Consider the following 115,343-nt stretch of genomic DNA (forward strand, 5'->3'; position numbering starts at 1 on the left):
GATTTATTAAGTGATATTATATGGGCATTTACACAATTTATATATTGATTAATAAAACTTATTGCCCTCCATATTCTAACAACTAAGATATATGTGTTCCATATGATAACGTTAGTCATTCATATGATTATATTAGGATTTAATTCTTATTATGTAAAAATCGAACAAATATTCTCATCATTTTCAATACATTCATTCTGAGAAATAGATATGCCGTGATGAAGACATTTGACCACGGGTTATTATCAGATATTTCTTCACCAAATAAAACAAACCATATTACACTCTGAATCAACGCGTAACATGGTTTGTTTTTTTGTTTGATTGTTGTGCCACGAATATTTGATGGACTCAAGCTTTTCACGAATCATTTGGACCTCGACAAGCCAAGCGGACTCTTCATCTCATCTCTGTCAGAAATGTCATTTATACAATTATCATCGCTTCGTCTTATAAAACTCATGATACAGCTTCATCAGCGCCCGCTTCTCGATCCGGGACACATAGCTGCGGCTGATGCCCAACTCCTTGGCTATCTCCCGCTGAGTCCGCTCTTCCCCACCTGTATCCAGGCCGAAGAGCCCAACCATCACTTCCTTTTCCCGGTCATCCAAAATGTCGAGATTGCAGTAGATTTTGCTCTTCTCGATTTTCAGATCGACTTCCTTAACAATATCATCTGCGTCGGAGCCAAGGATATCGATCAGCGTGATCTCATTGCCCTCCTTGTTCGTCTCAATCCGGTCATGCAGGTATACATCCTTTTTGGTCTTTTTAAGCGATCTCGAATGCAACAGGATTTCATCTTTTATACAACGGGCGGCAAAACTAACTAACTTTGTTCCTTTATTTGGTTGGTACCTTTCAATAGCCTTGATTAATCCGATTGTCCCTATGGAGATCAAATTCTCCATATCTCATCATTATTGTCGAATTTTCAGAGGTTGTATATGATGTAGTCTAAATAGTACTATCGCAGTGAACAGTAGACATACAAACAAAAGCAACCGCTTTTCGGTGCAGTCCCTATACTTATACTTTTTGTAGAATACCTTATATAAAGTATTCTTCAGAGTACAATATAATAATTTGCCCTCTCCTCTTCTCATGTATTTTTATGAGTTGGTTTAATACAAAAATTCGCTGAACCATATCTTCTGTAAATAGAAATTGTCTATTAAAATAATTTATTTGATCTAGAACGTGTCTGAAAACTAAAGAATAATGTGGTATGCTTTGAGAAAAACGAATGGAGCAACAAGCATGATTCAAAGACGGTACGAAATAAGCGATGAACAGTGGGAACAAATTAAGGGCATGTTTCCATCCTATAGAACAGGTCGTCCGTCAAAGTTAAGCGATAGAACCATGTTTAATGCTATTCTTTGGATCGCTCGAAGTGGTGCTGCCTGGCGTGATCTACCGGAAGAACGTTACGGTTCATGGAAAACGACCTACAGTCGTTTCTGCAAATGGAGAGATACCGGATTACTTATCGCCATCTTCCAAGCGCTTCACGTAGAACCTGATTTTGAAAACTTGAGTATCGATTCTACATCAGTTAAAGCCCATCAACACAGTGCAGGTGCTAAAAAAACGCAGAAGGATACGAAGTAAATCAGCATATTGGCATCAGTCGCGGTGGCAAGACAACGAAGCTTCATACGGTTGTCGATGGATTAGGGAATCCCCTCGGTTTTCTTCTGACGGGGGGTCAAGTTTATGATTCAGTACCCGTCATTGATTTACTTCAGCAATTTGATATTACGGGAAGCCATATTCTTGGCGACAAAGCTTATGGCTCAAAGGCGATTCGGGATTGGATTGCGTCCCATGAAGCATCCTATACCATTCCGCCTAAAGCAAATACTAAAAACCCATGAACGTCGATTGGTATCGGTACAAAGAACGTCACTTGGTGGAATGCTTTTTCAATAAAATCAAGCATTTCCGTCGTGTGGCCACTCGTTACGACAAGTTAGCCAAATCATTTTTGGCGTTTGTATACGTAGGTTCTATTTTCAAATTGACTCTGTGATGAGTTTTAAGAAACGTTCTAGAATGAATTGGTAGTATAAAAATAAATTTCCTTATAGAGGCCACTTTGGTTATAACCAGAGTTGGCCTTTATTTACTTCCATTTTTGATTATCAATTTTAAAAAATACTGTAAAATGGATGGAGAGTGATAGGTTGAATCTTATGGATTAGACTTGTGGAGCTGGCGATGGAGCTTGGCTTCAAGGCGATCGGCAAAGGGCTGAACAAAGCCGGACAAGCCGTGAAGAAAGACGTTGGAGCTGCGGCCACTGGTGCTAAGAACGTAGCGGGCGCAGGAGTCAAGGGCATCAAGAGCCTGTTGAAATCTGGAGCCAAGCTCGCATCCAAAAGCGGCAGTATGATTATCCGGGGCGGCAAAATCGTGATCAAGAGCCTGCAAAAGGGGCTCATGAAGGGGGCCAAAAAGCTCCAGGGTCTGGTGGACTTTAAGTTCAAGCGGTTCAAGCTGGAGCGCAAGGGCAAGCATATCCGTCTGTATGGGGCTGCTAATAAATCTTATTCAGCAGCCCAATTACTTCATCAAGGGTGAGACCGAAGGACTTGTAGTATGAAGTGTCGCTCTCCATTTGCTTCAGGATCATTTCGTTACGTATCCGCAGCATCTCGTCGGGCGAGAATTCGGCTACGAAACATCCTTTACCTGTTACCGTATTGATCAAACCGCTCCGCTCAAGTTCCTCCCAAGCTTTCTTAACGGTAATGACACTAACATGAAGCTCCAGGGCTGCCTGACGAATGGGTGGTAGACAATAGCCGCTTTCTAGCTCGCCTTTCAGGATTTGTGCGCTGATCTGTTCGTAAAGCTGCTGATAAATCGGTTTCTCGGAAGTATTCGAAATCGTTACGTTCATATTATCTCCACTCTTTGGAATCTCTTTACCGCAATCCGATAGGCAATCAGGGTGAATGCAATGAAAATTACGAGGCCCGCCATCAGAATGGATAGTTGAAGCGCGATATTATCCGTTCCGGAGCCATAGAAAATGTCGTTTACCCAAGGACTTTGGATTCCGGCCCATTGGGCAACTCCGGCAAATAGTATAGCGGCCGTAGTGGATGCGGTCGTTGCCGCGCCATACTTATACGCTGTCTTGTAGTACATAGATATAAATACGATGTTGAAGATCGCCAGCATGATGAAACATAATCCCCAAAAACCCATATGCGGCGGATAGAAAATGTAAGTCAGATCAGGATACAAACGAAAAGTAAATATACTGAAGATCATTGCAACGAGAAGATGCATGAGTTCAAGAATGACAATAACGGTTATCCTGGACTTCACGATGTCTGTTTTGGTCACAGGCATCATCGTACTAAACATCAAATCATTCTGGCTTTTAAATCCGCCAAACATATTCGGTATCGTTATGAAGCAGAAATATAGCGGTACGATAAAGTAGATCCAGCCGGGAATAAGCATTAAGCAGCCAATAATTAAAGGTAATACGAAGAACCAAGGGTTTACTCCTAATTTCAAATCTTTCATCACCAAATTATACATATACATCCTCCTTTTTTTTCGCGAAGTAGATCATGATTTCATCGAGGCTCGGCGTGGTTCCCCTTAGGTTGGAGAGTGGATCAATGTCTTTGGCATGAATCAATCCGGTAAAGCCGAAAGAGTTGATTTTGTAGGAAATCAAATGTTCCTTCACTTCGCCCAATTGGGCTTCACTGCCACTGAGTAAACGGTAGGACTCCTTAAACTCGTTTTTCTCGGAACTGGCAATGATTTGCCCGTGTTCAATGTAGGTTATAAAATCAGCACACCGCTCCAAGTCGGATGTAATATGAGTAGAGAAAAGAATGCTAATCTCGCCGCCAATAACGAGCTCCTGAAAGATATCCAGCAGATCGTCTCTTGAGACAGGATCGAGTCCGCTGGTCGGTTCATCTAGAATGAGCAGCTTAGCGCCATGCGATAAAGCAAGGGCTAGGTTGTACTTTACTTTCATGCCTGTAGACAGCTCTGCTATTTTTTTGTTTTCATCCAATTTGAATCTCTTCAGATAGTTGTAGTAGGCTTCATCGTTCCAATTCTTATAGAACTTCTTTGTAGCATTGGTCAGCGTTTTGAGCTTGCTGCGGGTATAGAAATCAATATCACCGAAGGCGCATCCGATTTCCTGCTTCAATTCGATTTCGTGTTCAGCGATGTTCTTGCCCAAAATGCATATTTCGCCACTATCGACTTGAACCATGTTCAAGATCGATTTGATCGTGGTCGTTTTTCCCGCGCCGTTGACCCCGATAAAACCCATAATATAGCCCTGCTCCAATTGAAAAGATACATCTTTGATCTGAAAATGGGGATATTTTTTATTTAAATTTCTAATATCTAATGCCAGCATACCCTACCTCCTCGAAAATTGTGTATTCCGTGTATGCACAATGTATCACGAGGCTTTTACGAAAGTCAATTAGTATTTCGCATACTCTTCCAAAATTTCCTCCCCACCCAGTTGTAATTCCCCTCCCCAAACTTACTTTATATATGAACGAGAAAATATAGAGTGAGGACAAAACAGGCGATGAAATTCAAAAAATTGGCCAGAACCTTTCGTCAGGAAACACGGGAAGCCGAGTGTAGGGAACGAGAAGCTGCACCTGCTCTTAATCAGGCACCCGATTGTACTCTTGCTTCCGAAGCCATTCCCGAACCGGAGGACAATGAAGCTGCCCCACCCTACAGCTCCAACCACGAGTATCTGGCAGAGGAATTGCAGCGGCTGGAGCTTCGGCTCAAACTCAGGATGCTGGAAGCGCCCCAACTGGACTCCGGGTTGTCTCAAATCGACGAAGAGATCCACTATTTGCTGGATGTCCAGTCCACGGATGAAGACGACACAAATCTGCTAACAGCGAAGATTAATCAGTTAGAACAACGTATCGCTTCCAGACTGAGGGCCAGTCATGGGCAAGAGGTCCGGCTGATCCTCCCGCAGGTGGCTTCTACGCTTAACCTGTCTTCTCTAGAGGTAAACATCGTTATTGCATGTCTGGCAGCTGAACTGGACCGCAAGTATGAACGGATCTACGCCTTTTTACAGAATGATATGACGGACAAGCGCCCTTCGGTTGAGTTTGTCCTGGGGTTGTTTACCGGGTCAGAGGAGGAGAGGGTTGCGGCCCGATTGCTGTTCGATGCCCATGCCCCTTTAATGAAATTTCTGCTGGAACGAAAAGGCGAATTCGGTGACAGCCGCACACCGCTGATCGCCAGACCGTTGAAGCTGGAGGATTGGGCGGTGAACCTGTTGCTCGGTTATGAGGTGCTGGACGAGCGGTTGACGAAGGCAGCAAGCCTGGACACTCTGGTCATTCCGCAGCGGACAGGATTCCCTGAAGAGCTGGAGCAGAACCTGCTGCGGTTTGTGAAGCATTACAGCAGCGGCGAGGAACGCAGGGCCGGCAGTCTCCTGTACTGCAGTGGTCCGGATGAAGCCGGGAAGCTTAGCGGCATTCGAGGTGTCTGCAGCAAGCTGGGATTAACTGTGCTGGTTGCCGATATGGACAAGCTGCTGCTTCCAGAGGTGGATTTCAGCGAAATGCTGAGGCTGCTTGGACGGCATGCGCTCCTGGAACATGCGGCTCTTTGCTTCGCAGGCTTCGACAGCATGGTGACCGAAGACGACCGTTACCGCGTGAAGATCCGGCTTCTAGTGGAAATGCTCGATACTTATGCACCTCTGACCTTTATCCTTGGAGAAGCAGAGTGGGGTATAAGCTTAACCGGGGTTCAACTGAATTTCATGCAGATCGAAATCCCCTTTCCGGACGCAGCGGCCCGCAAGCAGGCTTGGACGAACTTTGGTCAGGACTACAGGCTGTCTCCGAAGATCGAGCTGGCGGATTTCAGCGGCAGCTTCCGATTCACTTCCGGACAGATCCGGGCCGCGCTGAACGGCGGCGAGAATATCGCCGTATGGAACGGTTCCAGTGGGGCTGAGGTAAGCGCCAAAGATCTGTACGAGGCTTGTTACTTCCAGTCCAGCCGCAAAATCCAGGCGCTGGCAACGAAGATCCGGGCCATGTATACATGGGACATGCTGGTGCTTCCTGGCGAACAGCTAAGCCAGCTGCGGGAAATTTGCCACCAGGTGAAGTACCGCTCGCTTGTCTATGGGGAGTGGGGCTTCGCGGGACGGCTGTCCCTGGGCAGAGGGCTCAACATTCTGTTTTCCGGCCCGCCGGGCTCCGGGAAGACGATGGCAGCTGAGGTGATCGCCACTGAGCTGAACCTGGAAATCTACAAAATCGATGTCTCGCAGATTGTGAGCAAGTACATCGGGGAGACAGAGAAGAATCTGTCGCGGATTTTTGATGAGGCAGAGACCTCCAATGCTATTCTCTTTTTTGATGAAGCGGATGCCTTGTTCGGCAAGCGTTCAGAAGTCAAGGATGCCCATGACCGGTATGCGAATGTGGAGATCAGCTATCTGCTGCAGAAGATGGAGGAGTATACCGGGATCGTGATCCTGGCTACCAATTTGAATCAGAACCTGGATGATGCCTTTGCGCGCAGGCTGCATTTCAAGCTGGAATTTCCTTTCCCGGAAAAAAATCAGCGTGCGCAGATCTGGCGGGGCATGTTCCCGGCGGGAGCGCCGCTTGATCCGGACATGGATTACGATTTCATGGCGGAGAAGTTCATTCTTGCCGGAGGCAATATCAAGAACATTGCCTTGAACGCTGCCTTTTATGCCGCACACGAGGGCTGTGCAATCGGGATGAAGCAGATCATGCTGGCAGCGAAGCGGGAATATCTCAAGCTGGGCAAAACCTTTTTGCAATCCGATTATGCTCCGTATCACAAACTGATCGAGGTGAAATAAGCATGGCTGTGGATACCGGTACAGTAATTAGAGATGTCAGCACCAGTCTGAAAGCACTGCTTAAGGCACATGTGCCTGAGCTGAACGATGACAGCTTCATCAGCTTTGGCTCCCCAAGCGACATCGACAGCTCCACAATGAAGCTCTCGATGTGCCTATATTATTTGAGCCACAGTCCGAGCATGCGCAACAGTGAGAAGGAAGAGATCAGCGGCACGAACCAGTTCAATTATCCGCCCGCTTACCTCGATTTATATTATCTGCTCACCCCGTATGCCAAGGACAGAGAAACGGAGCAGCTCATACTGGGCAGAATTTTTCAGCTGTTCCATGAGCACCCGGTGCTCAGCGGCACAGACCTCAGGGGAAACCTCGCCGCTTGCGGAAATGACAAGATCCGGATTTCGTACAACAATCTGACGATTCAGGATATCAAGCAGCTGTGGGAGGTTTTTCCCGGCAAGCCTGCTAAGGTAAGCCTGTCTTATCTGGTATCTCCGGTAAGGCTGCCTGCGGATAAGTCGATTACGATTCCTCGGGTACAGGTAAAGGATCTGGGCATTCACCCCATTTAAATAGACAGGTCCAGGCTTCTTCTTTGAAAGGAGTGATTCATGGAGGGAACCCGTTGCAAGTCAACCGGAAAAGCGGATTTTCCGCAAAATCCAGCACATGCTCAACAGGAGCATAGGCTAACAAAACTTAGGCGTATGCTTTCGAAGCGAGTTTTGTCGAAGCGATCGCTCAGGAGCATAGGCTAACAAAACTTAAGCGTATGCTTCCGAAGCGAGTTTTGTACGTAGCTCAGTCATTGGAGCATAGGTTAACAAAACTTTTAGGAGGGTAAGAGATGGCAAATTATTTATCGCCAGGTGTGTATGTAGAGGAAGTCTCAAGCGGTGTCAAACCGATTGCCGGCGTAGGCACATCTGTAGGGGCTTTTGTAGGGATTTCAGAGAAGGGCGTGATCGGCAAAGCAGTGCTGGTCACGAACTGGAGCCAATTCGTCAACGAATTCGGCCAGTTTATTCCGAATGGCTATTTGGCTTATGCCGTGTATAATTTTTTCGCTGAAGGCGGTACCTCCTGCTATGTGGTAAGAGCGGCACCTACAGATATTCAGCCTGCCTCCCTTGCGATCAGAGACACCGATAACCTGGATCTGTTCAAGGTAGTAGCACGCTCGGAAGGGGTATGGGGCAACCGGATTTCGGTCAAGGTCAGCCAGTCCTCCAATAAGCAGCAATTCGGTTTCAAAATGGTCGTGCAATATTTGGAAGACAGTGATTTTAATGATGAATACAACGGGGAAGATGAAGCCGGCAAAATCGTCGAAATCTTCGACAATATGCTGCTGATCAATTTCGTGGAGAAGGTCAACGAGGTTTCTGCATTTGTAAAAGTGAAGCCGCTGGTCGATCTGACCATCCTGGAGAACATGGAGAAAACTCCGGCCTTTAATGAAACGGCCTTGTCGCTCAGCGGTGGTGTGAACGGGATGTCTCCGATTGATTTCCTGGGAGATTCGGTTAGACGGGCCGGGATTCACGCCTTTGACACCATTGACGGCATCAATATTGTGGCTGCTCCAGACCTTGCGGATATGGCCTACAGCCGGGGCACGATCCTGGACATGCTCAATTATTGCAAGCTGCGAAAAGACTGCATCTTCATTGTTGACCCTCCACATGGACTGACCCCGATGCAGGTCAAGGATTTCAAGGAAGGCGCAGGCAACTATTCAGGTAATTCGTTCAACACCTCCTATGGTGCCCTGTATTATCCTTGGGTCTACATTAACGATCCGCTCACAGGCAAGCAAAAGCTCGTACCGCCGTCAGGCGCGATTGCCGGAACCTATGCTTATGTGGATTCTGTTCGCGGTGTTCATAAAGCACCAGCCGGAACTACAGATGGCTATCTGGATACGGTTGTGGGCATTGAGAAGATCATCACCAAAGCGGAGCAGGAGCTGCTCAACCCGGAAGGCATCAACGTGATCCGTTCCCTGCCGGAAGGCATCTGTGTATGGGGGGCCAGAACCCTGTCCTCCGATTCCGAATGGAATTATGTCAACGTCCGGCGGCTAATGATGTACATTGAGGAATCACTTGACGAGGGCAGCCAATGGGTGGTGTTTGAACCCAATGATCCAAGCCTCTGGGGCAAGGTGAAGCGCAACCTGACAGCCTTCCTGACCCGGGTCTGGAGAGACGGCGCTTTGTACGGAACTACGCAGGAAGAGGCCTTTTTCGTCAAAGTGGACGAGGAGAATAATCCTCCGGCTGTACGGGATGCCGGCCAGCTGATTATCGAGGTCGGTGTGGCACCGGTCAAACCTGCTGAATTCGTAGTCATTCGGGTCAGCCAGAAAACCCTATCCAAATAAGAGATTGAGAGGAGATTTATCCTATGGCAACCGGCAAAAGAATGGACCCCTACCGCAATTACCGCTTCCGCGTCGTGATTGACGGTATTCAAACTGCAGCATTCGCTGATGCGACAATTCCAGATACCTCTACTGAGGCTGTGGATTACCGTGAGGGCATTGATGCTCCGCATGCACGCAAGCTTTCAGGGCTGACCAAATTCGGCAACATTACCTTGAAAAAAGGTCTGACCGACTCCCTGGAGCTCTACAACTGGCGCAAGTCGATTGAAGACAAGGGTGCCCTGAAGAACCGTAAGAGTTTGTCGATCATTCTGGTGGATGAAGAAGGCAATGACAAGGCGCAGTGGGATATCCTCGAAGCCTGGCCGATCAAGTATGATGTCAGTGCACTCAGCGCCAAAGGGAACGAAGTTTCCGTTGAATCCATGGAGCTGGTTCATGAAGGTGTACGCAGAGTGAAATAGCTTTTTGCATTTTCCCCATCGTCACAAGGAATTTGATACGATACGCCAAACATGAGATGGACGGTATAGGGATCAAATTCACAGCCTGAGGATGCGGGCGAAGTGAAGGAACTAGAATTTTCTGAAGCGAGGGATAACACTTGGAACTTTTGCAAACCGAATTCAGCTTCACATTGCCTAAGGGCTATGTGGATGAGGCAGGCACTCTCCATAAGCAGGGAACGATGCGCCTGGCCACCGCAGCAGATGAAATCACGCCGCTCCGGGATTCCCGGGTCCAGTCCAACCCGGCGTATTTGACGGTCATCCTGCTCTCCAGAGTGGTAACCAGCCTGGGCGGGCTTGGCATGATCACGCCGCGAGTGATTGAAGAATTGTATACTTCGGATTTTGCCTATCTACAGGATATGTATAACCGGATTAACCAGAACGGCACCAATACCGTACATGCTAAATGCCCCAAATGCGAGCAGCCGTTTGAGATTGAACTGGAACCGCCGGGGGAATAATCGGCTACCCCCTTGACCGCCTCTATGAGGAGGTAGCCTTTCTAACCTACTATCTGCATTGGGACTATCCAGCCGTGCTGAACCTCGAACACGCTGAACGGGACCGCTGGTGCAGGGAAGTCAGCAAAATCAACCAAAAGCTGGGTGGCGGGGAAGAGAAGAAGAACTTCTTTGAGGCTTAGGAGGATAACATGAAGGCGAATATTTTGAATATCGGTGCAAAAAGCAATTGGGTGCCCGGCTATCGGGAGGACCCCTATCTTGCCTATAACTTCATCGTGGAGATTGACGGGATATCCGTCGCCGGTTTCTCCGATGTCTCAGGTCTCAGTATTGAGACACAGGTGGAACGGAAGAACTTCGGAGGCGAGAACCACAAGGAATTTGTCTTCCTCGGCCAGACGAAATATTCTGACCTGACGCTGAAAAATGGGGTCACGAACGACGAATTTCTATGGAACTGGTATCAGAATGTGATCAATGGAGTCGTGAAACGCCGCAACGGGTCTATCTGCCTGCTGGATCATTCCGGCACACCAAAGGTGTGGTGGAACTTCATCGAAGCCTGTCCCATCAAGTGGGAAGGACCGGCATTCAGCGCCAGCAGCAGTGCAGTGGCAGTGGAAAGTCTGGTGCTGACCCATAACGGGCTGTACAGGTACCGGTAAATGAATACAGTAACATCTGATCAGAAAAGGCAGGATTTCGTCCAGTCCATTCTGGGGAAGTATGGCATCACCAGATGGCGGAGCCGGTTTCAGAATCTGATCCTGCGGCAATTCCCTTTGCTGTTCACAGAGCCTGAGGTGGTGAAATCCGCAGGTGCAGTTATTCATCAGGTGAGCCTGATTCAGCACACGCATATCCATCAGTCAATCATCCATCCGCTGACACAGGTTATGCTGCAGCAGCAATCTCCAAATCGAAAGTTGCAGATCAGTACAGGCAGCAGTGGAGCTGCAAAGGGCAGTCCTGATTCCTATCCGGGAAACCAGGGTAGCGAACAGAATACGCTTCACGGAGAGACCGGTAATCTGAACCTCATCCATGCCTTACAGGCGAGAGTCAGCAAGCAACAAAACAGGGATGGGGTTCCTGTAACAACGGCGTATCGATCTATCAGGCTAGCTGATAGTGAGCTGGAGCCTATAAGCCCACAAGATACACGGGCTTTGAAGAGAACAGCTGAAACAAGGCAGTTGCACTTGTCACCCGTGCCGGAATCCCCGGCAGGCGGAACAGAGCAGGTAGAGCAGCACCAGGAAGACGGGATTGTGCCGCATGCCCGGAAATCCCGGCAGCATGAATTCCTCAAGGACGATATCCCGCAGCCATTGCGGGCCGTCCATCAACAGTTGCATACGCTGCGGACCCACACCTTATTCCAAGCTGTTGACGCCTTGAACACTCAGCGTCATCGGTCACTGAAACGGGATCTGGCGGCTAATCGGGATGCGCAGTCAGGGCAACCTCCTGCAGGGGTGCTAAAGAATAACATAGAGGTTGCCTCCAGCTCTGGCGGGACCGCTGCGAATGCACAGCATAACTCATCTCCATGGATCTTCATGCCAAGTCAGGATTTCCTCCCTTCCGCAAGCCCCGGTATTCATCTGGGCTTAGGCCCGAGGATTGCGGCTGTGCTGGAGAAAATGGAGAGCAGACAGGTTCCCCGGAATCCGCTGCCGCAGGAGTCTGCTTCACTTCTCAACAGGCTGCAGCCCTTGGCCGTCCAGCCCATTCTGCTTCTTGCCGCTCCATTAGAACCCCAAGGTGGAGCTCTGCGGCAGGCTTCAACCCTGCTCAGCAGCACTGCACGCCGAGGGAACGCTAAGGGCCTCCCGGCAGATGATCCGATACCCGGCTTAATCCATATGGCTGGGGAGCCCGCAGTGCCTTCCGCGCAGCGGAGGAGCGGACGCGGTAGCTGGCCTTACATTGCTTCTCCGTCGCAAGAGGAGATGCAGCAGCCCGCAGGCAGACATTCCAGCCTGATTCTGCGGAAGCAGGAAGCACCCAAGGCTACAGGGCAGGAGACGGTCCAGCCGCTGCAGGAGGTGATGCCCCAGGGGCAGGATTCCCAGCAGATTAAGGCTCAGCCATCCCCCAGGGCGGCAGCCCCTGCTGCAAAGATGGACACTGCGGAACTGAATCAGCTGGCTGAACGGGTCTATCAGGTGCTGGAGAAGAAAATGGCGATCCGCAAGGATCGGAGGGGGCTTAGATAATGGCGGAAAAGGCGAAGATTATCCCCCTGGATATGGGCGGCGGAGCCATTGAGGTGATGTTCAACCCCAATGAGTACACCGTTTCCTTCGAAGGAAAATATACCGGGGAGAAGAACAACAAGCAATTTCAAATCACGGAGACACCGGAATTCAAGGTTTCTTTATTCTATGACACATATGAAAAACGCACGGATGTGCGTAAGAAAACCAGGCTGCTGACCTCGCTGCTTGATCCCAAGGTCAGCGGGAAAAGCACGAAAAAGCCGCCGGTATGCATGTTCGTCTGGGGCGGCTTCACCTACCGGGGCCTCCTCAGCAAAATTGAGCAGAAGTTCACGATGTTCATGGAGAATGGCACACCGGTCCGCTCTCTGCTTGACGTTACCTTCATCACGGACGAGCCGGACAAAACCGTGGAGGACAGCCAGGGCCTGAATGCCTGCCGTAAGCTATGGGTGGTTAAAAGCGGTGACCGGCTGGACCTGATCGCGAATGAGGCGCTGAAGGAGCCGCTGGCATGGCGCAGGATTGCCGAGCTGAACCGGATTGTGAATCCCGTCGGCTTTCCTGGAAAAAACGATATCGGGAGGACCTTGGTCATCCCGGATTAAGGCGGGGGTTGCATGGGCACCAGTGTAGCGAATTATAAGATAGAGCTGAATGGAAGCAAGCTGTCCGCAGAGCTTACTGCCGCGGTCGAGGGAGTTACGCTGGAGGATGAGATCAATCTGCCGGCTTTATTTTCCATTCAGATGAATATGGTCAATTCCGGCAGCGGGATGTGGCGGGGAACTGATCTGAAGAGTATCAAGCCGGGGGACAAAGTGAAGCTGTCCCTTGGTCTCGACAAGCCCCAGCCGCTGATCAGCGGAGAGGTTACTTCGCTGGATCTGAATTTCTCGGAGCACTCTGTACTGGATATTCGCGGGTATGACCTGCTGCACAGGCTTCGGATGGGGACGAGAAGCAAAGTGTTTGCGAAGAAAAAGCTCAGTGATATCGCCTCGGAAATCGCTAAGGAGCATGGCCTCACCCCAGTGGTTGATGATACGGGCACCGTCTATCCCTACCTGTTCCAGAACAATCAGAGCAACTACGAGTTTCTGCTGGAGCGGGCGGCCATGCTGGATTATGAGCTCTATGTAGACGACAAAAAGCTGTATTTTGTCAAGTCGCGGTCTGTGAAAGCTCCGGGGCTCCCCGAGATGACCTTCAAGAAGGATTTTGAACGGCTGAACCTGGAGCTTCGGACACTTACGCGGGGGAGTAAGGTGAAGGTCAAGGGCTGGGACGTGAAGGAGAAAAAAGAGCTGGAAGCCGAAGCGAAAACCGGAGACGAGACGACCAAGATGGGCGGCACCGAATCTGGGTTCTCTATAAGCGCCAAAGCCATCCAGGAATCACCCATTTCCATCATGGCGGAAAATTTGCTTGATATGAGCGAAGCCAAAACACTGGCGTCTGCCGCCTATAACAGCCGTCTGCGCGATTTCATTGCCGGGGAGGGGATGTGCTGGGGGAACCCGCTGCTCCGGTCCGGCCAGACGGTGAAGCTGATGGGCATGGGCGACCGCTTCAGCGGTATTTACTATATTGTCTCTACGGTTCATAAGATTGACAGCAAGGGGTATACAACGACTTTTAAGGTGAAGAGGACTGGCCTATGAATGAGGGACCCGGAATTACCAGTTTTGTCGATAGCATCATCAGCGAAGGACGGCTCTTCGGGGTCATGGTGGGGATTGTGATCAACAATGACTCCGCGAACCATGCGGATAAACCGGGACCTGGACGGGTGAAGGTGAAGATCCCGCTGATGGGCATGCCGGAATCCAACTGGGCCCGGATGGCCTCATGGATGGCCGGGAAGGAGCGGGGGGCTTTTTGCCTGCCTGAGGTGGACGATGAGGTGCTGGTGGTTTTTGAGAACGGGGATGTTAACCGCCCCTATGTGATTGGGTCTCTGTGGAACGGGAAGGATGCTCCGCCGGAGACCAACAAGGACGGCAAGAATAATATCCGAATGTTCAAGTCACGCAGCGGACATATCCTACAGTTTGCCGATACCGAGGGGAAAGAGAACATTACGCTCACTTCCTCCAAAGGTCATGTAATCAGGCTGGATGACAAAGGCGGCGCAGAGCAAATCCAGATCATGGATAAATCAGGAAAAAACAAAATCGTTTTTGACACCAAAGCCAATAAGATATCGGTCCTGTCGGGACAGGATATTGAAATTTCCGCCCCGAGCGGCAAACTGTCCCTCTCCGCCAAAACCATTGAAATGAAATCATCAGCGGACACCAAGATTGAAGCTTCGGCGGGCATGGATGTCAAAGCAGCGGCAAGTATGACGATCAAAGGCGCAACGGTCAACATTAATTAAAAAGGAGGCTAAATGATGGGACAGCCTGCCGCGAAAAAAGGCGACCGCATTCTGGCCACCGATACGCATATCGTGATGCTTCCTGCCGGAGCTGCGCTTGTACCGACACCTCTGCCTCATCCGTTTACGGGGATTCTGGACGGTGCGCTCAGCACGAACGTCAAGATTATGGGCCAGCCGGCAGCTACAGTGGACTCCACGGCAACCAATACACCGGCACATGTCCCGCAGGGAGGCCCGTTTCAAAAACCTCCCAAAAATCAGGGGAAAATCATCGCCGGAAGCGCAACAGTAAAAATCAACGGGAAAATGGCCGCCAGAAACAGTGATCCGGCGCTGACGTGCAATGATCCGGCCGACCTGCCGGTAGGCAAGGTGGTTGCGGCGGGAACGGTCTTAATAGGAGGCTGAGTTATGGAAGTCGTAGATTTTTTGGGACGGGGCTGGAAGTATCCCTTCGCTGTCCAAAGAGGCAGAATCAACGCATCGGAGGGAGAAGACTCCATCCGGGAATCGGTCATTCTGATCCTTTCCACCGCCCGTGGCGAACGGGTAATGAGACCGGACTTTGGCTGCCGGCTGAACGAGCTGGTATTTGCGCCGAATACGATGAGCACTGCCACATTGTTAAGAAGCTTTATTGAAGAAGCGCTGTTGAACTGGGAGCCGCGGATCGAAGTGGATGATATTACAGTCACACCGCGCTCCGACCAGTCTGAGCTGGAAGTGTCCATTGACTATACCATCAGGGCCAGCAACAGCAAATATAATCTCGTCTATCCATTCTTCCTTGAAAGCGTGGGGAAATAATGACAAACATTGTACCTACCATTGACAAGCGGAATCAGGAACAGCTGGTTCCAGAGCTGAGACGCTTAATCTACCAATACTGCAGCAGGGAATGGACAGATTTGACGGAGCTGGAAGCGGACAAGAAGGTGGACGCTCTGGTTCATATCTTTACCAATATGACGGGTAAGGTCATCGACCGGCTGAACAAGGCACCCGAGAAAAACTTCATCTCCTTTCTGAATCTGATCGGCATTCATCCTACACCGCCGAGAGCAGCCAAAGTACCGCTGCTGTTCAAGCAAAAGCCGGATGCGGACCCTATTAATACGATTCCGGCAGGGACCAAGGTATCGGCACAGCCTGAGAATCAGGCGGAGGTTATTTTTGAAACGGAAAAGGATCTGACGGTCATCCAGCCGCGGCTGGTGAGAGCCGTTAGCCTTGATCCAAAAGAGGACCAGTGGAGCAATCAGGATTACCTCTTCTCAGAGGAGCCTTCCGGCCAAAGCGCCAAATTGTTCCGAGGTGATTCGACGGTAATCCACAGGCTGTATCTGGGACAATCGGAGCTGCTGGGGTTCGGGGAAGAGAACAGCCGCTTGTCTGTGTACTTCAACAAGCCGGAAGCGGCATTGTCTATGGCTGTGCAGAATCAAGGTGTGACCGAAGCTCTGGTGCTGAATATGGATTGGTTCTGCTTCGATGAAGAGGGCAATACTGTTCAGCTCCATCCGGAGATGTCCGGGACCCTGGAGGATACTGCATGGAGGGCTGTGTTCCGGTTCAATCATCTGTCCGGGGTTCATGCGAAGACGATTACCGGCTATGAACAAGCCGAAGTTCGGCGTAAATGGTCCAATAAGTGGATATTTGCCGAACTGAAGACACCTATAACAGCCTCTACATTGATGCCGGATATCGAGGACATCCGTATGGAGCTGAATGTAGCAAGTCCACTGCCGCTGACTCCGGATTTGACGGTCCACAACGGCAACCTGCTGGATATGGGCAAGGATTATTATCCTTTCGGGGAGAAGCCCAAAGTGAACGATACTTTTTACATCGCTTGCAGGGAAGCTTTCTCCAAAGCAAATGCACAGATTACGCTGACGATTGAGCTGTCTGATCCGGAGATCAGCAAGCTGCCGGATACTTCATACGTGCGGCTGGGCTGGGAGTACTGGAATGGCAAGGAATGGCTCGTGATCGGCAGCCTGGAAGAGCTTCCGGGTAATGATGCTTCTGCTGAAATCGGTAACAAAGGAAGTGTAGCCAGTCTTACAGCAAGCGGAACCCTGAGATTTCAGTGTCCCGGGATCAAACCGCTGACCCTGAACGGTGAGGAAGGCTACTGGATTCGTGTCCGCATCACCGGCGGCAATTATGGTGAGGAAGCGAAATATGAATACGAAGATGAAGCGGTCAAGCTGGGAGAGGGAAGCTTCACCGTAGCCCAGCTGAAGGTTACGCAAGCGACTTATGCGCCACCTTCGATCCGCAAACTGGGTATTGCCTACAGCTACACGCTGGAGGCGCATCCGCAAACAGTGCTCACAGAGAATAATTTCAGCTTTGAGGACAAGACAGCCGAATGCCTGAAGGCCGGGGAATTTTTCAAGCCCTTCTATCCCTGTACCGAGCTTGCACCTACATTCTACCTGGGCTTTGACCGTGACATCCGCAATCTTCCGGTTTCGCTCTTTTTCCCGTTAACCGGTGAACAGCTCGGGCGTCCGGTTGTGGCCTGGGAATACTGGGACGGCAGAAGATGGCTGACCTTAAGTGTCAATGACGAGATCCGGGGCTTCACCCGCAGGGAGATTCTGCAGTTTGCCGTGCCATCGGATATCGAGAAACGCGCGCTGTTTGGAACCGAGCAGTATTGGATTCGCGCCCGGCTGGATGAAGGACGCTTTGAGATCTTTCCCCAGGTAGATGCTATCCCCTCTAATGCGGTGTGGGCCCGCAATTCTTATTCGGTTGCAGGCGAGATTCCGGGATCAAGCAACGGTGAAGAGAACCAGAGCTTTCAGTTGTCGAAGTCACCTGTTCTGCCTGGCCAGAGTCTTCGCGTCCGGGAGGCCTCGGGCCAAGGGGAATGGGTGCTGTGGGAGGAAGTCGCCACCTTCTCCTTGTCTACATCGGACGGCAGGCACTATATGCTGGACAGAAGCAGCGGAGCAATTATTTTCGGTGACGGCAGGAATGGGATGATCCCGCCTACCGGAATTGATAATATCCAGTGCGACTACAAGCATGGAGGCGGGGCTGCCGGCAATGTTGCGGCAGGTGCAATAACGAAGATATGGGACAGCTTCAGCTGGCTGGATTCGGTGACCAATCCGGTGGCGGCGGATGGCGGATTTGACCAGGAGGAGGCGGATCAGGCTGAGATCCGCGGGCCGCATACGCTGAAAAGCTGGGACCGGGGCGTTACCGCAGAGGATATGGAGTGGCTGGTGCGCGAGGCCATGCCCCAGATTGCCAAGGTAAAATGTCTCAGCGCCATGAATCGTGACCTGGAGTTCGTTCCCGGCACAGCCACAATCATTGTGGTCCCGGATACAGACGAGCCGAAGCCGGTTCCCAGCCAGGAATTGCTCAGTGAGATTGAAGCCTATCTATGTGACAGAGCTTCAGCGACGCTGGACACGAATGTGCCGGGTATCGCAGTGATTGGCCCGGATTATGTACAGATCGGCGTAGAGGCAGCAGTTGCTTTTACCTCGGTAGAGCAGCGTAAAGTGGCGGAGGGCCGGATTATAGATAACCTGAAGCAGTTTTTTCATCCGCTCTATGGAGGGGACGGGAAAAAGGGCTGGGAGCTGGGCCAAAACCTGTATATTTCCGAGGTCTATGCTGTGATTAAGAATACGCCAGGCGTTGATTATGTTTCCGGTATTGTCATCAAAGCTTCGGTGCAATGCTTCACTGTAAGTCTTGAACCCTTGGAGAACGGACCTTATAAACCTCTTGCCCCTTACCCGAAATACAGCGCGGTCCGGTCTGACGATAATTCCATTCAGTACGCGCTTGCTGAGCGGGTGGAGGCCGGAAGCGGGGTGAAATCGCTGGTGCTTAAGGGCTTCAAGAAGAATGGGGTGATCAGGCTCCGCTACAGAACCTATGAACCGGTACAACTGATCGTTGTCTCCATTGACGGTGACATTCTAGAATGCCAGACTCTGGACGGACAACCGCTGGAGCGCAGCTATCCTGAGGGCAGTGACCTAGAATTTGATATCACCGATGATTTGACGGTCCGTACCTATATTCTTAACAGTCTGGCTTCGGGTGCAACTTCGTTTTTTGTAAAAATCGCTGTGTTTGAGCGGGGGGACATCGTCTTTTTAAGCCGGGCCGATGAGTATGTCAACACTACGCCGCTCAAGATCCGTGGAATCCACTCGGAGAATATCTTCCTTGAGGAAGACGAGCTGATCTATGGAGGGACACACCTGATCAACAAGCCGGAGGAACATCTCTTTTCATATCTTCTGGATAAGAATACGGGCCTATTGCATGATTTGACCGGGACAACGGCAGATTGCAGGCTTGCGGAGATCCTCAAGGAGGACCGGAAGTTTCTGACCGAACGGGCTGCTGCTCCGGGGTCAACGGTACATTGCCCTTATTGTTTTCCGGCGGAGCAGTAAATTGACCATAGAAAGGAGGAAGACTTATGCCGCTTCCAGTACCGAGTCTGGATGATCTGGGCTTTGACGAGCTTGTGGCGGATGCCAAAACGCTGATTCCGCTCTACGATCCGGACTGGACGAATTATAACCCCTCGGATCCCGGCATTACGCTGATTGAGCTGTTTGCATGGTTCAGTGAAATGGTTCTCTACCGGATTGACCAGGTGACAGAAGCAAGCCAGGTGCAGTTTCTCAAACTGCTGGGTGTAACCTTGACTGAGGAAGAAGAGCTGACAAGCGGGATACGGCGCGGGGTGAAGCAATTCTCAGAGTGCTATAGAGCAGTAACTTCGGCGGATTTTCAGCTTTTGGCGGAACAGGGCTTGCTGGAAATCCCAGGCATCCGGGAGACATATCCTGACCTAGCGGTGCGTATCCTCTGTCTGATCAATACGGACATGGAGAACGGCACTGGCGTGAACAAAGAGGCTTTCGGTCATGTCTCAGTGATCTTAGTTCTGCAGACAGCGAATCAGAAGGATCTGCTCAGAGAAATGACGGCAATGAAGCAGAGTGTCAAAGCCTATCTGGATGCCCGCAAGCTGCTGACCACCCGTGTCCATGTGGTAGAGCCCGATTACCGGGATGTTGCGATCGAAATGGTAGTTTCAGCCATGGACAAAAGCATCGGCAGCACGGTTACCGACAGCATTACCCGTTTTTTAGATCCGGTAAGCGGAGGAGAGGAAGGCCTGGGCTGGCTTCCGGGAAGAAAACTGTACGCCTCCGATTTGTATCATCTTGTAGAAGGCCTATCCGGAATCGATCATGTGACGAGTGTGACGCTGGACGCTCCTGACCTGCTGCCGTATCAATTATTTAAGCTGAAGGATCTGAAGGTTGAGGTGGAATCATGAGCAGTCACAACGATTACAGTTATGTGCAGTATCTTCCAAGAGTATTCCAGCAGAAAGCGGGGGAATCCGACGAGAAGTTTTTTCTGGGCCGGTTCCTGAAGGCCTTTGAAGCTATGCTCTCTGGTAAAACAGGCGCAGCAGGTCAAGAGTCACTTGGAATTGAAGCGCTGCTGGATAACTTGCATCAATATTTTGACCCGGGCAGGGCCCCCTCCCAGTTTCTTCCTTGGCTGGCAGGCTGGGTAGGCCTGGAGCTGGAAGAAGGGCTCGAATATGACGGAGAACAGGATAACCGGGAAAGAATGCTTTCCCCCCGGCAGATTTTGCCGCTTCCAGCCGCCCGCAGTACGGTCAACCGTAATTTGATCGGCAGCATTGTCCAGCTCTACAAAAAACGCGGAACCCTGGATGGGCTCGCGAAATATTTGCAGGTGTATGCGGGGGAAGAGGCTGCCATTCACATCAGTGATTTCGAAGAGCCTGTCCGCTGTGGCCAGTCGCAACGTGTGGGAATCAATACGATGGTTGGAGCGGCGGAGCCGAGCTATTTTTCTGTTCATGTCATCCTTCCCGCATACAGCCGGAGCCTTCTGCAGAACAAAGTGCAAATCCTGCAGGAGGTCATCCGGAAGGAAAAACCTTTTCACACCAATTCCAGCCTGAATATTGAAGTTCCGCACATGTGCCTGGGGGTATATGGACGCGTGGGAATGGAGACCTTGCTCGGGGGTATGACAGAGGAATAGAGAATAGAGAACGGAGGCAAGCGAATCATGGGAAAAGAATTTGCAAGAATGCGTTACTTTGACGGGCTCTTCCTGAATGCGGAGGATTATAGGCTGGACCAGGATTTCTACCTGCGTCTGCAGCGGCTGCATAACCGTTATCTGCATACCTGGGGCATTGTTTGCGGCCTGAAGGTGCTGCCTTTGCTGGATCAGGGCGAATACTTGAAGGTAAAGATTGCGGAAGGCCTGGCCTTGAATCAGGCAGTGATTAAGGGGACCACCCCCCAGAAGAATGAGAGCATCAGCCAGGAGATCCTTATTTATGAGGGGCATCCGGACAATCCGGTGGATCTTTCCGAGTATAACGCCAACGAAAGTATCTATATCTGGGTCAGTTATGAAGAGATGGAGACCGACCGCAATATCGAACGGGGCCAGGGAGAAAAGATTCATATCTGGGAGCGGGGACGGATCAGCCACGGCACCGCCAAACCTGATAGCTCTGAACATATTGTTCTGGCCCGGGTCGTCCCGCGCAAACAGGGAATTGAAACGGTAATCGACAGCGCTTGTATCTTTGACTACGACAGTGACGCTGCCCGCACGCCCCTTCGAACCTACGCAGGCGCAGCCGGTAAGAAGATGGTGACAGAGAAACTGATTATCAAAGCAAAAAGTGAAGACAGCATCGACAATATGCAATTAGATGAAGAAACGCTCGCTGCGATGCCATCAGTCTATACGCTGCAGGAAGGCAAGGTGCTGGAGGTCAACGCCCCGGATACCCGGTTTACAGGAAACCTCTTGGTTGCCGGTGACTTAACCCTCCAGGGAGAGCTCATTCTGCAGAGCAAGGATAAATCGCAAAGTGAAATGCGGATCATGAACAGCTTCGTTGAGGTTAACAGTCCTAATACAGATGATCCGAACTATGAATTTCCCGGCCCGCGGGACGGCGGACTTGAGGTCTACCGCGGCGATGGCGGCACTCATGACGCACGGATTGTCTGGGTAGAGGCGGATCAATGCTTCAAGGCCGGGATTGGCACGGATCTCAAAAAAATCGCTTATGGCAACGAGTGGGACAGTCTGATCAAGTATGAGTTCGCTGACTTGCTGCACAGACACAGCAAGCTCTCGTCGCCGGGCGGATCGTCGGTTGGCTTCAACAGCTCTGGCAAGCTGTACAGCGATGCTGATTTGGCGCTGAAGGACGGGACCACCTTATGGCTGAAAGGCACAAATCCGGACACCATTGACAGCTCGCATGGGCTGGGGTGGTTCGGAACCGGCAAGCCTTTTGCCGCTGCTGAGGTGGACGGGCCTGTATTATTCGGGAACAGCGGCGGTGTTCTGGGCACAAGAACGGCAAATAGTGACGGCTCCCGGACAGACAAGACGGTACTTTCCTGGAACAAGACCGGGTATGTCGGGATCGGCCCCCGCAAAGCTTTGGAGGATTCGCTGGATGTCGATGGCAGCCTGCGGATTCTTAGCGGTAAAAATCCGGTCCGGTTCACTTCCGTATGGTCAGGCTTCCCCGATAATCAAATGAATGGCGCAGAGATCAGCAATGACATCACCGATCACAAAGCATTGATGATTGTGGGCAACCAGTCCGCCGGGCAGGGGAGAAAGGTTGCGATCTGGGACCGCCTCGATGTGAACGGATTTCTGTATGTGAACGGTAAAATGCAGGCATCACAAGAAATCATTCCAAGTGCAGGGAAAGGTGAGCACAACGGCATCATTTTCCCGGCCAACCCGGGAGGCGGCGGTTCGGACCTTGCCTGGATCAAATACTATCCGCGCACAGGCGAGGATTGCACGCTGGAAATCGGCACCTCGAATGATGCCAATGATCACATCTCACTGAATGCTTCCGGGAATGTCGGAATCGGTACGCTGACCCCGTCGGACAAGATGGATGTCGCCGGGGAACTGCGTGTCCTGAGCGGCAAGAATCCGATCCGGTTCACATCAGCCTGGTCAGGATTTCCGGACCAGGCCCGGAACCAGGCGGAGATCAGCAATGACACCACAACCTACAAATCCTTGATGCTTGTGGGCAATTCCTCCTCTCCGGACGGCAAACGGAAGGTTTCGGTCTGGGACCAGCTGGATGTGAACGGATTTCTGCAGGTGAACGGCGGTGCCCGCATAACGGGAGATCTGCAGATTACAGGCAGCATCAAGACAGATGTGTTCAACTTTGACGGCAGATTCAAAAAGCTGGATGTCGCTGATAATTTTGCAGCCTATGTACGTTGTGCCGATTTCTATATCGGCTACTCGGGCCGCCGCGGAACACCCGGCAGAGCCTTAGTCGATAACGGAAGCCATCTGGTGCTTAATTACGGCAACGACTGGTCTTATGCTTCCGTACACAGCAGTCTTGAAGTGAAGAATGCGCTGAATCCCAGCGCGGGCAGCGGAAATAACGGCATTATCTTCCCTTCTGATCCCGGCGGGGGCAGCGGTGATTCAGCCTGGATCAAATTCTATCCGACCAGCGGGGAGAACTGTGTACTGGATATCGGTGTATCCAATGATGCCGGGGACCGCATCTATCTGCATGCCAGCGGCGGCGTTTATGCGAACGGCAGTATGTACTGGTGGTCCTCGCGCGAGCTCAAGGACAACATCGCCGATATTCCTGTCAAAGAAGCAAAGCAGCTGCTCGACGGGCTGAACCCGGTTTCTTTTAAGTACAAAGGAAGTACGAAGGAAAGAACCCTTGGTTTTATCGCTGAAGAGGTGCCAGCAGTTCTGGCGGACCCTGATCAGCGGGCAATCAGCGGGATGGATATCATCGCTGTTCTGACCAGTGTGATGAAAGACCAGCAGAAGGCTATCGCAAGAATGCAAAAACAAATCGCAACCCTGCAGGGTGCGTAAAAATTGGAGGATAAAAAGATGAAGGAACAACTGGAAGCACGCATGAACGAATTGAAGGCAGAACTCGAATCCGGCCGGCAGATGCTGCAGGAGCTGGACGAGAAACGCAGTAATCTGGGCTATGCCATGACACGGATCAGCGGGGCCATTCAGGTACTGGAGGAGCTGGCTGCGGGGGAAGAAGAGTCCGTTCAAGCCTGAACAAGCTGTAACTATGAAAGCCGGGAGGAGTGGGATTGTGCCAAAGGATATGAAACGCATGAATTATTTCAACGGGCTGCTGCTAAAAGAAGAGGACTTAACACTGGATCAGAAATATCATAAGCGCGCACGCGGGCTGCATAACCGTTATTTTCATAATTGGGGAGTCGTAACCGGACTGAAGGTTAATCCAAAAGAGTTGACCAAAGTAGAAATTGATCCGGGGCTTGCCTTGAACCGAGTTACGGACCCGGACAACAATGAAGAGATCAGCCAGGAGATTCTGGTCAGTGACACCCATCCGGCGAGGGTTCTGGATCTGTCCGGATACAGCACCTCGGATCAGATCTATATTTCAGTCAGCTATAAGGAAGAGCTGGCAGACCCTGATCTGCTTAAGGGGGGCGGGAATAAAATTCATGTGTGGGAGATCGCGGATATCAAAGCCAGCTCCCTGAAGCCTGAGGATGTGCGCAAGGACATTCTGTTGGCCCGTGTAACCCTGAAGCATAATCAGGACGGAGCGCTTAGCATCGACCGGATATATGAGACTGACGTGGATGGAACGCTGCTTGTGACCAGAGCCGTGGGCGGCGAAACGCTGAAGGCTAACAAAATTATTCTCGGTTCGAAGGAAGATCCCGACCAGCCCTTCTTGAGCAACTCTGTGAAAGAGGATGGTAAAGAGGGAAATAAGCTTAATGTTCATGCAGGCCTGACCGAATTTACGGGCAATCTGAGAACCGGTGCGATTAGTACCTACGGGACTCTGGATGTAAACGGCGAGCTTATTGTCACTGCCGGCAGTGAGCAGGTGTTCAAGGTCAATGATTCCGGGGACGTGGATATGACGGGCTCCGTTGCCGTAGCAGGACCTTTGTCCGCAAAAAGCGGGATCGAAGTCAGCGGAGGCATGGCTGTACTGGATGTATCTCAGGTTATGGTTGGCGGAAATATGGTTACGATCAACAAAAATGCCAGTGCGGAAAATAGCAGCGGCATTGAAATCATCCGCAAGGACCAGCCCAGTGCCAAGCTGCTGTGGGATGAAAAAAGCAACGGGTGGATGATAGGGACTGCTGAGAAAGAGGGTGACCCGGCCAGCGGCATGTTCCATGTAGCCTATGGCCACGAGTGGGAGCAGCTGCATGGGGGCGCGATAGCGGATAGCCTGCATACCCACAGTCAGCTGCATTCGGCAGACGGAAAGCCGGCTCTCCGTACCGACACAGCGGGAAATATCCAGATTGACCAGACATTGACGGTGTCCGGAAGTCTGGTGTCCAAGCGGGACGGCTTGGAAGTCTTCCGGGGAGAAACGCTGCCCAATGCCAAGATTGCCTGGAATGAGAAGGCCAAATCCTGGCAGATCGGTACGGTTAACGGGGATATGTCCAACATTCCTGACGGGAAGCAGTGGGATGAGCTGACCGGTGGCAGTAATGCGGATGCTCTGCATACCCACCGACAATTTCATAATGAAGACAAGACCCTGCTGGCTCTGGAAATTGGTGCGGACGGGAATGTGAATATCCCTCATGAGCTGATGGTCGGTGAGACACTTACGGTCAATAAGCTGATTGTCAGAGAAGAAGAGATCGTCATCAAAAAAGTAGAACAAGAGGTGACGGACAGCTTCCTGACCGTAAACAAGGCGGAGACTGACGCGGCACTCAGCAGCAAGGGTGGTCTGGACGTGTACCGGGGCAGCCACAATCCGAAGGCCCGGATGGAATGGAATGAGACAGACCGCAAATGGAAAATCGGAATTGAAGGCAGTATGTCTGACATTCCGTATGGAACCCAATGGGATTCCTTGACAAACGGTTCAGTGGCCGACACCGCTCATAAGCACAGCTCCCTAAGCACCCCTTCAGGCGGAACCGTACTGTCTGCCGACGAGCAGGGGAAGCTGTCAGCTTCAGGGAATATAGAGATTGCCGGAACCCTGAAGGGCAAAGGCAATGCGGATCTGAATGCCGATCTGAAAGTAGGCGGTTCTGCTACTATCGAAGGCAACCTTACGGTAAAAGGTAAAACCACCTATGTCAATAAAGAAGATATGGTTGTCGTCAGCAACCGGATTGAACTGAACAAGTTCGAAGGCAACAGCTCCGCCTTGAAGCAGAGCAGCATTGAAGTCTACCGGGGCAAGCTGAATCCGAGTGCCAAGCTGGTCTGGAGCGAGACGGACGGCAGATGGAAGCTGGGGCTCGGAGATGAGCTATCCAATATTGCCTACGGCAGCAATTGGGATGCACTGACCGGAGGAGTGAGCTCGGATGCGGACGGTCTGCATCGTCACAATTCGCTGAGTGACAGTAAGGGGAAGACTGTCATCCAGGCAACCGCTGAAGGCAATATTGAGATTGCAAACAGTGCGGAGGTACAGGGAACCCTTACTGTCAACAATGGCGCGGATATCAGCGGCGGACTGGCCGTGGAGGGCTTGCTGAAGGTAGACGGCAACCTGATTGTCAAAGGTACCACGACGACCGTTAAGCGCGACGATCTCGTCGTTACCAATAATGTGATCGAGATTAACAAGTTCGAAGGCGAAAAGCCACCCGCGAACGAGAGTGGTATTGAGGTTTACAGGGGTGAATCACAGCCCGCCGCTAGAATGATCTGGAATGAGAGTGAACGGAAATGGAAGGTGGGCATCGGCGCTGCGCTGGAAAATATCGCAAGCGGCAGCTCCTGGGACAAGCTGACACAAATGGTTAGTGCGGACTCCTTGCATATCCACAGCCAGCTGTATAATCCGCAGACCGATATTCTGGCGCTTAGCGCCAGTGCCGAGGGTGATGTGGATGTTCATCATGACCTGACAGTCGGCAGCAATCTTACCGTGGCCGGTGATCTGGAGGTCCGGGGGAAATCTGCCAGTATTCATACGGATGAACTGGAAATCGGAAGTCCATGGATCACGATCAATCAAGAGGGTGATCATGTCTCTTCCCTTTCCGGCGGAGGATTGGAGATTTATCGCGGTCTGAATGCGCCGGCAGCCTCCATCTCATGGAACGAGGATAAGGATCAGTGGCAGCTTGCAACCCCTACGGAATCCGCCGCATTGGTTGTAGATACATCCGGCAATGTCAATGCAACCGGGGGGCTGAAGGCGGTGAACGCCAATATCCTTGGTGCGGTTACCGCAGCCAGTGCTGCTATTGCCGGAACGGTAACCGTCGGTGATGGGCTTGAAGTTCTCCAGGGAACGGAGACCAGTGCACAGATCAAATGGGCGAAGGACCGCTGGAAGCTGGGGACCGCCGGCAAGACCGTACTCAGTCTGACACGCAGCGGGAAAATGGGTGTGGGCACGGATAATCCCACCGAGGTGTTGGATGTAGCCGGGAAGGCGATCTTCCGGACGGAGGCGGAAATTGCCGGAGCAGCAACTTTTTCAGGCAAGGTCACTGCAACAAATGAAGCGGTCTTCGAAGGAGATACTTCATTTAACAAGGCACTGAGTGCTGTAAATGTTGCAGTAAGCAAGAATGCAATTGTAGCTGGCAGTGTTGTGGCAGGTGGATTTGAAGCCCCGCGCGGGCTGGACAGCAACGGTAAAGCCCTGCCGAATGCGCGGATCGTCTGGAATAACGTCCAGAAGGCCTGGTTCTATGGCGACGGAGATACGCTATCGGAATTTGGAACAGGCAAAGGCGGCCAGAACAAGCTCTATAACGCGCTTGGAGATACGATTGCCTTGTTTGCCGATTCCGAAGGCAAGGTAGGGATAGGTACCAACACCCCGCTATCACTGCTGGATGTGAAGATCAAGGGCGGGAATACAGCTTTCAGTGTAACCGGAACCGGGAATGTCGGCATCGGGACCTATGCTCCCAAAGTGAAGCTTGATGTACAAGGCGACACATCAGTTACAGGAAACCTTACGACTACAGGAACTGTTACTGCGGCTAATGCGGTCATCTCTAAGGATTTAACTGTAACCGGCAATCTAACCGTGAACGGTGATACGATAACCCTCAACGCCGCTACGCTGGAAGTGGAAGACAATATCATCAGGGTCAACAAATATACACCACAGGCAACCCCGATTGTGGCAAATGCCGGGCTGGAAGTATTCCGCGGCGGGACTGCACTTCCTGCCCAGCTTCTGTGGGATGAAACCGCTGATCAGTGGCTGGCTGGTCTCTCCAATTCGCTGAAGGCGGTTGAATTCAAAGGCCATACTCATCCGGAGTTTGCCGAATTATCCGGCGCATTTACGGTGGAGTCCGGGAATATCGGGATCGGCACGGCGACACCAGCCGCCAAGCTGGATGTCAATGGCAATGTGGCTGTCTCCGGTAAGCTGAACGCTGCAGACGTTGCTGTTAGTGGTATATTAACTGCCAAAGATGTTGCGCTAACCGGTACGGCAGCCTTAAAAGACGCAACGGTAAGCGGTGTACTTACTGCAAAGGATGCCGTACTCAGTGGTTCATTGACGACTAAGGATGCGGAGGTTAGCGGCAAGCTGAGCGTTAAGGATGTTACCCTCAACGGTAGCCTTACGCTCAGCCAGGGCATCGAAGTGAACAGGGGAACAGATCCGAAAGCGCAGATTCTCTGGGACGAGTCCACGGATGCCTGGCAGGTGGGCGTAGCTGGCAGTCTGAAACAGCTTGCGTACAGCGGCCATACCCACCAGGAGCTGACAGATTTGACCGCAGTTCTGAAGATTGCCTCCGGGAATCTCGGGATTGGCACTGCATCGCCAGCCGCCAAGCTGGATGTGAACGGCAATGCGGCTGTCTCTGGCAAGTTGACCGTCGCCGACATCGGCGTCAGCGGTACATTAACCGCTAAGGACGCTACAGTGAGCGGCATATTCACAACCGCCAATGCCTCGGTCACCGGTAATCTGTCTGCCAAGGATGCATCCATCAGCGGCAGCCTTACGCTTACCCAGGGCATTGAAGTAGGCCGAGGTACAGACGCGAAAGCCCAGATTCTATGGAACGAGGCTCTGGACGAATGGCAGGCGGGCACGGCCGGGAGCATGAAACAGCTCTCGTACAGCGGCCATACGCACCAAGAGCTTACAGATCTGGCTGGAGTGCTGAAGATTGCTTCCGGAAATGTCGGAATCGGCACCGCAGCACCAACTGCCAAGCTGGACGTAACCGGCAATGTGGCAGTATCCGGTAAGCTCTTGGCAGCCGACGCCGAACTAAGCGGGAAGCTTATTGCGAAGGAGGCTTCGCTAACCGGTCTTCTGAAGGTGAAGGAGGCTGAGATCAGCGGCAGTCTGGCGGTTAGCCAAGGCATCGAGGTGAACCGGGGGACGGATAAGAAAGCCCGGATTTTCTGGGATGCGTCCAATAATGTATGGCAGGCTGGAATGGAAGACAATATGCAGACCCTCGTCTGCAAAGATGCCGTCTATGACGAGCTCATCCAGTTGGCCGATGTGGTAACCGTTGACTCCAAAAGCAATATAGGGATCGGCAAAATCCCAACTGATGATTACAAGCTGGACGTGAACGGCAACCTGCGGGCGACCAATTTTGCACAAACCTCTTCCAGAACCTTCAAGGAGAACATCACCAGTCTTCCGGTGAAAAAAGCTATGGAGCTGTTGAACAAACTGAAGCCCGTTACCTTCAACTACAAAGCAGAAAATGCCAAGCAACAGAACATCGGCTTCATCGCCGAAGATGTACCGCAGATCTTCTCAACTGCTGATCATAAGTCGGTTGTTCTGATGGATATCATCGGTGTACTGACTACTGTTGTACAGAAGCAGCAAAAAGATGCCCAAGACATGCGGAAGCAGGTGAATGAACTTCAGATTCAGGTGGCAGCCCTCGCTGGTGCGTAACCCGATAGACACTTCTAAGAATTAGATTAAGCAGCTCCTTCAGCCATAGTGCTGTGGGGCTGCTTTGTTTTTTCATGAGTATGGTCATTCAGGCTATGAAAACAGGCAAATGATTTGAAAGTTTGATAACATATATGCGTAGCTACGGAGTGAAAAGTGTGATGAATTGGGCACACACAGGGTAAATGGGAAATAGGTGTTGTTTTCAAGGAGGTAAGACATGGAGTACATTTCTCCGAAAGAAGCGGGAGAACAGGGGGAACGCTGGCCTAAAGGTGTCATTGCGGCGGGTCATCGTCATACCGCCCTGCTTAAATCTGACGGTACGGTGATGGCTGCGGGAGATAATAAAGTTGGCCAATGTGACGTGAGCGGCTGGCGCGATATTGTGGCAGTTGCGGCTGGGAATGTTCATATGGCGACGAATACGGGTAATGCTCACACCATTGGTCTTAAATCTGACAGAACTGTGGTAGCTGTGGGTTGGAACAAGCACGACCAATGCAATGTAAGCGATTGGGGCGATATTGTAGCGGTTGCGGCGGGTTGGCGTCGTACCATTGGGCTTAGATCGGATGGCACGGTGGTAGCAGTAGGCCGAAATCATGAAGGCGAATGCAATGTAAGCAGCTGGAATGATATGGTGGCGGTCGCGGCGGGGGACTGGCATACTATCGCTCTTAAAAGGGACGGCACGGTGACGGCTACGGGCAATAGCCGGTATCGGCAATGCAATGTAAGCGGCTGGTGCGATATGGTTGCGGTTGCGGCGGGTTATCTTCATACCATCGGTCTTCGATCGGACGGTACGGTGACGGCTGTGGGTTTGAATAAACATGACCAATGCGATGTAAGCAGCTGGAGCGGTATTGTGGCGATAGCGGCGGGAAGTAATCATACCGTGGGCCTCAGATCAGACGGTACGGCGATGGCTGTGGGCTCCAATGAGTATGGTCAATGTAATGTAAGTGATTGGCGCGATATAGTGGCGATTGCGGCAGGTTGTGCCCATACCGCCGGGCTTAAATCAGACGGCACAGTAGTTGCGGCGGGTAATAATGAATATGGCCAATGCGAGGTAAGCGGCTGGCGCGGCCTCCAACTACCCGGCAATTAGTTTTGCAGTCTGTTTTCTCATGAGCTAGTCAGTCTCTGGAGTGTGAATTCGCAGAATAAAAGTGTAAAATGGTCAGTAGATGAACACCGCAGGAGGAACAAGGGATGTCAAAAGAGTATTCGCGCACATATATTGAGAGTGTAAAGCTGGAATTGCTGAGTAGGCTTGGCCTGAAGCAGGTATACTATAAGGGACAGGCAGGCGATGATCTTCTTTATGAAGCCACGGGCTTTGACAAAAAGACACAGCATAAATTCTGCGTCAGAACCAAAACCGGGACCATCGACGAGTTCGTTGCCGGGAAATGGATGAAGGTCCGCAGCTTTGAGATTAAGAGCAAGCAACAATAGAAGAGAGTTAAGGCATTTGCACACTCCGATAAAATAAAACAAGCCGCCAAACCCTGATCATGGGCTGGCGGCTTGTTTTGCTGCATTTTACATAGAGAAGTCATTGCCAAGATACACATTCGGCGCAGTCAGATACAGTTCACGGACCACTACGTTCTGCGGCTGCTGCAACGCGTAGACTACGGCGCTCGCGATATCATCACCACTCAAAAAAGTCTGTCCCATCGCCCCGCGAATCCGGGCAATCAGCTCTTCCGGCAGATGGTCTCCCTGGTTGAACTCCACCTCCATCCCCAGCTTGCGGGCAAGCTCCACGACCGTCTCAGGTTCCAGGTTGCGGCCAAAGTTCGTCGCCACAGCACCGGGGAGAATGGTTGTTACCTGAATGGGTTCTTTGGCCAGTTCATGTGTCAGTGCTTGTCCGATGGCATTCACCATATGTTTGGTGGCACTGTAGAAATCCCTACCAGGTTCGTAGGCGTTGCCTGAAGAGATATTAATAATATGTCCTGGCCCACTGCCTTCATTGAGACGCATTTCATGAACCGCTGCCTGTGACCCGGCAAGAAGCGCGACGATATTGACATCGATCATCTCCCGCCAGTCGTCTACCTGTGTATCCACAATATTGCCATGAATATGCAGGCCCGCATTGTTGACCATAATATCCAAATGACCGGTCTGCTCGCGGGCCTGATGAATAAAGCCCTGAAGCTTGCCGGTATCGCGGAGATCAAACGCACTATACGTCGCCTGACCGCCAGACTGTTCGATTTGCGATTTCAAGTCCTCAAGCTGCTCTTGGCTTCTTCCGGTGATGAAGACATGTACACCTTCTGCTGCAAGCTGGCTCGCAATGGCGCGGCCAATGCCGCTGGATGCTCCTGTAATGACGGCTGTTTTATGGTTTAACATGAATTTTTCCTCCTTCAAATAATGAACATTGTGTTGATTTATGAACCCTGTGTTTATTATAATCAGAGTAAAATACACTTACAATCGTCACTATTTCGAATAGTGTTCATTAAGGCTAACAGGAATGAATGGAGGAGACTCTCATGGAAAAAGCCGCTGATCTGCGTGTAATCCGAACGAGAAAACTGATTGATGAAGCTTTCCTCTCACTAGTGGAGGAGAAAGGGCTGGCAGGCGTGAATGTAAGGAGTCTGACCGCCAAGGCGGGTATTAACCGGGGGACCTTCTATCTGCATTATCAGGATATTTATGACCTGATGGACAAAATAGAGGATCAGATTATAGAAGAGATGGATCGCCTTCCTGTCCGAAGTGAACCTGAACAACTGCTCACCAGCGGGTATGTAGAAGAACCTTTTCCATCGATTGTGGAGTTTATCCGGTTTATGAATGAGCAGCACCGTTTTTTTGCAATTTTTTTCGCCCAGGATGGAACGGCATTTGGCAAAAGATTAAAAGCACTCATCCGCAGCCGCATGTATGAAAAACTCCCCCGGCAGGTCTTGAGTTCGGATGCGCTCTCTGTACCTGACGAATATATCGTCGCTTATTTCAGCTCAGCACATTTTGGGGTGATCCGGCACTGGTTTGAAACAGGAAGAATATTACCCCCGGAGCAAGTGGCCTTGATCTTAACCCGTCTGGTCCGTGATGGTCCGCTGATGACTGCCTTTAACCGCAAGCCGGAGCAGCAGCTTAAGTGATTGGTCCTCGAAAAAAGGAAAGATAGCCATCGCTAATCGTCACTATTCTAGAGAGTGTCTGATAACAGACAGTTTGTCAGGCATTGTACTTTGTCTTTTGGGCTGAACGGCAGTACACTGATTCCACGACGTCGTGCTACTATTATCTAGAGGATGAGTGGAGATGAGTGTAGACAACATACAAGTCCATATAAAAAAGGGCCCGCTGCTGTTTGTTATGATTCTGGGCGCGTTTATTGCAGTGCTGAATCAGACAATTATGAGTGTGGCCACCCCTGAGCTGATGGGGGATTTTCAGATTTCGGCGGCTACCGCTCAGTGGCTGACCACCGGATATATGCTGGTTAACGGGGTATTTATTCCTGTTACTGCTTATTTTATGCAGCGTTTCACAACACGCGAGCTGTTCCTGTCGGCAATGCTGATTTTCCTTGCGGGTTCGATTCTCTCCGGAGCGGCTCCGAGTTTCGAACTGCTGCTGACAGGACGTCTGGTTCAGGCTGCCGGAGCAGGGATTATAATGCCCCTGCTGATGAATGTCGTACTCGCGGTATATCCTGTCGAGAAGCGCGGAGGAGCGATGGGGATGATCGGATTTGCCATCATCTTTGCTCCTGCAATCGGGCCAACCTATGCTGGCTACATGCTGGATCACTATTCCTGGCGATCGCTTTTCTATATCATTATTCCTTTTGCCCTTATGGTGGTGGTTCTCGCCTGGTTCTACCTAAAGAACGTGACGGAGCGGAGCTATCCCAAACTGGATGTATGGGGGCTGATTTTATCAACCCTAGGCTTCGGAACATTATTGTACAGTTTCAGCAGAGCGGGAAGTATCGGATGGTCAAGTACCGAAGTGCATTCTACGCTTGCTGCAGGCGTGGGGCTGCTAATCCTATTCTCTTGGCGACAGCTCACCGGAAGCAATCCGTTACTGGAGTTAAAAGCATTCAAATATAGCATGTTCACGTTAACGACCCTGATTAATGTGGCGGTAGCCGTGGTCATGTATGCGGATATGATGCTGCTGCCGTTGTACCTGCAGAATATGAGAGGCTATTCCGCTCTCGACTCAGGGCTGCTTATGCTTCCAGGTGCGCTGCTGATGGGTGTGATGATGCCGCTCGCCGGGAGATTGTTTGACCGCTTTGGCGCCAAATGGCTATCCATTATCGGGATTACTATAACAATTCTAACTACATTCGGCTTCATCCACCTTACTGATTCTACGGGGTACGCATATCTTCTGCTGATGTCAACCGGGAGACGGCTCGGTATGGCGCTATTCCTTATGCCGGTCACAACCGCAGGGCTGAACCAGCTTCCGGAATCCATGAATGCACACGGTACCGCAATCGCGAATACCGTGAAGCAGGTAGCCGGTGCGATCGGAACGTCACTGCTGGTCACGATTTTAACGAATCGTACCCAATTTCATTTGGCGGATATGACAGCTTCTGGAGCTTCGGGCGAGCCCAAGCATATGCTGCTGCAGGCTTCCATTTCCGGGATGAACGATGCCTACCTCGCTGTTATTGTGTTTGGAGGGATCGGACTGATTCTTTCATTCTTTATCAAGCGGACGGGCGGCGTGGATACAGGGGAGCAGGAGCTAGTTCCGGTGCGGTAACTCTGATTAGCAGAAAAACATATAGGATTTCATAAAAAAGCAACCCCGTGAACCTGAACGGAGTTGCTTTTTTTATGAAATAGAAGAATTTATATGCTTCGCGCTATAAATTTCCTTCTATTTCTCGCTAAAACGATACCGTCCTTTTAAAGGACAGCGAAGCTGTGTCTGCTTGTCACCTGCCGTAGATAAGTCAATTTGGGGGAATATTCAATAATAGGTTGACTGGGTCAACTTATAGCGGTATAACATAGTTGACTAGATCAACCATGGAGGCGGTAAAATGGAGTTTTTAACTCTGGCAAGAAATGTAGGTATACTCCACAGACAAACTCAGGCGTACATAACGGCGGTTTCCAGTCCTATGGGTATTAGCTTCTCTGAGTGCATTCTTCTGATGAACATTTACGGCAATGAGGGGATCAATCAGGAAAAGTTGTCCACCTTGTTGTTTATTGATAAGGCGGCTACGACGAGGTCGATCCAATCTCTTGAGAAGAAGGGAGTGATCAGGCGGGTAACGGGAAGGGAGGACAAAAGAGCCAAGAAACTCTTTGTTACGGGTAAAGGAAGAGAATATCAAGCTTATATCTTCAAGTGTTTGGAAGCGTGGGAAAAGGTTACGACCGAGGGAATGGATGAAGCGGTAAAGGATCAGGTTTTCAAAGGGCTGCAGATGATGGCAGAGCAATCCATGCGGACAGACCTAAGTGAATGTTCAGAATTCAAGGAAGAAGGCCATAAGGATGCCATTGAACCCGAAGTTGAGTAAATTGCTGGAGACTGATTTTGCCCAAATCTATGCGCTACCGCTGGAGCAGCAGAGAGATTGGTACGACCATAGCTGGGACGATTGCAAAGGGAGTCTAGTAGAGGTTGGCAATGTACAAGATATTACCGTCACCACTTCTATCAGAGATACCCGGATTCGAGTTTATTCTCCCAAAGGCGATGGCCCTTATCCAGCATTCATTTGGATTCATGGCGGCGGTTTTGTGTTTGGAAATATTGAGGTGTATGACCCGATATGCTGCAGGATAACAGCTGCTGTGAAGTGTACGGTGATTTCCATCGAATACGGCTTGGCGCCGGAGCATAAGTTTCCCCAGCCAGTGGAAGAGTGCTATCAGACAGTACATTGGATATTCGAGCATGCGGAACGCTTGAACATTCTCGCTAGCCAGATCGCGGTTGGAGGCGACAGTGTCGGCGGGACCCTGGCGGCAGTCATTTGCCAGCTATCCCGGGATTCAGGAGAATTCAAGCTTGTGTATCAGGTCATCATCAACGCCATGCTGGATTTACTGGGTGCCACAGAGCCAAAATCACGCGTGGAGAATGTCGAAGGTTATAGACTGACCACCAAAGGCATCAAATGGTTTGTGTCCCAGTACTTGAATGAAGCAAGCGAAGCACGGGATCCCCTGGCTTCACCGTTGCTTGCTGAATATTTTGGAGAGCTTCCTGCCGCTTGTATAATTACCTCGGAATATGATCCGCTGAGAGATGAAGGGGAGATGTATGCGCGGCGCCTGAATGCGGCAGGGGTTGAGGTGTGCTTGAAAAGATACGATGGCGTTATTCATGGTTTCTTCAACATGCAGGAGACTTTGGAAGAAGCGCAGAATGCCCTGGCGCTGGTATGTGCGAAGCTGACGGAAGTATTCGGGAAGGAGTTGCAATGATGTTTGAACTTAAGGAATTACGTGCAGGGAAAATCGATCTTCACAGTCATTACCTGCCGCCGGGATACAGGGAAGCACTGCTGAAATACGCTGAACCCAATCCCGATGGGTTTCCAACTCCCGCATGGAGTGCGGAGCTTCATTTGGAGGCGATGGAGCATTTAGGGATTGCGACCTCACTGTTGTCTCTGTCTTCTCCCCATATTCATTTGGGGGACAGAAATGCTGCCAAAGAATTGGCCCGAAGCGTGAATGAGTACGGTGCGGACCTTGTGCGGAAATATCCCGGGAAGTTTCGCTTGCTGGCCTCATTGCCTGTGCCGGAGACTTGTGATTCAATTGCGGAGATTAAATACGCACTGGAAGCCCTGCACGTTGACGGATTTACACTGCCTACCAATGTTCTGGGGGTATATCTGGGCAATCCCTGCTTGAATGATATTTTTGCAGAGCTGAACATGCGAAAAGCCATTGTCGCCCTTCATCCCAATAGACCCGCTCTTGTTCCAGAGCATGTTCTGGAAGGATTGCCTGCTCCAATGATGGAGTTTTTCTTCGATACAACCCGCACGGTCATGAACCTTATCTTAACCGGAACCTTAAGCCGCTTCCCCGGCATTACCTTTATTGTCCCGCATGCTGGCGCGTTTCTGCCGATACTTGCCGACCGGATCGCACCAGCCCTGCATATGATGCCTTCGATATTTGGAGAGCACATGGGGGATGCTGGGGTGGATATATATGCCTCTCTAAAAGGACTGTATTATGATCTGGCCGGAGGGTGCCTGCCCAGACAACTGGGTAACCTGCTGCAATTGGTTGGCACGGACCATCTCTTATACGGCAGCGACTACCCGTACACCCCTGATCTCGCCTGCAAATTTTTAGCGGATGACCTGGACAGCACGGACTTGCTGACGGACGAAGCGCGCGGTCAGATCTATTGCGCGAATGCGCTGCGTTTGTTTCCAGGGCTGTAACCGGTTTCCTCCGAGATTCCGGCCGGATTTGCATGAACCCCGCTTTGATCATAGGATCAAGGCGTTTTTTTATTGTATAGGAAATTATACAATGCAAAAAAATGTGGATGCTGGAATGATTGTTTTTTGGAGTGTGGCGGTTCTTCTGCTTCTGCTTGTGATCCTTCGGCAATACCTGCGTTTGCGGGAGCATTTCCCAGCTCGACTATATCCATACCAAGCTGACGGACATTATGGACCGGGGATCCATGAAAGGCTGTTTTTGTTCAGTAATGATCCTCATGTGCAAATGCTGCTTACCGATCTGAACCGTCTGCTGGACGTCAACAACAGGAGAACGGACTGGCGCTGACCATCACCTTACGGTTGACAGAACAGATGAACTGCACTATCACCTTGCGCAGCGAACCTCATGTCAAAACGGCATTTACACTTTCTTTTCGCAGGCAGACCTGCTGAATGCTCTTATTGGTCCGGCGGCTTCGCCAGGGCTTATGTCTGCAGCTTAAGAATTTTGTAAGGTTCAGGTAATAAAAAAGAAAATTCCGCTGTGTACAATAAGAACCAGGAAGACAAACGAAGAAGCCAAAGGGGATAACGGGAATGACAACCATATTGCGGACATGGGAGTTAACCAAGGAGTATCAAGGCAAAGAGGCTGTTAGCGGTGTGAACATGAATATCAAGCAAGGCGAAATTTACGGGTTCCTGGGACCGAACGGAGCGGGCAAAACCACGGTAATGAAAATGATCACCAATCTGGTGAAGCCGACAGAGGGGTATATCGAATTTTTTGGAGTGAGCATGACAGACCATTCCTATGAATTGCTGAAACGCATGGGCTGCATTATTGAATATCCGGTGTTCTACGACAAGCTGACGGCGAGAGAAAATCTTCAGCTGCACGGAGAGTACATGGGGTATTACGATGCGAAGGCTATGGAAGAAGCACTGGAGCTGGTCAAGCTGAAGGGCGTGGACAAAAAGCCGGTCAAGCAGTTCTCCCTGGGGATGAAGCAGCGGCTGGGCATCGCCCGGGCGCTAATGACCAGACCGGAGCTGCTTATTCTGGATGAGCCGATCAACGGGCTGGACCCCATGGGCATCAAGGAAATGCGTGAAGTATTCCGCATGCTGAGCCGGGAATATGGAATGACGCTGCTGATCTCCAGCCACATTCTGGGGGAGATTGAACAGGTCGCCGACACCATCGGCGTGATCCGTGACGGAGTTTTGCTGGAGGAAGTGGCGATGGATATGATCCGCAGCCGGAACACGCAATACATCGAACTGATTACCGGAGAGAGCAGTAAAGCGGTGTATGTGTTGGAGTACAATCTGGGCCTCACCAACTTCAAGATGCTGGACCCCAAGACAATCCGCATTTACGATGCCGTACAGCAGCTTGAACTGACTAAAGCCCTGATAGAAGCGGGCGTGGAGCTGGAAAGCTTGAGTAAAAAGAATCATTCGCTCGAAGATCATTTTGTGGAACTGATGGGGTGGTGAGGGCATTGCTTAAGCTGAAAACACTGGTGATTTCAAGTCCTATGGGAAAATGTTCGAAGGTAAGTCCTGCTGTGCTTTTTTGTAATTTTCATATTATTAATTTGCAGGCAGGGTATAATCATCCGGAAGCGTCAAACAGAGGAAAGGTTCTTATTGAAAATAGATTTTATTAGTTGTTGGAGGAAGGATGAATGAATTGGAACTGAAAATTGGAAAAAATATGGTGCAGTCGCTCTGGATGGCATGGGAAAAGGTATTTGCGCTGGGTTCACATTTTCGCGGGGCCGGGACTTTACACTTTGGGATTTGCAGCGTGATGCTCAAAAAACACAGAGGGCAGGCTATCGTATGCGAGGATTCTACGGTGATTCATGATGGGGAATGGGTAGGCGAGCTGCACCTTGATAATGGCAGCATCCTGAAGCTGATTCAGTCGGAAGGTTCAGACCGGGCTGCACTGCGCACGGCAAGAATGCTGCGTCAATCGATGCTCCAGATTAATGAAGCCTTCGAATCGCAGTCAGAGTTCAAGCAGGTCAAGGCGCTCCTGGGGATCACGCTGCTGCACCGGGGAATCACGCATGGTCTAGGCTTTGAGCAGCAGGCGATGCAGCCGGGATTGTTCAGACGGATGACGACGATTTATCTCCGCCTGCTGCTGTCTGCACTGCACCCGGAAGGGAAGCACAGAGTCAGTCAACACACCGAAAAGCTGGTTCCGATGCTGCTAATCCATTCGCGCTCTTCGATGAAAAACCGTTTTTCCCCCGAACAGAAGCTATCGGGATAAATACATATCCGCTTTAAGGAGGAACTATGCTCTTACATCTGACTATTGGAATCATCAGCATCTTTATTCTATATATGTTAGTCCCCAGTCTGCTTACACGGCTTGCCGGGTACGGCGTCATGCGCCGGGGGACGTCTCCCAAGGAGGTGGCTTTCACCTTTGATGATGGGCCGCATCCGGAGTACACCCCCAGATTGCTGGATCTTCTGGCACAGCATAAAGTAAAAGCCACCTTTTTCGTCCTTGGTTCGCAAGCGGAACGATATCCTGAGCTGATCAAGAGAATGGACCGGGAAGGCCATCAGATTGGCATCCACAATTATATACATACCTCCAATTGGCTGATGCTGCCCGGCACCATCCGGCGCGGACATCTGGAGCGGACCGCAGATATTGTGGAGTCCATTGTTGGCACCAGACCCGATCATTACCGCCCTCCCTGGGGATTAATCAATATGTTCGACTTCTTGCGCCTGAAGCAGTACCGGATTGTGCTGTGGTCGCTGATGGCACATGACTGGAGCCGGGAGAAATGTCAAACCTCTCTGCGCTCTACCTTGTTAAGCCGAATTCATGACGGGTCCATTATTGTGCTGCATGACAGCGGAGATACGCTGGGGGCAGATGGCAATGCTCCGCATTATATGCTGCAGGCTTTGGAGGAAGTATTGCTGCAGCTGAAGACCAGAAATCTGAGATGTGTAAGGCTGGATGAAATGGCTTAGACTATCAGCGTCTATACGTCCAATATCTTAATTTTTTGTTGATAAAAAGTGATAGACACAATTTCGTGAAATTAATCACGTTGTTATTATTAAAATTTTAATATATAATATGAATATACCAAAAACAGGGGGAATTATTGTGAAGCTAGTAAAAGGATTATTGGTTGCAGGTGTGGCGGCAGCGTTGTTGTCGGGTTGTGGAAATAATAATAATAATGCAAATGAAGCGGCTAGTGCATCACCGGCTGCAAGTGCCGCGGCAACTACTACAGATGCACAAAGCACAGCATCCATCGTTAACCAGGCAGATGCCTTTACCAAAGCCGTTAGTGCAGATGGTAACTGGATTGTAGCGATTCTAAATGACCTGACTGTTGACACCGATGTGGTTGTTGCCGGTGAATTCCATGATAAAGGCAAAGCAGAAAATGCTATCTACCGCAAACTGGCTCTGTACGCACAGGATGCAGACCACAAGATCACTGCCAGCTACACGCTGACTGCTCCTAAGGTTACCGTTCAAAGTGAAAACTTCAAAGTGCAGGGCGGAACGATCAAAGGTGACGTTTATGTAGAAGCCAAAGGATTTACTCTGGATAAAACAGCAACAATTGACGGCAACCTGTACTTTAAAAGCGATGATCTGAAAACAAGTGCTGTTCTTGAAGGTAAAGTTACCGGCGAAACAGCCGTTAAATAATTGAGCTTCTAAATCATAGCTATTATAAAATCTTATTGAAAAGCCTGTAGAGCTGACCCATTCCGGGTTCAGAATCTACAGGCTTTTTTTGCAACAGGAATAAAAGACTGTCAATCTCTCAATTCAGCTGTGACCTATATTCATAGGCCGTAATGCCGAACATACTTTTGAAATGCCTGTTGAGATGGGTCAGATCCGTAAATCCGCATTCGGTGACGGCGGTATAGACATCCTTGGTCCGCTCGATGGCTTGCTTGGCATGCTCTACTTTGCAGTTCAGGAAGAATTGATATGGTGAGATGCCGGTATGGCTCTTGAATGCCCGGATGAACTGGTATTTGGACATTCCAAACTCCTGGCAAAGATCGTCCAGCTTCAATACGTGATCTATGCTGAAATACATTTTTTCTTTTGCTTGCTCGACAAGCTTGTTATTCGTTCTCTGCCCCGTATCGAAATGCGTCTGTGAGACGAGACCGGCTATTTTCATTAGCAGCTCGCTGCACAGCACTTCATCTTTGCCCGACTGTATGGCATAACTCAGTCTTAATATGCACGACGCTAACTCTGCATCGTAGACAATGGGAGAGGAGAAGCGCAATTCTTGGCCGCCGAGGATCTCCGAGAACAAGTCCGGCTTGATGTACAGCATCACATAGTCAATGCCTTCCCTGTCATAAGAGCTGCCGTCATGATACTGTTCCCGGTTGAACAGCATGACGCCATTTCTATGGGAGGCCTGATAGCTCCCCTCCAGATTATATTGCTGTATGCCGCGCAGGGTTACGCCGATGGCATATTCCTCGTGGCAATGCTTTTTGTAAGTGAAATCGGTAAAACTTGCCGACAAAGCCAGGATACCTGCTGATTTGGCATAGTTGAATTTCTCCACGCGGCTCACCTCCAAGCTATAGAATTCCCGATACCATTACTGCAGAATATAACATAAACAAGGCCATTAGAGTATTAATCAACCGGTGATGCTCCAGCAGCAATCTTCTGAAGACAGCGCCGCACACGACCCAGGTCACAAACGCCAGAAATCCGATAACTGTAATCATCAGCACAAACAGAAAGGAAGCGGATGATGAAGTATAATAGGGCAACACGTAGCTGGGAATTACAGTTAGAGTGAATAGCAGCACTTTCGGATTGATAAACTGCATCAGCAGGCCTGAGGTAAAACTGGTTGTCTGCACCGGCGTGGCGTCCGCTCGCCCCATTCGATAGATCTGATAAGCAAGGTAGAGCATATATACACTGCCTGCGATCTGCATGATGCCAAGTATATTTGGAATAATTCCGGTAAGCACACGGTTAAGCAGAGCGGAAGCAGCAAGCAGCAGACCAAAGGCAATTGTCGCTCCCCACACATACTCCATAGCTTTTCTGGCACCATAATGCTGTACGGATGATAGAATGACAATATTGGTAGGTCCGGGTGTAAAGGTGATCACAATACAGTAAAGAATGAAGGATGCGATGTTCATAATGACCTCCTATACAAGTAGTCACATGAATATACACCCTGAAGTCTAATGCCTATAGTATATTATTGCAGCAATCCAAAGGGAATGACCCGTCAATATGGTGCACCAACTGTCGGAACCGGGTCCTGAAGGGCTGTTATTCTAGGAATGAGGGGAGGAGGAAGGGAAATGAATCTGCTGGAGAACATGAATGATGCTCTAGCTTACATTGAAGCACATCTCAAGGAAGAGGTGGATCTCAAGGAGGCTGCCAGACGGGCATTATGCTCCGAATATCACTTCAAGCGGATGTTCTCATTCCTTGCCGGAGTATCGCTATCGGAGTATATCCGTTTTAGACGCCTGACGCTGGCCGCATTTGAACTGCAGCAAAGTCCGCTGCGGATCATCGATGTAGCTCTGAATTATGGCTACAGCTCACCGGATGCGTTCACGAAGGCGTTCCAGCTTTTTCACGGAGTGACTCCATCGGAAGCGCGGGCGGGCGGGTTCTCCCTGAAATCCTTCCCTCGGATGACTTTTCAGTTGACGATTAGGGGAGGCAGTGAAATGAATTACCGTATCGAGGAAAAAGAGGCTTTTCGCATTGTTGGACTGAAGAAGAGGGTTCCGATTCAATTTGGCGGCGTGAATCCGGAGATTGCTGCCATGTGGCAGAGCCTGAATATGCAAATGATTACCGAGCTTAAGGGGCTGTCGAATATCGATCCGGCCGGGATGATCAGTGCATCGGTGAATTTCTCTGAAGGGCGCATGGAGGAAAAAGGACAACTGGACCACTATATCGGTGTAGCTACCTCGCTTGAAGGTCCGGGGCATTACGCGCAGCTTGAGGTTCCCGCCTCCACATGGGCAGTATTTGAAGCGGTTGGGCCGTTCCCGGATACTCTCCAGAATATTTGGGGCCGGATTTACTCCGAATGGTTCCCTTCTTCCAATTACGAGCTGGTAGAAGGGCCGGAGATTTTGTGGAATGAGAGCAAGGATACGGCCTCGCCGGCGTACAGAAGTGAAATTTGGATACCGGTTCAATTGACCCGCCTGTTGGGTTGATATGGTAAGGTATGATTACATCCTAACATCGACAAGGCAGGTGTAATAAAAATGGCTCAGGCAAAGGAAGTGCTCAGCAACCAGCTGCTCGCAAATGCAAATGACCCTAGCTGGTATGTTACCTTTACAGAATCGGTGCAGGGGTTAAGCGAAGATGAGGCGCTGTGGAAGGTGGACGAAGACAGCAACAGCATTGCCGAATTGGTTCAACATCTGCTGTATTGGAATCAGACCTGGCAGACTCGGTACCTTGAAGCCAGTGTTCATGCCGTACCCTCTGTAGAGAGCAACAATCTTACATTTCAGCTTCCCCAGAGTACCTCATTCGAGCAGCTTCAAACAAGGTTGCTGGAGGTGCTGTTGAATTGGCAGAGACTGTTAACCGAAGCACAACTGGCGGAAGACGTGCTGGAGTTCCCCGGCAGCCAGTGGTGGGAAATCGTCGGGAATGTGACTACCCATAATGCCTATCATATCGGCCAGATCGTATTTATCCGCAAGCTGCAGAAGAGCTGGAAACGAAGCAGGGAGTAGACCCATAGGTACTAGAAGATATTTCGCTTGATATATTTAACATGTAAAAAACCAGATTAGAGCATCTCGATTTTCTGAGGTGCTTTTTTGAGATTATTTTGGTGCCTGCCGTGGCGTTTTTTACTCTTTGATATGATTCGAGGGACTTTTTCAGAAGTACATATGCCCCTACCTTTTAGGTCCGGTTGTTTATTTTGATTATAGTTGGGTTGAATCTATCTGAAGAGCTAGTTAATATTGGAATTAATAACCATACACGCTACAGTGGTAAAGAAATTAAAGGTTTTCATAATATTATGTGATTTTAAACGGAGGGGAAGATTTGAATAGAAAAAGAGGACTCTTTATTGTTCTAACAATACTGCTTGCTGTGATTTTAGTCGGCGGCTATTTTTTTTTGACAGGATTACCACAGAAAAAAAGTGAAATTGCAAATGAAGTAAGAGAATATCTTATCAATGAACGGTCATACTCTGTTGATGAAATTGAAAAAGTTCAGGGAGTCTATAGTTTTAAATCTGATGATTATCAGGCTACCGTAAGATTCAAAGATGAGCCTAATGTAAATTATACTTATGAAAAAATAGAAGGTACGTACAAGCTTGTTGAAACTTCAAATATACATGGAAATCATATAGATGAAACGTATAATCAATAAATATTTGTAATCCCGTTGTAGTGCTTGTGAACCTTCTTCACGAGTTATTAGCACCAACGATTAATGAAGATGATATGTTATAATAAGGAAAATCAATGTATTGGAGGTGATACCAGCATGAGAATGAGATTGCCCATAGAAGTGCAGATTATGGCATTGTGTTTTGTAGTTTCTTGTATTGCAACCTCTTGTGATTCAGGTGACCCATCTGGCAAAGTATCGGAAGAGCTCCCCCATAGTTAACTTCTGAGCAAGTGGGTGCATTGATTCTGGCCAATAAGAACTTATCAGCTTCCAGTGAAATGGCCTCACACCTGATCGACATCACCCCCTCTGACATTTGGGAACAAACAGGGCATCAGCTTTTTAAAAATATTGAAGCGACTTCGAGCTGGGATACCTTTGCCGTGTCTGATGGGAGTGCTGTGCAGATCGGTATGGGGTTCGGCGGATTTGGGGTAACAAGCGCTGTCCCATATGATGTCAATAAAGACGGCACAGTGGATATAGTCTATGCATATTCTTTTGGCTCAGGTCTTCACCGCTCGGTTATTGCGTGGCTGGACCTGCAGAATTCCACCGAGCATATCATTTCAAGCAAACCGGCACAAACGGATTTCCGCCAGTATGATCTGATCCTGAAAACTGAAGATAAGCAGATTGGAGTTTACCGTATTAAAGACATGGGTACGAGCAAAACCAGTTTAGATGTATTACGTACATACCCTTCCAAGACAGATATTGAGAATATGACTCTAGTTAAGGAAGGGGAACTGGTTTGGGAGAACGGTGAATTCTTTAACATTCCTGTGGATTGATTACTATAAGGATTTCAAGGTGGAATGCTTGAATCTTGGTTAGGGGGATCATCATGTTTCATCCTGTAAGCCTAATAATACCGCTGATGATATTGCTGCCTAATTTGCTATTTTTCAAATTTGAGCCTCAGAACATGCCTGGCGAGACGGCGAGGAATTTTCTTTTGACTGGAGCAGAATTCATTGGGCGAATGGGTGTGATCACCGTTCCACTTTTCTATTCCCTTCATTTACAGAACGTTTATGAGGTCCTGGCTCTGGTAGTGATGCTGCTCTCACTGGGTATGTACTATTTTGGATGGAGAAGATATTTCAGGGATGGAAGAGCGTACAGATTGCTGTTCACACCGCTCATGGGTGTTCCTGTGCCTCTGGCCTTAAGTCCAGTCCTCTATTTCCTGTCTGCTTCAGTGATTCTGCACTCCGGCTATCTGCTTATCTTCAGCATAATACTTGGAGCGGGACATATTCCCGCCAGTCTCAGTGATTATAAACGGAATACATAAGCCCGGACAAGGTTAACGGAAATCAAATCTGTCTTTAGGAATCAAAAGATGCGAATTGCATCTAAATATACTCTCCAAACAGCTGAACCAGAATATCTCTGTTCACGCCAAGCTTACCTTGCCAGCCAGCCCAAGGCATCTCCATATCGGAGCGGTGTTTGGTATTGTTTAATTCATATTCACCGTTCAGGATCTCTTCAATATTCGTCCAAAACCCTGGGGATAGTGGTAGGATGGCGTTCGGGAGTACACCTAACATGGCTAGCGATTGCAGAATGCCCCTGCGTGTGCCTGCGGTTCCTTTGAGCAGCTTGGACGAAGTCAGACGTTTCTCAAATTGGCCGGGTGTTTCTTCATCTGCCGCTGCTTCAAGCATATTTAGGAGCTGTGTGAAAAGTTGAATATCTTCGCTCTTCGGGACCCCATACCCACGCTCCAATAATTCATATAATTCGGTAAGATCCGTATATGCCCCAGTGGTGCTGCCGTAGGTGCTACCTAAATGAATAGCATACCTGATCCGGGACAGGTTCTCCCATTGATCGCGATGGAAACCGCAGTATTTGCAGCACACAAAGCGTTCGGCTTGTTCGTAATCATGCTCCTGTATATGGATCATCCGCTGATAACTCATGAGAGAAGAAACGCCCCTGGGGAAACTTCCGCCAACCCCCGCAATAAAAGCTCCCGCGATACGGGACCAGCTGGCACGCCCGTCCGATTGGAGAGCAATCAGCATCCGGTTGATATCATGATGTGTAATTTCATGCGTATCATTGGCCTTCCACCCGCACCGTTCCAGCTGCTTGCGCGCAGCAGGCTCCAGGGTATCCGTTCGATACAAGCTAACACCACGTTCTACGTCATATTCAGAATTCGTATGATGGTAGAGTTTCTTTAGGGCATCCAGCATTTTTTTGTCCATTCATATAGTCCTCTCTGCGCGGAGATGTCTCTGTACCTTGACTACTAGACTAATAGGAGTTTCCGCCAAAAGCAAAATACTGCAGTACTGTGCATACCGATTGGATTCTTTAGGCGAACAGGAATGTTTTACAAAATAGTATCGAGAATGATAACTTTATGCCACTTTTAAAGCAGGACAATCGTTTATTGTAAGAAATATACAGGAATATAGGAGGAGGATTGGAAATGCGGAGAGGATTCTGGTTGAGGAAAATCCCTTGGTTTGGAGCGTTGCTATTGATATCGTTATCGGCAATGTTTGTCTCCGGAATCAGCGAGGGCAGCAGTGTAGCGCTCAAACCGGGGACGGTATATACACGCGATTCGGCAGGGGAGCAGGTCATTGCCTATAATGCCGGTCATTCGTATTCGCTCGACAAGGATGGTCAAGTGATCATTTCGTACAGCAACGGCAAATCGAAGGTCAAATCCCCATTGACCCTAATCCCGGGCTATCGAGAAGACTCGGGAATGTCCGAACATGAAACGGGTTTTTTTATCTCCATAGACAAAACAGCTATTACTTATGGAGGCTCTAGAGGAACTCCGGTTGAGGTGCTTATCTCCAATAATCAGGGGAAAACATGGAATACCTACCCAGTGACCAAAGAGCTCATCGGCACGACCAAAAACATCGGATTCATTTCCAAAAATGAAGGCTGGATAGTGCTCAGCAGATTCAACGGTATGGGCAGTGAAAATCATTATATCTACAAGACAAAAGATGGCGGGAAATCTTGGATTGAAGTGAAGGGGAATGCCAATACAGTATACGCAAGAGTATTAACCGGAGCAGGCTTTGCCAACGACAAGATCGGGTTTTTAGGGTTCAGATATGAAACGGATTTCCAACCGGCCATATGCTGGACGCAGGACGGAGGGAAGAGCTGGACTAAGCTTCATATCAAGCTGCCCGATGGTTTTGCAGACTATAGCTTGACGCCGCTCTCTCCGGTATTCGATGGGGCAACAGGACAGTTCCCTATACAACTCAGTAAGGATGGAGCAGGTAATGTAGTGGGTACGGTCTATTTGACTAGCCAGAATTACGGGAAGACGTGGAAGTATAATAAAGTAGTGTTTCGCTGAGGATACCTGAGTAAAGGAGATTGTGATCAGTCCGACAGTCCAGCTGTAATCTGCTAGGCAAATCTGGATAGCTCCCGGTTGAATCTCTCACGTTCGTCATAAAAAAGTCCGTGGCCGCTGTTCTCAAAGGGCACAAGCACCGAATTTCGTATCCCTTGATGCTGCGCCACAGCCAGCGGGTACAGACATACTTGATCATGAATGCCATGAAGAATCAATGTGGGTACGTGCACTTTTGGAAGATCAACAAATAATTCTTCAGCGAGCCAGGCTCTGGAGACAGCTATCGTGGACCAGTTTGCTGCTTGCAACCCTAATTGGAAAAACCAATCCGAGAATGGCTCAGAAACCTTTTGGTAGAAAAATTGTTCTCCGAAGTCACGGAGCATCTTGGGCCGATCCTGGTAAGTTGCCTGAATGATCTGCTCAATCGCTTCTTTGGTGGTGCCATAGGGGAAACCCGGCCGCTGAATTAGACTGGGGGCTGCCGACGCAAACAGCGCAAGCTTGGAAACACCATATCCGTTGTGCCGGGCCATATATCGGATCGTTACTGCTCCTCCGGTGGAGTGCCCGGCTAATGTAATATCGCGGAGCCCCAAAGCTCCGATCACACACCGGATATCATCCGCTAACCGGTTGTAGTTGTATCCGTCCAGCGGTTTATCCGAATTGCCGAATCCGCGCATGTCTATCCCGATACAACGATACCCCAGGGGCACCAGAGAATTGTATTGATATTCGAACATTTTATGGTTTGCAGGCCAGCCATGGATGAACACAATCGTTTTTCTGCCCAGCGGATTGATATCATTGACATATACATTCACATTCGGTTCTACTCTAATCCAATGTTCCATAAGGCATTCCTCACTTATCCTTTGATTGGGTCTAGTTGGGATATACTATTCAGCTGATCTTATTAAGTGCCCAGTGTCAAAGGAAAATAAAGTGTTAGACTGGGCAAATAAAGTTGTAAACTGAGAAAATTAAGTATTAGACTGACAATGCTTCATTAAGCTAATGGGCAGGATAACACAATAAGCTTTGGTTAGGATTAAGCAGGAACTTATACATTCTTCTACGAATAATAATACGAATACTATCCCTTCAAAAGGAGCAATCATCTTGGGTTATATTATGGAATTAAGACGGCTTATAGGTACACACCCCATAATAATGGCTGGTGCATGTGTTTTATTAACAGACGATAATAATCGCTTATTATTACAACGCAGAACCGACAATGGTTTATGGGGGTTACCTGGTGGCTCATTAGAGTTAGGAGAGAGCCTCCTAGAGGTAGCTAAGAGAGAACTATTTGAGGAGACAGGTTTAATCGCTAATTCATTAACATTGTTTGATGTGTTTTCAGGCGACGAGTTTTATTACAAATATCCTCATGGTGACGAAGTGTATAATGTTGTGACTGCTTATTTATGTAATGATTATATCGGCACTTTAGAAAAGGATAGAGAAGAAGTGATAGAATTACGCTTTTTTGATTTTAAGGAAATTCCTTTTGAAATAAGCCCACCCGATTTGCCAATAATCAAGCAATTCCTGTTGCACTAAAGGGAAACGATAGCTTAAACACGATAAGGCAGCCGGTCAGTAAACGCGATCGGCTGCCTTTATTTTCAACTAACGGGCAGCAGTATAGTTTGGTTACATCATTCGCACCGATAAACATGGTAAAATACTCCAGGGCCTAAAATAAATAAGACTACTGAATGTAAAGGCGGTACGTGTTATGTTTGAATTGTCACGAGGTCAATTTTATAAAGCTATTCCCCTTCTCAATAACGGCCATCCTCACCCCGAGGTACAATCCATTCTAGAAAATAATAATCCTGGTTGGGTATTTTCTGATCGGACAGACGCACCAAGAACTGCATTAGTTTGGAGTAAAGGTATGAAAGGACATTACCTTATTGGGGATGAAACCAATGAGGCTTTTTTCAGCAAGCTTGATGAATTTGTTACTACAATTATTGCACCTAGAATGAGGGAACTGGGTATGAATTATTTCGAAGTTTCCGGCAATCACAATAAATGGAACCTGAAATCGTTATTTGCTTCAAGAGAACTGCAACAGCCCTGGGATCAAATCGTATACGAATCAAAAGGTTTTGAAGCACACATTATGAACAATTCTGGTAATTTCCGGGCGGTAAATTTGCGATCGCAGGAATGGAAGATGCATGAATACGAAAATAAGAAATTTGTATATGATCATATAAATCAGTTCTGGGAAACAGAAGAGGACTTTTTTGAAAAAGGTTATGGTTATGCCGCAATCGAGAATTCTGAAGTGATTGGTGTTTGTTACTCCAGCTTTGTTACAAAGGAAAAGCATGCGGTTGGAATTGAAACACTTCCTCAGCGCCATCAAAGAGGGGTGGGAACTAATCTGGCAAGTTTAGTGGTTAACGATATCGTCCAGAATGGCTATACCTGCTATTGGGATTGTTCTCTGAGCAATGAAGCCTCTAATAAATTAGTACGACGACTGGGATTTAAGCAGATTCACCAATATCATTGCTTAGGCTTTTCACTATAGTTTTTGAAGAAAGTTATTAAGCTCTAACGGGCAGTTTAGTTGAACAAGATAAGTGGAGGTTTTATGTCGCATTTGACGTAAACTGTGCAGTAAGGGAGGGAATGTACGGTGAGAATCTTAACCTATCGCGGCAGCTCTGAACGAAAAAATAAAGCCATAGACTGCCGCTGCGTTTTTGAACTAGCGTGTCCTGTTAGCGGAACGATAGTAGGAATAATACTTCAATTAAAAAAAAGACTTCGGATACTTCAACTCACCCTTAATTGTTGTTTTTATCTTTCCTTCTGTTAATTCAAAGACCATAAAAACGTCATCTGGTACGTCAAATTGCTTTAGTTCAAATTCAAAGTTTCTCGCCGGCTTAAATCCAAACTTCGGATAATAACTCGGATGTCCTATTAAGAACACAAATTCATAACCTAATGCTTCACATCTTTTTAAGCCTTCTTGAATTAGTTTACCACCAATCCCTGTTTTTTGATTGCTTGGCAATACTGCAATAGGGCCAAGAACTATGACCTCATGACAATGTTCTTGATCAACAATTTCAGCTTTGCTAAATAAAGCATGACCAACTATTTGGTCATTTTCTTCCGCAACAAGGGATAATTCAGGGATAAAACCATCAGATAATCTAATACTTTCAATTAATTTTGATTCATCATCCCTATTTCCAAAAGCCAAATAATTCAATTTAAATACTTCACCATAATCATTTAATTGTTCTGACCTAATTTTAATATATATCCCATCCTTTTCCTTTTTATATAAATAATATTACATCAATTTCTTCTTCGAGATTGGGAAAGTACTCTTATAGTCAAAATTTACTGCTCGGGAGCTTGATGAATCTTTTTCATCGAGAGTCATAGTGATTGTTGCGCAGTACGAAGATACTTGGCAGTAGACGCAAACTGCTCACTAGCGAATTCCAAAAGAGCTGGTTTTGAGGGCTCCAGTATAAAAACCACATGTGGACTTAACTTCATTTTGATTTACTTCTAAAACATATGATGTTACCGTCAGGGTCTCGAAAATGTACTGACCTTGCTCCCCAAGGATAGGTTGTAGGCACAGTTACAAATTCAACATCAAATTCCTTCAATCGTTCATATTCAATGTCAATATCATCAACATTAAAACTTAGTGTAATATTGCCTGATCCCCAATATCTTGAAAAATCAAATTTCATATCTGATTCTGCAGCTTGTTTCGAATATATCGCCAATCCAGGACCTTTCGTATGAATTACCGAATGGATATGATCTCCTACGGCTTTTTCATGTAAAACGACTTCATAGAACCTAGTTAAAGTTGTGACATCCTCTGTAATTAGACATACATCTGAAAACAGCATAACTCTTATCTCCTTTAGAAAAATTTTAGGATCAGACTCACAAATAACCACTTGATATTAAAGAATTCGCGAAACAGATGAATATTCCTTTTGCATGACTCAACTATACTATCTGTTAGATTAATGAGCGCGCACCAGTCCTATACTTTTTTTACAGAAATGGTTCCGAAAGATGTTGCGCAGCACGAAGATATTGTGTAATAAAAAAAGGGGTGCTTATTGAACGGGAAAGTATGACAAGTTCTGTATAAGCACCACATAGTGCGAAAAACAGGGGATTCATAGAATCCTAACTTTACAACCGAGGATGGGAATGAAGGAACCATGTATCCCGAAACCATCCCGCCAATACTCCTGCATGCGTCATGACTAACAGGTTATGGAGTTTGAAGTACAGGTAGATTCGGCAGAACAAAGGCTAGAGCCATTCGAATAGAAAAGGTATGCTGACGGATATGCCGCGTGGCTGAAAAGCTGGATATGGTGAGAATGTTCATCGAAAAGAACTGACGAACTTCCGAATGTACAGGTCTAAAGTTAGAGCATAAGGAAACTTATGTACCATCCTACGATGGGGTGAGTGGCGTAAAGTAAAAATTTTCTCTATGAAATACGCTATGCCAAACTAAGGAGGCATCCTGCTCACAGGCCCAGAGGAAGCACCTAAGTCCAGAACAAAAAAAAGAGAAAAAAGAAAGCTAGGTTGTAAGGGACTTGGAAAGCAAGGCGCGTCGCAACAAGGGCTGTACCCAAGACGGTTGCAATAAGGCACGTGCCGAAATGCATTAAGCCTTGTGAGGGCAGGGGCACGACTGATGAATCTTCTGTAATGGGAGTGGAGGAACAGCCCCAAGTCTAATGGAAAGAACGATCATTCTCCAACGTGAATTGCACCGATCGGGTAGGAACGTGGGAACATCACCTCTACAAGGAGGGATGCCACAGTGCAAGCTCTTCGATACTGGGATTACTACGGCATGACTCGAAAAAGGAAGTTTTCCCGCAACTCTACGACATCATCACATCCAGAGAAAACATCCTCCTCGCCTATCCAATGATGAAATCGAATAAAGGATCGCGGACACCTGGAACCGATGGGAAAACCATTACGGATATCCAAAAGCTGTCCGAAGACGAACTAGTCCTTGATATCCAATACAAGCTAAAGAACTACCGCCCCAACAAAGTCAGACGGAAGCGCATTGAAAAGGATAACGGCAAATGGAGACCTCTCGGAATTCCGTGTATTTTGGACCGTATCATTCAGCAGTGCTTTAAGCAGGTGCTTGAGCCAATCGCGGAAGCTCACTTTTATAACCACAGCTATGGTTTTAGACCGTTGCGGTCAACTCACCATGTTATGGCTAGAGTGCAATTTCTAGTGAATCATTCGCAACTCCACTATGTTGTCGACATCGATATTCAAGGCTTCTTTGACAATGTAAATCACGGATTGCTGATCAAGCAGCTATGGAACCTTGGCATTCAGGACAGGCGAACATTAGCATGCATCTCGAAGATGCTAAAGGCAGAAACTGATGGAGAAGGTGTACCTTTCAAAGGAGTTCCACAAGGTGGAATCCTCTCTCCTCTTCTATCCAATATTGTCTTAAACGATCTGGATCAATGGATTGCCGGGCAGTGGGAACTGTTCCCCATGAACGAGTCATACAAGACGAGATCAGGAGAACTGTACGCGAAAAAGCGATCTACTCTGAAAGAGGGGTACATCGTCCGCTACGCGGACGACTTCAAAGTTCTCTGCCGAGACTGGAGAACTGCACACAAGTGGTATCAAGCCGTTAAACCGTACCTGAAGGAACGCCTGAAACTGGACATCTCCCCGGAGAAATCGCAGATTGTGAATCTGCGCAAACGGGAATCTGAATTCCTCGGTTTCACCATCCGTGCGACTAAAAAGGGCAACAAACGAGTGGCGCATACCGGCATTAAAGCCAAAAACAAGCGGAAGATCAAAGAGGAAGCCAAGGTGCGTATCAAGAAACTTAGAGCTTCCCCAACCGCACGAATGCACTGCTGTTCAATAGCTTTGTTTTAGGGATTCATAACTATTTCAAATGGGCGTCCTTGGCTGTCGCTGTTTTATTTCCTAGGCTCAGTCTAAAACTTATTTTCGGGAGTTTGACGGTATGACAATTCGAATAGACGCGTGGAGTAAAGTCATCCAATCTAATACTTTATTTTCTGCATACACCCAGAAATGTGATGGATTGCACAAAAATGAACCCCGCCTCGAGTTCACGAAGCGGGGTTCGCTTTTAATGATCCTCATCCACAACTTCCCGATCAGGCAATTGTGTGACATAGCTGTCTGACAGGTGCAGCAGCTCCAGTGCACGATTGAATTCATCTTCTGTAGCTTTTTGCGGTTGATTGCCATTACCGGATAAGGTATAGTGCTGTCCGTCCTCAAACCCGCTGCCGGATAAGAAGAGCTCTTCATTATTAACAAATGACCCTGTAGGTAAATAATAACGCTGCGGAAGCAGATTATAGGTGGATTGATTCAAAATATCCTGTCCGAAATGGATATGGTTGCTAAGGGATACCCCTAATAAATTGGATACCGTCGGCAAAATATCCACCTGCCCGCCTAATTGTTCCTTCACGCTGGGTGTAGTCAATCCCTTGGATGCGATAATGAGCGGAATATTAATCAGATCGCGTTCTGTATACTCATGATGCAGGATTTCCGCGAGCAAGGCTTTATCCGCTTCCTTCAGTGAGAAAATAGGGAGTCCCCGATGATCGCCGTACAACACGATTAAGCTGTTATCCCAAACTCCATTTGCTTGGAGCTCATCAATAAACTGGCCAAGCGCGTAGTCCGCATAATTCTGGGCACGGATATAGTCTCCAACTAATGTTCCTTCGAATCGTTCCGGTAGGGTCATCTTGTATTTGCTCTCCGGAATGGAAAAAGGATTATGAGAAGACATGGAGATCACTTGTGAATAGAAAGGCTGGCTGCGTTGATCCATTCTCGCCAGTTCATCGGATGTCTTCTTGTACAGAACTTCATCAGAAGCCCCGTAGAAGACAGTGTCATCTTCCCCGAAGAACGCTTTGTCATAGTAGCGGTCAAATCCTACTGCTTTGTAGAGCTCCCCGCGGTTCCAAAAGTCAACTGCATTGGTATGAAAAGTCGCCGTATCGTAACCTTGCGCCTGCAGCAGCTTAGGCAAGCTTGGAAGCTCCTTAGGAGCATAAATGTCGGTAGCCGGTCCATCCGGTGGAACATAAAAGGAAGTGTTCACAATAAATTCGGCATCGGATGTATTTCCTTGTCCGACTTGCTGGTAAAAGCGGGGGAAGTAAAAGTTCCCGGCAGCCAGCTTATTCATATTTGGTGTAATTTCTTGTCCATCTATGGACAAATTAATCAGGAAATTCTGAAAGGACTCCATTTGAAGGATGATCAGGTTCTTTCCTTTGGCGGCACCGAACATGACCGGATGGGCTGGTGCTTGAATGCCCTTTGTTTCATCAATGGCGGATTGTGTGATTTTGGACAGCTCAATCTGTTCTTCCTTATGCTCGGCAAGCAGAGCGTAGGCTTCATAATTGAGAATGCCCATTTGTTCGGCCTGGACGTTTTCATTCATGCTGGCCTGGTTCGGGAAAATATTCATCATGCAGATCGCGAAGGAAATACAGAACAAGGCGGCGACCGCTTTGCGGTTGCTCTGGCGCGACATGGCTGTCTTCCAGGCTACTGCTTTTTTCCGGCTGAACATAACCAGGCTAATGATAATGATATCCAGGAAAATCAGCATGTACTGCGGGTGGATGACCGAAAAAATACTTTTCTTAACGGCTCCAACCTGTTTGGCCTGACCGAATACCTGAGAGGTGGCAATAATCCCGAAATGATTATGATAGATAATCAGAGAGAAGAACAATACCGTAATCAACAAATTCACAAGCATGTAGATGGCGATCTTCCGTTTGGTGGCGAACCATTCAATTAAGCAGAAGATCAGCAGCACAAAAGGAAGTTCTTTAAACAAGGTGGTCCAGGTTGGCCCGTCTTCGAATAAGTAATACCAGGCAAAATAGCTTTTAGCAAGCATGATCAGAGAGAAGAAAATGATAGATCTTTTGCTGAGAGTACGAGTTTCCTTCAACCGCATTTCGTATGCGCATCCTTTTCTATATAATTAGTTCATTCTATTACATGGAAGCGTTCAAAATCAACTAGAGGGATAACCTGATTTTACATAATATGTGACTATTATTCGATAAAAACAAGGGCTGAAGTATGCTGTAGAATGGAGAACGTAACCCAATTCACAGGTTCTATGTTAAAATAACCCTGGATTCTATCACTGAGCTGCACAGATTTGAAACGAGGTGTCTCTATTGTTCAAAATTATGCTTATTGAAGACGATATCACCCTATTCGGTGAGATCAAGGAGCGGTTATCTCAGTGGTCTTATGAGGTGTACGGCATTTCCGATTTCGGAAAAGTCGTTCAGGAGTTTACACTGGTCCAGCCGGAACTAGTCATTATTGATATCCAGCTGCCGCAGTTTGACGGGTTTCATTGGTGCCGGATATTAAGGGCCCATTCCAATGTGCCGATTATTTTTCTGTCCTCCCGTGACCACCCGAGTGATATGGTCATGTCCATGCAGTTCGGAGCAGATGACTTTATACAGAAGCCGTTCCATTTCGATGTGCTTATCGCCAAAATCCAGGCCACCCTTCGTCGGGTATATAACTATAACACCGAACGAATCGAGCTGAAGACGTGGCGTGGAGCAACGATTGAATACGTGAAGAATACTGTAACAAGAGGCCAAGACTCCGCACTGCTGACGAAGAATGAAATGCTAATCCTCAAAATCCTGATAGAGTGCAAAGACCGGATTGTAGAGCGAGAGGAGCTCATAAAAAACCTGTGGGACAACGAGCATTTTGTGAGTGACAATACGTTGACTGTGAATGTGAACCGGTTGCGTAAGAAGCTGGAGCCTCTGGGTCTGGACGCTTATATTGAAACCAAGGTGGGGCAAGGCTATATGGCGACCGAAGAGGCGGCACTATGATCAAGAAATACATAAAGGAGAAACTCAGCTGGCTCCTTCTGCTTGGCGGGCTGCAGATCATTTTTTTGTTCGTGGCTTATGTAGATTCTTCCATTCCCTTCATGCCCGTGCTGTACATTGTCGGACTGAATGTTATGGTATGTACTGCTTTTGTGTTTCTCAGATATCATAAGGAAACCCGCTTCTATCACCGGATCGGGGCTTGGGATGAGGTCTATGATCTGAGTACCTTCAAGGGAGCGGACAGTCCGTTCGAGAGGATGGTCGAGGAAGCGGTGACTGCCCAAACCGAACGCTATAGGCTGGAATCTTCAGCGAATTTCCATCTGCTGGAGCAGGAGAAAGACGATCTGCTGTCTTGGATTCATGAGGTCAAAACCCCGCTTACAGCCATGCAGCTCATGATTGAACGGCTGCCGGACGAAACACTAAAGCGGCAAATAATGTACGAATGGCTGAGAATCCATCATTTACTTGACCAGCAGCTTCATCAGAAACGGATTCCGTTCATGCATAATGATCTGTATATCGAGAAGACCCGGCTTGAACCGATCCTCAATCAAGAGATCCGGGCGCTAAAATCATGGTGTATTCCCAAAGGAGTTGGGTTTGACGTTGAACTTACTGTAGAAGAAGTGCTCACTGACGGCAAATGGCTTGGCTTTATGCTTAGACAACTGCTGACAAATGCTGTGAAATACAGCGAGTACTCCGATATCCTCATTCAGAGCAAGGACACCGGGGAGCATGTCGTGTTGACCATCCAGGATCACGGAAGAGGGATTGACCCCAAAGACTTGCCGCGCATTTATGATAAAGGCTTCACTTCCACTACCGGCCGCCAGGAAGGTGCCGCGACAGGCATGGGCCTCTATTTGACGAAACAAGCGGCGGAGCCGCTGCTGATCGATATTCAGGCAGCATCCCAACCCGGGGAAGGCACTACCTTTACATTAACGTTTCCACGCAAAAATGACTTTTTGAGTATTTCGGGCATGTGACAACAATGTCACATGCCTCTTTGTTTTGTTCGGTGAAACGCAGGAAAACAGAAAGCAACCCGCTTATGATAGAACTATAGAGATCAGACATAGTGCAACATCAGATGATCAAGGGGTGTCGGGTTTTGATCTTATCTTTTTAGAGATCAGACATAGTGCAACATCAGATGATCAAGGAGGTTTTGGGTTTTGATCTTATCTTTTTAGAGATCTGACATAGTACAACATCAGAAGATCAAGGGGTCTTGGGTTTTGATCTTATCTTTTTAGAGATCTGACATAGTACAACATCAGAAGATCAAGGGGTCTTGGGTTTTGATCTTATCTTTTTAGAGATCTGACATAGTACAGTATCAGAAGATCAAGGGGTCTTGGGTTTTGACCTTATCTTTTTAGAGATCTGACATAGTACAACATCAGATGATCAAGGAGGTTTTGGGTTTTGATCTTATCTTTTTAGAGATCAGACATAGTGCAACATCAGATGATCAAGGGGTCTTGTACTTCGTCTTTTGATCTTAATCTTTTGATCTTAATCTTTACCCCGTATCCAGGTGCCGCTGCAGTTAAGCGTGTCCCGCAGGGACGGCAAGCGTTCCTACTCCCAACATCTCCAAGTCCAGCCAGTCTGAACGCCCACGTTAACTGCACTTAACCGGGTGTCCAGAGGGCGGAGCCCTTGGGGCCCTCCCTTGGCTAAGGGAGGGTTTGGGAGGGATCGAAACGATTCGAAACTATCTAAGGAGTGTGCACAGAACATGATGATTCTAGAAGCTAACAAAATTTATAAGACGTATGGCAACAAATTCAACAAGCAGGAAGTGCTGAAGGGAATTGACCTTCAAGTCAGCAAAGGCGAATTCGTCGGCATCATGGGGGCTTCCGGTTCAGGCAAAACGACGCTGCTGAATGTGCTTTCCTCCATTGACCGGGTAAGTCAGGGAACGATAGAAATAGAAGGCAAAGAGTTTACGGGCATGAAGGAGAAGCAGCTGGCCGAATTCCGTAAACAGCATCTGGGATTTATTTTTCAGGAATATAACCTGCTGGATACCCTAACCGTCAAAGAAAACGTGCTGCTTCCGCTCTCCATCACCGGCATTTCGAAGAGAGAAGCCCACCAGAAGTTTGAACAGGTAGCCGGTGAACTGGGGATCTTCGAAATGAAAGACAAATACCCGGCAGAGATTTCCGGCGGACAGAAGCAGCGGACATCAGCGGCACGGGCGTTTATACATGATCCGAGCATTATATTTGCCGATGAGCCAACAGGTGCGCTTGATTCCAAATCAGCTTCCGACCTGCTGAACAAGCTTGCCGACATGAACACGAAGCGCCAGGCGACGATCATAATGGTCACGCATGATGCTGTTGCCGCCAGTTACTGCAGCCGGGTGGTGTTTATCCGCGACGGGCAAATTTACACTCAACTGAACAAAGGCGATGAATCCCGGCAGTCCTTTTTCAATGATATTATCAAGACCACGAGTGTTTTGGGCGGTGTCCAGCAATGAGCCTGAATTATATCATCCTGCGCAATCTGCGAAAAAACATCAAAAACTATTACCTGTACGTCTTTGCGCTGATCTTCGGTGTGGCGCTGTATTTCTCCTTCGTCACGCTGCAATATGACCCTTCTATGGGGAAGCTTAAAGGAACGGTTAAAGGAGGAGCAGCCATTGGTGCATCCTCGGTGCTGCTAGTCGCGATTGTTGCGATTTTTCTGCTGTATGCCAATACGATCTTCATCAAGCGGCGCAGCCGTGAGATTGGGCTGTTTCAATTGATTGGATTAACGAAAGGAAGAATCTTCAAACTCCTGAGCGCGGAGAACCTGATCCTCTATTTCGGTTCCACGATAATCGGGATTGGTGTCGGGTTCGCGATGTCACGGCTGATTCTGATGATCTTGTTCAAAATCCTGGCGATTGACGCCGTGGCCAAGCTTCGCTTCTCTCCTGAGGCGCTGCAGCAGACCATTATCGTCTTTGCCGCAGTTTACCTGCTCATCATGCTCATGAACTACACGTTCATCAAAAGGCAGAGCATTCTCTCCCTGTTCAAGGCTACTTCCACCACACAGGAGCGCATTAAAAAAATGCCGCTGTGGGAGATTGTCTTTGGCCTGCTTGGCCTCGCCTTTATCGCGTCAGGGTATTATTTGTCCACTCTGCTCTTCAGCGGGAAAATAAACAGCATGAACGGACTGATGACCTCGATGATTCTCATCCTGGGTCTGGTTATTGTCGGCACGTATCTGTTCTATAAAGGCTCAGTCAGCTTCGTATTCAACGCAATCCGCAAGAGTAAAAAAGGCTACCTCTCCATCAATGAAGTACTTTCGCTCTCGTCTATTATGTTCCGTATGAAGTCGAATGCGCTGCTGCTGACGATCATTACAACGGTATCCGCGCTGGCTATCGGTCTGTTGTCGCTCAGCTATATCTCTTATTATTCGGCGGAAGCGAACGCTAAGGATAGCTCACCTAACGATTTTGGGTTCACCCGGGTGGAGGCCAAGGAGAAGTTTGTACAGGCACTGGATGCGGCGCAAATCAAATACAAAGAAATTCATATGCAGCCCGTGGAGATGGAAGTCGATGCTGCGAAAATTATGGAGAAGGATTCCAAAGACACGGTTCTTTCTACTTCCGTAGTCAGCGACAGCACTGTAGAAGGGATAGATGTAAAGCCTGGCGAAGCCCGAATTATGGGGTACAACAGTGCTATGGATACGCTTTTTAAATTGAATGAAACCGGCGAGATTGGCCTTAAGACTTTGAAAGGGACGATTGAGCAGAAGCTTATAGGCATATCCAAGGAATCGATTGTGCCCTATTATTACGGTGGAGGCGCTGGCATATTTGTTGTCGATGAGACGGTCTACCAGGAGCTGGTTAAGAGCCTGAATCCCAAGCTGCAAAAAGCAAAAGAAAAAGCGGATTACTACGGGATTGAGCTTGCTAACCGCTCGCAAATAGAAAAGGCAAATCAAATTTTTACGAATCAGTCACCCGAGTATCCAAGCTTTTCGCAGTATGATTTCGAAATCAAACAGCGCAACAATATGGGCGTTATTATGTTTATTGTCGGCTTCTTGGGCTTAACTTTCCTGGTTACTTCAGGCTGCATTCTGTACTTCAAGCAAATGGATGAAGGCGAGGAAGAAAAAGGAGGCTACACCATTCTGCGGAAACTGGGTTTTACCCAAGGAGATCTCTTACGGGGCATCCAGTTCAAGCAGTTGTTCAACTTCGGGATTCCGCTGGTCGTTGGCCTGAGCCATAGCTACTTTGCCGTCAAGTCCGGCTGGTTCTTCTTCGGCACAGAAATGCTCACACCGACGATCCTGGTCATGCTGCTATACACGGCGCTGTATTCAATTTTCGGCTTCCTGTCAGTGCTGTATTATAAAAGAGTGATCCGCGAGTCGTTGTGACCAAATAAGCAGAAAGTAAAGGAGGGTGCAAGTGGCTTGTGTTGCTGAGTTCGGTATTATAGATCAATTCGAGACGGATAAAGATTACTCCAAATATGAACCTGAAACCTATCATTGCATCGCGATTGCTGATGATTTCCTGAATGATTGGTGGGACGATTTGTCATTGATCAAAACCTACTTCCACAGCTATAACAGACCCAATTTGGCCCTTGCCAGATGGGGAGTTACGCTTATACCGCCTGAATCCTTAGAAGCTTTTTACAGCATTGTGTTAAAAGATAAACAATCCAAGTCATCATCAGAATTGATAGATTTGATGGTTTTGCTAAGAAGGGCAATTAACGAGAAGAAGTACGTTATACATTATGGGGTTTGAGTGTTTTTGAAATATGAAATGCCGCAATTGCTATTTGAAAATTTGGGTCATACCGAAAGACAAAAAGCAGGCCAGGACTGAATTTTCAGTCTGGCCTGTTTTTGTGTTGCTCCACTTTGTATTACTTGCTCAGGATACTTACTTCCAGGACATCGCATTTGTTTCCATACACCTTCTCAATATGCTGCACGCCCCACTTGCACAACGAATCCAGAAATAAACTTGAGTGACCAGCCATACTCCGTTAATCTTGGTTGTACACTTTACGTTCCTCATCCCGCCTTGCTTAAGATCACGCAGCTGCCGTGTGAACATCTTTTGCATGATGTTCGGCATTAGTCTTTTTAACGCATTCGGTCGGCTTGTACCCAGGATCAGATGGCAGAGAATGACCACCTTCCATTTGCCCCCTATGACTTCTTAACGCCGCCTCAACGGGAATGTTGTACTTTTTCATAGTAATTACGGTACGTAAAACGATGGATCAATCTTACAATAGTCGCTTTGGATTGTCTGTCTGATTCAAAAGATAGTCGATACTTACCTTGTGAAATTTAGATAATTCGATTAAAAGGACGGTTGGGATATCTAAGTTCCCGCTCTCATATCGGGAATAAGTTGCTTGTGTGATATGTAAGAACTCTGCCATTTGTTGTTGAGTTAAGTCTTTGTCTTCACGTAGATCTCGGATTCTTTTGAACATTGCTCATCACCCATGCCAAGTTTACTTGCAGCTGAGGCTCTTATGCACTACATATCTTTTTTTATTCGAAAATTCTCTGAAATTTTTAACCAAGGCAGAAAGAGAGTATTTAGATACACAAGTAAAACCAAGCCGGGGCGGAGAGTGATCCGCTTAAGCTTGGTTTTTTGTTACGATTTTACTTGATATCTATAGTAAGACCATGTAAAAACCGGATGAATATAATATGCTTCTGACTTCAAACTTGCCGTGCTTAGTCGGATCTTATGTCATCTGACTGTACATATCCATCCCTGCCCTTGTCAAATGAGGAAGAATAAGGCTCCACAGGATGGACAAGATACTTTTCTGCTTTGGTAGAAATTCTTGGAGGAGAATTATTTCCTGTGTGCCATACATATTGATCGATAATAAAGAAATCGACAAATCTTCATATTGCCCAGCATATAATTCTTCTTTCATAATTCCATTGTTAACAAATATAGTAAACGTATTGATGAAAAGTGTATAGAAATCATTAACGACCTCAATTTGCATTTTGGCTATCTCAGGATACAGCTTAGGCAATTCTGTAAAACTTGAGAAATAAAAGAAATATTTTTTACGGAATGCATTAAGGATTAAAAACTGCTGATTCAGTCCTTCAATGGAAACGTCTGCTGAGAAATTTAAGTTTTTGTATTCTTCATACTGCATTGCCATAACACCAATCATAAGATCATGTTTTTTTTTGAAATAGTATGTCAAATTACCAGGACTTATATTTAACGCATCAGAAATGTCCCTCAATGTTACATATGCATATCCTTTTTTGTTAAATAACTCAATTGAAGTCTCAAGGATCTTATCTCTTAAATTATTATCCATACCTATCTCCTTTATAGCGTTTGGCGAAATGCACTTTAAATCAAGAGCATTATATCATAAATGGGTCCTTAAAGCGGAAATAAGTAGCTAGATTAAGGATACGGAAGGATTCAAGAGATAATTACAGAGAACTCTCAGCCAAGAATGCTTTTCTCAAAAAAGATCAGAGTTGAATAAGTTCACTCGTAGGAATACACTTGCTTTAGTACACGTGTACTAATATTTCTGAATAATAAATGATAGAAGGAGTGAATCCATTTGCAAGAAGATAAGAGCCTAGAATTATCTAGGGAAAGTTCACAATGCGCTTGAACAGGATACTGAAGCACACTGCTTATTGATTGACTGATTTCAAAAAAAATTATCCAATGGAGGCAAAGCTATGAATCCACTATCGATTGACATTAACGAAAGAAGTAATCACTTTTATGAGCTTACCTGGAAGGAAGTGCAGATTCCGATGACAGACGGGAATTACCTCGCCGCTAATCTTTACCAGCCTGATGCTGACGGGGTTTTTCCAGTCATCATGACGATGTGTCCTTATGGAAAGGATGTGCATTTCTCACAATTTGCTCCTGTTAACCCGACTATTGCAATAGAATATACTCATTCGCAGGATAAAGGGCCCTTACTTGGCTGGGAGACACCAAATCCTGAATTTTGGGTGCCGCAAGGGTATGCTGTGTTGCGGGTAGATGAACGTGGTATCGGTAATTCTCCAGGAAAGCTTGATATATTATCAGTTGGTTTGAAGAAGGATTATTATGATGCAATCGAATGGGCCGGAACGCAAGCCTGGAGCAACGGACGAATCGGACTGCTGGGTATCTCCTATTTAGCCATGAGTCAATGGGCTGTGGCATCTGAACAACCTCCACATCTAGCCTGTATTATACCTTGGGAGGGCACAGTAGATTATTATTCGGAATTCTGCTATCCGGGTGGAATCCAGGCGAACGGTTTTCTTTCATTCTGGTGGAAAAACGGAGTTTTGACACATCAATACAATCCCGATGGAAACCTTTCCGAGGAACAACTGCAAGCAAATCGCGTGGATTTCCTGGAGATGGTGAAAAATAATCCACTACGTGATCCATCGTGGACAAATCGGTTCGCTGACCTGAGCAAAGTAAAGGTACCTTTATTATCCGCTAGCAACTGGTTTAGCGCCGGAATGCATACCCGGGGGAACTTTCTGGGATTTCAGAATGCAGCATCGGAGCACAAGTGGCTTGAAGTGCATATTGGCAGCCATGTTGGTGAATTTTACACCGCCCAAGGTCGTGAGTTGCAAAAAAAATTCCTTGATTATTGGCTCAAGGGAATTGATACCGGTATAACGAGAGAGCCACAAGTTAAGCTTGCCATTCCCCGCGGAGGCAATAGCTACACATGGCGTTACGAGAATGAGTATCCGCTTAAGCGCACCCAATGGACTCGATTCTACCTTGATGCAAGTGCGAAGCTGCTTTCGGTGGAGCCTGTGCAAGCAAAGAGTCAACTTTGCTATGAAGGGGATAAGGATTGCGAATCCAAGCACTGGGCAAATCCCTTTATGGTGAAAGCATTTTCGAGAGAGGAAAACAGCGCTAAGCGAGTTCTATTTGAAACCGCTCCATTTGACAGCGAAACAGAGATCCTCGGGCCTATCAAGCTCCGTTTGTGGGCATCTTCAACTACAGATGATATGGACATTTTCGTATCATTGCGGAATATTGACCCACAAGGAAATGAGGTGGTTAATTCAGGAGCACAGACAGAGAAATTCCCCATTAGTCAGGGCTGGCTGCGCGCTTCATTACGTAAAACAGATGATGAATTATCGACAGAGTATAAGCCTTATTACACCTTCGATGAGGTTCAGAAGCTTGTTCCGGGAAGAGTTTATCCCTTGGAAATTGAGATATGGGATAGCGCAATGGTTGTAGCTAAAGGAAATCGGTTGCTCCTTGAAATTGGTAGCCAGAATCAGAGCGGCTGCGCGCTGCTGACTCAGACGGCCGATGACAGGATTTGGGAAGCAGACGTTACTCTATATACAGGGGATGAATTTGATTCTTATTTATTGCTGCCGATCATACCTTAACTGAATTCAACGTTGGTTTTGAAATATCAATAGTGGAAGCAACTGCAAAAATGGGTTGTCATTTTAGCTTGATTCGATGTGGCAGAGTGGACGTTCAACGATACTCCACCCGAAGATTCCTGCTGTCAAAATAGACCAGATCTCCACTGTCATAATGCCACACAGCCTGCAGGTGTGTAGGTTGTCTAATACCGTCAATCCACTTGTAATCCTTCATTAGGGCGGACCAGCGTACACGCTGCTTGGAGCCGTCCATTCCAATGGCGGTGCGGTCGTCCGTTGTAAAGGATTGGCATTCTCCCTGGTCGTTAAAGCTGAATATTCCGCTTGCTGTAATCCCATAGCACGAAATAGTCGCCTGCACATGATGATCGTCAATAGGAACCCAAGTAATGTAGTCCTGAATTATGGCATTTGGCACCCAGAGAGATTCCGACAAAAAGGTAACCAGACTCGCCTGATCCATCTCCTCGCCTAGCTGGTTAAAGAGTGTGAATGTCTTGCCCAGGACGCCCTTCATACTGCCGATACCTGCTACATAGGAATCAAGGCCCTGAAAAGGGATGCCGTATATAGCCGTCTCAATCAGAGCGATTCTGGCGGGAGGCTGAACGAAGTTGTACTGTGTATATTTTATGGAAATAGCAGGTTTTCTGGGGGACAGGATGAAGTCTACTTGGTTAAATTCGGCTTTCATCGAGGACATTTTCGGCTTGCCGGTAAATCCGCTGGTCTCAAAATACTTCCGGACAGGGGAAGGCAACAGCTTCCAGTCTTCGCTTGTGAACGTTTCGTTCGGGATGGAAGGTTTGGAGAGGTACTTGTCTGCAATCCTCTGGAATTCTGCTTTGGTTTTGGAATAGGGAATCTTGAAAAAAACAATCAGGGCAGCTGCAGTGCCAGCCAGAATAACCAATAAAAGGGCCATATGTTCTACACCTCTCTGTCTTCGGATAAGTCAGCTTCCATTTGGGCAATGTTCTCTGTGAGCCGGATCAAGCCGTAGAATAAGCCTTCGGTTAGCCTGTGATCGAATGACTGGAATAGTGAATCCATGAAACGTGCTTCCCGCTCGCTTCTTTCGGCAAAATAGGTTTCACATTTCCCGGTCAACTGCAGCCGGAGGATACGGGCATCTTTGTTATCTTTTGTAAGCGTAACGAACCCCTGCTTCTCAAGCAGAAGGGCCATCTTCTTAACATTTTGCCGCGAGCTGCCGATCATCTCGGCAACATCACTTAAGGTAGGGGAGGATGAACCGCTCTTCAGAATGACTGCAATCAGCAGCCACTGCTTCATGGTCATTTGATCGTCCAATTTATCCCCCAGTACCTGAAGGCGGTTGGCAAGTGTCAGTACAGCACCCAAAATGTAAGCCTGTTCATCCTTATCATCCAACTTACTCAGCTCCTCCAATTAAATAAGTAATCTATTACATATATATTATACGCAACAGGTTACCTATTTGTCGATAGCGGATGTTGGCTCAGTCATCCCGCCGGTTTGTCATCCTTTGAATAAAATTGTTTTAAAAATGTAAAAAATAGCAAATAGTTCTTCTATTCCAAATTTTACTATGCTATTCTATGGGCAGCCGAAATGGCCTCAATCCTATGAAGAGAATGGAGGAATGAAGAATGTTTCCAAGTTTCCCGCGTCTGCGTACAACCTGGACAAGCCTGGCGGTCGCCGCAATGCTGGCATCTGCCGTAATTATCCCTGCACCCCTGGTTCAAGCCGAAGGAGCATCTGATCCGGCTCCCAGCATTACCCCCGCCACCGCGAACGGCAAGAAGGTATTGTTCGATAACACGCATGCCCAGACTGCCGGTGCGGCCGATTGGGTGATTGATGGCGGCTTTTCGGATTTTGCGAACGGGCTGGCAGCCGAAGGTTACTACATTAAAGAGCTTCGCAAGACTACTGCGATCACCTTATCCGATCTGTCTGGCTACGATGTATTCATCATTCCGGAAGCCAATATCCCGTATAAGACGTCGGAGCAGAGTGCACTGCTTGACTATGTTCAAGGCGGGGGAAGCATTTTCTTCATCAGCGACCATTACAACGCAGACCGGAACAAAAACCGCTTCGATGCCTCCGAGGTCTTCAACGGCTACCGGCGGGGAGCTTGGGGAAATCCTGCTCTGGGTATGGGGGCGGAGGAAGCTGCTTCACCGGCGATGTCTGGAGTATCGAGCTCGGATTGGCTGGCTTCGAACTTCGGTGTGAGATTCCGTTATAACGCACTAGGCGATGTGACGGCAAACCATATCGTGACTCCTTCGCAAGCCTTCAATATTACAAGCGGGGTATCCAGCGTGGCTGTTCACGCCGGTTCTACACTTGCCATCACCGACCCGGCAAAGGCAAAGGGAATTGTCTATGTTCCGGCAACGGCTACCGCTTGGTCCAGCGCAGTGGATGCCGGTGTGTATAACGGCGGCGGTGTCGCGGAAGGGCCGTTTGTCGAGGTAGCCAAGGTTAGCGCAGGTAAAGCAGGCTTTATAGGCGACTCCTCTCCAGTAGAGGATGCAACGCCGAAATACAAAAAAGAGGAGACGGGCGGCACCAAAACAACCTATGACGGCTATGAGGAGGCGGATGACGCCACACTTTTGGTCAACATGGTGAACTGGCTCGCTACGCCGGAGAGCTATACAACATTCTCCTCGGTACCGGGCCTAACCCTGGATACGGCCACTCCGGTATACAGCTGGGAAGCGCCTGCCAGTTCTACGGAGCCGCAGGCTGAACCTTGGGCAGCGCCGGCTGCCGGCTACAAATGGTATGATTCTTCCACTTTCAAGACCGGTTCTTACGGTGCCGGCTCCACTACTCCAACAACACCTGTATATGCATTCGAACATCAGGCGACGCTTCCTAATCATTATGAGTTTGAGGTGAAAGTGACACTCTCCGGTCTGACACCGGGCTCGACGACCTCCGGATATAGCCTTGGGGTCTATACCAGTTCAGGTACGCAAGTCGCAAAGGTGAAGAACAGTGACGGTTCGTGGCCGTCATCGTATGGCTATAGCTCAACCTTTTCGCTAACGGCCAATTCAAGCGGTATTGCCACCAGAAGTTTAACCCTAACCATTAATCCAGCTACCACCGGTGCAGCCAATATGCGCTTGAGATTAAGCGGTACTGCAAAATTTACTGAACCGGTCACTATAGCAAATGTACCTGTCGAGTAATAGAAGCCGTATGAATAGATATAAGGCTTGGGTTTAAGGCGAAATGCCTTTTCCCAGGCCTTTTTTTGTCATGAAATGGTTGCTTTCTACATCCAGAGACTGAGGGATAAATGCGTTTGGAGACCGTTAAGCTGCTTACCCGTTGGCGTTATAATGAAGCGGCACAGAAGAAATACATAACATGTTTATATTCAGTTTAAATAAGCGATTTATGATCCAACTATATTAGTTGTCAAGGAGGAGTAACAAATGAGTCAACTTAGGGCAGCAACCTCGAAGAAAGAATGGGCCATCGAGGCAGAGGGGCTTGTCAAAATTTTCGGGGACAATCGCGCGGTAGATGGTGTGGATCTTAAAGTGGCTACAGGTTCAATATATGGCGTACTGGGTCCGAATGGGGCAGGTAAGACTACAGTAATCCGGATGCTTGCGACGCTGCTAAGGCCGGATGCCGGCTCCGCCAGGGTTTTCGGGCATGATGTGGTGAAGGAGCCGCAGATTGTGCGTCAGCTGATTGGTGTGACCGGACAATATGCTTCAGTAGATGAGTCGCTCAGTGCCACTGAGAATCTGGTGATTTTCTCCCGGTTGCTCGGCCTGGGACGTGCCGAAGCACGGCGCAAGTCCGAGGAGCTGCTTGAGGAATTTGGATTAACAGAGGCTGCCAGACGTCCGCTTAAAAACTTCTCGGGCGGAATGCGCCGCCGGCTGGATTTGGCCGCAAGTTTGATTGCGCAGCCGCCGCTCATTTTCCTGGACGAACCGACGACCGGTCTGGACCCGCGTACACGGAATCAGATGTGGGACACCATCCGCCGGTTGATTCAGTCCGGTTCAACAGTTCTGTTAACCACACAATATCTTGAAGAGGCGGATCAGTTGGCTGACCGGATCGCTGTAATCGACCATGGCGGGGTAGTCGCTGAGGGCACAGTAGATGAGCTGAAATCATCTGTGGGTACTTCGTCCCTGCAGTTAAAAGTTCAGAATCCGCTTGACATCGGCTTTGCCCGTCAGACCGTTGAACGGGTGCTGAATGTAAAAACCATTATATCAGCGGAATCTGCGAACATTACTGCACCTATGGGGGATGCGGACCGGGTCACTGATCTGCTGATTGCCCTCCGTGAGGCGGGGATTTCTTTGGCTGAGCTGAGTGTGCAGAAGCCAACGCTCGACGAGGTTTTTCTAAGTATTACGGGGCATGGGGCAGAAGATAAATCCACGTTGGCGTCCGCCAAGTCAAACTAAATGGAGGGGTAAACAGTATGAGTACATTCATTAAGCCAGGCGCTGAACGCCAGCTCAAAAACCACACGAGCTTCGGCCAATCGGTGCGGAATTCATTAACGATGGCCTATCGGGGGCTGCTCAAAATCAAACGCACCCCTGAACAATTGTTCGATGTTACGCTTCAGCCGATTATTTTCACCCTGATGTTTACGTATATCTTTGGGGGAGCGATCTCCGGGGATATCCACAATTATTTGCCGGTGATCATCCCCGGAATTCTCGTGCAGACCGTAATCACAACTTCGATTGTGACAGGCGTACAGCTGCGTGAGGATATGGAAAAGGGCGTCTTTGACCGCTTCAAGTCTCTGCCGATCTCACGGATAGCTCCGCTTGCCGGAGCCTTGCTTGCAGACACAGTCCGCTATACGATTGCGACTGTGCTTACGTTTGCGATGGGATATGTGATGGGACTACGTCCTGAAGGCGGATTCGGGCATGTTGTCATGGCCGGTGTGCTGGTCATTATCTGCTCCTGGGCCATCAGTTGGATCTTTGCTTTCTTCGGTGTTATTGCACGTACAGCTTCCAGTGTACAGGGGATATCCATGATCGTGCTGTTCCCGCTGACCTTCCTGTCGAATGCTTTTGTGCCGGTGGATACGATGCCGGACTGGCTTCAATGGTTCGTCAAAATGAACCCGATATCGCATCTGGTTACAGCCGTCCGTAATCTGGTTAACTTAGGAACCATAGGCTCGGATCTGGTCTACTCCCTCGTCGGAGCTGCTGTCATTGTGGCGGTCTTTGCGCCCATCACCGTGCGGGCATATATGCGGCGTACCTAATCAATATATCTTCCGGTATAACTTTACGGTAAATAACGCAAAAGAGCCATTTCCTAAGATAGGAATCTGGCTCTTTTGGTGTTTATGGATTGACTTGCATTATTTTTGTCCGGCGGTGAGCCAAGCCGCAAGCTCTTCCGTTTGGGAAAGAACGGCAATGGGATCATAGTACCAGGATTTCCCTTCCTTCCAGACATAAACATGATCATTTTTGACCGCAGGCAGGCTACCCCAGATCGGATCATCCTTGTAGTCCTGCACGGTTTGTTCGTTGTCGGTTACGATGAGGTAATCCCCGGCATATTTGTTCAGCATCTCAGCAGAAATTTCAGCCCACGGCTTCTCCATGATTTCCTTAGCAACTCCAGCAGGAGGCTTGCGGCCCAGCGCCTGATAGACAGGCTGTCCACCGCGTCCAAAGTTGTCTCCATAAGCCCAAGTGGCTTTGTCGCCATGCTCGAGGATGCTGAAGGTAGCATCAGCAGGGATGACTGCGTCCACCTTGGCTTTGGCTTCAGCAATACGCTTGTCGTATTGAGCCAGCCAGTCCTTGGCTTCTTGCTCTTTACCCAGCAGCTTTCCGAAATAAGTTAACTCTTCATGAGTATTTTTTAGATCCCCATAAGGCACGATGATGGTTGGAGCGATTTGGCTTAAGGCCTCGTAGCTGTCGGCCATACCGGAAATAATCAGATCGGGTTCAAGTTCGAGGATCTTTTCGGGTGACATTTTCCCGTAGGTTCCGGTATCAGCTATGCCGGCAAGGGCTTCTTTGAAGTACATATTCTCCAGTGTCAGGCCGGGAGCGCCGACAGGAATAGTATCCAGGGCAATCAGGCTGCCCAGGTATTCCTCGGCAACGATGCGTTTCGGTTTAACCGGGATTTTAATCTCCCCGTTTATGGTTGTAACCGTTTTGAATGCAGCGGGTTCCACCGTCTGCTCCGGTTGCTGTGAAGCAGGGGGGGCTTCGGTGGCGTTTCCTGTATTTGCGGCACTTCCCTTGGAAGTATTGTTTCCGCAGGCTGAAGCTAATAAGGTTATTGCCAGCAGCAGGGAAAAAATGAGCCAATGTCTTTGTTTCGCGCTGCGTTGTTGCAGATGATTCAACTTGTGTGCCTCCTTATGTACAATGATTATCATTCTCATTTATACTTTACAGACTTCACCCAGTGAAGACTATGGTCTGATGTGATCTCACCTCATGTAAATTTGTGATGTGATTGTCTGCATGATCATTTTCAATTGCGCCAGCGAGGATAAGGGATCGAAGCCATAGAATAAATCCGGCTGGTGTAGTTGATAGACATGGCCATTGTGAACTGCGTCAAGTTCCTTCCAGCTTGAGGAGTGCAGCAGCGCTGAGAACTGCTCCAGTCCTTCATGCGTTGTGGGTATACTGGTAATGAAAATATGTTCTGCAGGATAAGCAGCGATAGTCTGGGTGGGTGCTTTCAAATAACCGCTGCGTTGCAGGCCTTGCTCCAGCAGGGCAGCAGGCGGGCGGAAACCCAGATCACCATATAGGATCTGACATCCATGCCCAAAGCTGCTGCTGTAGGAATAAGCGGTATCTTCGCCAATTTCCCAGACTATGGCTGTCCCGCGCGTTCCGATCAGCCGGTCCAATTCCAGATTGGCCTCATGACACAGCTCACCATAGCGGCTCAGCCAGGCCTCTGCCTGCGGCACTCGGTTTGCAATGGCGGCGATCTGCCGGAATTGCTCCCGCCAGCCCATACGCATAAAAGGCAGCTCAATTACCGGTGCTACCGGCAGCAGCAGCTTGCTCTCAGCGGTAAGGCTATAGCTGATGATAACATCGGGCCGTGCTGCGACTACTGATTGGTAGAGTGAAGCGGTCCTTGTCTCTTCAAACCGCAATTTATCCTGGGAAGGGGCAAGCTCAAGACGCTCCATCCAGCCTGAATACACACCCAGTTCAGGCATGACTTCTAGCGCTCTTAGGCTGGCGGTGTGATTGAAATTCAGAGTAACAATTCTTTTGTTCTTGCGGTGGTAGGCTGCCGGAGATACGCCGACCACCTGCTTGAATTTTCTGCTTAAATAGGTTCCTTCGCCATAGCCAACCTCCTGCGCCAGTGCGGTTAAATTCGGTCTGTCTGTCAGTATACGCTGCTGTGCCCTGCGGATCCTAAGTAAAGTAAGATATTTATTAAAGGTTTGACCCGTGGCCTTGCGGAAGGTGCGTGAGAAATGTTCCGGACTGACCCCGGCCAGATCTGCCATCTGTACTCTTGTCAAATCTTCGTTATAATGCGTTTCTATATGTTGCAGTACTTGATCAAGCCATTGCACGGATGTTTGGGCACACTCCACTTTTGTGCGGTACAGCTCTACCAGAAGCTCCGAGAACAGCTTCTGCAGGGCGAACGGATTATCCTGTGCCGGCGCCTCCCAGGTTTTTAGCAGTTCTGAAGCTAGTGTACAAGCTTTTGAGCTGCCTGCATTCAAAGTTATGCCGTTGTTCAAGGGATTGGCCCCGGCTTGCTGCGGAGGCAAGATGGAGTATTCAATCCATAACCCATGAAGCTGGTATTGTGGATGTAAGGAAACGCTTAGCGTTCTGGAGCAGCACAGCAAGGTTCCGCAAGTAAGGTTATGCTGTTTCCCTTCAAGCTCAATGGTGCCGTTCCCGCCGGTTACAATCATCAAAATAGAATGCTGTTGCCCGGTATCGGGTTCTCCACTGATCGAGAATCCGTTAAGATTTGCCATCCGCGTGGGGATACAGAAGCTATGGGGATGAGCGATGGAGCTGTCACAACGCTGAGTGAGCATATGTACTTTCACTACCTTCGTATTTGATAATTGTTCTCAATTGCAGTATAACAGCTTTTATACTTAACTCAACTTTTACACTGAATCTGACAGAATCCATAGGGTATAATGAAGTGAATGATTTTACATATTGGAGGCAAAGAACATGCTAGAGGAACTAATAGACTTAGGGCACGTAGGCATTAATGTGAAATACGCAATAGAACATAAGGAAGTCGTTCTCTTTCTCCACTTTAGCGGCGGGAATTTGAACATGTGGGATGGCATCATCCCGCAGTTTGAGCAGGAATATAGTATCATTGCTCCGGACTGCCGGGGGCATGGCAAATCAGATCAACCTGAAACAGGCTATCATATTGATGATATGGCGAACGATATGTATATCCTGCTGCAGCATCTTAATGTGGAGCGTTGTCATGTAGTCGGCAGCTCCATGGGGGCAGAGGTGGGACTTAGTCTGGCTGCATCACATCCCGAACTTGTTCAATCGCTTATCTGTGAAGGTGCCTTGTATAATGAGTTCGGTGAGTATGGTTTATTTCAGGGGTCAGAAGAAGAAATCGAGCAGAAGAAGGAAGCCCTGCGGGTTCAATTGGCAGAGCGGAGGGAACGTGAATTTCCCACTAAAGAAGCCTATGAGGAAGAAGAACAGATGGAATTCGAGGCGCATGGATTGTGGAACGAATACTTCTCTGCCTTTATCAAAAATAATCTGCAGCAGCTGCCAAACGGTCATTTTGCCTGTTGTTTTTTAAATCGGGTTAGAACCGAATATATTCAAAAATACTGGGATGTGAAATTTGAACACTATTACAACAAGGTGAAATGTCCGGTTCTTTTCCTGCCGAGCGAAGAAGAGTGGGCAGATGAGAAGATAAGAGGCAGTCTGCATACATTTTCCGGTCTGCTTGATACCTATGAAATCGAACGTATTGAGAACTCCCTCCATGCTTATGTGTGGATGCAGCTTCCAGCAGCAGCAGGTGACGCGGCAAAGAGATTCATCAGCAAGCACTAATGAAAATTCCCATTACATAGGTGAGAATGATCCATGACATTAGCCCGTAGGCTAGTGTCTTTTGCTTATCCAAGGCCTGCTAAGCTCGAGTCGCTTGGGGGAGTTCTTCCACAACCGGACAAAAACCGGGGGTTGAAGCGCACAGCTGCTTCGTGAATTCTGGACGGAGCTTGGAAAGTTCCCTGAAATAACTGCTGAGTGCGTGATTGAGGCTGACGGAGCCATTTTGAAAAGAAAGGGGATAAAAGGTCTGGACATGGCTGTAATAATACCGTTTGTCCCGGCCAGGCATTATGAAGATCGAGGGCGGAACATAAACGGCAGCATCAAAAAGGTTGCCAATACGGTAGCTATTCGGAACATATCGCGAACAAGCCTTTGCGAAGGCCGGATCACCGGCACGGGGAGAACCATAGGTATATAGGTGTGGAGTATTGAATGCAGTATGAACAGCAACATCGGGAGCGCATAGTGTCGCGAGTGCCCCACCGAGGCTGTGACCTGTTATATATAGCCTTTTGCCGGGGGACAACCGGGAGAGTGCAGAGAGAATACCGCTTCGTGAAGAGGAATAAATGTTGGTAAAGCCGCGGTGGGTAAGGCAGTTTTCCTTGATGTATTTGTACTTTTTTTGCGTGGCATTGGCATTAGAAATCCAGTTGGCCGTTGAACTGCTCCCGCGGAAGGCAATTATGATCTCTTGCGGCGATTCCATAATGAATCCAAACGGTTCCCATACACGGCCTAACGATTTCGCTTGAATGATATGGGTGACTGAATATCCTGTTGGAACGGTGAATGCACCATCCGTATGATTAAACTGGACATAGGTCTGTCCACAGACAGCCGCCAGAAAGATGGCCCGTTCATCAAAAGCCTGATTGTTGTTCACCTGCATCCCGCCTTCCTTATAACCGTTGTATGACAGGAGCCTAAGATAGGTGCATGCCGCTGGAAAAAAAGTTAAGGATACGATTGGATCAAGCTCCTTATGTGGGAAAATCTGGTGAAACCTATCTGAACCGTTTGCGTCTATACATAACAGGTATGAATAAGAGAGGATGGAAAGATGTATGGTTAGAAAATGGCTGGTTGCCCCTTTGCTCGCGGCCTCTTTGCTAATGGCTCCAATTACTGATGCTGCTTCTTCGGCATATTTCAAGTACTCAATGGAGGGCGGAGGTCAGAGCACCAATTCGGCGCTGATCAAGAATGGAATTACCTATGTGCCCGCTTATCTGTTGGAGTCGGCAGGTCTTCAGGCCACTTGGGATCAGGCTCATCAAAAGGTGCAATTTGTAGGATGGAAGAAAAAGCTTGGTATTCGAGTAGGGAGCTCAAAGGGCGTTCTTGACGGAGTAATCGTTGATCTTGGAGGAACTCCTTTTATCTATGAGGAGCAGTTGTATGTTCCCGCCCGTTTCGTAGTAGGTTCACTGGGAGGAACCACGGTGGGCTGGGATGCCGCGCATAGAGTCTATACTGCTCAAGGGCTTAAGTCCTTTAACTCCGCAAGTGCTGTCTACGGTGGTAACGATTATACAATTGATAAAAAAACCGGTAACCTCTATGTAACCGCTCCTTCGGGTGAGCCCAGATTGCTGGCAAAACTCGGTTCGGAGCTGTATGATATGGTTCAATTTGATTTTAAAAAGACTCCAAAGGGCTTGATTTACCTGACCATCACGGATATTTACGGGGAACCCCATATCAACAATACATGGTATACGCTAATTCTCAAGGATGGAATGGTTATCCGTCAGGATAGTGTGAAGTACTGGATGCGCTATGGGGATAATGTGAAAATGTACGGCAATCACTTGGTGCTTACGGACGGGAAAACGCTGCGGCTGATAGAAGATGGTACAGGGAAGGTAACCTCATTCATTGACATGGTGAAGCTTGGGGGTGTAGCTGAGAACTATTTGGTGGAAGGAATGGATGATGATTATCTGCTGATTCGTCCGAATCAGAAGGGGCTGCTTATGCTGATCGAACGCAAGACGGGTAGACAGACGTTATTGTACCAAAAGCTGCTCGACACCAAGCAGCAGGAATATGCGGAAACCAACGATATTCCGTTCTATGGAGACAATCTGAAATTCATCAAGCGTGATGGGGATGCGCTGCTGTTCTCTAATGAGTATGTACGGGATGGCAAGATATATAAATATTTGCTGACGGGAAAATAAAGCTGTATCCAACCCATGAACCTAAAAAGCGCTCAAAAGCAGTTATTCCTATGCTTTGAGCGCTTATATGTTATTGAGGGATCAGCCGGGTAAGCCTCCGTAAATCTCTAACTAACCCGGGGTCCGAATAGAGGGTTCATCTTGTACGAGTATATCGTTCTTTTTAAATTAGGGTACACGGATTAAGCTGATCCGGGAACGAACTGCTTTGTTGACGCTGCAGGATTACAATCATTATAATCTAGATATGACAATATCTCTTGTATCTACCAAGCTGTATATCCCCCCGGCCAGGTCAAAAATCGTCGTCCGCCCGCGTCTGCTGGAGCGGCTTAACGAGGGTCTGCAAGGCAAGCTGACTGTCCTCTCCGCCTCAGCCGGTTATGGTAAAACGACACTCGTCAGTGCCTGGCTCTCTGTCTGCGGACACAGAGCCGGATGGTTGTCGCTGGATGCTGGTGATAATGATCCTGCGAGTTTTCTCACGTATTTGTGCGCCGCTTGCCGGACCATTGGCGTGAACATCGGAGAGGGTATGTTGGCCGTGCTTCAATCCCCCCAGTCCCCGCCAATTGAATCAATACTGACGGCACTTCTGAATGAAATCACCTCTGTATCTGAGCCATCCGTTCTTGTCCTTGACGATTACCATCTGATTGATTCGAAGCCGGTCAATGAAGCCGTGGCTTTTCTGATTGAGCACCTGCCGCCGCAGATGCATCTGGTCATCGCTACACGCGAAGAACCGGTTTTACCGTTGCCGAGGCTCCGCGTGCGGCATCAATTGACTGAACTGCATGCTGCAGACCTGCGGTTCAATGCCACCGAAGCTGCAGAATTTCTAGGCCAGGTGATGGGTCTGATGCTCTCCGCTGAAGATGTCATGCACCTTGAATCCCGCACAGAAGGCTGGATAGCTGGCCTTCAATTAGCCGCACTCTCTTTGCAGGGACGCAATGACGCCACCAGCTTCATCCAGTCGTTCTCCGGGCGCCACAAGTTTGTCCTGGATTATCTGGTCGAAGAAGTACTGCAGCAGCAGTCTGCAGGTATTCAGGCTTTTTTGCTGCTCACATCGGTCCTGGGCCGGATGTGCGGCCCGCTGTGCGATGCTGTAATGGGTGAAGAATCCGGAGGGTCACCTTTTTCTTCCGGACAACGCACCTTGGAATATCTTGAACATGCGAATCTGTTCCTTATTCCCTTGGACAATGAAAGACGCTGGTACCGCTATCACCATCTCTTTGCGGATTTGCTGCGGGAACGTCTGTCCCAAGGCCTTCCCGTTGCTGAATTGCATATCCGGGCGAGCGCATGGTATGAGGATAATGGCTTTGAACTTGAAGCTTTCCAGCATGCAGCCGCTGCCGGGGATATCGAACGCGCTGCCCGATTGATGGAAGGAGAGGGGATGCCGTTGCTGTTTCGGGGGGCAGTAACTCCCGTACTGAACTGGCTGGATTCCCTGACGGTGGAAATACTCGATTCAAGGCCTTCATTGTGGGTTATGTATGCTTCCGGACTCCTCATGCAGGGCCGGATATCGAGTGTTGAACAGAAGCTGCAAGCTGCAGAACAAGCGCTGCACGGCACTGTACAGAACGAGAGAACCCGTGATCTTACAGGACATATTGCCTCCATACGTGCTACGCTCGCGGTAAGCAGACACCAGGCTGAACCCATCATGGCCGAATCACGCCGCGCCTTGGACTACCTCCATCCTGACAATCTGCCGGTGCGTGCAGCGGCCGCGTGGTCGCTGGGGTATGCTTATCAGCTCCAAGGAGATCTCAGCCTGGCCGAAACAGCTTATGCCGAAGCCTTGTCGATCAGCAAGAAGATCGGGCACGTGATGATCACTATCATGGCAACCCTAGGCCTTGGAAACATTCAGGAAGCGGAGAACCAGTTACCGGCTGCGGCTGGGAGCTATCTTCGTGTGCTGGAATGGGCTGGGGAACCGCCACTGCCGGCGGCATGCGAAGCACACCTGGGATTAGCGCGGATCTTTTATGAATGGAATGAATGGGAGCAAGCCCTCCTGCATAGTCGGCAAAGCGTCCAGCTTGCGCAACAGTTTGAAGATTCGGACCGGGGGGTGGCAGGCGAGGTGCTGCTCGCGAAGCTGAAGCTTGCACGGGGTGAAGTGAGTGCGGCAGCTGCTATTTTAGCAAAAGCAGAGCTTCTTGCCCGGAAGGAACATTATTGGGCACAGATTCCCCAGATTGCAGCTATGCAAGTGTCGGCTTTGCTTCATCAGGAGAACCTGGATGCAGCCGCTATCCTTGCGGAGCAGCACGGGCTTTCACTCTGCCAGGCAAAGGTATACATGGCACGCGGAGACACTTCTGCCGTGTTGGCGGTGCTAGAGCCAATGCTTAGGCAAGCGGCCGTCAAGGGTCGTCCGGACGAACGGCTAAAGGGAATGATTTTTTATGCAGCAGTCCTTTACAGATGCGGAGATAAGTCTGCAGCGACGCAAGCATTGGCTGAAGCTATGACAATGGCCCAGCCGGGCGGCTTTATCCGTGCTTTTGTCGACGAAGGGCTGCCGGTCGAAAGGCTGCTGCGCGAAGCAGAGGTTGGTGGGGAACTGATGGATTACCGGAGGAAACTGCTGGCTGCATTTGAAGCCGAGAATCCACAACACAGCCAATTGAGATCTGCTCAGCATGTGCCCAGGCCGTCCCAGCCCCTTATCGAGACACTGAGCGGGCGGGAGCTTGAAATATTGCAGCTTATTGCACAAGGTCTCTCGAACCGCGAGATTAGCGAGCGGCTATTTCTAGCACTAAGTACCGTTAAGGGGTACAACCGCAATATCTTTGACAAACTTCAGGTCTCGCGGCGTACAGAGGCTGTTGCCCATGCCCGTAGGCTAGGTTTGTTGTAATGTCATTCAACAGCATTGTCACAGTTTTTGGCGAAAAGCATACTTAAGTATCTACATGATCCTCCCTGCTGAAGCTATACTTATTGCAAATCGACACCGGGAGGAAACTCATGAAAGCCATAGTATGCTCCAAGTACGGATCACCAGAAACACTGCGACTCATAGAGCTGGAGAAGCCTTTGCCCAAGCGCAAAGAACTGCTGATCAAGGTTCATGCTTCAACCGTAACCGCAGGGGATGTTAGAGTACGGACTTTCAAGAGTCCTGCCTTGCTATGGCTGCCTATGCGGATCGTATTAGGTCTAAGCAAACCCAGAAAACCTGTTTTGGGTGTAGAGTTAGCCGGTGAAGTAGTAGCCGTAGGCCCTGAAGTGGAGCATTTCAAACAAGGTGATCTGGTTTTTGCATTAACGGGGATGCACTTTGGCGCCCATGCTGAGTATGCTTGTCTGCATGAAGACGGAATGGTATGGTTCAAACCGGCCAATACGACCTTTGAGGAAGCTGCTGCAGCGCTTTATGGGGGAACCACCGCATTGTATTTTCTTAGAAAAGCAGGTGTTCAAAGGGGACAAAACGTTCTGGTCTATGGAGCTTCAGGCACTGTAGGGACATTTGCATTACAGCTTGCGAAGCACTTTGGGGCAGAGGTAGACGCGGTATGCAGTACAGCAAATCTGGAATGGGTACATTCCTTGGGCGCGGGTCAGGTAATCGATTATACGGTAGAGGATTTTACAACAAGAGGCGGGCGGTATGACATTATCTTCGATGCCTCCGGCAAGCTTCCCAAATCCAGGTGCAAAAAAGCACTGAAGCCCACCGGAGCATATGTTACAGTAGCCGGGCAGGGGATGGCCAGGGTCCGCATCGAGGACCTGCAATTCCTAAAAGATCTAATGGAGATAGGGAAGATTAAATCGGTGATTGACAGGTACTATGCATTAGAACATACGGCCGAGGCCCATCGGTATGTGGAACATGGGCATAAGAAAGGCAGTGTTGTGATCAGAGTGAGTCAGGGCAGCGATTATTAAATTATATAGCTCATCCAAACATCATCCGGCAGGAGGCAGGAGCAATCCGGATTTTGCTTATGAACGAGCCTGCCGGTAATCAGACTGGATTGTCTGCAATTCGAAACCTCTCCTTTGAAATGGTTGGTCGCACTTCCATTTTTCCAAAGGTTGGTTTCTTTTTTGCATTTTTTTGACACAACCTATATAAGGAGGGGTTTTGTAATGATATTTGTACATGCTGTACTCAGAACGGAATGGGAGTCAGCGATTTTGAACGGGATATATAAAGGTCCTACTTTAGAAACAGAAGGCTTCATTCATTGCTCACCGATTCATAAAATAGTGCCGGTCGCCAATGATAATTTCCAGGGAGTTCACGGGCTTATTTTACTGTATATTGAGGAGTCAAAAGTAGAGGCTGAGGTTAGGTGGGAAGATCTATATAATGAAGGAAGCGAATATCCTCATATCTATGGTGAACTCAATTTTGATGCTGTAGTGAAGTTCGTTGCGTTCGAGCCTAATGTAGATGGCGGTTTTTCGTTGCCTCAAGAATTAGCAGAGCTGCAGTAGTATACACTAGTAGGAAACGAATTACGACTAAAAGAAAACAAGGAGGCATTATGACGGAGAAAAAAGAAAGTTCAGATCCCGGGTGGCACATTGACAATAGTTACTCCAGTCTGCCGGAATCTTTGTTTACCTTACAGAAGCCGACACCTGTCCGCTTGCCGGAGCTGGTTATTTTTAATGACCCGCTCGCCCACTCTTTAGGGTTAAATATCCAGGCTCTGCGCAGCAATGACGGGACAGCGGTTCTCGCAGGCAATGAGGTTCCCGATGGCGCCGAACCTCTTGCGCAAGCTTATGCAGGACATCAATTCGGTCATTTCAATATGCTGGGCGACGGCCGGGCAGTGCTCCTTGGTGAACAGATCAATCCGCTTGGTGTGCGAGTAGATATTCAGCTTAAGGGATCAGGCAGAACTCCCTACTCCAGAGGGGGCGATGGCCGGGCGGCGCTCGGTCCGATGCTGCGGGAATACATCATCAGCGAAGCCATGCATGCGCTTGGCATTCCTACGACCCGCAGTTTGGCGGTTGTATCAACCGGTGAGTCCTTATTCCGGGAAACCGAGCAGCCGGGTGCCATTTTGACCCGTGTGGCTGCCAGTCATTTGCGCGTCGGGACCTTTCAATTCGTTGCCGCAAGGGGCAACACAGAGGAGCTCCGGGCTCTGGCAGATTACACCTTGCAAAGACATTATCCGGATGCGGAGGCGGAAGGGAACCGTTATCTGATCCTGCTTCAGGAGGTGGTCCAACGTCAGGCGGATTTGATTGCCAAATGGCAGCTTGCAGGTTTTATTCATGGGGTGATGAACACCGACAACATGGCTCTTAGCGGAGAAACTATTGATTATGGCCCATGCGCCTTCCTGGACGTATATGACCCTGCAACCGTATTTAGTTCCATTGATCTTCAGGGCCGCTACGCCTATCGCAATCAGCCCCGTATTGCCGCCTGGAATCTTGCGAGGTTTGCAGAAACCCTTCTTCCGCTGCTGCATGACAACCAATCGGAGGCTATTCAAATGGCTGAGGCTGCCATTGATGATTTTTCAGTAAGGCATGACCGGATTTGGGTGGCAGGAATGAGAGCGAAGCTCGGAATCTTTAACGAAGAACAAGAGGATATCCATCTTATAGAAGAACTCCTCCGTATGATGCAAAAGTATCGTACGGACTACACGAATACTTTTCGTGCCTTAACATTGGGGAAGCCGGAAGATACAGTCTTGTCTGGCACGGAGGAATTTACCCAGTGGCATAAGCTCTGGCAGGAAAGACTTGGAAGACAAGGCGAATCCCCGGCTTCTTCGCAGCAGCTGATGCGCAGCAGCAATCCTGCGGTCATTCCGCGTAATCACAGAGTGGAAGAAGCGCTGGAAGCTGCCGTGAAACAAAAAAACTACATTGTTATGGAGCAGCTCCTTAAGGTTCTTTCAGACCCGTATGCCTACTCTGACGAACAGACGGATTACTCGACATTACCGGAGGAATCTGCGCGTCCCTATCGAACCTTTTGCGGAACCTGAACGGCTGACTCTTAGTCTATTTCATGAAAGGAGAAACTGTGGACAGGATACTGGTTATTGGCTCGGGAGGATCGGGGAAATCTACACTTTCCCGGAAGCTTGGCGGCATTCTTAAGCTTCCGGTTATCCATTTGGACACCTATTTTTGGAATGCGAACTGGGTCCCCAAAGAAAATGCAGAATGGGATCAGATCGTAGAGCGCTTCACTTACGAAGATCAATGGATCATTGACGGCAACTATTCCAGGACGATGGACAGCAGAATAAAGAGAGCAGATTTAATTGTTTTTTTGGACATGCCCAGAGTTCTATGTATGTACCGGATATTTAAACGGCGTATCATGTACCACAAGAAGGCCAGACCTGATATGAACGAAGAGTGCCCGGAAAAAATAGACTGGGACTTCGTAAAGTGGGTTTGGAATTACCGGACAAGAAGCCGCAAGAACACAATAAAGAAACTGGAACGTATCCAAGAACCACAACAAGTTATTACTTTGAAAACAAGAAAACAAGTGGATGAATTCATCAGGTCGCTGGAACAGAACCCAAATTAGTTGCTTCAACAGGAATCGAATCAGCGGAAGACCCCTACATTCTAGGGGCAAACGCATCCCACTTGCTCTATATCGGCAGAAAAAAATAAAGCTTCAGCCTGCAGTAAACCGTATGAATCCTAACAACCGGGTAATAATAAATTCCAGTCTGTTACTTGCAGGGGGAATTCCATGAACTTACAATCGGGAACTTATTATTGGCCGACCACCTTTCCAGATGCTCCGTCCTACCCTCCATTGAAGGAGAATGTTACTTGTGACGTGGTGATTATCGGCGGAGGAAGCTCCGCAGCGCAATGTGCGTATTACTTAGCCGACAGAGGTATACAAGTCACTGTTTTAGAAAAGGGGACCATAGGCAGCGGAAGCACGAGTACGAACACCGCTATCATTCAATATTCGGGCGAAAAAATGTTCACGGCCTTGGCCCACACCTTCGGGGATGCATATGTCGGGCGGCATCTGAAACTGCTTAAGGAGGCGATCGATGAGATCGAAGCAGCTTCACGGCAAGTTGATATCGATTGTGAATTTCGCAGGAGAGATACACTTTATTCCGCTAGCTGTCACGAAGACGTAGATCGTTTACGGAACGAATATGCTTTTATTAAGCGGCATGGCGTAGAATTGGACTTTTGGACACAAGAGGACATTGAGGCGAAGTACCCGTTCAGCCGGGAAGCTGCGATCTACTCCTACAATGATGGTGAGTTGAATCCTTACAAGTTCACCCATGCTTTGTTTCAGTATGCGGGGCAACAGGGAGTCGCTGTTTATGAGCACACGGAGATGAATGGCCACCGTTACGACCGGGAACAGCAGCGCATGATTATCTACACGAAAACAGGGTATGAGGTGAGCGCCCGATATGTCATTTTTGCAGCAGGCTATGAAAATATGGATATCCGAAAAGAAAAGCAAGCTTCTTTCGTGAGTACCTATACAGTCACCACTGAGAAAGTAGCGGACTTCTCCTCCTGGTATAACCGGACCCTGCTCTGGGAGACGGCACGCCCCTATTTATACATCCGCAGCACCGCCGATAACCGGATTATCATCGGTGGTCTCGATGACAACACGACTTTACCAGAGGACCGGGACAGCAAGCTGATGCACAAGAAGGATAAGCTGATCGAAGATTTTAATCAAATGTTTCCCGGCATCAAGGTAGACCCTGCCTTCTATTCCACGGCATTTTACGGCGGGATCGTGGACGGCTTGCCTATCGTCGGAAAATATGATGAATTCCCAAACAGCTACTTCCTGCTCGCTTATGGCGACAACGGAACAGTCTACAGCCAACTGCTGGCCAAGATTATCGTTCAGGAAATTGTCGAAGGACATAGTCCTGACCTGGAGCTGTATTTGCAGGACCGGCCGCTCCTCAAGAAGAATTAATAATGGCATGATGGTAACCAGCCAGAATGAAAGACTGCTGATCTAAGGTATCGACAGTCTTTTTTTTGCTGTTTTTTTGCGCCTCGGTTTATAAGTATCTGCGTACGTATACCAGAATATGGTATGATTGATTTTATATTAACTTTTTTTTGCTGATATCAGAATCGGAAAATGCGAGGTGCTATCTTTTGTTAAGAATTCGAACAATGATCTTGTCCTTTATTCGCTCCAAACACTTTTGGCTAATAATAGGCGCAGTGGCAGCTGGGTTATTTATCCTGATTGGTGGCATTATCTACATACAAGCCAGTAATGATCAGATATCCGATCAGATATCAACCTATAATGATGTAGCAGTTGTACCTGATGAGCCGGGGGTGAAATTACCTGTCATCAAATTGCCTGAGACGAAAAATTTTAGAAATGCCAGAATGATTGGACTTATTTATTATAACGGCAAAGTATATACCCAAACGGATACAGAAATCGCTCCTGAACGGGCAAAAGATCTACTCGGCGAGAAGCTTGGGACTGCAAAAGGCAATATTGAAGGCTGGGATACTCAAGATGAAAATGATATTGAATTTGCTTCAACGATACATAAGGCAGATGTTTATACGGTAAATGGGTACGATAAGGATTTTAGAATTATGACGTTAGCTGAACAGAATGGAATGGTTAGCCCTGCATTTTATGAGCGCTTAAACGGTATTTCTGTAAGAGATGGTGGAGATTTTTTTGGGAGATTTAATATCAAAGGGAATGTAGTTGGTGCCCGATATCAAAGTTATAGTGAGTGGAACAATAGCATGGACCAATATCACCCGATAAAAGATATGGATTTAATAAACACGCTGGTGGATCAGCTGTATCATGCGAATCTTTTATCAAGGGAAATCGTTGGTGATGCGCTGGGTGACTTTAGAAATGACGATAAGTATAGACGATTGATCATTCAGCTAAGTGATGGTACGGAGGTGAGCTTGAAAATAATTAGAAATGGTTACATCAACTATGGATTTGCAGAGGTGTATTTTATAATCGATAGTGAGATGTTCTGGAAACTGTGGCAAGTTATGCAGCCAATTTAACAGTAAACTACACTCCAGAGGCGTGAATCTCCGGGAGTTCGTACGAGTGAATCAACAGTTAGAAGCTTCTGCCAGAGGTTGGCGGAGGTTTTTTTTCATGAATTTTTTAGTAATCGTAATATTCTTCCATTTAATAGTATAATTAACGCTAGACGAAGTATGGACAAAATGAATGAAGGAAGGAGTTGTGAAATGGAGGTTTCTCCGAAGCATACTGTGACCGCTGCTGTGGTTGTGATTAATGATCGTAACGAAATACTACTAAAATACGGACCGAAGCGTGGATGGGAAATCCCAGGAGGCAGAGTCGAAGTGGGGGAATCACTGTCAGCTGCAGCTGTGCGGGAAACGAAAGAAGAGACAGGCATGGATATAGAAATCATTAAATTTTGTGGCTTTTTTCAGAATGTTAAGGAATCCGTTTATAACACCTTATTTATGGGAAGACCCATCGGTGGAGAGTTTAGAATATCGGCTGAAAGCTTAGAGATTAGGTATTTTTCTATTGAAGAGGCACTTGAAAAGATAACCTGGAAGAGTTTCAGAGAGCAAATTGAATATTGTTTACATTATGAAGAGCAATTTTTAGTCGAATATAATAACCGAAATTATAAGAAAAAAATATATTGCGGCGATATTGAGGAAGGTCCGGATTTCATATAGCAAGGCATAGAGTTGCACTATCAAATGAAGATAAGGGGATATGAGTATGACAACCAATATTACTGCTGAACCCATTCGTGTTGTTGAATATGATCCTTCATACGCTGGAGCGCTCGCTGACATGTGGAACCGCAGCAACGAAAATTGGGGCGGGGGTACCAATCTCAGAACAGAGGACAGCATTCGCCGGAAAATGGAGATTTCGTCCAATCTGCATGCTTTTCTTGCCGTCGATGGCGAGGAGGTTGTGGGTTTCTGCAGCTTCGCCCATTACCAGCAAGATGAAGGCGCCTTGTATGTACCGCTGCTGAATGTGAGGCCCGATTATCACGGACGTAAGGTCGGCCGCAATCTGATATTGAACGCTGTCCGCAAGACCGTCGAAGCGGGTTGGCCACGGCTCGATCTGTTCACCTGGGCGGGCAATACCAAGGCTGTGCCCATGTATAAGAAATGCGGGTTCTTCTGGGAAAAAAATGATGATTACGTTCACTTGATGAACTTCATTCCAACGATATTACAAACGGAAGCGCTCACACCGTATTTCGAGGAGCTTGACTGGTACGCAGATAGCACCCGTGAACTTGTTATCGAACCGGATGGCCGCCATAAGCACGGCTTCGATTTCCTGGACTATACGTGGCATAAGGGAGAACTGGTACTGCGGGCAGAATTTGAGACGACGGGCCGCGGGCTGACCGCTCTGGATACGCCAGAATATGCGATCTCAACAGAGATCGAAGAGCATAACCTCGTATTTGGTTCTGCTTACAAGGTCCGCTACCGAATCGAAAACCGCTTGGCAACCGAGCTTTCAATAGAAATCAAGGGGCAGAACGACAAGAATATCCGTTTTGCCCTGGATATCGCCCGAACGATTGCTCCGGGAGAAGCGGTAATCGTGGAGGGGAATTTCCAGCTCGACCCGATCCTGGAGGAGCAGAATAACAAGAAGACCCATCCTGTTGTCAAGAGCACTTGGATCATCGGTGGCAGACGGGCCGAGTTCCGTATGGGCATCACTCCGAAATTTCCGGTCAAGATGCAGATGGTATTGCCAGTCAAAGAACTGCATCCGGGTATTCCGGCCGAGCTGTATCTGAATGTGGAGAACAATTTCACCTCACCAGCGGAGTTCACTTTTGACTGGCCTGAGGATGAAATCGTGGAATGGGCTGAACGTTCGGTCCGCATCACCATACCGGCTAAAGGCAAAACCTCTATTCGGGTACCCTTCACCTTGCAATCATACGGTCTGTACTCTCGCGAGGTTCAGGTCACAGCGGTTCCGGTAAACGGTAAGCCAGTTATCTTTACAAGCAAGCTGTCCGTACTAATGAAGGGAACAGAGGGGCGTTATGGAGGACAGAACGGGGAGCAATGGGTCGCCGTGAACGGTGCTTTTTCGGTTCACCTTCACAAGCTAAGTAATAACATGTGGATCGAATATCCGGGCTCCCGCCACAACTTTTGGTGGAACTATCCCAAGCTTGGAAAGCCGTTCGCGGAAGAATTCTCGAAGAAGCAAGCTACAGAAGTGAAGATCTATCCGGAAGGAGAGAGTCAGGTTCTGGAAGCCCTGTACGAGTCGGAGAACTTTTCCGGTCTGCAACTGAAATCCGTAACCAAGCTGTTTGCAAGCGGGATCGCCGAATTTCATTATGAAGTAATGAATAGCAGCAGCATTGAGCTGGAGGAGAACGTATATCTGCTGACGAACTTCGGTTTCTTCGGCAATCGGCTCATTCTGCCATATCAGGGCCGTTATGTCGATATGGGCGAGGCGTACGCTGGCAGTCCGGATCATTGGGACAGCGCTCAGATCACGGAGAACTGGCTGTTCAACAAGGAAGAGAATGTGGCTTGCGGAATCTGCTGGGACCCTTCCTTGAAGCTGCTTCGCTCGGAATATCCGCTCGGACTAGAGCATGATCTCGGCCGAATCGCTCCCGGAGCAGCAGTGAAGACGAAGCCGACGATATTTGCGCTGAACACCTTCGCTAACTGGTCGGATTTCCGTTCCTTCGCCCGTAAATGTCCGGCCCCGGTTATTCCAGTGTTGGATAATCATCTCGAACTTATGCTTGGAGGCGGTAATCCGTTCAAGTCTCCGGTACTTCATGCGGAGCTGATCGAACGAAAGCTGCTTCCGCTTGCCGGGGAATTCGAGCTTTATGTCCAATGTGATGGGGAAGAAGAACAAAGAATCGCGAATGTTGTGCTTCGTCCAGAGCAGAACCTGCATTCTGCAAATGTGGAGTTCTCTCCTGAGGACAAGAGGATTCAGGGAACCGGGGAATCCACTTGGAAAGTGCGTGCCGTCTATCGGGGTGAGGATCGGATTCAGGAACGCTCAGCAGTGTGGTTCCCTCAGACGGATGCGAGAGTCAGCTGTGAAACTCAGGAGGGGACGGCCGGGACATTATATACAGTGAACAACGGTGTCCTCTCTATAGCGGCTGACCCCGGATTCGGCAGTGTTGTGCATTCCTTGAAGCACCAGGGCGAAGAATGGCTGGATAGCTCATATCCGGTACCGGCTCCGCGTTCCTGGTGGAATCCCTGGTATGGCGGTCTAGGCGTACATATTCCCGGAATGAATGGCTTTAGCCGGCAGCAGGAGCCAAGATATGCGGCATGGGCGGAATGTACGGATGATCAAGGCAACGTCTGGACAGGACTGAGTCTAACCACCCGGATCGAGCAGCATAAAATATATCGGGGAATGTCGGTCAAGCAGTTTTACCTCATGCTGCCTGGTGTTCCAGTCCTATGTATGCTGCATTCGGTCACCAATGAGAGTGGTATGATGCTGCCAGAGTATAAGTTACAAGAGTCTCATTTCTTCCGGCCTTCACCAGCCATCAATGAAGGCTGGATCGAAGTTCCCGGAGAAGGACGATTCCTCACCGGGAACCTGGAAACCGGGCTTCAAGCCAAGGAGCTGCTGCGGATTGGCGCTGTTAACCGTGTCCATATGCTGCATGCAGTGAATAACTATCCTAATACAAACGCCTCAGCCTATGTGAACAACAAGGTAATGGAGTATGGTGCGGAACATCAGCTTGCTATTATGAACGGGGAGACTGCCATGACACAGCCGACCTTTCTGATCCTGGGAGGAACCGCGCTGAATCCAAAGGATATCCAGAGCCTGCTTAAACTGAAGTTCACCAGCCCAGCCGTAGATAAGGAGACCTTACATGCCGATCATTGATATTCATATCCATCTCTCCGATATCGAGAGCTTTCATCAGACAGCAACGGATCTGTCGAAGGTTGATTACACTACCGCAGGCCTTAAGGCGGAGTTTGACAAAAACGATGTTATTCTTGGTATTGGAATGGGTGTGACAGAGCAGACCAAGGGCGCTTTTCCCGATTCCAATTCACCTAATCCGATGAGCCTTGATCTGGAAGAGAGTGTCCCGCCATTTCTGATGGAATGCGTCGGCATCAATCCGAATCTGCTCACCGGGAAGCAAGCCCGGCAGGAGCTGGACCGGATCGAAGCACGGCTGCAAGCGCCGGAGGTGGCGGGGATCAAGTTGTATGCCGGGTATTACCATCATTATGTCTACGACAACATCTACACACCCGTGTATGAACTGGCTGCGAGGTACGGCGTTCCTGTGGTCATTCATACTGGTGATACCTATTCGATGAATGGATTACTGAAGTATTCGCATCCGCTTACCGTAGATGAATTAGCCTATCAGCAGCGCGGGGTGAACTTCATGATCTGTCATTTGGGTGATCCCTGGGTCATGGACGCTGCCGAAGTGGTGGCCAAGAACCCGAATGTTTATGCTGATTTGTCTGGTCTTGTCGTTGGTGACCGGCCTCATTTTGAACGGTTCATGAATGAACCGCTATTCATGGACCATTTCCGCAGGGCGTTGGTGTACTCGGATCATTACGAGAAAATGCTCTTCGGAACCGACTGGCCGCTCGCACCGATCGGCTTGTATGCTGAGTTTGTCCGCCGACTTGTACCCGAACAGCACCACGAGAAGGTGTTTTATCAGAATGCCATAGGGCTGTTCCCGCGCATTCAGCGGCGGATAGCGGAGCTGTGAAATTGCAATTTTTTAAAACCTGTCTGGAGTTGTGCCGCTTTAGCCTTTATAATATGACAAGAGTACAGTATAAAGGAAAAGGTGTTTATTACATGAGCATATTAAATGTAGAAAAGCTGAGTCATGGATTCGGCGACCGCGCGATTTTCACCGATGTATCATTCCGTCTGCTAAAGGGCGAACATATCGGACTGATCGGAGCCAATGGTGAAGGTAAATCCACCTTCATGAACATCATCACAGGCAAGCTTCAGCCGGACGAAGGAAAAGTCGAATGGGCAAAACGCATGCGGGCCGGTTATCTGGACCAGCACGCCGTACTGACGAAGGGACAATCGATTCGTGACGTTTTGCGGGGTGCCTTTCAATATCTCTTTGACATGGAACAAGAGATGAATGACATGTATGGCAGAATGGGCGAGGTGTCTCCTGAGGAATTGGAGCAGATGCTGGAGGATGTCGGAACGATTCAGGACACACTGACAAGCCAGGATTTCTATATGATCGATGCTAAGGTGGATGAAACCGCCCGCGGGTTGGGACTGACGGATATCGGTCTGGATAAGGACGTCCATGATCTCAGCGGCGGTCAACGGACCAAGGTTCTGCTGGCCAAGCTGCTGCTGGAGAAGCCGGACATTCTGCTGCTGGACGAACCTACGAACTATCTCGACGAGCAGCACATTGTATGGCTGAAGCGGTATTTGCAGGAATACGAGAATGCTTTCATTTTGATTTCGCATGACATTCCGTTCCTGAACAGTGTCATCAACCTGATCTATCATATGGAGAATCAGTCGTTGACGCGATATGTGGGCGATTACGAGTACTTCCAGCAGGTGTATGAGGCGAAGAAATCGCAGCTTGAATCTGCGTTTAAACGCCAGCAGCAGGAGATCGCGGATCTGAAGGACTTCGTTGCCCGGAACAAAGCCAGTGTGGCTACACGTAATATGGCGATGTCCCGGCAGAAAAAGCTGGATAAGATGGACGTTATCGAACTCGCCAGAGAAAAACCGAAACCGCAGTTCAACTTCAAGGATGCGCGCACTTCCGGCAAGCTTATTTTCGAAACCAAGGAGCTCGTAATCGGATACGATTCTCCGTTGTCGAGACCCCTGAATCTCCAAATGGAACGCGGACAAAAAATCGCGCTCGTCGGCGCGAACGGGATCGGTAAAACGACATTGCTGCGCAGCATTCTGGGCCAGATCCCGGCGATTTCAGGTTCGGCCAGACTCGGCGATCTGTTGGAAATCGGCTATTTCGAGCAGGAGATCAAGGGAACGAACTACAACACCTGTATTGAAGAGATTTGGACGGAGTTCCCGTCATACACTCAGTTTGAAATACGGGCGGCTCTTGCCAAATGCGGTCTGACGACCAATCATATCGAGAGCAAGATCGCGGTCTTAAGCGGTGGCGAGAAAGCCAAAGTCCGTTTGTGTAAGCTGATTAACCGCGAGACCAATCTGCTGGTACTGGACGAACCGACCAACCATCTTGACGTCGATGCGAAGGACGAGCTGCAGCGTGCGCTCAAAGCCTATAAGGGCAGCATTTTGCTGATCTCGCATGAACCCGAATTCTATCGTGATATCGTGACAGAAACGTGGAACTGCGAATCTTGGACGACAAAAGTATTTTAAAACAACCTGCAGGAATGCGGGTTTGACCGGTGACCCGTAAGATGGAAACTTTGAAAAAAGTGACCCTCTTGCGGGTCATTTGTCTTTGAAGTATAGGTGCCGTATATCTGAAATCCGCCTTAGCCTGCATGAAATGCACTAATTATTGGGGTGCCTTACCCGCAGACCACTATGCTATAGTAGACGTCGAAAGATTGGCTGAAATCTATTGTCAGTCAGATATCACCATAAGGACGCAGGGGGATCATATGGAAGTACATAATCAGGCAACATCTGTGCAGCACTCCAAAAAGAGCGCGGTTAATATCATAATTGACGGCATCTCTGGAATCTTTCTTCCGATTGTTAATATTCTGAGTGCAGCAGGCATTATGAAAGGGTTATTGGCTGGCGCGGCGGCGCTGGAGCTAATCAGTAAAACAGAAGGCACGTATACAGCGCTGAACGCGATGGCGGACAGTCTGTTCTACTATCTTCCCATTCTTCTGGCATATACAGCAGCCCGAAAATTTGGGGCAAATCCATTTACCGCTGTTGTGGTCGCCGGGGTGTTACTATACCCGAGTCTGACCACTCAGTTTGCAGACCACGAGACGATACAGTTTTTTGGCATGGGGATTACTCCTGTCAACTATCCGGCAAGTGCCATTCCAATTATTCTCGCAGTTGGCTTGCTGGTCTATGTCGAACGAATATGTATTAAAGTGTTACCTGAGATCATTCGTGAGTTCTTTACACCATTGATCTCTATTGTTGTGGTATCCTCCGTGACGCTGCTGGTGTTCGGACCGATGGGCACACTTGCCGGGGATGCGCTCGCCAAAGGGTATAGCTTTGTATATCATCTCAGTCCGGTAGGAGCGGGAATGGTCCTGGGTGCAATCATTCAGCCGATGGTCATCTTCGGCCTGCACTGGAGTCTGGTGCCGCTCGCAATTAATAATATCAGCCTGAATGGTTCGGATACCCTCTTGGCTCTGATGGGCCCGGCCTCGTTCGCACAGGCAGGAGCAGCGCTCGCGGTATTCTTCAAAGCCAAAGATAAAAAGTTCAAAACCTTAAGCTTATCCGCTTCCATTTCGGCCTTGTTCGGAGTCACCGAGCCCGCGATGTTCGGTGTGAATCTGCCCTTGCGCAAGCCGATGGTCATTGTATGTTGTGCCGGAGCCGTCGGCGGCGGAATGGCCGGGATGTTCGGATCGTCCGCGATTTCCTTCGCTTTTGCGGGACTGCCGACATTACCTGCTTACCTGGGCGACGGGTTCGGCGGTTTCCTGATCGCCTGTGCGACTGGTTTTCTTATCGCTCTGATTGCAACGCTGCTGATAAGACTGGAAACTGAGCCTGGAATGGATGCAAGAGCTAAGTAAATGACAGAAGAAACAGGCTTCGTCGTCCGAGGGATCGAGCTTGGATGCGGAGCCTGTTTATAATAGATGAGAAGCTAGTTGATGAAATGCCACTCATTCCCGATAGTTTACCGCCTTATGAATTTCAAATTCCCCGTGTCCCTTAAGCAGGACAGAGATATATTGTGGTTCTGCTTTCACATCTGACATAAACCATACTCTTCCTTGTTTCACCAAAATAATCAACCCATTCTCATCACCAACGGCTGTAAATGTTTCACTTTGGCCTCTCCAAGGAGAAAGATTGTATTTCTCTCCAAAAAACGCTGCAGCAGATAATACATCTGGGACAGGTAAGCCGATTTCACTTACGTTCAAAAGACTTTTACCAGAAAACTCATGAGTTGAACTATTATTAAGATTATGACGGGCTATCAATTCCACTATATTTCCGTCGGGATCCTTAAAATAAATCGAGTGGGCGTTCCAATCCTCAAAGAAAATAATTAAATCCCCGTTGTCATCCATCAATTCCACTCTATTTTTAAGCCAATTCATTGCATCTTCAATCTGGTTTTCTGGTATGTTGAATGCAAAATGATATGGTGAATTATGATTACGCTGGTATTCATAATCCAATTGAGAACTCCCAACTGTGAGACAAAATGATTGTGCATCATTCCTACTTATTGGGAGATTCAATACACCCGTGTAGAACTCAATCATCTGATTCAAATTCCTGCAAAAGAGTTTTAGTTTCTTAATCAAAATGGGTATCCCTCCGGGTTCGTCCAACGAATATAGAGTATTAGATTTATTTTACAATGAGACGGACCTGAAAATGTGTAGCTTATCCTGAAATTCTGGGGCAGGAGAACTTAATGCATTTCTCGAATAGTCCTTGATGGAATGCTTTAGAATGTTCTTCTATCATTTGACACGTTGAGGTAAGTTGTCAATGAATTAAGAATAAATTCTAATTTGGACAAAGGAGATGCAGCATGCTACCATCACTCACATTTCTTAAACGTCAATTGGAGGGGGTTCTCCGCAATAAATTCGCGCAGGGGCATCAAACCTCGGGTTATTTAGCCAAGCTGGAACAGCTTCCTGCAAGTTATGATGCCTATCTGGAATTCGCTCAGAGCTTGGCTGCCATTCCAATGCGGGATAATTGGTCTTACTATGAGCCGGATGATTTAGAGGAGATATGGCGGGAATGCGATCCGGCCCGACCTCTTGGCCAGGTCGGAATCCTGAATCTGAAGGACAGCTCCAAGCGGGTCGAGGCGGGATTCCTCGCTTCCGTCTGTGGCTCCATGCTGGGCAAACCGATCGAAGTCAACCCCAGCTTGTCGGAATTGCGTCAAGCGCTTACTTCCGTAGGGGAATGGCCACTGAACGATTACATCTCTGATGATATCCTCCATGCGTTGAATCGTCGTCATTGGTCCTGGTATGAGACGACCCGGGGGCGAATTCGTTATGTGGCACCTGACGATGATATCAATTACACATTAATGGGGATGCTTGTGCTGGAGCAATTCGGCAAGGGTTTTACGAAAAGAAATATAAGGGATTTATGGATAAATCATCTTCCGATAAGTACAACTTGGGGTCCAGAGAGATCCATCCTGATTCAATCGGGGATTAGTTATTTGGAGCATGACAGGGAAATATTCAATCACTCTGAAATAGAGGCTTGGCCCGATCTTTTGGTACAGGATACGGAACTATGCGGGGCAGCGATTCGCGCAGATGCTTACGGCTATGCCTGTCCCGGTCAACCCGCGCTTGCGGCTGAGCTAGCTTGGCGGGATGCAAGTTTTACACATCGCCGGACCGGTATTTACTCCACGATGTTCATAGCTGCTGCGATTGCTGTCGCACATGTGCTGCGTGATCCTGTTGAGATCATCAGTACTGCACTGCAATTCGTACCGAGAAGGAGCCGATTCTATGAGATTACTAAGGATTGCTTGCAGATGGTAGCGAATGCAGATAACTGGCTGGAAGCCTATCAGAGCATTAACGATAAGTATGCGAATTATTCCCACTGTCAGGTTTATCAGGAAATAGGCACTTTAATAAATACATTTCGATTTGCAGAACATGTAGGTGACGGGATATGCAAGCAGGTGATGCAAGGCAACGATACGGACAGCTTTGGGGCAACAGCCGGCTCTCTGCTCGGGGTTTATTTTGGTTCTGATGGCTTAGAGTCAAGATGGCTTGAGCCTTTCCAGGACCGGATTCATACGGGGTTATCTAATTTTCATGAGCAAAAGCTTTCCCGTTTGGCCGAGCGGATGGGGCGTTTGCCGGAACTGATGAACACCGGTCAGCATCGAATTCAGCCCAGTGAGCTCTATGTGAACGAAAACACGGATTGAGGCCTTTGAATTTGATTTCATCATAAAAATGTATGAGAAATCAGTTGATTCTCATTTTTGTCTAACATAACAAAAAGGGCTGGAGCAGGGTGAAACCCCGATCCAACCCTTTTTTCTTGCCTGCTTACGGCTCAATCCCCCATACCAGCTGACCGTTCATATACCCGGTAACCTGTTCATTGTTTACGAACTGACTGCTGGATGCACCGAACGAGTAATCATTAGCCTGGTTGTAATTGGACCAGTTGGTTTTGGAGAACCGTGCTTGAATCTCTGCGCTCTGGCCGGGATTAAGCGTTCCTGCCGAACTCGTAAAGCCAATCTCCAGAACATAATCGGCCCCGGCAACCGGAGTCGCCAGTTTAACGAATTTGCTGGTTATATTCGCACCCCCGATACTGGACCAGTCGCACCAAAAACTCTGTTCGTTGTCCCCGTCAATGGTATAGTAATACCGGAGCTTGACATCACCGAGCTGAATTGGTGAATCGCCGGTATTGACTACTTTGAATTTGGGTGAAATTCCGTTGGTAGAAGCACTCGTGCTGCCGTTATAGCTCTGGATCGTCAAGTCTCCCGAAGGAACAGGAACACTGCTGTCCACTACATTTACAGTAAGAACGGCATTATTTCCTCCGTTGAAATGAAAGGTTATCGTATTTTGGCCCAGCGGCAGTGTGGAAAGATAAGATTTGCGCAGAATGGCAGCAGTGCTAGATGCCGTATAATCCTGGCCTGGTATAAGCGTATAATTTCCATTCGTTATACTTGCAAGCTGGAGTCCGTTTAAGGTAAGGGATAGGGAAATATCCTGTGCTAGATTCGCCGCTTTATCAAATGCCGCATTCACGGGCGAAATCGCAGCGCCCGGTGTGGAATCGACAATTTTGACTTTTAATACAGGATCTTGACCTTGGTTAAAATCAAAGATGATCGAATGCTCGCCAACCGGCAGCCCACCCAGGAAGGTTTTTTTTAACAGCAGTGTACTTCCGCTCAAGGTATAATCCTGATTCACGGTCAATGCACTTCCACCTGCCCGGAGAGCGGTTAATGTATTGCCGTTAGCATTCACGGTTATGGCTTTGTCGCTCTGAGACGGCGCATATTTGTCAAATTCAACGTTTGCAGGTGTAATAGACGCGCTTGGAGTGGGATCATCCACCTTAAGATCGGGCAGCTCATCCAGCGTGATTACATAATTACTTTGATACAGTGTTTTCAGAGTAGCCGGATAATTAAAAGCAGTACTCATGAGATGTTCACCATACCACGGTAGGAAATAGAGCCATCCTGACTTTTCCTCGGTCAGGTTCTTCACACTCGGTACGGTATCATTCTCTGTCATCGCAACCATTTTTTTGCCACCGGTCAAGTCAACAAGCTTATAGAAAATCGATGTAATGGCATCCTCATTGGGCACGCCGGACAAACCGTCATAGCGGTTGTAGATCGTATTGTATTTATCATAACCGACCATATCCACCTGATTGTCGCCGGGATACCATGCGGGAGAGGTGCTATACACATAGCTGTTGTAGGTCCAGATCAAGTTGTGCAAGCCGTATGTCTCCGTAAGCTCGGTGTAGAGCAAATTCCACAGCTGTTTATACACGTCCGCGCCTGCCGAAGCCCACCAGAACCACGCGCCTTCGCCATTCAACCCGCCGTTGCCCTCTGCCTCGTGAAAGGGACGGAAGATAACCGGCACCTTGTTATTCTGCAGAATCTGCAGCTGCTCCGCGAGATCCTGGATAGCCATCATTACGTATTGATATTCTTTGGTACCGGGAACTACCGCATTGGCTGTTTTAAAATTGGTTTCTGTCGGCTTGTAGGTGGCTTCCTTCCAATCCACGGGCTGTCCTAGCTGATAGCTGGTGAAATTACGCGGCACCGTGATATGCCAGCTGTTCGTCGCAATCCCTCCCCGGTTATTCACCCAATCGATCATACGGGCAGTTGTACCGTCCTCCCAGCCGTACAGCGGATTATAGTTCATTAGATCGAAGCCGCGGATGGCCGGATACTTTCCGGTTAGATTATGGATCCAATCGAACTCGAGCTCGGAGTTGCCGTCATTTCCACCTCCATAAATCTCTTGCTGGCCGGAGATCATATGTTTGCCGTAGACCTCTGTTAAATAATTCATCAAAACCTGCGTTTCCGGTGTAGCCTTAGGGTCGGTAAGGACAGGCAGCACATCCAAAGGATCAAGAACAGCAACATCGACCGTAAAGGTGTCAAAATAAGCAAATCCCCAGCCGGCCTTTATTTGGATGGTGTTATTGCCTTGGTTCAGCTTTTGAATGCCAAAATCGAAATTCGACCACGTAGTTGTATAGGGTAGCATATACGAACCTTTGGTAACGCCGTTAACACTTAAAGATTGAAGCCTTCCGTCTGGACTGAGCTCCTGCATATATCGGGTCCGGATCGAATACATACCAGTTTCCGGGACCGCTACGGTGAAGGTTAATGTACCGGAATTCTGCATCCAGACAAATCCGCTTCCAGAGTATCCGGGCTTCGGCTGTCCATAAATTTGCGTCACCACTTGCAGGTCGGAGCTAAGCTGTGCGTTCTCACTTTCAATCGTGAATAGTGCGGGGTTGGTGTTAGTGTCTGCATGAACGGGGGCTGCTGTTACCCATCCAAGCATTAGACTCATTGCCAGCATCAGTACACTTACCTTTTTGAGCCAAGTTTTCATTGTCATCTTCCTTTCGATGTTGGAATATGATGAATACCTGTTCAATCTACCGATTCATGATGGCGCTCTCATAGAAAACATAACATATGTATCAATAAATGTAAATATATGGACATTTGAAAGTTTTGGACTTGAAAAGAAAGAGGAAATACATACCTGAATTCAATCAGAGATCTGCACACGTATATACACGTATATAATAGTTAACGAAAAAATAAAAAAGCTCTTTCAGTAAGATACTGATGAGCTTTTTTAGCTTTTCCTACGCTAACTATTGGGATAAGGCTGTTTATGATTTGTTCGGTTCAACAGATAGTCAGTGCTTGTCTGATGCAAATCAGCAAGTTTGATCAAAATAACAACCGGGATATTTACCTCTCCACGTTCGTAATTACTATATATCCGTTGACTGCAACCAAGATATTCCGCAACCTGCATTTGTGACAGATCCTTATCTTCACGGAGATTTCTAATCCTCTCATACATAGTTACCACCTCAATGCTTATCTTACTTTAGCGAGTAGGTCGCTATTGATATTTAGCGATATAATCGCTAAGATGTATTTAGTATGATGAAATAGGAGGGGATTTAAACCATGGGTAGTCTCTTGAAGAAGCTTTATTATGGAAATATTTGTCCCGACGAACACATTCATCCCGAAAATCCAGAATACAAGTTACTGAATGAAAAAATATCAAATAGTATAGAAGCCTACCATAAAAAGCTCACACCCGATGAGTATGATGAGCTTGAGAAGCTGATTGATTTGCTGGGGCAGACAACATCTATGTATTCTGCTGCTGCATATACGGAAGGGTTTCGGCTGGGGGCGTTGATGATTATGGAGGTGATGGGGGCGGGGAAATAGGCAGTAGCAGTATTTAGTGAATGCAGGTACTGAAGAAGTCTCGGTATTGGGAAATTATGATATCATCATAGTAAGAAATGATACGCTTATAGTTTATCTGGACATTCAAACAAATCAGGTGACAAAAATTCCATGAATAATTAAATTTTTTACACTTGTCGTACTCATCATAGTTATACACTTGGAGTATAAATGTATTCATTTGGAGGAAAGTATTATGACCAATAGTAGCATAAAAAAAGCCGCAATGATTTTGAGCTTCTCAATGGTTATAACAGCATTTTCAAGCCAAGCCTGGGCGGTGCAAGGTACAAATACTTCAACACCTGCATATGTAATGAGTTCAGATAGCAAAAATCCTTATGAGGTTGCTGGAATAGACGATCCTGCAGAATTTACGGCTTATTTTGCCAAATTACAAAAAGCGGTTAAGGATAACAAACCTGCAGAAGTGGCAGATCTAATCTCCTATCCCATGAATTTGAACAAAGACAACAAAACGTATGTTATTTATAACAAAGAAGAATTTATTAAGAAATACGATCGTATCTTCACTTCTCTTGTACGTGACATTCTTCTAGCTCAAAAAGTCGATAAGCTGTTTGTGAACTATCAAGGAGTTATGGTTGGAGATGGAGAATTGTGGATGGGCGTGCGAAACAATAAACTTGGAGTTATTGCGGTTAATATCACTAACAATCCATATGAAATAGCAGGCATCAAAAATCCAGTCGTATTTGAGCATAACTTCAGTTTGCTGCAGAAACACGTTAAAGAAGGAAAAAAATCTGAGGTCGCCCATTTGATGGTGTACCCATTGAAAGTGAACAATAAGGGGAAAACCATAGAAATCAAAACCAAGAAAGATTTTATTGCAAAATATGACAAAATCATGACTGCTAAAGTCAAGAAGGCGTTATTAGCTCAAAAACTCGATAAAGTATTTATTAATTCGAAAGGTGTTATGATTGGCAACGGAGAGCTGTGGATGGGACAGTTCGGAGAGCAAGTTGGTGTATTTGCTATAAACCAGTAATTATTCATACGCTCTTAAAAGCTAGTATTAACAGGCAGACGCGATTTGAGTTACAATAAAGGCCACCGCTTCATTCGCTTACTTTGCTAAATTCTCTTGCTCCAATCAGACCCTAGACAATAGCAATACTCGAAAACATAAAAGCGACTATGCTCCGTGCATGGTCGCTTTTTTGTGTAACTTGCAATACTTTACCCAAATCCCACAGAAAAGTGGTGATGCTACATGTTATCAATTATAGTTACTGAAGAACTACCTCATCATAAAATTGATCAATAAAGGGCAATTAAATTAGTACCAAGTATGGCTACTAACAATCTTGTTGAAATAAATCGAGTACCTTCCCATGTTAAAATATTTTCTACATACCCTAATGTATCCGAATTAGTAGTGCCGATAATTCGTTGAATCGCGAGTAAATCATAACTATTACTTTTTGGGTTTGTAACAATGGGATATAACGCACCTAAAGCAAGAACCTCTCCTTTTACGGGTTGTTTTAGTTTGCCATCTTCGTTGTAGTATTGTGATAAATATTCTACGCCCTTATAGCTAATGTCTATAGTGAATAGCACGTTTAATTGGGGATTCCCTATGCTTACCTTGTAAAAATCCTCATAATTTACATTAAATTTATATTCAGTATTGTATTTTTCAACATTAAACATTTCTTGTAGATGGTTATCCTTAAAGGAATACACATAGAATATGCCATATCCGCCGCTTCCTCCAGAGTCAATACTTATTAAAATATCCGCTACGCCATCTTTGGAGAAATCCCCCAGAAAAAGTCTGGCATTATATCCAGCATTGTATTGAAGATTTACCGTTGTAGTTATGTTAGAATGTCCATCTTGGATCGCAAGTGTGATTTGATCAGCAAAGTCTCCAGTTCCTTCTGGTTTATTTCCGAATAAATATATGTTATCTAGCGTTCTGTCCCCATTTACATCGGCTTGCTTTATATCCAGCAAAGTAATGTTTCTGGAAAGAGTCAAGTTACCATACCCTCGGTCTGGGTATATTTGGTTTGAATATTGGTGTGGAGTCCCAAAGTAAACCTTTTGCTTATATTGCGGATCAGCAGAAAGAGGTTGCAGTGAAGTGGCAGGCGGAATGTATTTCACGGTTAAGTTTTGTCGGTTCAAATCAGACATATATATTCCTCCATGATAATTGGGTTATAATCCATACATTCAGAACGGACCGCGCATATCCTGTGTTAGAAAAGAATGAGGAGGGGAAATCAATGGGATATCCTGAAGTTTGTCACGGATTTACTTCTACGACTGCAATTTTGGTTCTTTATATTTTGTTGGTAATTATTTTATCTGCTGGTTTCTTTGTTTAGTAACAAAGCCTCTGAAGCGTATGAAGCCATGAACAAGAGCCTATATTGCTAGGCTTTTGTTCTTTTTTTGTAGCATGGCGAACAACAAGCTTATTTGGTTCCAATCACAAGAATAAATCCGATATATTCTGCATAACTGTCCATTATACTGTTGTACTTACGGATTACTTCCCAAATGGAGGGGTCAAGAAAGGAACCTTCATCAATTTGTTGATGAGCGTCAGGTTGCTCCAACAAATCCAGACTTGTTTTAGGAAACCGGTAGGGACCCTCTATCTTTGAACGATTAAATCCTATGATTTGTACTAAAGCTAACCACTCCTTAATGTCCCATAGCTTATCAACGTGGTAAAAATTAGTGATTTCTTGGTTGATTTCAGTAGACATGGGTTTTCGTTGGGTCATTTCTCTGTCAAAAAGTTGGCCTCCAGACCGCAAAACCCTGTAGTATTCCAAGAATGCCTTCCTTGTATCGGTGAAGATGGATACAGACTCGACAAGAATCACATCAAATGATTCGTTAGGAAAAGGCAGTGAAAGTGCGTCTCCCTCCAAGAATTTCAAGGTTACATTCTCTTTTTCAGCCCGCTTTTTTGCTTTTGCAATCATATCTGGGCGAATATCTATACCTACTACATCATGACCCTGAGCAGCTAAATAACAAGATGTTCTACCTGTGCCACAACCAATTTCAAGAATTCTGGAGCTAGTGGGTAGGGGATAATGTTCAAACTGCTTCAAGGTTGCAGAAAATCCTCCAGGATGAGCACTACCAATACCTAATTTGGACAGCATGTCGAAATACTCCATATACTAAATTTCCTTTCATCGAAGGTTTTATCTTATAATATGTAAGAAAATTTACTTTGCACCGCAGTGGAGAATTTTATTGATTAAAACATGGTGAGTATAGAAAATCCCCGTAGCTTTTGCAGCATGCCCACAATCCCGTCGACTGGTATCCATGTGGAGAAGAGGCTTTTGCCAAAGCACAGTCTGAAAACAAGCCGATCTTCCTGTCTGTCGGCTATTCAACATGTCATTGATGAGATCTACAAAAAACTTAAAGATCAACAGATTGAATTTATTTATGACATATTTGAACAACCTTGGGGACAAAGAGTAGTTAGAGTATATGACCCAGATAAATATATTATAGAATTAGGCGAACCGATGAATGTGGTAATCAAGAGACATTATGAGGCTGGTATGACATTGGAAGAGGTAGCGGGGAGGTCTTCAACACCTATTAGTATTGTTAAAAATGTAATTAATAGCTTAGTTGAAAAATCGTTCTAATCCCTTCACCTTCTTATATGTTGCAACACGCTTAGAACCCCGTGGATTGGTATCCATGGGGAGACGAGGTCTTTACTAAATCTCAAGCGGAAAACAAGCCGATGTTCCTTTCACCAAAAGGAGGTAATTTTATGAACTATAGTAAAAAAAAAAAAACCAGTCTTCTTATTTCAAGTTTTGCAGTTTTTCCTGTTTCTGCATTTGCAGAAGAATCATTTCCAGAATCAAATGTGAAATTGACGGAGATCAATGTGGTGCATCAAGAGACTCAAAAGGTTACTGATAATCAACTTGGTGCTGTACTACAAATTGCCAAAAATGCAGTAGAAGAAGAAAGAGGGAATAAGGTTGGATTTGCAAAAAGTGCTGATCACAAACGACTTATGATTATGTTACGTTCGATGAACAATATACTTATTTTTATGAAGAGTCAGCAAGTGCTGACCCTCAATTATTAATAGTAGATAAGACAGATACTAACGTTGAGAGTTTTCTAGAAGGAAATGCAAATAAGATGAATGAGGCAAGAAGCTAACGGTATTAACGTAAAGCCTACAGCAGGTTTTATAGGCGATGGTGTAGGTGGCAGAATGAATGTTAATACTACTGGTAGCTATCTTATGGCACTTATGCAACTACCTTTAGTGGACAATAGTATAGTAAGTCTGGATAGACCCAATCACATTGCTTTTAACTATGGTGGCTTTGAATATACCACTTCAGTTCCTGACGGCATTGGTTCTTGGGCAGCAGACATGGGCTTGGAACTTTATAATAATTTAGGTCCAAGTTCTACGTCTTATGGTTGGAAACCTGTAATAATTCTCAAGAAAAAAATCGTCCATATGTAAGTGAGACAAATACTGGTTGGGATCAATATCAAAGCGCCACTTTCGATCCAAACTACAATCAAGTACAAACTAAAAATGGGTATAAACCTGGTACAGCTCCCTTAATGTATTTTTGGTATAATTATAATGGAAAGGTAAGAATTAAAATTAATGGTACATCTATTTGTCCAACACTTGGGGGCTACATCCTGAAAGACACTCCAAATATTACAATAATGGAGTCAAATGCAAGTTGGAATATTAGCGCTATAAGCAGATGGAAACTATTATCAACAGTTTACTCTCTAAATGATACTGGGAAAAATAGAACGACTTTTTCAAATATAAAGGTCGATGGAACACCCATTTCCAGCAGTGCATTGTCAGGTCCACTGAACGATCATTCTAACGTCACTGTCAGCGGAAATAATGTAATTACAATTGTTGTAAATAGCGACATTTACAATTAAATAATGGATAATAGACACTTTTAGTGTCTGTTATCCATTTCTATAAAAGGAGGAAGTGTATGAAAGCTATTTTCAAAGTATTCTTGCTTACAACTATTATTGCATTGACACTGGGAGGGACTGGTGTATTAGCTTCGTCTAGTAAACCAGATATTTACATCAATGATGAGAGGTTAGACATATATGCAAATGTTACTAGTCTTGGAACAACTCTCGTCCCTATGCGGCCCATTTTTGAAAAGTTTGGAATGTCAGTAGAATGGAACAATATCACAAAAACTGTAACAGCAAAGAAGGATAACAAAGTTATTGAGTTAACTAATAATTCTTATGATGCTTTGTTAAATGGAGAGAAAGTTGTATTAAATCAAGCACCTTCACTTGAACCAACCAGTAATATCTTTTATGTAAATCTGAGATTTATTTCTGAAGCTTTGGGTGCAAAAGTGACTTGGGAAAAAACAAAGAGTAATGCTACGATACACATTGATTTTGTTAAGTAGTTTTTAAAATACTTTCACCACAAAAAACAAACTCCTCTCCATATTTATGGACAGGCGTTTGTTTTTTGTTGAAATAAAAATATTGATATATTACCTCTTGCGTAAAGAATGTATATTCGGTACATAATATAAATACAGATATACAAACCAATGTTTTAATAAGAGTTTTTGGTAGGACTAAGAAGCAAAGAATAGTTATGTAAATTTACATGCAAAGTTTTTATGCTTCTGTATAGAAGGCTAAACATCCAGAATAAAAAATAAATCACCATTGGTTGCGGGAGAACCAGCGAAAAGGTCGAGGATAATTCTCGCTGTCTGTCCTCTGGCTAAAACCAAAGGAGTAAAGATCGCTGAAGGACTATGGGAATCACTAAAGAAGTGTCCTGAATTGATTATTGTAATATGCAAGAGTACATCAACGCATCAATGCAAATTGTTGAGATAATTGAATCGTTTACGGATCTTGTAGAGTCATACAGTATTGATGAAATGTTTTGTCAATTTACAGATTCAATGCATCTGTTTGCTGATAATACTTATGATTTAGCCAAGCCAATAAAAACCAAAATTACCAATAAAACAGGTATATATGCTGGTGCTGGAATCGGAGAAAATAAAATCCTCAGTAAACTTTGTTGTGACATGATGCAAAAATGATTCATGGTGGAGTATTTAAACTAAAGAAAAGTGAAATGGGGCAACAGGTATCAACCGATATGCGAAATGTGAGGTATAGAAACACTTACCAGTTGACCAACAACTTCAGGGTAATGGGAACTGGGAGGCTAGTAGAATGATGCTGCTACAACATAAGAAAAGGATTAACGAACATCGACAGAATTTCGGAAACAAATTGAAGCCTGTATTACATAGTGAATCGCGAGTTTATAAAGGTTAAGTTTATGGTATTTATGAAGACAGAGAGATCTTAGGTGTTGTGAAAGTTAAAACATCTGTGAACAAAACTGAGGAACTATATCAACTTATTGGTAATAAGTTAGTTGAGATTATTCCAGATGATTGGAGTGGAATTTATCTCTACGCTGAAATTTTACCAGATTCAAGAACAGTCTGTTTTTACTACCAATCTTCTATTTCTTAGTCGGCAGTGTAGGTGAAACCGACTTTTTTGTATACTCACATATAGAGATGTTATTTCCACCTCGAAATCTCATTCCTATACCTTAATTTAGAAAAGAGTGAAATGGAAAATGAATAGCAATAATTTTTATGATATAGGTGAAGAAGGATATTCTAAAGGGAATTATAAAACTGCATTATCATATTTTGAGAGAATACAACCTCCAACTTCTGATAGCCTAAACTACATCGGATGTTGTCATTTGTATCTTGGGAATTTTGATTTTGCTGTCAGTACTTTTAGAAACTTAATTGAAAAAGAGCCAATTTGGGAAAGACCAGTGTTCAATCTAGGTAGAGTGTATCTAAAATTAGGGGAAAGGGAGGCAGCATTTAAATGTTTTACAAAAGCCATGCAAATAAATAATCAGAATGAAGATGCACTCTTCTATATGGGGATATATTATTTAGAAGATGAAGAATATGAAACAGCGATATCATATTTTAAGCAAGCACTATCAATCGATGATAATCAATCTGAAACCCATCTGAATTTGGGAATCTGCTATTGGAGCTTGTCTGATTATAACTTAGCTCTAATGCATTTTGATAAAGCATATTTACTTGATAGAACCAGTTTTAATGCACTTTCTAATAAAGGACGTACCCTCATATTATTGAAAGACTATAAAGAAGCTTTAGTAGTATTCAAAACAGCATATGCTATTAAAACTGATGAAATTGAATTTATAACAGATATTGTATATTGCAATTTAAAATTGAAAAATTATGATATTGCTTATGAGTGGACCAAAAAGGCCCTTGATTTAGATCCTGATAATGAAAGGGCTAGAAAATTCAAGGTGAAGATAGAGAAAATACTTGGTCAAATTGAGGAATAAGGCCCGGAAGGAAATGCAGAAGTTACTTCGGCATGTCGAAGACAAATTGTATGATGATGTATAAAACGATCAAGTAGACTACCTTCAAGAAGCTAGAGAGAATGATGTAGCACCTAATCTATTTGACTATATAGTCCCAATTTGCGGTGCCTTTTTTCAATTTTACGCCTCCTCCCACCATTTTGGGTAAACTAACCCTAAGCAATACTTTACCCAAATCCCACTGAAAAGAAGTGATGCCCGATGACAACTCAAAAAGTACCCAATAGATTAGCCAAGGGAAAATCGCATTATCTGCTGCAACACGCACATAATGCGGTACTGGTTCCCTTGGTCGGAGGAGGCATTTGAAGTCGCGAAGCACGACAACAAGCCTGTCTTCTTATCTATTGAGTGTAGCTAGTTGATGATTCACACGTACCTGTCATTCTGAGATGTTCGTGTGAATCAATTTTAAGATGCCTTCGCCATTGGAATTGGCAAAGGTTTTTTGTTTTATTATTCGTATTTTTCCATTTCATAGTATAATATGAACTTAGTATATAGGACAAATAGAGTTATGGTTTGTTCGTTTATTTAATTGTATTCTGTAGATCGACGAAGTTCGTGAATATTACGTTATGTGCCATTACCGGTAAATATTATAGATAATATATAAGGAGATAATTTATGAAAGGTAAGATACTCTTATTATTTTTTATTACGATAGTGTTTTCATCTTGTCAAAATACTAGTCAATCGACTACCTTTAACAGCGAAACTAAATCAATATTGAACACTGAAATGCCTCCTGATGTAGTGAGTACAGGTGATGGAACAGAATCGAAAGAAATAACTGAAGGTCGGTCAGAACCTTCTAACAATGAAGTGTTATCCATGAACATTGGGAACTATGATTTTACTGGAGAATTTTATGATGAAATGCTTCGAAATCCTATTGATCATGATTATGAAGTGGAATTTAATGAATTTCAAAATTCCAAAGAGATTATTACAACATTGGGATGGGGGGCTTTGGAAAGCAAATATACAGAGATTTGGGATAAAGAGTTGAATCAAATATATAAAAAGCTTCTTTCTAAGTTGGATAGAGAACCAAGAGAAGCACTAACTGAATCGCAGAAAGAATGGTTACAGTATCACTTAAGGGAAACAAAATTTGTAGAGAAGACATTTATTAATAATGGTTACCTTGGATCACAAGGATCGGTAAGCCTAGGCACGGTTATACGGGAGAGAATTAGGGAAAGAACAATGCAATTATTTGAATATCGATATTTGCTAGATCGTGAAGTTGAGTTTTTATACCAAAGCAAAAAATAGAGTTGGAATCTTGATCAAAGGTTTTTGGTGATGCTTCGAGGACAGTAACGGCGCATATCACTGCATTCACGCTGCGGGAGCTTAAGCTCCCTTGGTTCGGGCTGAGGAGCTTCGGAGAAGCAGAGTCAGCCGGACAACCCTGCGAGCATAAGTTGATGACCCGTTCCCTGCGGTCACTTAAGGCTCTCGGGTTCGTGAATACCACGACGTTATAAGAAATCAAGGCGAGGAAATAAAATTAAAAACTACTGTATTGGTGGGTAATTCATGAACGTTTACTATATTAATTCTTTAGTTCTACTTACAGTAATGAGGTTCAAGATAAAAAGTATCAAGCCTAAAAAAGAAGAAGTAATGAATTACATCACTATAAATCTAGATCAGGAACTAACAAATGACCAATTTCAAACCTCTATCAAACATATAACTGAAAGTGGAATTTTAATCAATGATAGTGATGGTTACGATGTTCATATCGGATTATGGCATATATATGTAGAAATTCTTCAATACAATGATCTTAATAATACAAAGGAGAACTTAAAGATTGTAGAAAATCGAATAAAAACACTTGAGGATAAAGTCAAAAATAGAAAATCATAAGAGATTATTTTGTATGCTATTCTTATAATACAGTATTCACGCTGTGGGCCATTCGGCCCTTGGTCTGTAGAGGCATTTCGAGAAGTGGAATCAGCAGACAACCCTGCACTGGCTAAGCCCGTCTGACCCGGGGCTAACGCCCCTTAAGCCAGTTAGGGTTGTAGGATACCACTTGGGTGCAAGTTACAGTGCCAAGGAGATTTGTGGACCATTAAGCAGATCTTGAAGCAGCGTGTACAGCCTGAGAAGCCAGGCCCATTCTCCTCTCGGATAATGGGCCGCAATTTCTCAGTCATGCTTTTGCAGAGATGTGTATGGACAAAGATGAGCACCTTATTCATGAACGAATACCGCCCAAAATGCTGAACATGAAAGCATATATTTAGTCTTTCCACAGCATTTTAGAACGAGATCTGTACAGCAAAATGTACTTTGAAACCTTTAAAGAAGCGTGTGAGATCGTCACAGAGTACATTGGATTTTACAACGAGCGACGCTTTCACAGTAGTTTAAACCGATTGAGTCCTAGCCAATACGATGCAGCTTGGAGAGCAGGCTAGTTTGGATGAGGTGGAAATCTCACTTAAAGAAACTGCGAAATACAGAGATTTCAAGAGAATGACTCCATAATTATGGCGACGAACCATACCGAAGAAGCAGATCACTTTTAATTATTTGCTATTTCCCTCAGCCATTTGGGTAAAATACATTAAGCTTTATTTTTCAAAGAATCCAACACGAAAAGAGGTGATGCCCCATGACAACTCCAAAAGTACCTAAAAGTACCCAATAGATTAGCCAAGGAAAAGTCACCGTATTTGCTGCAACACGCACATAACCCGGTGAACTAGTTCCCTTGGTCGGAAGAGGCTTTTGAAATCGCCAAGCGCGACAATAAGCCTGTCTTCTTATCTATTGGGTATAGCTAGTTGTTGATCCATAAGAACTTGCCATTGGTGAGATGTTTGTGTGAATCAATTATTTATTGAAACTTCTGCCGGTGTTTTGGCATTTTTTTTTGTTTGAAAATAAGGTGGTAATCGCCATATTCTTTCATTATATAGTATAATATGACTATAGTTCATTGGGGCATTCGTTCGAATTATATTTGAATATTAAGATGAAATTGGTGATTTTACGAAGTTCTTGAATGTAACGTTATCCGATAGGACGTAGTAAATTATTTTATTTGGAGGAATTAAAGTGGAAAAAGCAATAAACCCAGCAGACAGAAAAACATATGCAATTAAAGATTGGTTGATTAATTTTGGACCAGACCATTTAGGGGAGTGTATGGTATGCAGTAACACTTTGAAGATACGTGCTGATCATACGCAGGGGAAAACTGCTCATTTTTGGCATAATCAGCCACACACTAATTGTCCTACAATCAATCAAAATTCTCTTGGTTATAATAATCTATATCCCACAACCGTTGATGAAGAAAATGCAAAAAAAGTTAAAGAAGAATTTGTTGCTAACTATTATTATATCTATTTAAAATGTGACCAATTATGCGACGGAGGGCTTAAATTTACTGTTTTTAGAAACTTAATCGAAAAAGCCAATAAACAAAGAATATGGTTTTACAAGGATTTGTCAATTGATTATATTCCTTATATTCTGCTTACTCTTGATGAGTCATTTAAATTAAGTACGAATTATTCCAAAAAAGCTTTCTACTTCTGCTTTGAACCCAATTTAAGAAATTATGATGATTTATGGATTAGAACTAACCTTAAAAAGAAGATATGGAGAATACATACTGACGAATCAAAAAATATCGAGGAATTTATTATTAACAATGATTTACCAAAAGAGCCATTTTGGGTTGAGAAATCAAGAGAAAGAATAAAAAATTCATTAAAGTGAAAGTACCTAAGGGTCTTTGATAATAACGAATTCACAAAGGTTATGGCTGCAGCAACCCTGCGAGGCTATTGTATGAAACTCGGCAGTAGTGTAAGAATTGAGTTGTTATGCATAGCGGAATTATTGAAAGAGGGCTGGATAAATGGGGAATAATACAAAAAGATACAATTTTCAAAAGCTAACTCCTATTTCGCATGCACATTTTGATTCAGTAGAGAATAAATGGCCACGAAGGTTGGCAGGGTAAAACCTATCCGTATTAAGAAACAGATTGATGCATTGAAAAAGTATCTACGGGGCAAGAATATCCGGGATTCTCTATTGTTTGTGCTTGGCATCAGTTCAGGCTTGCGGATATCTGATTTACTCAAGCTACGGGTGGAAGAGGTATATAATCAAGATCGGATCAGCATCCGTGAGTAGAAGATTCTGTATCTTTATTCTTTCGAGAATTCATTGAAGTATTTGAAAAAGGCGGAACGGGAATTCATCCAAAATAGCCTGAAATAAAAACAAGCCGGTGCGTTAGTGGTATACGCACCGGCTTGTTTTTATTTTGTTAAGATTCGGACTTGTCATGTGTAGAATAGTTTGATTTGGGGAGGGGTATGTCCATTTCGGCCTCAGCTTGGTTGTTTCGGCTAATGAGTTCAGCAATATGTTCATGAAACTCTCTTAATGCCTTGCGGGATGGTTGATTGATTTCTTTAACTATATACTCACATTTCTTCATCATTACGCCTCCAATAATTTACAGTTGTCATTTTCGATAATGTGACTTCAAAAATGTTCAACATTCTACTTGGAAGGCGGCAAAATCTTAACACGTTTGGAGTGGAGAATCTTATGGAAAGTAAAGCAATTAAACACGTAGCCATATATCTAAGAAAATCTCGTGATGATGGCGAATTCGAAGACGTTCTCTCGAAGCATCGAATACCCTTCTAGCCTTGGTCGGAAGTCGGAATTGGACCTATAGGCTATATGAAGAGGTGGCTTCAGGGGAAAAGATCGAGGCCCGGAAGGAAATGCAGAAGTTACTTCGGCATGTCGAAGACAAATTGTATGATGGTGTGGTTGTCATGGATATTGACCGTCTAGGCCGTGGAGAGAATAAGGATTGGGCACTCATTAAAGATACATTTTTGAACTCGGAGACGGTGATCATCACCCCAAGCAAGATATACGATCTGGAAGTGGACAATGACGATGTATCATTTGATTTTATGTCCATCTTCGCCAGAATGGAGTACAAAACGATTAAGCGCAGAATGAAGCAAGGAAAAGAAGCAGGAGCTAAGAAAGGCATGTGGACGAATGGTAAGCCACCATTTCCCTACTATTATGATAAGAACACAAAATCGGTACTGGTGGATGAAGGCAAGCGCCCTATTTACCGGGCCATAGTTGAAAAATACCTTAGTGGAATTAATCTTGGGCATATTGCGATATGGTTAACGGATAACAAGATACCTACGCCATATAACATTAAGCCGGATGGAAGGGACAAGGGATGGTCTAATGTGACCGTACAAAGGCTGCTATTGAGCGAGATTCATCTTGGGTATATCACTTACGGGAAAACACGAACAAAACGTGGTCAGGTGGAGATAGTTCCAGAAGAAGAACGAATCAAGGTCATGGGAACACATGAGAAATTGAAGACACAGGAAGAACATGATGCCATCGTAGAATGTTTAGTGAAGAACAGGCTGATGAATCCCAATAGCCGGAGAAATATATTTCCACTGTCGGGATTACTCTACTGTGAAAAATGCGGCTGTAGAATGCAATTTAGAGGGGGGAAAAGCAAGAAACAGGGTCAATATTGGAGTGCATTATGCTATCACCATTATAAGGATGGCAGCAAATGTGAGCAGAAGGGTAAGGTGTTGGACGAAGAATTTTTCGATGCTTTATATGAACGGATCATTAATGTAGACCCGAATATGTTGCAGGAGATCGAACTGCAAGGTCGAGGTTATAACGATACGAAGACCATGATTGCCGTGAAGGAGCAGGAGTTGCAAAAGCATAAACGGGCATTAGTTAAACTACATGAATCCTATGAAGAAGACATTATTACGAAGCAGGTCTTTATGGAGCGGAAAATAGTTAGAACTAGACAGATTCAGAAATTGGATGAAGAGCTGAAGGATTTGCGGAAGGTGGTAGTAGATGAAAGCAATTATCCTACGATGGGGCAGATTGTTAAACGGATTGGGCAGTTTAGGGAGTTGTGGGATGTAGCGGTGACAAGTGAAGAGAAGAATCGGGCGTTGAAGAAGCTGGTGGAGCGGATTGTGTATAATAGGGAAGGGAATCGGGTGGAGTTGACGGTTTGTTATAGGTAGTCTATCACCAAGAAACATATATTACTAATAGTTCAAAGCTCCTAAAAATTTAGGGGCTTTTTGTTTTAAGGAAAGAGGAAATACTCTTATTTTGCAGAAAGTATAAATATGAGATTTTACTGAGTTAAAAAGATTTATAACCATAATTGTAAAGAATAAATTACAATCGTAATCATGCATTAAACATATTGTTTTATCGCCATAAACTTTAAATGTGAAATAAATTGAGGTGGAAATATGTCAGTAGAAAAGACTGGACCTAAAGGATATGAATATCAATACATAGTATCTGCAAATATTTTACTTGAGGTACTTGATAAAGAAAATATTCAGGTATTTATTGAAAGTAAGAATGGAGAAGATCTACAGATCGTTTTTGATGAGAAAAATGAGAAATATATATATGACATCCAAGTAAAACAAAGAAGTCGCCAAATAGAAATAGATGAATTTTGTCTATGGATGAGTCACTTTGAAGAAAGAAGTTACGAAAGTAACTTGCTAACGAAATTAAATTCTGATAACAATAGATTTGTTTTATTTGTAACCAATTCACGTTGTAAAGATAGTGTTAGTAATTTTGTGAGCAATAAGGAACTATTTAGTTCTATAGACATATCAATTAATGATAACGTTATAGAAGATATGCGATTTAAAATAATTGAAGGGTTCTCAAAGGATAAACCTTTAGAAGTAAAAAGGAGAAATTTTCTACTACAGTTTCTCTCCCAGGTAAATAATAATGAATTTAGAAATATATTGAAAAAAGCTAGAGTCAGAGATATGCAAGAATATGAGTTAGTACAAGAAAATATTTATAGGATATTAAATAGGAAATTTTATGTTCCTCAAAGTGAGGTTGAAGAAGTCACCGGAAAGCTTGTGGAATTAGTGAAATATGGGAGAGATAGTGGGCTCGACATTACATCAAACATTCTAAAATTATTAAGAGAATACAACGGGAATAGAGTTTTTAACTATGACGATAGATTAGTGGAAAGATCTGAAAAAGAGTCATGCCTCAGAATTTTAGGTGAAACTAATGTTCTGTTATTTACGGGATTGTCCTTTTGTGGAAAAACATATTTAGCAAGAGAAATTGGACAGTCATTCCAAGAGAATGGATATAAAGTATTGGTCACAAGTGATTTATACGGTGATAGTGGTGGAATAACATTTTTAAGACATAGCAGTTATGAGGACAGATTATTGATTTTGGAAGATCCCTTCGGACAGGTATATACTAATGAAAAGTCAGCTGAAATAGTCTCAAACTTAAAGAAAATAATTTTTGAAACTAAACAAAACAGAAAAATTATTGTAACAACTAGAAAAGATATACTACTCAATGTGATGCATAAAGATCAAATTTCTAATTGCAATATTAATAATAATGTTTGGATCGATTTAACCGTTACTGATTCAAAGTTCGCTGAAGAGATATGGAGCAATTATTACGGAGATTCACATGATTCATTGAAACTATATGCCGGTATCAAAAATTGGCTAAAACGTAATGAAGGAATTAGTTTTTTACAACCAGGACAAATTATGCATTTATATTTTTCTGAAAATGATATAAAAAAACTTGAAATACTTGATGAAAACTCAATTATTGGTTTATCACGGGTAGATTCTAGCGAGTTAGCCCAGAAAATTGATAATAGAGGTGCGATTTGCAAAAAAATATTTATTGTATTAGGAATGAGTTGCAATACTATTAAAAAGTTACATTTAGACGATTTAGCTTTTATATTAAGTAATTCACCAGATGAGCCAGGGATTGATGACTCTTTAGAAAAAGGGATTTCAATTGTATATGGTGCAGGAAAAAAGTCCAAACCTAAACACCCTACATACTCGATGCTATATAACATTAATAATGATTACAAAAGTGAAATTAAATATTTGTTGAACCATGGTTATATTAAAATTGAAATTATTTCCAAGAAAATTTACTTTTCACATCCAATCTATCATTATGCAAGTAAACTTTTATTTCAATCTTGCAGCGATGA

At 46.6% G+C, this 115,343-nt stretch carries 104 protein-coding genes and 9 pseudogenes (1 of these 113 running past the window's edge); 87 read left to right on the forward strand and 26 right to left on the reverse strand.

The features are described 5' to 3' along the window. Positions 1–437: 437 nt before the first annotated feature. Positions 438–917: pseudogene (locus A3848_RS26170) on the reverse strand (sigma-70 family RNA polymerase sigma factor); the annotation flags it as partial. 346 nt (positions 918–1,263) lie between these two features. Here A3848_RS26170 and A3848_RS31475 point away from each other — a divergent pair. Together A3848_RS31475 and A3848_RS26185 are read left to right on the forward strand one after the other, a co-directional pair. After that, positions 1,264–2,038 (forward strand): annotated as a pseudogene (locus tag A3848_RS31475) (IS5 family transposase). A 176-nt stretch (positions 2,039–2,214) separates the two neighbouring features. Then, positions 2,215–2,589, forward strand: a complete 375-nt coding sequence (locus A3848_RS26185) for a hypothetical protein (RefSeq protein ID WP_256702557.1) — start codon at positions 2,215–2,217, stop codon at positions 2,587–2,589. Here the strand turns inward: A3848_RS26185 and A3848_RS26190 are convergent. The 3 genes from A3848_RS26190 to A3848_RS26200 are packed head-to-tail and all read right to left on the reverse strand — an operon-like array spanning position 2,546 to position 4,414. Then, positions 2,546–2,911 (reverse strand): GntR family transcriptional regulator, encoded by a 366-nt coding sequence (locus A3848_RS26190; protein WP_074087850.1) that lies wholly within the window; start codon positions 2,909–2,911, stop codon positions 2,546–2,548. The genes A3848_RS26185 and A3848_RS26190 overlap by 44 nt on opposite strands. Then, positions 2,908–3,564 carry an ABC-2 transporter permease gene (locus A3848_RS26195; RefSeq protein WP_074087852.1) on the reverse strand — a complete coding sequence of 219 codons (657 nt, stop codon included), beginning with the start codon at positions 3,562–3,564 and terminating at the stop codon, positions 2,908–2,910. Before A3848_RS26195 ends, A3848_RS26190 begins: the two co-directional genes overlap by 4 nt. Then, the gene (locus A3848_RS26200) at positions 3,557–4,414 is read right to left on the reverse strand and encodes an ABC transporter ATP-binding protein (RefSeq protein ID WP_074087853.1); all 858 of its coding nucleotides are present in this window, start codon (positions 4,412–4,414) and stop codon (positions 3,557–3,559) included. The genes A3848_RS26195 and A3848_RS26200 overlap by 8 nt, the downstream gene beginning before the upstream one ends. A 180-nt stretch (positions 4,415–4,594) precedes the next feature. Here A3848_RS26200 and A3848_RS26205 point away from each other — a divergent pair, with 180 nt between their 5' ends. The 21 genes from A3848_RS26205 (at position 4,595) to A3848_RS26305 (ending at position 31,348) form a co-directional block, all read left to right on the forward strand. Then, complete coding sequence (locus tag A3848_RS26205) at positions 4,595–6,898, forward strand: ATP-binding protein (protein ID WP_083612389.1); 2,304 nt, start codon at positions 4,595–4,597, stop codon at positions 6,896–6,898. A gap of 2 nt (positions 6,899–6,900) precedes the next feature. Continuing rightward, positions 6,901–7,473 carry a Pvc16 family protein gene (locus A3848_RS26210; protein ID WP_074087855.1) on the forward strand — a complete coding sequence of 191 codons (573 nt, stop codon included), beginning with the start codon at positions 6,901–6,903 and terminating at the stop codon, positions 7,471–7,473. A 275-nt stretch (positions 7,474–7,748) separates the two neighbouring features. Beyond that, complete coding sequence (locus A3848_RS26215; RefSeq protein ID WP_074087857.1) at positions 7,749–9,287, forward strand: phage tail sheath family protein; 1,539 nt, start codon at positions 7,749–7,751, stop codon at positions 9,285–9,287. A 23-nt stretch (positions 9,288–9,310) separates the two neighbouring features. Then, a complete protein-coding gene (locus A3848_RS26220; protein WP_074087859.1) occupies positions 9,311–9,754 on the forward strand; it encodes a phage tail protein in 444 nt (147 codons plus the stop codon). 140 nt (positions 9,755–9,894) lie between these two features. Further along, positions 9,895–10,263, forward strand: coding sequence for a hypothetical protein (locus A3848_RS26225; protein ID WP_074087861.1), 369 nt, complete (start codon positions 9,895–9,897; stop codon positions 10,261–10,263). Then, positions 10,263–10,445 (forward strand): DUF6760 family protein, encoded by a 183-nt coding sequence (locus tag A3848_RS33495; protein ID WP_371916103.1) that lies wholly within the window; start codon positions 10,263–10,265, stop codon positions 10,443–10,445. The genes A3848_RS26225 and A3848_RS33495 overlap by 1 nt, the downstream gene beginning before the upstream one ends. Positions 10,446–10,454: 9 nt before the next feature. Continuing rightward, the gene (locus tag A3848_RS26235; protein ID WP_074087863.1) at positions 10,455–10,931 is read left to right on the forward strand and encodes a phage tail protein; all 477 of its coding nucleotides are present in this window, start codon (positions 10,455–10,457) and stop codon (positions 10,929–10,931) included. Continuing rightward, the gene (locus A3848_RS26240) at positions 10,932–12,488 is read left to right on the forward strand and encodes a hypothetical protein (RefSeq protein WP_074087864.1); all 1,557 of its coding nucleotides are present in this window, start codon (positions 10,932–10,934) and stop codon (positions 12,486–12,488) included. Next, the gene (locus A3848_RS26245; protein ID WP_074087865.1) at positions 12,488–13,099 is read left to right on the forward strand and encodes a CIS tube protein; all 612 of its coding nucleotides are present in this window, start codon (positions 12,488–12,490) and stop codon (positions 13,097–13,099) included. Before A3848_RS26240 ends, A3848_RS26245 begins: the two co-directional genes overlap by 1 nt. A gap of 12 nt (positions 13,100–13,111) precedes the next feature. Further along, complete coding sequence (locus tag A3848_RS26250; RefSeq protein ID WP_074087866.1) at positions 13,112–14,155, forward strand: phage late control D family protein; 1,044 nt, start codon at positions 13,112–13,114, stop codon at positions 14,153–14,155. Further along, positions 14,152–14,874: a phage baseplate assembly protein V gene (locus A3848_RS26255; RefSeq protein WP_074087867.1), complete on the forward strand. Its 723-nt coding sequence runs from the start codon at positions 14,152–14,154 to the stop codon at positions 14,872–14,874. The genes A3848_RS26250 and A3848_RS26255 overlap by 4 nt, the downstream gene beginning before the upstream one ends. A gap of 15 nt (positions 14,875–14,889) precedes the next feature. Then, entirely contained in the window at positions 14,890–15,285 is a 396-nt protein-coding gene (locus tag A3848_RS26260) for a PAAR domain-containing protein (RefSeq protein WP_074087868.1), read from the forward strand. Positions 15,286–15,288: 3 nt separating this feature from the next. Then, entirely contained in the window at positions 15,289–15,684 is a 396-nt protein-coding gene (locus A3848_RS26265) for a GPW/gp25 family protein (protein ID WP_074087870.1), read from the forward strand. Then, a complete protein-coding gene (locus tag A3848_RS26270; protein ID WP_074087872.1) occupies positions 15,684–19,322 on the forward strand; it encodes a putative baseplate assembly protein in 3,639 nt (1,212 codons plus the stop codon). Before A3848_RS26265 ends, A3848_RS26270 begins: the two co-directional genes overlap by 1 nt. Before the next feature lie 26 nt (positions 19,323–19,348). Continuing rightward, complete coding sequence (locus tag A3848_RS26275) at positions 19,349–20,221, forward strand: baseplate J/gp47 family protein (protein ID WP_074087873.1); 873 nt, start codon at positions 19,349–19,351, stop codon at positions 20,219–20,221. Beyond that, complete coding sequence (locus tag A3848_RS26280; RefSeq protein ID WP_074087875.1) at positions 20,218–20,967, forward strand: phage tail protein; 750 nt, start codon at positions 20,218–20,220, stop codon at positions 20,965–20,967. The genes A3848_RS26275 and A3848_RS26280 overlap by 4 nt, the downstream gene beginning before the upstream one ends. 27 nt (positions 20,968–20,994) lie before the next feature. Next, complete coding sequence (locus A3848_RS26285) at positions 20,995–23,847, forward strand: tail fiber domain-containing protein (RefSeq protein ID WP_074087877.1); 2,853 nt, start codon at positions 20,995–20,997, stop codon at positions 23,845–23,847. Positions 23,848–23,865: 18 nt separating this feature from the next. After that, the gene (locus A3848_RS26290) at positions 23,866–24,048 is read left to right on the forward strand and encodes a hypothetical protein (RefSeq protein WP_074087879.1); all 183 of its coding nucleotides are present in this window, start codon (positions 23,866–23,868) and stop codon (positions 24,046–24,048) included. Positions 24,049–24,085: 37 nt separating this feature from the next. Continuing rightward, positions 24,086–29,881 carry a tail fiber domain-containing protein gene (locus A3848_RS26295; RefSeq protein WP_074087880.1) on the forward strand — a complete coding sequence of 1,932 codons (5,796 nt, stop codon included), beginning with the start codon at positions 24,086–24,088 and terminating at the stop codon, positions 29,879–29,881. Between the two features lie 220 nt (positions 29,882–30,101). Continuing rightward, positions 30,102–30,998 (forward strand): RCC1 domain-containing protein, encoded by an 897-nt coding sequence (locus A3848_RS26300; RefSeq protein ID WP_074087882.1) that lies wholly within the window; start codon positions 30,102–30,104, stop codon positions 30,996–30,998. Between the two features lie 104 nt (positions 30,999–31,102). Next, positions 31,103–31,348 carry a hypothetical protein gene (locus tag A3848_RS26305; RefSeq protein WP_074087884.1) on the forward strand — a complete coding sequence of 82 codons (246 nt, stop codon included), beginning with the start codon at positions 31,103–31,105 and terminating at the stop codon, positions 31,346–31,348. A gap of 87 nt (positions 31,349–31,435) precedes the next feature. On the opposite strand, the gene A3848_RS26310 is transcribed toward A3848_RS26305, so the two are convergent. Then, positions 31,436–32,263 (reverse strand): SDR family oxidoreductase, encoded by an 828-nt coding sequence (locus A3848_RS26310; protein ID WP_074087886.1) that lies wholly within the window; start codon positions 32,261–32,263, stop codon positions 31,436–31,438. A gap of 143 nt (positions 32,264–32,406) precedes the next feature. On the opposite strand from A3848_RS26310, the gene A3848_RS26315 reads away from it, so the two are divergent. The 10 genes from A3848_RS26315 (at position 32,407) to A3848_RS26360 (ending at position 41,046) form a co-directional block, all read left to right on the forward strand. Further along, positions 32,407–33,027 carry a TetR/AcrR family transcriptional regulator gene (locus tag A3848_RS26315; protein ID WP_074087888.1) on the forward strand — a complete coding sequence of 207 codons (621 nt, stop codon included), beginning with the start codon at positions 32,407–32,409 and terminating at the stop codon, positions 33,025–33,027. A 163-nt stretch (positions 33,028–33,190) separates the two neighbouring features. Continuing rightward, positions 33,191–34,657, forward strand: coding sequence for a DHA2 family efflux MFS transporter permease subunit (locus A3848_RS26320; RefSeq protein WP_074087890.1), 1,467 nt, complete (start codon positions 33,191–33,193; stop codon positions 34,655–34,657). A 283-nt stretch (positions 34,658–34,940) separates the two neighbouring features. Beyond that, a complete protein-coding gene (locus A3848_RS26325; protein WP_074087891.1) occupies positions 34,941–35,429 on the forward strand; it encodes a MarR family winged helix-turn-helix transcriptional regulator in 489 nt (162 codons plus the stop codon). Then, positions 35,404–36,342: an alpha/beta hydrolase gene (locus A3848_RS26330; RefSeq protein ID WP_074087893.1), complete on the forward strand. Its 939-nt coding sequence runs from the start codon at positions 35,404–35,406 to the stop codon at positions 36,340–36,342. Before A3848_RS26325 ends, A3848_RS26330 begins: the two co-directional genes overlap by 26 nt. Then, on the forward strand, positions 36,342–37,322 hold the full coding sequence (locus tag A3848_RS26335; protein WP_218619021.1) for an amidohydrolase family protein: 981 nt from the start codon (positions 36,342–36,344) through the stop codon (positions 37,320–37,322). The genes A3848_RS26330 and A3848_RS26335 overlap by 1 nt, the downstream gene beginning before the upstream one ends. A 91-nt stretch (positions 37,323–37,413) precedes the next feature. Further along, positions 37,414–37,674, forward strand: coding sequence for a hypothetical protein (locus A3848_RS26340; protein WP_074087896.1), 261 nt, complete (start codon positions 37,414–37,416; stop codon positions 37,672–37,674). A 251-nt stretch (positions 37,675–37,925) separates the two neighbouring features. Further along, complete coding sequence (locus A3848_RS26345) at positions 37,926–38,831, forward strand: ABC transporter ATP-binding protein (protein WP_074087898.1); 906 nt, start codon at positions 37,926–37,928, stop codon at positions 38,829–38,831. Between the two features lie 187 nt (positions 38,832–39,018). Then, positions 39,019–39,621, forward strand: coding sequence for a YkoP family protein (locus A3848_RS26350; protein WP_256702558.1), 603 nt, complete (start codon positions 39,019–39,021; stop codon positions 39,619–39,621). A gap of 26 nt (positions 39,622–39,647) precedes the next feature. Then, positions 39,648–40,346, forward strand: a complete 699-nt coding sequence (locus A3848_RS26355) for a polysaccharide deacetylase family protein (RefSeq protein ID WP_074087900.1) — start codon at positions 39,648–39,650, stop codon at positions 40,344–40,346. Positions 40,347–40,485: 139 nt separating this feature from the next. Continuing rightward, positions 40,486–41,046: a polymer-forming cytoskeletal protein gene (locus A3848_RS26360; protein WP_083609483.1), complete on the forward strand. Its 561-nt coding sequence runs from the start codon at positions 40,486–40,488 to the stop codon at positions 41,044–41,046. Between the two features lie 118 nt (positions 41,047–41,164). Here the strand turns inward: A3848_RS26360 and A3848_RS26365 are convergent, their stop codons facing one another. Then, the gene (locus A3848_RS26365) at positions 41,165–41,938 is read right to left on the reverse strand and encodes an AraC family transcriptional regulator (protein WP_074087902.1); all 774 of its coding nucleotides are present in this window, start codon (positions 41,936–41,938) and stop codon (positions 41,165–41,167) included. Positions 41,939–41,954: 16 nt separating this feature from the next. Next, a complete protein-coding gene (locus A3848_RS26370) occupies positions 41,955–42,536 on the reverse strand; it encodes a LysE family translocator (RefSeq protein WP_074087903.1) in 582 nt (193 codons plus the stop codon). 168 nt (positions 42,537–42,704) lie between these two features. Between A3848_RS26370 and A3848_RS26375 the strand changes: the two genes are divergently transcribed. The 5 genes from A3848_RS26375 (at position 42,705) to A3848_RS26395 (ending at position 46,105) form a co-directional block, all read left to right on the forward strand. Then, positions 42,705–43,589, forward strand: a complete 885-nt coding sequence (locus A3848_RS26375; protein ID WP_074087905.1) for an AraC family transcriptional regulator — start codon at positions 42,705–42,707, stop codon at positions 43,587–43,589. 51 nt (positions 43,590–43,640) lie between these two features. Continuing rightward, positions 43,641–44,123: a DinB family protein gene (locus A3848_RS26380; RefSeq protein ID WP_074087907.1), complete on the forward strand. Its 483-nt coding sequence runs from the start codon at positions 43,641–43,643 to the stop codon at positions 44,121–44,123. Positions 44,124–44,445: 322 nt separating this feature from the next. After that, positions 44,446–44,781, forward strand: a complete 336-nt coding sequence (locus A3848_RS26385; RefSeq protein WP_074087909.1) for a DUF3139 domain-containing protein — start codon at positions 44,446–44,448, stop codon at positions 44,779–44,781. Positions 44,782–45,035: 254 nt separating this feature from the next. Next, a complete protein-coding gene (locus tag A3848_RS26390; RefSeq protein ID WP_178382085.1) occupies positions 45,036–45,599 on the forward strand; it encodes a hypothetical protein in 564 nt (187 codons plus the stop codon). A gap of 53 nt (positions 45,600–45,652) precedes the next feature. Beyond that, positions 45,653–46,105 (forward strand): hypothetical protein, encoded by a 453-nt coding sequence (locus A3848_RS26395; RefSeq protein ID WP_074087913.1) that lies wholly within the window; start codon positions 45,653–45,655, stop codon positions 46,103–46,105. A 61-nt stretch (positions 46,106–46,166) separates the two neighbouring features. Here the strand turns inward: A3848_RS26395 and A3848_RS26400 are convergent, their stop codons facing one another. After that, a complete protein-coding gene (locus tag A3848_RS26400) occupies positions 46,167–47,030 on the reverse strand; it encodes a hypothetical protein (protein ID WP_074087915.1) in 864 nt (287 codons plus the stop codon). Positions 47,031–47,257: 227 nt separating this feature from the next. Here A3848_RS26400 and A3848_RS26405 point away from each other — a divergent pair, with 227 nt between their 5' ends. Beyond that, complete coding sequence (locus A3848_RS26405; RefSeq protein WP_074087916.1) at positions 47,258–48,160, forward strand: WD40/YVTN/BNR-like repeat-containing protein; 903 nt, start codon at positions 47,258–47,260, stop codon at positions 48,158–48,160. Positions 48,161–48,213: 53 nt separating this feature from the next. On the opposite strand, the gene A3848_RS26410 is transcribed toward A3848_RS26405, so the two are convergent. After that, a complete protein-coding gene (locus A3848_RS26410; protein WP_074087918.1) occupies positions 48,214–49,020 on the reverse strand; it encodes an alpha/beta fold hydrolase in 807 nt (268 codons plus the stop codon). 268 nt (positions 49,021–49,288) lie between these two features. On the opposite strand from A3848_RS26410, the gene A3848_RS26415 reads away from it, so the two are divergent. After that, positions 49,289–49,735, forward strand: coding sequence for an NUDIX hydrolase (locus A3848_RS26415; protein WP_074087919.1), 447 nt, complete (start codon positions 49,289–49,291; stop codon positions 49,733–49,735). A gap of 178 nt (positions 49,736–49,913) precedes the next feature. Continuing rightward, entirely contained in the window at positions 49,914–50,723 is an 810-nt protein-coding gene (locus tag A3848_RS26420; protein WP_074087921.1) for a GNAT family N-acetyltransferase, read from the forward strand. 225 nt (positions 50,724–50,948) lie between these two features. Here A3848_RS26420 and A3848_RS26425 read toward each other — a convergent pair whose 3' ends face one another. Next, entirely contained in the window at positions 50,949–51,470 is a 522-nt protein-coding gene (locus tag A3848_RS26425; RefSeq protein ID WP_256702566.1) for a GNAT family N-acetyltransferase, read from the reverse strand. Between the two features lie 238 nt (positions 51,471–51,708). Beyond that, on the reverse strand, positions 51,709–52,080 hold the full coding sequence (locus A3848_RS26430; protein WP_074087924.1) for a VOC family protein: 372 nt from the start codon (positions 52,078–52,080) through the stop codon (positions 51,709–51,711). Between the two features lie 944 nt (positions 52,081–53,024). Here A3848_RS26430 and ltrA point away from each other — a divergent pair. Further along, a pseudogene (gene ltrA, locus A3848_RS26435) lies at positions 53,025–54,210 on the forward strand (group II intron reverse transcriptase/maturase); the annotation flags it as partial. A gap of 149 nt (positions 54,211–54,359) precedes the next feature. Here ltrA and A3848_RS26440 read toward each other — a convergent pair. Continuing rightward, entirely contained in the window at positions 54,360–56,174 is a 1,815-nt protein-coding gene (locus A3848_RS26440; RefSeq protein WP_256702559.1) for an LTA synthase family protein, read from the reverse strand. Positions 56,175–56,463: 289 nt separating this feature from the next. Between A3848_RS26440 and A3848_RS26445 the strand changes: the two genes are divergently transcribed. The 5 genes from A3848_RS26445 (at position 56,464) to A3848_RS26465 (ending at position 61,972) form a co-directional block, all read left to right on the forward strand. Then, entirely contained in the window at positions 56,464–57,153 is a 690-nt protein-coding gene (locus A3848_RS26445) for a response regulator transcription factor (RefSeq protein WP_074087928.1), read from the forward strand. Further along, entirely contained in the window at positions 57,150–58,154 is a 1,005-nt protein-coding gene (locus A3848_RS26450) for a sensor histidine kinase (protein WP_074087929.1), read from the forward strand. Before A3848_RS26445 ends, A3848_RS26450 begins: the two co-directional genes overlap by 4 nt. 758 nt (positions 58,155–58,912) lie before the next feature. Then, positions 58,913–59,668 (forward strand): ABC transporter ATP-binding protein, encoded by a 756-nt coding sequence (locus tag A3848_RS26455; RefSeq protein ID WP_074087930.1) that lies wholly within the window; start codon positions 58,913–58,915, stop codon positions 59,666–59,668. Beyond that, a complete protein-coding gene (locus A3848_RS26460; RefSeq protein WP_074087931.1) occupies positions 59,665–61,593 on the forward strand; it encodes an FtsX-like permease family protein in 1,929 nt (642 codons plus the stop codon). The genes A3848_RS26455 and A3848_RS26460 overlap by 4 nt, the downstream gene beginning before the upstream one ends. A 31-nt stretch (positions 61,594–61,624) precedes the next feature. Continuing rightward, on the forward strand, positions 61,625–61,972 hold the full coding sequence (locus A3848_RS26465) for a hypothetical protein (RefSeq protein WP_074087933.1): 348 nt from the start codon (positions 61,625–61,627) through the stop codon (positions 61,970–61,972). Positions 61,973–62,093: 121 nt separating this feature from the next. On the opposite strand, the pseudogene A3848_RS33175 reads toward A3848_RS26465, so the two are convergent. The 3 genes and pseudogenes from A3848_RS33175 to A3848_RS26480 all read right to left on the reverse strand — a co-directional run bounded on the left by A3848_RS33175 (position 62,094) and on the right by A3848_RS26480 (position 63,542). After that, a pseudogene (locus tag A3848_RS33175) lies at positions 62,094–62,429 on the reverse strand (winged helix-turn-helix transcriptional regulator). Positions 62,430–62,462: 33 nt separating this feature from the next. Continuing rightward, a complete protein-coding gene (locus A3848_RS26475) occupies positions 62,463–62,675 on the reverse strand; it encodes a helix-turn-helix domain-containing protein (RefSeq protein WP_074087935.1) in 213 nt (70 codons plus the stop codon). 264 nt (positions 62,676–62,939) lie between these two features. Then, positions 62,940–63,542: a TetR/AcrR family transcriptional regulator gene (locus A3848_RS26480; RefSeq protein WP_083612397.1), complete on the reverse strand. Its 603-nt coding sequence runs from the start codon at positions 63,540–63,542 to the stop codon at positions 62,940–62,942. A gap of 382 nt (positions 63,543–63,924) precedes the next feature. On the opposite strand from A3848_RS26480, the gene A3848_RS26485 reads away from it, so the two are divergent. Next, complete coding sequence (locus A3848_RS26485; protein WP_074087936.1) at positions 63,925–65,631, forward strand: CocE/NonD family hydrolase; 1,707 nt, start codon at positions 63,925–63,927, stop codon at positions 65,629–65,631. A gap of 94 nt (positions 65,632–65,725) precedes the next feature. Here A3848_RS26485 and A3848_RS26490 read toward each other — a convergent pair whose 3' ends face one another. After that, positions 65,726–66,559 carry a DUF6544 family protein gene (locus A3848_RS26490; protein ID WP_074087937.1) on the reverse strand — a complete coding sequence of 278 codons (834 nt, stop codon included), beginning with the start codon at positions 66,557–66,559 and terminating at the stop codon, positions 65,726–65,728. 5 nt (positions 66,560–66,564) lie between these two features. Next, complete coding sequence (locus tag A3848_RS26495; protein WP_074087939.1) at positions 66,565–67,029, reverse strand: MarR family transcriptional regulator; 465 nt, start codon at positions 67,027–67,029, stop codon at positions 66,565–66,567. A 239-nt stretch (positions 67,030–67,268) separates the two neighbouring features. Here A3848_RS26495 and A3848_RS26500 point away from each other — a divergent pair, with 239 nt between their 5' ends. The 3 genes from A3848_RS26500 to A3848_RS26510 all read left to right on the forward strand — a co-directional run bounded on the left by A3848_RS26500 (position 67,269) and on the right by A3848_RS26510 (position 70,915). After that, positions 67,269–68,834 (forward strand): DNA-binding protein, encoded by a 1,566-nt coding sequence (locus A3848_RS26500; protein WP_074087942.1) that lies wholly within the window; start codon positions 67,269–67,271, stop codon positions 68,832–68,834. 249 nt (positions 68,835–69,083) lie between these two features. Then, on the forward strand, positions 69,084–70,085 hold the full coding sequence (locus A3848_RS26505; protein ID WP_074087944.1) for an ATP-binding cassette domain-containing protein: 1,002 nt from the start codon (positions 69,084–69,086) through the stop codon (positions 70,083–70,085). 17 nt (positions 70,086–70,102) lie between these two features. Beyond that, the gene (locus A3848_RS26510; protein WP_074087946.1) at positions 70,103–70,915 is read left to right on the forward strand and encodes an ABC transporter permease; all 813 of its coding nucleotides are present in this window, start codon (positions 70,103–70,105) and stop codon (positions 70,913–70,915) included. A 99-nt stretch (positions 70,916–71,014) separates the two neighbouring features. On the opposite strand, the gene A3848_RS26515 is transcribed toward A3848_RS26510, so the two are convergent. Together A3848_RS26515 and A3848_RS26520 are read right to left on the reverse strand one after the other, a co-directional pair. Beyond that, positions 71,015–72,025, reverse strand: a complete 1,011-nt coding sequence (locus tag A3848_RS26515; protein ID WP_256702560.1) for an ABC transporter substrate-binding protein — start codon at positions 72,023–72,025, stop codon at positions 71,015–71,017. A gap of 87 nt (positions 72,026–72,112) precedes the next feature. Further along, positions 72,113–73,729: an AraC family transcriptional regulator gene (locus A3848_RS26520; protein ID WP_178382086.1), complete on the reverse strand. Its 1,617-nt coding sequence runs from the start codon at positions 73,727–73,729 to the stop codon at positions 72,113–72,115. A gap of 133 nt (positions 73,730–73,862) precedes the next feature. On the opposite strand from A3848_RS26520, the gene A3848_RS26525 reads away from it, so the two are divergent. Then, positions 73,863–74,735: an alpha/beta fold hydrolase gene (locus A3848_RS26525; protein ID WP_074087950.1), complete on the forward strand. Its 873-nt coding sequence runs from the start codon at positions 73,863–73,865 to the stop codon at positions 74,733–74,735. Positions 74,736–74,814: 79 nt separating this feature from the next. Here the strand turns inward: A3848_RS26525 and A3848_RS26530 are convergent, their stop codons facing one another. Beyond that, positions 74,815–75,633, reverse strand: a complete 819-nt coding sequence (locus A3848_RS26530) for a lipase family protein (RefSeq protein ID WP_074087952.1) — start codon at positions 75,631–75,633, stop codon at positions 74,815–74,817. A 175-nt stretch (positions 75,634–75,808) separates the two neighbouring features. On the opposite strand from A3848_RS26530, the gene A3848_RS26535 reads away from it, so the two are divergent. From A3848_RS26535 to A3848_RS26595, 13 genes are all read left to right on the forward strand, one after another. Continuing rightward, positions 75,809–76,927 carry a copper amine oxidase N-terminal domain-containing protein gene (locus tag A3848_RS26535; protein ID WP_074087953.1) on the forward strand — a complete coding sequence of 373 codons (1,119 nt, stop codon included), beginning with the start codon at positions 75,809–75,811 and terminating at the stop codon, positions 76,925–76,927. A 247-nt stretch (positions 76,928–77,174) separates the two neighbouring features. Further along, complete coding sequence (locus A3848_RS26540; protein ID WP_074088227.1) at positions 77,175–79,820, forward strand: winged helix-turn-helix domain-containing protein; 2,646 nt, start codon at positions 77,175–77,177, stop codon at positions 79,818–79,820. Positions 79,821–79,930: 110 nt separating this feature from the next. Then, positions 79,931–80,857, forward strand: coding sequence for an NAD(P)-dependent alcohol dehydrogenase (locus tag A3848_RS26545; RefSeq protein ID WP_074087955.1), 927 nt, complete (start codon positions 79,931–79,933; stop codon positions 80,855–80,857). Positions 80,858–81,061: 204 nt separating this feature from the next. After that, positions 81,062–81,412 carry a DUF952 domain-containing protein gene (locus A3848_RS26550; RefSeq protein WP_074087956.1) on the forward strand — a complete coding sequence of 117 codons (351 nt, stop codon included), beginning with the start codon at positions 81,062–81,064 and terminating at the stop codon, positions 81,410–81,412. A gap of 50 nt (positions 81,413–81,462) precedes the next feature. Continuing rightward, positions 81,463–82,938, forward strand: a complete 1,476-nt coding sequence (locus A3848_RS26555) for a protein adenylyltransferase SelO (RefSeq protein WP_074087959.1) — start codon at positions 81,463–81,465, stop codon at positions 82,936–82,938. Positions 82,939–82,961: 23 nt separating this feature from the next. Continuing rightward, positions 82,962–83,495 carry a DNA topology modulation protein gene (locus tag A3848_RS26560; protein ID WP_074087960.1) on the forward strand — a complete coding sequence of 178 codons (534 nt, stop codon included), beginning with the start codon at positions 82,962–82,964 and terminating at the stop codon, positions 83,493–83,495. Positions 83,496–83,666: 171 nt separating this feature from the next. Continuing rightward, positions 83,667–84,893 carry an NAD(P)/FAD-dependent oxidoreductase gene (locus tag A3848_RS26565; RefSeq protein WP_074087962.1) on the forward strand — a complete coding sequence of 409 codons (1,227 nt, stop codon included), beginning with the start codon at positions 83,667–83,669 and terminating at the stop codon, positions 84,891–84,893. Positions 84,894–85,081: 188 nt separating this feature from the next. After that, the gene (locus A3848_RS26570) at positions 85,082–85,984 is read left to right on the forward strand and encodes a hypothetical protein (RefSeq protein WP_143192465.1); all 903 of its coding nucleotides are present in this window, start codon (positions 85,082–85,084) and stop codon (positions 85,982–85,984) included. Between the two features lie 192 nt (positions 85,985–86,176). Next, positions 86,177–86,647 (forward strand): NUDIX hydrolase, encoded by a 471-nt coding sequence (locus A3848_RS26575; protein WP_074087966.1) that lies wholly within the window; start codon positions 86,177–86,179, stop codon positions 86,645–86,647. A 46-nt stretch (positions 86,648–86,693) separates the two neighbouring features. Next, complete coding sequence (locus tag A3848_RS26580) at positions 86,694–89,864, forward strand: GNAT family N-acetyltransferase (RefSeq protein WP_074087968.1); 3,171 nt, start codon at positions 86,694–86,696, stop codon at positions 89,862–89,864. Next, complete coding sequence (locus A3848_RS26585; RefSeq protein ID WP_074087969.1) at positions 89,851–90,726, forward strand: amidohydrolase family protein; 876 nt, start codon at positions 89,851–89,853, stop codon at positions 90,724–90,726. Before A3848_RS26580 ends, A3848_RS26585 begins: the two co-directional genes overlap by 14 nt. Positions 90,727–90,818: 92 nt before the next feature. Further along, positions 90,819–92,375 (forward strand): ABC-F family ATP-binding cassette domain-containing protein, encoded by a 1,557-nt coding sequence (locus A3848_RS26590; RefSeq protein WP_074087970.1) that lies wholly within the window; start codon positions 90,819–90,821, stop codon positions 92,373–92,375. A gap of 248 nt (positions 92,376–92,623) precedes the next feature. Further along, a complete protein-coding gene (locus tag A3848_RS26595; RefSeq protein WP_074087972.1) occupies positions 92,624–93,745 on the forward strand; it encodes a PTS transporter subunit EIIC in 1,122 nt (373 codons plus the stop codon). Positions 93,746–93,838: 93 nt separating this feature from the next. Here the strand turns inward: A3848_RS26595 and A3848_RS26600 are convergent, their stop codons facing one another. Then, positions 93,839–94,492 (reverse strand): VOC family protein, encoded by a 654-nt coding sequence (locus tag A3848_RS26600; protein ID WP_083609743.1) that lies wholly within the window; start codon positions 94,490–94,492, stop codon positions 93,839–93,841. Positions 94,493–94,725: 233 nt separating this feature from the next. On the opposite strand from A3848_RS26600, the gene A3848_RS26605 reads away from it, so the two are divergent. After that, on the forward strand, positions 94,726–96,117 hold the full coding sequence (locus tag A3848_RS26605) for an ADP-ribosylglycohydrolase family protein (protein WP_074087973.1): 1,392 nt from the start codon (positions 94,726–94,728) through the stop codon (positions 96,115–96,117). 124 nt (positions 96,118–96,241) lie between these two features. Here the strand turns inward: A3848_RS26605 and A3848_RS26610 are convergent, their stop codons facing one another. Together A3848_RS26610 and A3848_RS26615 are read right to left on the reverse strand one after the other, a co-directional pair. Beyond that, positions 96,242–98,830, reverse strand: coding sequence for a glycosyl hydrolase (locus A3848_RS26610; protein WP_074087975.1), 2,589 nt, complete (start codon positions 98,828–98,830; stop codon positions 96,242–96,244). 267 nt (positions 98,831–99,097) lie between these two features. Continuing rightward, the gene (locus tag A3848_RS26615; RefSeq protein WP_074087976.1) at positions 99,098–99,316 is read right to left on the reverse strand and encodes a helix-turn-helix domain-containing protein; all 219 of its coding nucleotides are present in this window, start codon (positions 99,314–99,316) and stop codon (positions 99,098–99,100) included. Positions 99,317–99,438: 122 nt separating this feature from the next. Here A3848_RS26615 and A3848_RS26620 point away from each other — a divergent pair, with 122 nt between their 5' ends. Together A3848_RS26620 and A3848_RS26625 are read left to right on the forward strand one after the other, a co-directional pair. After that, positions 99,439–99,699, forward strand: coding sequence for a DUF6809 family protein (locus tag A3848_RS26620; protein WP_256702561.1), 261 nt, complete (start codon positions 99,439–99,441; stop codon positions 99,697–99,699). Positions 99,700–99,916: 217 nt separating this feature from the next. Then, complete coding sequence (locus tag A3848_RS26625; RefSeq protein WP_074087979.1) at positions 99,917–100,735, forward strand: hypothetical protein; 819 nt, start codon at positions 99,917–99,919, stop codon at positions 100,733–100,735. A 272-nt stretch (positions 100,736–101,007) separates the two neighbouring features. On the opposite strand, the gene A3848_RS26630 is transcribed toward A3848_RS26625, so the two are convergent. Both A3848_RS26630 and A3848_RS26635 read right to left on the reverse strand, forming a co-directional pair. Further along, positions 101,008–101,892 (reverse strand): VCBS repeat-containing protein, encoded by an 885-nt coding sequence (locus tag A3848_RS26630; RefSeq protein WP_256702562.1) that lies wholly within the window; start codon positions 101,890–101,892, stop codon positions 101,008–101,010. 284 nt (positions 101,893–102,176) lie between these two features. Beyond that, entirely contained in the window at positions 102,177–102,896 is a 720-nt protein-coding gene (locus tag A3848_RS26635; RefSeq protein ID WP_074087981.1) for a class I SAM-dependent methyltransferase, read from the reverse strand. A 119-nt stretch (positions 102,897–103,015) separates the two neighbouring features. Between A3848_RS26635 and A3848_RS26640 the strand changes: the two are divergent. From A3848_RS26640 to A3848_RS26715, 17 genes and pseudogenes are all read left to right on the forward strand, one after another. Next, a pseudogene (locus A3848_RS26640) lies at positions 103,016–103,129 on the forward strand (DUF255 domain-containing protein); the annotation flags it as partial. Positions 103,130–103,136: 7 nt separating this feature from the next. Continuing rightward, a complete protein-coding gene (locus A3848_RS33180; RefSeq protein WP_256702567.1) occupies positions 103,137–103,385 on the forward strand; it encodes a hypothetical protein in 249 nt (82 codons plus the stop codon). 17 nt (positions 103,386–103,402) lie between these two features. Then, positions 103,403–103,498, forward strand: a pseudogene (locus A3848_RS33500) (DUF255 domain-containing protein); the annotation flags it as partial. An 18-nt stretch (positions 103,499–103,516) separates the two neighbouring features. Beyond that, entirely contained in the window at positions 103,517–103,843 is a 327-nt protein-coding gene (locus A3848_RS31945) for a hypothetical protein (RefSeq protein ID WP_256702569.1), read from the forward strand. Positions 103,844–103,903: 60 nt separating this feature from the next. Further along, positions 103,904–104,236 (forward strand): YrpD family protein, encoded by a 333-nt coding sequence (locus A3848_RS31950; protein ID WP_143192466.1) that lies wholly within the window; start codon positions 103,904–103,906, stop codon positions 104,234–104,236. Then, positions 104,191–104,685, forward strand: a complete 495-nt coding sequence (locus tag A3848_RS26655) for a YrpD family protein (protein ID WP_074087984.1) — start codon at positions 104,191–104,193, stop codon at positions 104,683–104,685. Before A3848_RS31950 ends, A3848_RS26655 begins: the two co-directional genes overlap by 46 nt. A gap of 59 nt (positions 104,686–104,744) precedes the next feature. After that, a complete protein-coding gene (locus A3848_RS26660) occupies positions 104,745–105,188 on the forward strand; it encodes a copper amine oxidase N-terminal domain-containing protein (RefSeq protein WP_074087986.1) in 444 nt (147 codons plus the stop codon). A 271-nt stretch (positions 105,189–105,459) separates the two neighbouring features. Beyond that, positions 105,460–105,848 (forward strand): annotated as a pseudogene (locus tag A3848_RS26670) (Y-family DNA polymerase). Positions 105,849–106,146: 298 nt separating this feature from the next. Next, positions 106,147–106,293, forward strand: a complete 147-nt coding sequence (locus A3848_RS33505; protein WP_074088230.1) for an immunity protein YezG family protein — start codon at positions 106,147–106,149, stop codon at positions 106,291–106,293. A 109-nt stretch (positions 106,294–106,402) separates the two neighbouring features. Then, positions 106,403–107,173, forward strand: a complete 771-nt coding sequence (locus A3848_RS26680) for a tetratricopeptide repeat protein (RefSeq protein ID WP_074087990.1) — start codon at positions 106,403–106,405, stop codon at positions 107,171–107,173. 243 nt (positions 107,174–107,416) lie between these two features. Continuing rightward, positions 107,417–107,564 (forward strand): annotated as a pseudogene (locus A3848_RS33350) (DUF255 domain-containing protein); the annotation flags it as partial. Positions 107,565–107,842: 278 nt separating this feature from the next. Beyond that, entirely contained in the window at positions 107,843–108,496 is a 654-nt protein-coding gene (locus A3848_RS26690; RefSeq protein ID WP_074087992.1) for a lysozyme inhibitor LprI family protein, read from the forward strand. Between the two features lie 267 nt (positions 108,497–108,763). Beyond that, the gene (locus A3848_RS26695; protein WP_074087993.1) at positions 108,764–109,099 is read left to right on the forward strand and encodes a hypothetical protein; all 336 of its coding nucleotides are present in this window, start codon (positions 108,764–108,766) and stop codon (positions 109,097–109,099) included. A gap of 398 nt (positions 109,100–109,497) precedes the next feature. Next, the gene (locus A3848_RS33510) at positions 109,498–109,659 is read left to right on the forward strand and encodes an IS3 family transposase (RefSeq protein WP_371916104.1); all 162 of its coding nucleotides are present in this window, start codon (positions 109,498–109,500) and stop codon (positions 109,657–109,659) included. Between the two features lie 258 nt (positions 109,660–109,917). Beyond that, positions 109,918–110,025: pseudogene (locus A3848_RS26705) on the forward strand (DUF255 domain-containing protein); the annotation flags it as partial. A 277-nt stretch (positions 110,026–110,302) separates the two neighbouring features. Then, positions 110,303–110,971 (forward strand): hypothetical protein, encoded by a 669-nt coding sequence (locus A3848_RS26710; RefSeq protein WP_074087994.1) that lies wholly within the window; start codon positions 110,303–110,305, stop codon positions 110,969–110,971. Between the two features lie 279 nt (positions 110,972–111,250). Continuing rightward, the gene (locus A3848_RS26715; protein WP_178382088.1) at positions 111,251–111,394 is read left to right on the forward strand and encodes a site-specific integrase; all 144 of its coding nucleotides are present in this window, start codon (positions 111,251–111,253) and stop codon (positions 111,392–111,394) included. Between the two features lie 136 nt (positions 111,395–111,530). Here A3848_RS26715 and A3848_RS32495 read toward each other — a convergent pair whose 3' ends face one another. Then, positions 111,531–111,704: a hypothetical protein gene (locus A3848_RS32495; RefSeq protein WP_178382089.1), complete on the reverse strand. Its 174-nt coding sequence runs from the start codon at positions 111,702–111,704 to the stop codon at positions 111,531–111,533. A 175-nt stretch (positions 111,705–111,879) separates the two neighbouring features. On the opposite strand from A3848_RS32495, the gene A3848_RS26720 reads away from it, so the two are divergent. Both A3848_RS26720 and A3848_RS26725 read left to right on the forward strand, forming a co-directional pair. Next, positions 111,880–113,325, forward strand: coding sequence for a recombinase family protein (locus tag A3848_RS26720; protein ID WP_256702568.1), 1,446 nt, complete (start codon positions 111,880–111,882; stop codon positions 113,323–113,325). 237 nt (positions 113,326–113,562) lie between these two features. Further along, on the forward strand, positions 113,563–115,343 hold the 5' end (the start) of the coding sequence (locus A3848_RS26725) for an nSTAND3 domain-containing NTPase (protein WP_074087999.1). Its footprint extends 2,158 nt past the window's final position; only the first 1,781 of its 3,939 coding nucleotides appear in the window; it begins with the start codon at positions 113,563–113,565; its stop codon lies off the right edge, out of view.

The sequence above is a fragment of the Paenibacillus sp. P32E genome, assembly GCF_001909085.1.
Taxonomy (GTDB): Bacteria; Bacillota; Bacilli; order Paenibacillales; family Paenibacillaceae; genus Paenibacillus_AQ; species Paenibacillus_AQ helianthi.

What these genes read in the sequence shown, in the direction of transcription:
- A3848_RS26190 (WP_074087850.1), bottom strand. Translation starts at nt 2,911, where the DNA reads ATGAACGTAACGATTTCGAATACTTCCGAGAAACCGATTTATCAGCAG.
- A3848_RS26195 (WP_074087852.1), bottom strand. Translation starts at nt 3,564, where the DNA reads ATGTATAATTTGGTGATGAAAGATTTGAAATTAGGAGTAAACCCTTGG.
- A3848_RS26200 (WP_074087853.1), bottom strand. Translation starts at nt 4,414, where the DNA reads ATGCTGGCATTAGATATTAGAAATTTAAATAAAAAATATCCCCATTTT.
- A3848_RS26205 (WP_083612389.1), top strand. Translation starts at nt 4,595, where the DNA reads ATGAAATTCAAAAAATTGGCCAGAACCTTTCGTCAGGAAACACGGGAA.
- A3848_RS26210 (WP_074087855.1), top strand. Translation starts at nt 6,901, where the DNA reads ATGGCTGTGGATACCGGTACAGTAATTAGAGATGTCAGCACCAGTCTG.
- A3848_RS26215 (WP_074087857.1), top strand. Translation starts at nt 7,749, where the DNA reads ATGGCAAATTATTTATCGCCAGGTGTGTATGTAGAGGAAGTCTCAAGC.
- A3848_RS26220 (WP_074087859.1), top strand. Translation starts at nt 9,311, where the DNA reads ATGGCAACCGGCAAAAGAATGGACCCCTACCGCAATTACCGCTTCCGC.
- A3848_RS26235 (WP_074087863.1), top strand. Translation starts at nt 10,455, where the DNA reads ATGAAGGCGAATATTTTGAATATCGGTGCAAAAAGCAATTGGGTGCCC.
- A3848_RS26240 (WP_074087864.1), top strand. Translation starts at nt 10,932, where the DNA reads ATGAATACAGTAACATCTGATCAGAAAAGGCAGGATTTCGTCCAGTCC.
- A3848_RS26245 (WP_074087865.1), top strand. Translation starts at nt 12,488, where the DNA reads ATGGCGGAAAAGGCGAAGATTATCCCCCTGGATATGGGCGGCGGAGCC.
- A3848_RS26250 (WP_074087866.1), top strand. Translation starts at nt 13,112, where the DNA reads ATGGGCACCAGTGTAGCGAATTATAAGATAGAGCTGAATGGAAGCAAG.
- A3848_RS26255 (WP_074087867.1), top strand. Translation starts at nt 14,152, where the DNA reads ATGAATGAGGGACCCGGAATTACCAGTTTTGTCGATAGCATCATCAGC.
- A3848_RS26260 (WP_074087868.1), top strand. Translation starts at nt 14,890, where the DNA reads ATGGGACAGCCTGCCGCGAAAAAAGGCGACCGCATTCTGGCCACCGAT.
- A3848_RS26265 (WP_074087870.1), top strand. Translation starts at nt 15,289, where the DNA reads ATGGAAGTCGTAGATTTTTTGGGACGGGGCTGGAAGTATCCCTTCGCT.
- A3848_RS26270 (WP_074087872.1), top strand. Translation starts at nt 15,684, where the DNA reads ATGACAAACATTGTACCTACCATTGACAAGCGGAATCAGGAACAGCTG.
- A3848_RS26275 (WP_074087873.1), top strand. Translation starts at nt 19,349, where the DNA reads ATGCCGCTTCCAGTACCGAGTCTGGATGATCTGGGCTTTGACGAGCTT.
- A3848_RS26280 (WP_074087875.1), top strand. Translation starts at nt 20,218, where the DNA reads ATGAGCAGTCACAACGATTACAGTTATGTGCAGTATCTTCCAAGAGTA.
- A3848_RS26285 (WP_074087877.1), top strand. Translation starts at nt 20,995, where the DNA reads ATGGGAAAAGAATTTGCAAGAATGCGTTACTTTGACGGGCTCTTCCTG.
- A3848_RS26290 (WP_074087879.1), top strand. Translation starts at nt 23,866, where the DNA reads ATGAAGGAACAACTGGAAGCACGCATGAACGAATTGAAGGCAGAACTC.
- A3848_RS26300 (WP_074087882.1), top strand. Translation starts at nt 30,102, where the DNA reads ATGGAGTACATTTCTCCGAAAGAAGCGGGAGAACAGGGGGAACGCTGG.
- A3848_RS26305 (WP_074087884.1), top strand. Translation starts at nt 31,103, where the DNA reads ATGTCAAAAGAGTATTCGCGCACATATATTGAGAGTGTAAAGCTGGAA.
- A3848_RS26310 (WP_074087886.1), bottom strand. Translation starts at nt 32,263, where the DNA reads ATGTTAAACCATAAAACAGCCGTCATTACAGGAGCATCCAGCGGCATT.
- A3848_RS26315 (WP_074087888.1), top strand. Translation starts at nt 32,407, where the DNA reads ATGGAAAAAGCCGCTGATCTGCGTGTAATCCGAACGAGAAAACTGATT.
- A3848_RS26320 (WP_074087890.1), top strand. Translation starts at nt 33,191, where the DNA reads ATGAGTGTAGACAACATACAAGTCCATATAAAAAAGGGCCCGCTGCTG.
- A3848_RS26325 (WP_074087891.1), top strand. Translation starts at nt 34,941, where the DNA reads ATGGAGTTTTTAACTCTGGCAAGAAATGTAGGTATACTCCACAGACAA.
- A3848_RS26330 (WP_074087893.1), top strand. Translation starts at nt 35,404, where the DNA reads ATGCCATTGAACCCGAAGTTGAGTAAATTGCTGGAGACTGATTTTGCC.
- A3848_RS26335 (WP_218619021.1), top strand. Translation starts at nt 36,342, where the DNA reads ATGTTTGAACTTAAGGAATTACGTGCAGGGAAAATCGATCTTCACAGT.
- A3848_RS26340 (WP_074087896.1), top strand. Translation starts at nt 37,414, where the DNA reads ATGCAAAAAAATGTGGATGCTGGAATGATTGTTTTTTGGAGTGTGGCG.
- A3848_RS26345 (WP_074087898.1), top strand. Translation starts at nt 37,926, where the DNA reads ATGACAACCATATTGCGGACATGGGAGTTAACCAAGGAGTATCAAGGC.
- A3848_RS26350 (WP_256702558.1), top strand. Translation starts at nt 39,019, where the DNA reads ATGAATGAATTGGAACTGAAAATTGGAAAAAATATGGTGCAGTCGCTC.
- A3848_RS26355 (WP_074087900.1), top strand. Translation starts at nt 39,648, where the DNA reads ATGCTCTTACATCTGACTATTGGAATCATCAGCATCTTTATTCTATAT.
- A3848_RS26370 (WP_074087903.1), bottom strand. Translation starts at nt 42,536, where the DNA reads ATGAACATCGCATCCTTCATTCTTTACTGTATTGTGATCACCTTTACA.
- A3848_RS26375 (WP_074087905.1), top strand. Translation starts at nt 42,705, where the DNA reads ATGAATCTGCTGGAGAACATGAATGATGCTCTAGCTTACATTGAAGCA.
- A3848_RS26380 (WP_074087907.1), top strand. Translation starts at nt 43,641, where the DNA reads ATGGCTCAGGCAAAGGAAGTGCTCAGCAACCAGCTGCTCGCAAATGCA.
- A3848_RS26395 (WP_074087913.1), top strand. Translation starts at nt 45,653, where the DNA reads ATGTTTCATCCTGTAAGCCTAATAATACCGCTGATGATATTGCTGCCT.
- A3848_RS26400 (WP_074087915.1), bottom strand. Translation starts at nt 47,030, where the DNA reads ATGGACAAAAAAATGCTGGATGCCCTAAAGAAACTCTACCATCATACG.
- A3848_RS26405 (WP_074087916.1), top strand. Translation starts at nt 47,258, where the DNA reads ATGCGGAGAGGATTCTGGTTGAGGAAAATCCCTTGGTTTGGAGCGTTG.
- A3848_RS26410 (WP_074087918.1), bottom strand. Translation starts at nt 49,020, where the DNA reads ATGGAACATTGGATTAGAGTAGAACCGAATGTGAATGTATATGTCAAT.
- A3848_RS26420 (WP_074087921.1), top strand. Translation starts at nt 49,914, where the DNA reads ATGTTTGAATTGTCACGAGGTCAATTTTATAAAGCTATTCCCCTTCTC.
- A3848_RS26430 (WP_074087924.1), bottom strand. Translation starts at nt 52,080, where the DNA reads ATGCTGTTTTCAGATGTATGTCTAATTACAGAGGATGTCACAACTTTA.
- A3848_RS26440 (WP_256702559.1), bottom strand. Translation starts at nt 56,174, where the DNA reads ATGCTTGCTAAAAGCTATTTTGCCTGGTATTACTTATTCGAAGACGGG.
- A3848_RS26450 (WP_074087929.1), top strand. Translation starts at nt 57,150, where the DNA reads ATGATCAAGAAATACATAAAGGAGAAACTCAGCTGGCTCCTTCTGCTT.
- A3848_RS26455 (WP_074087930.1), top strand. Translation starts at nt 58,913, where the DNA reads ATGATGATTCTAGAAGCTAACAAAATTTATAAGACGTATGGCAACAAA.
- A3848_RS26460 (WP_074087931.1), top strand. Translation starts at nt 59,665, where the DNA reads ATGAGCCTGAATTATATCATCCTGCGCAATCTGCGAAAAAACATCAAA.
- A3848_RS26475 (WP_074087935.1), bottom strand. Translation starts at nt 62,675, where the DNA reads ATGTTCAAAAGAATCCGAGATCTACGTGAAGACAAAGACTTAACTCAA.
- A3848_RS26480 (WP_083612397.1), bottom strand. Translation starts at nt 63,542, where the DNA reads ATGGATAATAATTTAAGAGATAAGATCCTTGAGACTTCAATTGAGTTA.
- A3848_RS26485 (WP_074087936.1), top strand. Translation starts at nt 63,925, where the DNA reads ATGAATCCACTATCGATTGACATTAACGAAAGAAGTAATCACTTTTAT.
- A3848_RS26490 (WP_074087937.1), bottom strand. Translation starts at nt 66,559, where the DNA reads ATGGCCCTTTTATTGGTTATTCTGGCTGGCACTGCAGCTGCCCTGATT.
- A3848_RS26500 (WP_074087942.1), top strand. Translation starts at nt 67,269, where the DNA reads ATGTTTCCAAGTTTCCCGCGTCTGCGTACAACCTGGACAAGCCTGGCG.
- A3848_RS26505 (WP_074087944.1), top strand. Translation starts at nt 69,084, where the DNA reads ATGAGTCAACTTAGGGCAGCAACCTCGAAGAAAGAATGGGCCATCGAG.
- A3848_RS26510 (WP_074087946.1), top strand. Translation starts at nt 70,103, where the DNA reads ATGAGTACATTCATTAAGCCAGGCGCTGAACGCCAGCTCAAAAACCAC.
- A3848_RS26525 (WP_074087950.1), top strand. Translation starts at nt 73,863, where the DNA reads ATGCTAGAGGAACTAATAGACTTAGGGCACGTAGGCATTAATGTGAAA.
- A3848_RS26530 (WP_074087952.1), bottom strand. Translation starts at nt 75,633, where the DNA reads ATGCAGGTGAACAACAATCAGGCTTTTGATGAACGGGCCATCTTTCTG.
- A3848_RS26535 (WP_074087953.1), top strand. Translation starts at nt 75,809, where the DNA reads ATGGTTAGAAAATGGCTGGTTGCCCCTTTGCTCGCGGCCTCTTTGCTA.
- A3848_RS26540 (WP_074088227.1), top strand. Translation starts at nt 77,175, where the DNA reads ATGACAATATCTCTTGTATCTACCAAGCTGTATATCCCCCCGGCCAGG.
- A3848_RS26545 (WP_074087955.1), top strand. Translation starts at nt 79,931, where the DNA reads ATGAAAGCCATAGTATGCTCCAAGTACGGATCACCAGAAACACTGCGA.
- A3848_RS26550 (WP_074087956.1), top strand. Translation starts at nt 81,062, where the DNA reads ATGATATTTGTACATGCTGTACTCAGAACGGAATGGGAGTCAGCGATT.
- A3848_RS26555 (WP_074087959.1), top strand. Translation starts at nt 81,463, where the DNA reads ATGACGGAGAAAAAAGAAAGTTCAGATCCCGGGTGGCACATTGACAAT.
- A3848_RS26560 (WP_074087960.1), top strand. Translation starts at nt 82,962, where the DNA reads ATGAAAGGAGAAACTGTGGACAGGATACTGGTTATTGGCTCGGGAGGA.
- A3848_RS26565 (WP_074087962.1), top strand. Translation starts at nt 83,667, where the DNA reads ATGAACTTACAATCGGGAACTTATTATTGGCCGACCACCTTTCCAGAT.
- A3848_RS26575 (WP_074087966.1), top strand. Translation starts at nt 86,177, where the DNA reads ATGGAGGTTTCTCCGAAGCATACTGTGACCGCTGCTGTGGTTGTGATT.
- A3848_RS26580 (WP_074087968.1), top strand. Translation starts at nt 86,694, where the DNA reads ATGACAACCAATATTACTGCTGAACCCATTCGTGTTGTTGAATATGAT.
- A3848_RS26585 (WP_074087969.1), top strand. Translation starts at nt 89,851, where the DNA reads ATGCCGATCATTGATATTCATATCCATCTCTCCGATATCGAGAGCTTT.
- A3848_RS26590 (WP_074087970.1), top strand. Translation starts at nt 90,819, where the DNA reads ATGAGCATATTAAATGTAGAAAAGCTGAGTCATGGATTCGGCGACCGC.
- A3848_RS26595 (WP_074087972.1), top strand. Translation starts at nt 92,624, where the DNA reads ATGGAAGTACATAATCAGGCAACATCTGTGCAGCACTCCAAAAAGAGC.
- A3848_RS26605 (WP_074087973.1), top strand. Translation starts at nt 94,726, where the DNA reads ATGCTACCATCACTCACATTTCTTAAACGTCAATTGGAGGGGGTTCTC.
- A3848_RS26610 (WP_074087975.1), bottom strand. Translation starts at nt 98,830, where the DNA reads ATGAAAACTTGGCTCAAAAAGGTAAGTGTACTGATGCTGGCAATGAGT.
- A3848_RS26615 (WP_074087976.1), bottom strand. Translation starts at nt 99,316, where the DNA reads ATGTATGAGAGGATTAGAAATCTCCGTGAAGATAAGGATCTGTCACAA.
- A3848_RS26625 (WP_074087979.1), top strand. Translation starts at nt 99,917, where the DNA reads ATGACCAATAGTAGCATAAAAAAAGCCGCAATGATTTTGAGCTTCTCA.
- A3848_RS26630 (WP_256702562.1), bottom strand. Translation starts at nt 101,892, where the DNA reads ATGTCTGATTTGAACCGACAAAACTTAACCGTGAAATACATTCCGCCT.
- A3848_RS26635 (WP_074087981.1), bottom strand. Translation starts at nt 102,896, where the DNA reads ATGGAGTATTTCGACATGCTGTCCAAATTAGGTATTGGTAGTGCTCAT.
- A3848_RS31945 (WP_256702569.1), top strand. Translation starts at nt 103,517, where the DNA reads ATGAACTATAGTAAAAAAAAAAAAACCAGTCTTCTTATTTCAAGTTTT.
- A3848_RS31950 (WP_143192466.1), top strand. Translation starts at nt 103,904, where the DNA reads ATGAGGCAAGAAGCTAACGGTATTAACGTAAAGCCTACAGCAGGTTTT.
- A3848_RS26660 (WP_074087986.1), top strand. Translation starts at nt 104,745, where the DNA reads ATGAAAGCTATTTTCAAAGTATTCTTGCTTACAACTATTATTGCATTG.
- A3848_RS26680 (WP_074087990.1), top strand. Translation starts at nt 106,403, where the DNA reads ATGAATAGCAATAATTTTTATGATATAGGTGAAGAAGGATATTCTAAA.
- A3848_RS26690 (WP_074087992.1), top strand. Translation starts at nt 107,843, where the DNA reads ATGAAAGGTAAGATACTCTTATTATTTTTTATTACGATAGTGTTTTCA.
- A3848_RS26695 (WP_074087993.1), top strand. Translation starts at nt 108,764, where the DNA reads ATGAACGTTTACTATATTAATTCTTTAGTTCTACTTACAGTAATGAGG.
- A3848_RS32495 (WP_178382089.1), bottom strand. Translation starts at nt 111,704, where the DNA reads ATGAAGAAATGTGAGTATATAGTTAAAGAAATCAATCAACCATCCCGC.